Here is a 106,080-nt window from a genome sequence, read left to right on the forward strand (position 1 = left end):
GCCATGGACCCCGCGATGCCCCAGAAGGCGGTGACGCCGGGCCGGGCCGCGAACCGGGGGCCCGTCCGGCACCTCCTCCGCCCAGCGGTAGTGCTCGCTCTCCTGCACCTGGCAGAAGTACGGGGCGTTGAAGACCTCCTGGAAACCGATCACCTTCGCACCCTGCGCGGCGGCCGCTCCTCCGGCCCGGCGGCGGCGGTCCGCCGGATCGCCGCCGCGGGCGCCCTGGTGGCCCGTGCCGCCCCCGGCGTGCTGGCCACGTACGCGCTGCTCACCCTCGCGGTCGGCGCGCTGCCCGTGGCCACCGCCTGGCTGACCAAGCTGCTGCTGGACGGGCTGGGCACGGGAGCCCCGTCGGCACGGCTGATCGGCCTGGGCGCGGGACTCGCCGCGTCCGGGCTCGTGGCCGGTGCGGTGCCGCAGGTCACCCGCTACCTGCGGACCGAACTCGACCGCAGGGTCGGACTGCTCGCCGAGGACCGGCTGTTCACGGCGGTGGAGGGCTTCACCGGGCTGGGCAGGTTCGAGAACCCCCGGTTCCTCGACCGGCTGCGGCTCGCGCAGGGCTCCGGCGGAGGCACCCCGAACCAGGCCGTCGACGGCGCCGTCGGCATCACCCGGGCGGCCATCACCATCGGCGGCTTCCTCGGCTCGCTGTCCGTGCTCAGCCCCTGGATGACCGGCCTGGTGCTGGCCGCCGCCGTCCCCACCCTGGCGTCCGAGGTCGCGATGGCCCGCCGCAAGGCACGGACGCTCTGGGAGATCGGCCCGGTCGAACGCCGGCAGATGTTCTACAGCGAGCTGCTGTCCAGTGTGGAAGCGGCCAAGGAGATCCGGCTCTTCGGCACCGGCGCGTTCCTGCGCGGGCGCATGCTGGGCGACCGGCGCACCGCCAACGCCGCCAAGCGGGCGGTGGACCGGCGGGAGGCCCTGCTCCAGACGGCGCTCGGACTGCTGGCCGCGCTCGTCTCCGGCGGCGGCCTGCTGTGGGCGGTGACCGCCGCGCACGCCGGGACCCTGTCGTCCGGCGACGTCGTGATGTTCGTGGCCGCGGTGGCGGGCATCCAGAGCGCCCTGACGACCCTCGCGAGCGAAGTGGCCCGCGCGCACCAGGCGCTGCTGATGTTCGACCACTACCTCGCGGTGACCGGGGCGGGACCGGATCTCCCCACGCCCGTACGGCCGGTGGCGCTGCCGCCCCTGGCCCGCGGCATCGAGCTGCGCGACGTCTGGTTCCGCTATTCCCCGCAGCACCCCTGGGTGCTGCGCGGCGCCGGCCTCCGGCTCCGCCACGGCCAGGCACTGGCGCTCGTCGGGCTGAACGGTGCCGGGAAGTCGACACTGGTCAAGCTGCTGTGCCGGTTCTACGACCCCGACCGCGGCGCGATCCTGTGGGACGGCGTCGACATCCGCACCGTCGACGTGGCGGAGCTGCGCCACCGGATCGGCGCCGTGTTCCAGGACTACATGCACTACGACATGACGGCCGCGGAGAACATCGCCCTCGGCGACCTCACCGCGCTCGACGACCGCCCCCGGCTGCAGGGCGCGGCGGAGCGCGCCGGAATCCACGCCAGGCTCGCCGCGCTGCCGTACGGCTACGACACGCTGCTGTCGCGGAGGTTCTTCATGGAATCCGACAAGGACAACCCGGAGACCGGGGTCGTGCTCTCCGGCGGCCAGCGGCAACGCCTCGCGCTCGCCCGCGCGTTCCTGCGCGACCGGCGCGACCTGATGATCCTCGACGAGCCCTCCGCCGGGCTGGACGCCGAGGCGGAACACGAGATCCACACCGCGCTGCGGCAGCACCGCGGCGAGCGGACCAGCCTGCTCATCTCCCACCGGCTCGGAGCGGTGCGCGACGCCGACGTCATCGCCGTGCTGGAGGACGGACGCGTCGTGGAGCAGGGCTCGCACGCCCGGTTGATCGGCGCCGGCGGACGTTACGCCCGGCTCTTCGCCCTGCAGGCGGAGGGCTACCGGGCAGGCGCGCCCGCGTTCACGGGGGAGCCCCGGTGAGGGGGTGGATGCCGCTCGCGGGCGCGGCGACGGCGGTGGCCGCCCTGGGCCTGGCCGCCCTTGTGGCGTGGGTGCGCGGGCTGGTCGTGGTGACCGTCCGCGGTGCGAGCATGTGGCCCGCCTTCCAGGACGGCGACCGGGTTCTGGTGCGCCGCGGGCCGCGTCCCGCGGTGGGCCAGGTGGTGGTCGCCGAGCGGCCGGTGCGGGGCGGCGGCTGGCCGGGCCCGCCCGTACGGTCCGCGGCCGGTGCGGCCGAGGTACGCGGGCGGGAATGGCTGATCAAGCGGGTGGCCGCGGTGCCCGGCGACCCGGTGCCGCGCGACCGGGCCCGCTCCCTGGCCGCGGTGCCGGAGGACCGCGTGCCACCGGGCAGGCTCGTCCTGCTCGGGGACAACCGGACGGTGAGTTTCGACTCGCAGGACGTGGGCTACTTCCCCTCAGACAGGGTGCTGGGCAGGGTCCTCAACCGGCACGCTAGCGGCCCTGCAGGGCCCTCGCGTTGTCGCCGAAGGTCCACCCCCGCGAACCGTCCCAGTTGAGGGACCAGGTCATGAGCCCCTTCAGCCCGCCGCCGTAGGCGCGCCACGCCTGGGCCACCAGGTCCGGCGACATATAGCCGCCTCCGGCGCCGGGCTGGGCGGGCAGGCCCGGGACCTGCTTGTCGTAGGGCACCTTGACGGTGGTGCCCTGGACGACCAGCCCCCTGTTCAGGCAGTCCGTCTGCGCGGTGAATCCCTCGACGGTCCCGGCGGAGTACGAGTCGCCGGAGCAGCCGTACATGTTGCCGTTGTAGTACTGCATGTTCAGCCACCAGAGGCGGCCGTTGTCGGCGTATTTCTTCACGATCGGCAGGTACGCGCCCCAGATCGAGCCGTAGGTCACGCTGCCTCCGGTGACATAGGCCGTTTCGGGGGCCATCGTCAGGCCGAACCCCGGCGGCATCCGGTCGAGAACGCCGTCGATGATGTGGACGAGATTGGCCTGCGAGTCCGACAGCGTGGTGATGTCGCCACTGCCCGTCAGGCCGGTCTCGATGTCGATGTCGATGCCGTCGAAGTTGTACTTCTGGAGAATCGGCACCACCGTCTCGACGAAGCGGTCGGCGACCGTACGGGAACTCAGGTCTATTCCGGCCGCCGCGCCGCCGATGGACAGCAGGACAGTGGCACCGGCCGCTTTCGCCAGGCACATCTCGGCGGGGGTCGCGACTTTCACCGTCGCGTCCATTCCGTCCTCCCACAGGACCGTGCCGTCCGAGCGGATGACCGGGAAGGCCGCGTTGAGGACGTTGTAGCCGTGGGCGCCGATACGGGAATCGGTGACCGGTATCCAACCCAGCGGTGGATGAACGCCGTTGGCCGCTCCGTCCCAGTTCTCCCAATAGCCCTGGAGCACCGGCCCCGAAGGTCTCGGTTTCACCGCGCAGGTGTCGTCGCGCGGTTGGTCCGCCGCCGCGGCGGCCGGCAGGTGTACGGCGAAGGCCAGGGCCAGACAGGCCCCCAGCAGACGCGCCGTCCGACCGATCATGCTGCCTCCCCTTCACGTCCCCGCCGTGGTGCCGCCGAGGTTCCGGAGAACGTAAAGCGGCCCCGAAGGGCCGTCAATAGGTATGGACCAAAGCGGTTCAACGTGGGCGCGCGGCGGCCTTCTTCGGGCCGGTTCCACGATGCGATCACCTGTCTACAGAAATAGCGGAAATTTGTGCGAAGATTCCGCTTCCCGGCCCGTGCGGGCCGGGTGACAAGGGGAAACATTGTGATACCAGCGACGTTCAGATCCGCTGCGGTGGCGGCACTGACGGTGGCAGTGTCGGCCGTGCTCCTGCCGGCCTCGGCGGCGAACGCGGCGACGCAGCCGCGCGTGGACAAGGACACGGAGAAGTCCTTCGCCATTGTCGCCGACGCCGTGCTGACGGAGCGCACGGAGGCGCTCGTGGACGCCAAGCCGGCGCGGCGGGCCGCGCCGAAGGCCGACAAGAAGGTGCGGCTCTCGGCGGGCCTGGCCCGGACCGAGGACGGCTCGCTGTCCTCGCTGCGGACCCGCAAGCAGCGGCTCGCCTCCCTGGGCGAGGTGTACGCCGCCGCCGACACCAAGGTCTCCACGGACAAGGTGCGGGTCAAGGACGGGCGTGCCACGGTCCAGGTGACCGAGACCACCGTCTTCACCTACAAGAAGGTCCGCGGTGACGAGCCGACGACGACCGGCTTCCGGGCGCACCACGAGCTGAACTTCACCGCCGCCAAGGGCGGTGCGTGGGAGCTCACGGGCATCCGTCCCACGGACGCCGGGCCCCGGCCGGTCAACCAGCCCGCGACCAAGCCGGTCGCCGCGGCCCCCGCCACGCCGCAGGAGGCGAAGCCCGCCTCCATCGACCGGCCGTGGCGGCAGTCGCAGCCGAAGACGAGCACCACGTACGACTACAAGGCCATGGCGGCCTACGCGGAGAAGTACTGGAGCAACTACAACCCCGCGTACCGGAAGTTCAACGACGAGGGCGGGGACTGCACCAACTTCATCAGCCAGGCCCTGAAGGCCGGCGGCTGGAAGGCCGCGCCCGGCCCGACCGAGGCCAATCACAGCTGGTGGTACGACTCCACCAACCAGTCGACCTCCTGGGTCGGCGCCAACGAGTGGTCGTGGTACGCGATGCAGTCCCAGCGCGTGACCAGCCTGGACAACGTCTACGACCTCGGTGTCGGCGACATCCTGCAGATGGACTTCGACGGTGACGGGTCCAAGGACCACTCCATGATCACCACTTATCGGAGCAGGAGCGGCGTCCCATACCTGACTTACCACTCGACCAACACGTTCCGGAAGTCGGTGGCGAGCATCATCGCCTCGTACCCGGACGCGGTCTACTACGCGTACCGCACCTGATCCCCGCCGGGCCCCGGCCCGGTGACCGTACGTGGGCCCCGCCGTGATGAGGCGGGGCCCACGTCGCGTCGTGGACCCCGGCAACAGGGGCTTCCCGGTCAAGGGCGGCGCTGGTGGAAAGCGGTGCGGTAGGCATGCGGGGAGGTGCCCGCGTGGCGGGCGAAATGGTGCCGCAGCGTGGCCGGAGAGCCGAAGCCCGGGTGGTCGGCGATCTGCTCGACGGACAGGCCGGTGGTCTCCAGGAGCTGCTGGGCGCGGTGGATGCGGGCGCGCAGCAGCCATTGCAGGGGAGTGGTGCCGGTCTGGGCGCGGAAGTGCCGGTTGAGACTGCGCACGCTCATCGCGGCGTGCTCGCCGATGTCCCTCAGCGTGAGCGGCCAGTGCAGATTGGCCTCCATCCACTCCAGGACCGGCTGGAGGGCGGTGGATCCGGCCGCGGGCCGGGGGTGCTCGATGTACTGGGCCTGGCCGCCGTCCCGTTGCAGCGGCATGACGGTACGGCGGGCGGTGGCGGCCGCCAGGTCCGCGCCGAGGTCGCACCGGACGAGGTGCAGGCACAGGTCGAGCCCCGCGGCCACCCCCGCCGAGGTGATCAGACGCCCCTGGTCGACGAAGAGCACGCCCGCGTCGACCTCGACGTCCGGATGACGGCGGGCGAGTTCGTCGGCGTACTGCCAGTGCGTGGTGGCCCGGTGCCCGTCCAGCAGCCCGGTCGCGGCGAGCGTGAAGGCCCCGACGCACACCGACGCCAGCCGCGCCCCGGCCTCCGCCGCCCGCCGCAGCGCCCCGGTCACCGCGCGGGACGGCGGGGCGAGGAAGCCGGAGTGGCCGGGAACGACCACGGTGTCGGCCCCGTCCAGCCCGCCCAGGCCGTACGGCGTACGCATCCGGAACGCGACGTACGCGACGTCCGTGGTCACCGTCCCGCCCGGGGCGCAGACGCGGATCTCGTAGTGCGAGGCCCCGGCCGCCTGATTGGCGGTGCCGAAGACCTGGCCGGGCACGGACAGCTCGAAGGGGACGACGCCTTCGAGCGCGAGAACAGCCACCACAGTCATGGCCAGAATTTAGCGTGACCCGGCATTACGGCCACTGGCCGGGGTCGCGGCGGGGCAGCAGGATCGAGGACAACCCGCTGAACGCGAAGGAGTTCTCCCGTGACCCTCTCCCTGCCCGCCGTCTACGACGGCTTCGACCTGCCCCGTACGGAACTCGCGGTGAACGCCCTGCGCTTCGCGGAGGAGGCGGGCCCCGCCGTCGTCTTCCGGCACAGCGTGCGCAGCTACCTCTTCGCACGGGCGCTCGCCGACCACCAAGGGCTGAAAGCCGGGGCGGACTTCGACGGCGAGCTGGTGTTCCTGGGCTGTGTCCTGCACGACCTGGGACTGTCCGAGCGGGGCAACGGTGACCAGCGGTTCGAGGTGGACGGCGCCGACCTGGCCGCCCGCTTCCTGCGCGACCACGGCGCCGACGAGGAGGCCGTCACGGTGGTGTGGGATGCGATCGCCCTGCACACCTCGGACGGCATCGCCTCCCGCAAGGGCCCGGAGGTCGCCCTGACCCAGGCGGGCATCTCCGCCGACATCATGGGCCGCGACAAGGAGCGCCTGCCCGACGGCCTCGCCGACCGCGTCCACGCCGCCTTCCCCCGCGACGACCTCGCCTACGCGCTGACCGACCTGATCGTGCGGCAGGCGCTGGCCAACCCCGCCAAGGCGAGCCCCCTCGGCTTCCCCGGCCAGGCCCTGCGCCGTCACCTGTCCCACGGCGCGCTGCCCGACTGGTACGACCTGATCGCCGAGGCCGGCTGGGGCGACCGCCCCACCTCGCCCCTCCCGGAGCCGACGGCCTGACAGCGCCTCCGGTGCCGCCGGCCATCCGCAACCGACCGCCTCCGCGCCCTTCACCGCACGGCGGCCCGGGTGCCAGAATCCACCATGCAGAGCCATGACGCGGTGGTGGTCGGCAGCGGCCACAACGCACTGGTCACGGCGGCGTACCTGGCCCGTGCGGGCTGGGACGTCGCCGTCCTCGAAGGCAACGACCGGCCCGGCGGGCTCGTCCGCACCGAAGAGCTCACCGTCCCCGGCTTCCGGCACGACACCTATTCCTCGGCACACCCCCTGTTCACCTCCGGCCCCGCCTACGCCGAGCTCGGGCCGGAACTGGCCGCACTCGGCCTGACGTACCGCAACTCCCGTTACTGCATCGGCGTTTCGATGCCCGATGCCGGGACGGCCGTGTTCTCGACGGACGCCGAGGAGAACACGGCCGAGGCGGAACGCCTCGCACCGGGCGACGGCGCCGCCCTCACCGCGCTCCTGACGGACTTCGCCCCGTACTCCGGCCCGGTGTTCGGACTCCTCGCGGCCGAACTCGCCGACGTCGGCGCGGCGAACACCATCCACGGTCTGATGCGCGAGAACGGACACTACTCGCCCTTCGCCCAGCTGTTCCTCCGCACCGGCCGCGATCTCCTCGAACACCGTTTTTCCTCACCGGTGTTGCACGGCACACTGGCACCCTGGGCGCTGCACCTCGGCCGCGGGCCCGACGAGGTGAACAGCGCCTTCTGGATCATCATGGTGCTGCTCGCCGTGACCGCGGCCGGAATGCCCACGCCCGAGGGCGGCAGCGAGCGGCTCGCCCGAGCGCTGACAGCCCTGATCGAACAGCACGGCGGACAGGTCCGCACCGGACGGTGGGTCGACCGGATCCTCGTACGGGACGGGCGCGCCGTCGCCGTACGGACCGCCGACGGCGACATGGTGCGGGCCCGGAGGGCCGTCATCGCCTCCGTCAACCCCGACCAGCTGTACCTGAAGCTGCTCGCGCACGAGGACGGCGCGGTCCCGCCCGCCCTCCGGCGGCAGGCGGGCGACTACCGCTACGGGCGCGGCTGCGTCCAGATCCACCTGGCGCTCTCCGAACCACCCCGCTTCACCGACGAACGACTCGCCCGCACCGGGCAGTCGCACCTCACGGGCGGCCTCGACGCGCTGTCCCGCTCCGTCAACGAGGCGGTCCGCGGGCTGCTCCCGGGCGAACCGACGATCTCCTTCGACACGCCGTCCGCCGCGGACCCGACGCGCTGTCCGCCCGGCGCGGCCGTGGCCCGACTGCAGATGCTCGACATTCCGCTGCGGCTCCGGGGCGACGCCGCCGGGGAGATCGACACCGGCGACGGCTGGACCGAGGAGGTCAAGAACGCCTTCGCGGACCGGGTGATCGAGCTCGCCGGCCGGCACGCGCCGAATCTGCCCGGTGCCGTCCTCGGCCGCCATGTGATCGGCCCGGCGGACCTGGCCCGCTTCAACCCCAACTGCGGTCCGGGCGACCCCTACGGCGGCAGCCACGAGCTCGGCCAGAGCTACCTCCTGCGGCCGCTGCCCAGCCAGCCTTCGCACCGGACCGTCGTACCGAACCTGTACATGGTCGGCGCGGCGACCTGGCCCGGCCACGGCGTCAACGGCGGTTCCGGCCGTATCGTCGCGAAGGAGCTGATCGCCGGCGGCCTATCGGCCTGACGGCCGCCAATATCCGGGCACAGCACGCGGGTTGACTTTCCGGACGGGCCGCTCCTAGGGTCGAAAAAAGCTGGGCACTCCCAGGGTCGAAGAGCTTTTACCGGCATGATCGACGCGCGGCTACGCAGGGTGGTTGTACGCAGAAGCGACACCGCCGAAGTGGAGGGGGACGGCGATGAAGCGGGTACTCCTGACAACCGCTCCGAAAGAGGCACTGGTCGAGCCGGACGGAGTCGGCGGCAACTGGTACGACCGGACCGATACCTACATGGCCTGGACGTGTGCGGTGGACCTGGAGGACCGCCTTTCCGTCACCTGCCCGCCGACCGGACTCCGCTTCCTCAAGTACAACGTGCCCGATGTCGAGATCCTTGAATATCCGACCTGGCAGGAATATCTCGACGCGCTGAATTCCGAGGCGTGGGACATGGTGGGCGTCAGCTTCTACACCTGGTCCACACCGGTGGCGATCGAAATGGCCACGGCCGCGCGGGAGGCCGGCGTACCGGAGATCTGGGGCGGCAACTACGGCGTCCTCACACCCGGTCTCGACCGGCACTTCACCAAACTGGTGAAGGGCGCCGGGGAGTTCACGCTCCACCAGTATGTCTACGGCACGCCGCTGCCGCGGGTCCGGCACCCGGCGATGCTGGGGCAGAGCGGATTCCGTGGGATCAGCTCGCCGGTCGGGTATCTCTACTCCAAACGTGGCTGCAATATCGGTTGCACCTTCTGCTCGACGCCGATCTTCAATCCCAAAGAAGAAGCAATCTTCATGGAGGACATGTACGCGGCGCTCGACACGTACCGGGACGAGAAGGTCGCACATGTCGTCATCTACGACGAGAGTTTCCTCCTCACCAATCACCTGGCGGAGCAGGTCGTGGACGCCCTGGCGGAGCGCGAGCTGCCGTGGATCTGCCTCACCCGCGCCGACCTGATACGGGGGCGGATACCCGAGCTCACCGACCGCTATATGGACGGCGCGATCGTCGGCATCGAGTCCTACCGTGACAAGAACATCGCCGACGTCAAGAAGCGCGACGACGTCTACAACGTCAGGCAGACGGTGCGCGAGCTGATCGACAACGGGCGCCGGGCGCTCGGCACGTTCATGGTGGGATTCGCCGAGGACAGCATCGAGGACATGCAGTTCGACATCGAGCAGCTCAACGAGGAAGGGCTGTTCGCCTGTCAGCTGACCTTGCTGACGCCATTTCATGGCACCCGTCTCTACCGGCAGATGGAGCATCTGATCGACGAGCCGGACCTCAGCAAGCACGATCTCTACAACCTGGTGTGGAAGCACCCGAAGATGAACCGCAGCGAGGCGCGTGATCTGCTCGCCTGGGCCCAGCGCCGGGTCAACGACCCGACCCGCATCGCCACCAGGCTCAAGCAGGAGATGAAGGAGAAGGTGCGCAGGGAGTTCGCGCACCGGCACAACGCGGCGCAGGCCCGGCCGGCATGAAGAGTCTCGATATCCTCTGTGTCCAGCTGGGGTTCCACGATGCCTATCCCGACGCATCGACGCTGGCGACCACCTACAACGACGGCATCTACTACGTCGCGTCGTTCATCCAGCAGGAGTATCCGGACGCGCGGGTCGAGATGTGCCAGATGTTCTGGGGCGAGAAGCCCGAGGACTTTCCCCTCGCGCGCTACGACTACATCCTGATCTCGGCGCTCGCCACCCACTTCTGGTCGAACCTCGAGGCGCTGGAGCTGATCAAGCGCGCCAAGCGCCCCGGCTGCGTGGTCATCATGGGCGGTCCGCACGCCGCGTTCGCGCCCTACGAGGCATTGCGCTACGCCGATTACGCGGTGATCGCCGAGGGGGAGATCCCGTCCGTCCAGCTGATCAAGGCGCTGGAGGCCGGCGATCCCGTCTCCGACGTCGACAACCTGGCCTATATCGACGCCAAGGGCGAGCTGAGACTGAACAAGATCGCCCGTTATGGCAATATCGCCAACGCGATCAACCCTAAGCTCCTGGCGCGGGCGCCACAGCTGCACTGGGCGACGGTCTCGATGTCGCGCGGCTGCCCCTTCGACTGCTCGTTCTGCTACGCGATCCGGCTGCTCGGACGGCGGTTCCGCACCAAGACCGCGGAAGACGTGCGCGACGAGCTGGACGCCATCTACCGGCAGACCGGCTGCAACCGGTTCTACATCACGGATCTCAACTTCACCACCCGCAAGGGCTATTGCCGTGAGATTGCCGAGATATTACGCGACAGGAACTACAAGTTCATCGCGATGAGCCGGGTCAATCACGCGGACGACCTGGAGCTGGTTCTCGACCTCAAGCGGTCGGGATTCGACGAGTACTGCCTCGGGGTGGAATCGGAGGACCCGAGCGTCCTCCGGGCGTTCAACAAGCGTGTCGATCCCTCCGAACAGACCCGCCGCCTGCTGCGCTTCGCCGAGAACGACATAGCCATCCACTCCGCGATCATCTTCGGCCTGGACGTCCAGGACCGCCAGGCGATCGAGGCCACCGCGTACTGGTGCGCCGAGGCGCGCATCATGCACCCGGTCTTCGTATGCCTCGCGGAATACCCCTTCCAGGATCTGCTGTACGGGGCCCGGCAGGACATCGAGGACCACCGGATCATCATGGAGGTCCCCACCTACCAGCACTATTCGTTCGTCGGCATCTTCCCGCGCCATATGCGCCCCAGCGAACTGCAGCGCGGCATCCTCGACAGCTACGGGATCTTCTTCAAGCGGGCGTTCGAGATCGAGCAGCGGCCGCAACGGCGGGCCCGCCTCAAGTCGTACGCGCGCAGCGTCGAACGCGGCCGGGCCGGTATGGAGCAGCACATCCGCTTCCTGGAGGGACTCGAGAAGCCCTACTACACCACGTCCGGGACGCTGAAGGAGGACCTGCTGAAGGCCGACTTCGACACGCGGCACGGCGAGCTCCGCACCTGGCTGGCGCGGTCCTCCAAGCGCACCGATCTGCAGTTCGTGAAGGGGTACGCCCGGTGACGGAGGACTCCCGGCCGGAGACCGTCATCGATGCGCTGCTCGACGCGGCCGGCCGCACTCCGGACCGTTTGGCGTTCCGTGTGATCGAGAGGTCCGAGGAGGAGTTCGCACTCAGTTACGCGGACGTGTACCGCCTCGTCGGACAGACCGTGGCCGGACTTGAGGCGCACGGAATCGACGAAGCGGACCGCGTCGTCGTCGTCCTGCCCACTTCGCGCGACTTCCTCTCGGTCTATCTCGGCTGTCTGTACGCCGGGGTCGTGCCGGTCGTCGTGGCGGAGCCGATGGACGGCCGCACCGCGCACTACGCGGCGAACCTCCGCGGGCTCGTCGAGCACGCGCGGGCCGGACAGGTCGTCGCGGCACCGGAGTTGGAGAAGGTGCTCGCGCCGCTGCTGCCGATCCCGGTCCTGACACCGGGCGCGCTGCGCGACGCACCCCTCCACCCGGGCCCGCCGCGCGCGAGGCCCGCGTCGCTCGCCCATCTTCAGGCGACCTCCGGCTCGACCGGCGTGCCGAAACTGGCCATGGTCCGGCACGGCAACATCGTCGCCAATGTCCGGGCGATCGCCGGAGCGATCCGGGGCGGACCCGACGACTCGCTGGTGAGCTGGCTCCCCCTGTTCCACGACATGGGACTCATCGGGATCTCGTACGCGCTCTGCGCCCGGATCCCGATGGTGCTTTCGGACCCCGTCAACTTCCTGCGGAATCCGCTGTCATGGCTGCAATGGATCAGCCGCTACCGGGGAACTCTGTCGCCCGCGCCGAGCTCCGCGTTCCACATATGCGCGAGAGTCGCGAAGCGACGCCCGCCGGACGATCTCGACCTGTCGGCGTGGCGAGTCGCCCTGTGCGGCGCGGAGCCGGTGCACGAGAGCACGATGCGGGAATTCCAGGCGGCGTTCGGCCGCTTCGGCCTGCCCGAAACGACCCTCAGGCCCGTGTACGGGCTTGCGGAGGCGACGCTCGCGGTCACCATTTCCGACATCGGCCGACCGTACTCGGCCGACCGGGTCGACGCGGAGGCCGTGGCGGCGAGGGGGCGTGCCGAGCCCCGCTCGGCCGCGGACCCGCGCACCACGAGCACGATGTGCGTGGGCCGGGTGCTGCCCGGCCACGGTCTGCGGGTCGTCGACGGGAACGGGACGCCGTTGCCCGATCGCGAGATCGGCGAGATCGAGGTGTCCGGCCCCAGCGTGATCGACGGCTATCTCGCGGAGCCGGGCGACGAGGACACCGGTGCGGCCGATGGACAGTTCAAGCGGACGGACGGCTATCTCCGTACGGGCGACCTGGGGTATCAGGTCGACGGAGAGCTGTACGTCACCGGTCGCAGCAAGGACATCGTGATCATCTCGGGCCGGAACTATGTGCCCGACCAGATCGAGGCGTTCGTGGAGGCCGTCACGGAGAGTCCGCGGACCCCGGCGGTCGTCGCCGTCGGAGTCCCCGATCCCACGCTGCGGACCGAGCAGCTCCATCTCCTGCTCGACGAGCGGCTCGCCGACGGCCGTGACCGACGGGTCGTCACCGGCCGGGTGAGCGACGCGCTCGCGGAGGTGTTCGGCATCGGCGGTGTCACCTTCCACTGGGTCAGCCGAGCCGGGCTCCCCCGAACCACCAGCGGTAAGATCCAGCGCCATCTGTGCCGGAAGATGATCGAAGAAGAACGCCTCACCGCCCGCCAGTCCGCGACCGATTGAGAGGTGCACGCGATGCAGGACCAGGAGCTGTTCGAGAAGATTGTCGGGCATATCGGGGAGTTCGTGGAAGCCGATGTCTCCCATCTCACTCCGGATTCGCACCTTGCCACGTCCATCGAGGGGATGAGCTCGCTCAAGATGGTCGAGCTGCTTCTCTACATGGAGGAGTGTTTCGGGTTGGAGTTCGACGAATCCGCCATGGGCAGGTTCGAGACGATGCGGGATCTCGTGAACCACGTACGAGAGCTGCAGGACGCGCAGCAGCAGCGGGCGTGACGCGATCCCGCCCATGCGCCGACGCAGCGTAGTGGTCACCGGGATGGGCGTCGTCTGTCCGCTGGGCCCGACGGTCGACGATCTGTGGCAGGGCCTCCTCGCCGGGCGCTCGGGAATCGTGCCACTGACACGCTTCGACCCCGGCCGCTTCCGCAGCCGGTACGCCGGCCAGATCGACGACGCCGCTGTGACGTTCCCGCCGGGCCCGTTCCAGTTCGAGATCAAGCGAATGAGCGCGTTCGTGCGCTACGCGCTGTTCGCCGCGGACCGGGCGCTGGAGGACAGCGGCCTCCTCCCGACGACGGAGCACGACCGGGACCACGGCCGGAACACGGAGCACGACCGGAATGCCGGGGAGACGCCGCCGGGTCACCCGCCGGGCGGGGGCGTCTACTTCGGCGTGGCGATGGGGGGCCTGCCCAGCATCGAGGCCGGTGTCCTCAAGCAGGAGCGGCAGGATGCGCGGAAGACCAGCCCGTTCCTGATCCCCTCCCTCATCCCGAACATGGCGGCGAGCGCGATCGCGCTGCGCCACGGGATCGAGGAGGAGCAGATGACGATCGCCGGCGCCTGCGCGAGCGGCTGCCAGGCACTGGGCCAGGCGATGCGCGCGATCCGGTCCGGTGCCCGCACCTGGGCACTCGCCGGCGGGGCCGAGGCGGTGACCACGCCGATCACCTACTCCGGCTTCGAGGCGATGAACGCTCTCAGCCGGTGCGACGATCCGGCGATGACACCCCGGCCGTTCGACCGTGAACGGGACGGCATGATCGTCGGCGAGGCGGCCGCCGCGTTCGTACTGGAGGACCGCGCCCACGCCGAAGCGCGCGGCGCCGTGATCCACGGCGAGCTGACCGGCTTCGCCACGAACAGCGGTGCCGATGACATCGCCGGTATCTCGCCCCGCCACGCCGCGCGTTGCATGACCGGCGCTCTCGCCGACGCCGGGGTCGGGCCGGATGCGATCGACTGCGTGTTCGCGCAGGCCTCGGGCATGATCCAGGGCGATGCCGCCGAACTCGAAGCAGTGCGTTCCGTGACGGCCGACGCCCGCCGGAAGCCGGTCGTCACGTCGATCAAGGGACATACGGGATACACGTTCGCCGCGAACGGCCCGATGAACCTCGTCGGCGCGCTCATGGCACTTCGCCATCACACCGTGCCTCCGACCTTGAAACTCGAAAAGCCCGAGCCGTCGTTCGCCGATATCGACATCGCCCGCGAAGCCCGAGTGACAGAGGTGCGCCGTTGCCTGATCAACGCGTTCGGCTTCGGCGGGATCAACGCCGGCCTGATCGTGTCGCGCGCATAGCCTTGCCACCGCACTCGTAAGGAGCACTGTCATGGGTTCTTCGTCCACGCACTTCGAGAAGCTCACCCGTTGCTGCATGAACTGCAGGATCTCCCGGTTCCTGAACAAGACGATCACGATCGAGAAGGCCGGGGTCGCGCGCGTGGCCATTCCGTTCCACGGCGATCTCACCCAGAACTCGGACTTCCTGCACGCCGCCATGCTGTTCGAGGTCGGGGACACCGCCGGGTTCATGGCGGCCAACTCGATGGAGGAGACCTACAGCGTCCTCACGGTCGACTACCACATCAACCTGATCCGGCCGGTGCGGAAAGAGGGCATCTACGCCACCGGCGAGGTGGTGACCGCGGGGAAGAACATCTACGTCGCGCGCAGTGACATCCACGCCGACAGCGGCAAACTCGTGGCGGCCGGCCAAGGCACCTATATGGTGTCGAAGATCCTGCTCACCGACCTCGACGGCTACGACGACTGATCGCTCGACGCCTCAACGCCTCGTCAACCGGCAAGGATTCAAGGACTACCGAATGATCGAGACAGCCGACCACGACGGCATCGCCCTTCTGACGCTGCGTCACGGACCGGTGAACGCACTGGACCTGGAGCTGCTCACCGCCGTTCCCGAGACCCTGGCCGCCGTCGCCGACGCCCGCGCCGTCGTGCTGACCGGGAGCGGGCGCTCCTTCTCGGCAGGCGTGGATCTGAAGCGGACGGCCGATGGCGGGCCGCGGTACGTCGAGAAGTTCCTGCCGGCGCTGAGCCACGCGATGCTCACCCTGTTCGAGCACCCGAAGCCGGTCGTCGCCGCGGTGAACGGCCATGCCCTGGCGGGCGGATGCGTCCTGGCGGCCGCGTGCGACATACGGCTGATGTCGGGCGGCACCATCGGGCTCGCCGAGCTCGCCGCGGGTGTGCCGTTCCCCACGGTGCCCCTGGAGATCATGCGCCACGCCGTCGGCCCGGCCCTGGACGCGATGGTGCTCGGGGCCGGCCGGCTGGCCCCCGGTCAGGCCGCCTCGATCGGCCTGGTGCACGAGATCACCGAGCCCGATCGCCTGCTCGCCGCGGCACTGCGACGGGCGGAGGGCCTCTGCGCCGCCCCACCCGACGTGTACGCACTCTCCAAGCACCAGCTCCACCGCCCCGCCCGCGAGCGCATCGACGCCGCCCGGCCGTCGGAAGATCCCCAGGTCCTGAGGATCTGGAGCTCCGAGCGCACCGGCCGGACCCTGCGCGACTACCTCGCCTCCCTGGGCCGGGGCCGCCGGGAGGAGAAGGCCGCCCACAGTCCGGCCGTGTAACCGGTGGTCCACTACCTGAACAGGCGGTCCCCGCCGGTGGCCATGCGGTGGGTGGCGCTGTGGCGGTTCACCCAGTCACGGACGAGGCCGACGGCGTTGGCGCACTGCCGGCCGTTGCCGTACTCGCGCACCCCGGTGATGGCGCCGTAGCCCGCGATGATGCCGTCCACACGCGCGTCCCGTCCAGGGTGTCGACCCGGTGCGCGATGGCGTAGACCGCGTGACGCTGATCGGCCGCTGCCGCCGGGCCGGGGTCGTGCCGAGCGCGACGGCACCGATGATCCCGCACAGTGCCGCCATCAGCGCCGGTATCGTCCGCGGGCCGGCGCCATGTCCGAGGTGAGTGGTCAAGAAAGGCGCTCCTTCATGCCGGTTTCCCGAAGCGGACGCCCGAGTTGGCCCCATCGGACCGGGCGCTGAAGGCATGGAGAACGCCGCTCGGACACACGACTCGTTGTAGAGTGGTGAAACAGCCCTTGACCTGTGAGAACGCAGGCAGGGAGCCTAGATCCGGGAGTTCCTCCATGCTGCGCACCATGTTCAAGTCCAACATGTGACATCTGGGCGTTTTCGCAGGTCAGTGGCGTGATGGCGGGGCTCTGGTCAGCAAATGGTCAGCATCAGCCCCTTGGGTTGTTCACGGGGCACACCAGTCGGCAGTCGCGCATGTTGCTGGCGCAGGGCCGTGCCGGTGCGTCGTGACCACGGCTTTTGTGGCTTGGAACCCGACGTCGTTGGGGCCGTGCCCGGCCGTCCTCGCCGGTGACACGGGTGCAGTCATCCACCCGACGACGAAGGCAGCAACAGCCTCGTCTCCTTCGTTCAGGCGAAGCGATCGCTATTCCGGCAGCGGTTCGACCTCAGAGTTTCTAGCGTCGGCAGCAGTGTTTCGCTGGGCGAGAGGAATCGAACGTGACCGACCCTGCCGCAGGTGTGCGCCCACCCGCTATAGCGCGCCGGCTTCCCGGCCGGGCAAAGCGGCGCATGGACGTCCTACGCGAGTACGAGGAATTCAATTCCGATCGCCGCAGAGGGATTCCTGCGGTCCTGTGGCCGTTCCTCGCGCCGGACCCGGACCGGTACTACCGATGGCGGGTCCAGCTGGATTGCGCTTGCATCAAGGAGCTGCTGACACCGGACGACCGCACCCCGCCGAGCGAGAGGCAGTGGCGTGGCCTTGGGGAGGGTGAAGCATTGCCGCAGGGACAGGTGTACTGCCGGCACGACGATTCCGTCGATGCCCCCTACCGCGACATCATTGAGTGGGGAGAACGGCGAGAGGTGAGCTTTCCCGCCGATCCGGTGGAGCCACCCGAATGGGCCGAAGCCGACGTGTGGGCCGTGATCCGCCATCATGAAGCACACACGTCGGCCTTCTGGAAGGTAACGCTGGCCTGCGGACACGTCGAAGAGGTCGTAGCGCCAACCCTCGACTGGAAACCCGATGACGGGCCGCGCTTGGCCGAGGCCACAAGGGTGAAACAGATGATCGAGGAATTCGAGCAGGCCTGGGCCTCAGACCCGATGCTTCAACCCGAAGCCGAACGTGAACGCACCCGCCGGATGCTGGCGGCAGGCTGGCCGCGTCCAATGCCGGAACGGTCTTGCCATACCTGTCCCCACGCTCGCGCGATTGTCGCGTATCAGCACGTGGGCTGGCTCATTCCACGCAATGAGGCGCCGAAGCCCGAAAACCCGCCGCCGGCTCGCGCTGTCTTGGAGCGCCGACTTCGCCAGGCCGAGGCCGAGGCGGAACGGCTGCGAGCGCAGCTGGCCCGGCACGAGGAGCGACGGGACGCCTGACAGACGAGCCCCGGGACCTGCCGACACCTGGGACCAGGCGGCTCAGCGCGCTGAGGAGCACCGCACCCACCGGCATGACGCCATCCTCCGCGCGTGCAGGCCCTCCAGCTCATCGCCGAGAACTGGACTACCGTCCACGACCTCACGACTCGATCGGGCACGTCCTACTCCCAGCCCCATGAGCATTCTGGGGGCCAACTCCGAGACGTGTCGGCCCCCAGAGGTGTTGTGCGTCGACAGGCCCCTTCAGCGGTTCAACGCCGAGTCGAGGTGTTCCTGCACCGGCTCGAACAGGCCGTAGGGGATATACCGCGGGATCTCTGCATGGGCGACCCACGCCAGCTCGACGAGCTCGTCGGTGTCCGCCACGTGCGCATTACCGCCGACCACCTCGCAGGCGGTATACGACATCCGACGGCCGGTGGCCGGGTGGATCCGCTCGCCGAGCAGCTTCACCGCCTTCACGGCAAGCCCCGTCTCCTCCTGGGTCTCCCATACGGCGGCGTCCTCGAGGGCTTCGTTGGGCTCGACCTCGCCGGCCGGGAACTGCCAGGAGAGCTGGCCCTCGCTGACCCGCCGCCGGACCATCAGCACGCGGCCTTCGTACACCACGATGGCCGCGGCGATGCCCGGTCGCTCCTCAGCGCTTTGCTGCGTCACGTCTACTCCTCCAGGGGGCCGGGATGGGCCGGAAGATCGTATCGACGCCCAGCGCGCCAGTCAGCGGAAGAGCGGGATGCAGTCAGGCAGCCCCGCTATTCCGACAGGCACCACGCTCGCGCAACCCTGCCAGTCGGCCGCCTCTATGACCTCCTCGTGGGCGTCGTAGCGGTGGCCGTCCACGGAGATCCGGTGGACGCCGTTTGGGTGGTAGCCGAACTTTCGGGAGACCGCCCGGGAGGCGGCGTTGTCGGCGAAGGCGGTGGAGGTGACGCGGGCGGCGCCGAGGCCGTCGAAGGCGAGGGCCAGGGCTGCGGCGCGCATCTGGGTGCCGTAGCCGTGGCCCTGGAAGCGGCGGCCGAGCCAGAAGCCGGTCCGGGCCTCGCCGGTGATGGCGAAGTCGCGTGCGGAGAGGTTCTGCTGGCCGATGACCTGGCCGTCGTGGAAGACGGCCAGGAGCAGACGCCAGTTCTCGCGGGTCCAGTCGCCTCGCGCCCACCAGTGGTTCTGTACGACGTTCTTGGCCCGCTCGGCTGGCGGGGCGGAGGCCCAGGGCTGCGGGAAATACACAGCGCCGTCGGGGACGACCCCGTCGGCGGCCACCTGGGCGAGCGCGTCGAGATCGTCGTCCGAAGGGAGTCGCAGGACGAGGTCGGCAGTGGTGAGCTGTAGGGCGGTGAGGGGCCAGTGGCGCATACGTGGGCTCCGAGGGTTCAGGGCCCGTCGAGTCCGAAGACGGTGCCGAACGGGTCGATGAGCTGGCAGATGCGCCGGCCGGGCTCCACGTCGAGGGGGCCGCGGTGGTGGGTGCAGCCCGCTTCCAGGAGGCGCTTGCGTTCGGTGTCGAGGTCCTCGACGGACCAGTAAGGGACGGTGCTTCGCCCGTGGGCGTTGGCTTTGGGGGACGCCTGGTGGAAGCCGAACTCGAGTCCGTCGAGGTCGAGCCAGGCGTAGACGGCGGTGCCGTTGATGTCGAGCTTGACCTCGGCTTCGAAGATGTTGCCCCACCAGCGGGCGGTGGCTTCGGGGTCGTCGACGAAGACCATGACGGTGCGGATACCGCGCACTTGGGTTTCTCCTTGTGTCGGGGAGTGGCACGGTACCGCTGGGGTGGTCACTCGTGGGCGCCATGCAGGGAACGGAGGCCGGTGGCTGCGGCGAACGCTGCCAGGGCGCGTATGAGGTCGTGATCGTTCCAGTGGGAGCCGAGTTCTCGTGCGTGGTGCAGGTAGGCGTGGCGTACCCAGCGGGGGGACGTGTGCCCTTGCTGGTCAGCCATGTGGGCGAGGGTGATCAGGTCGGGCAGGCCGGTGATGTCCGGGCGGAGGGTTTCTGCGTCGATGAGGGCGAGGTGCCCGTCGGCGCGGCGGCGGACGTGTTCCGGCTTGAGGTCCAGGTGGCCGAGCGGTACGTGGCCGGGTCCGTGGGCATCGGTGACGAGCTGAAGGAGCTGGCGCCAGTCGTCGGGGCGGGTGATCCAGTCCGGGGACGGGGCCTCCAGGGCAGCCGTTGCGTGCCAGAGGGCCATGGTTTCGGCGACTTCGGGCTGCCAGCGGGAGGAGGCGGTGTGGATGCGGGCGACCGACCGGACCAGCTCGTCGAAGGCGTCGGCGCCCGAGAGGGTGACCTCCTCGCCGAGGTGGTCGACCAGCAGCGTGCGCGACGTATCGCAGGCACGGTGGAGGTCCGGCAGGACGTTCTCGTCGGCCAGGAGTTCGTAGGCGAGGACTTCGCCGAGGTAGCCAGCCTCGTCCGCGTGCCGCTTCAGGACCCGGCGGGGAGGGGCGCCGAGGGCGAAGACGGCTGTGCGGTAGCGGGCGGTCAGGCAGCGCACCGGTCCCGGCTCGCCCGCGTGGTGGCGCGCGAGGATCACGTACGCCTGGCGCTCGGCTGTGGCGTGGTTGGTGGTGAACGGGTTGGCCAGCCACCCGTCGGGCCGCGTGCGGGCGGCGCCGTCCAGCGGCCCGGCGGGAGCGGTGCTCATGCCGCGGTCTCCTGGGGGATGCCCAGGGTGGCCAGGCTGTGGGCGTAGCAGCGGGCGGCGAGGTCGGGCCGCTGGTGCTCGCCGTAGATCGCGAAGAGGGCATAGACCGGGGAGTCGAGGTTCTCGCCGATGTGCCAGCCCTGGTACGAGCCGCCGACGACGTCCCAGATCTGGGCGCGGCCGAGGAAGACGGCGGCGAAGTCCTGGAAGTAGATCTCGATGCCGAAGGGGTGGGCGGCCATGGCCTCTTCCCGGCTGGTCGTGGTGACCTTGTCCCAGGTGGGGCCGGTGATGTTCCAGGCGTACGAGTCGATCTCACCGGGGCGGCCGGGCGGGTCGAGGAGGCGCAGGACGGCGCGGTGCGCTCCGAGGGGGCCGGCGAGGTAGTCGTGGATGCTGGTGGCCAGGGCGCCGGTACGGGTGGCGATCAGCTCGCAGGCGAGCCGGGGAAGCTCCTCGGCCACTAGGGCGTCGGCCTTCTCCCACTCCTCCTTGGCCAGGGCCGGGGTGATGGGGGTCGGCTCGACGCGCTGAGGGGAGTCGAGGAAGTTGGCGAGTGCGGCGAGCGCGGACTTCTCCGCCACGGGGTCGGGGGTGACCCAGGGGACGCGGGAGGTGGTGACAGGACCGTCGCCCGCCCGGATGGTGAGGCGGTCGCCGGGGCGGGGGCCGTGGACGCGGAAGAGGTGCTGGAGCTCGTTCGCGGTCGCGGCCAGGGCCTTGTGGTCGGCATAGAGGAACGGGCCGTGGGGGCTGCGGGGTGCGGTGAAGCCGTTGCCGCACAGGGCGACGTCCCGTACGCCGTCCAGGGGCTTGAGGTAGTCGATGAGCAGGCCGTTGAGGATCTGGAGGCCGGTGGTGCGGTTGCGGGGGCCGTCCATGCCGGGCAGCAGGTTGTTGTCCGCTCCGAGCGCTCCGTACGGGACGGTCTGGGCGTTGTTGGAGACCACGGCGAGCCGGGGCGGGGCGAGGGTGCCCTGGGCCAGCTGCTCGATGTAGAGGTCGGAGACGTCGGCGTCGACGCCGATGAAGACGTCGTTGCCTGTGGTGCCGGACAGGCGGACCAGGGGCTGGGAGACGCGCTTCTCCCAGAAGAGGGTGCGGGCGCCCGCGGGGTAGAGGGTGATCTCGATGTCGCCGACGTTTAGCGGCTGGGTGTGGTCCACGCGGTGCACGGTGAAGCCCAGGGCTTCGATGGCGTCGGTGACGGCGGCCGGGGTGGTGGTGCCGGTGTAGACGGGCACCGTGCGGGCGAGGAGGTCGAGCGAGGGGAGGTGGAAGTGGTCCAGGTGCTCGTGGCTGAGGATCACCGCGTTCGGGCCGGGCATGCCCTGGGTGTCCACGGTGCGGGGCGGCCAGATCTCGAACTCCAGGCTCCCGGCTCCGAACGCGGGCGCGAGGATCGGGTCGAGGAGGACGGAGGAGAGGCCGTCGGTGATGTGCCAGGTCTGGTGGCCGAGGAAAGTCAGTTCCAGGCCGACGGGGGCTGCTGCCATGACGAACTCCTTTGCGCGGTCAGGAAGGGTGCGGGGGTGGCGCGGAGGGGGACAGCGGACGTCCCCCTCCGCACCTGTCTGCGGACCAGCAGGACCTACCGGTGGTAGGTGGTCGGGGAGTTGTGGGTCGTGCCGGTGGCGGCGAACGCCGTCACGCGCTGCTGGAGCCGGCGGACCGCCTCCGCGGTCACGGGCGCACTCGGCTTCGTCTGGGGCTTGGGTCGGTTCATGACGTGCCTCCATCACTTCGGTTTCTCGACGGTGCGGATGCAGCCGCCGTGCCCCGCCGCTGCAAGCGGCGGGTGGTCAGTGTTCGGCGGCGGACAGGAGACTGCCGACGACGGCACTGCAGAGGATCACGTAAACGATTACGGCGATCCGCTGCCTCACTGCGTCACCACCAAGTCCAGGTCCTTAGGCACCTGGTCGACGGCTGCTCTGTTGCGCCGCTGCCGCACCTGGCGCTCGATCAGCAGGACACGACAGACGCGGGCGAGGGCCCGCATGTGAATCCAGGCCCCGAGCCGCCCCTCGCCGGGCCCGTGCGACAGGAGAAGTTCGGCATCCGTACAGGCTTGGCTGCCACCGTCCCGCTCGCAGAGCAGGAGCTGGACGTAGCCGTGGGGAAGGGCCGTGGCCTCCCGTACGTCACCGCCCTGTATGCGGTAGGCGTTGGGCGTGAGGACGCGGGCGCACAGGGCGCGCATGGTGTCCGCGGGTACTGACGCCTGAGTCGTAGCCCTCGTCGTCATGCCGGGTGCCCCGCAGCCGCCTCCCGCATCCCAAGCGCCCAGTCCATCTGCGCGTACAGGACCTCCAGCTGGGCAGGGTCGAGGACCAGGGTCGTGATCTCCGTGGTGCCGTCGAGCCGGTGCAGCGACGCGATCGGCAGAGTGGCCTGCTGCTCGCCGTGGTTGTCCGTGATGTCGCGCCGGACCGCAGTTGCGTGGGTGATCACGAGGGCTCTCCCGGGGCTGTCTGAGCGGGGGATGGAGTTCAGTCAACTCCGGCGCCGGATCCCCGAACAGGGCATTCCACTAGGCACGTTGTAGGCACGAGCTAGGCAGAATCCCGCTAGGCTTCCGGGCGCCCAACTCGACCAGCGGACGGCGGGATGATGGCGAACGAGATCCTGCGCCGACTGAGGCGCGAGCAGCGATGGACACAGGCCCAGGCCGCCCAACGGGTGTGCACACAGGTCCAAGCGGCCACAGGCCGTTACCCCGAACTCGATGCGAATTGGATCTCCCGGCTGGAACGCGGAGCGATCACCTGGCCCTCGGGCGACTACAGGGCGGCGCTGTGCGCGGTGTTCGGTGTCTCAAGCGAGGCAGAGTTGGGCTTGCACCCGAAGGGAGAGCCGACCGGCAGAGCTTCCGTGTATGAGGCCTCTTCGGCGCTCGGCAATGAGGCGAGCAGCCTCCAGGCCGACACGGAGCTGTCAGCACGGCTCGCCCGACATGCGGCAGCTACCAACGTCAACGAATTGGTGCTGGAGCAGTTCGACGCCGACCTGGAGCGTCTCGCCAGAGACTTCGTCAGCCGGCCCCTGCCCCTGCTGGTCCCGGAGATCCGCTCCCTGCGCACGGACGTGTTCCGATTACTCGAGGGACGCCAGCATCCTGGTCAGACGCGACACCTGTACGTGCTCGCAGGCTGGTTGTCCGGCCTCGCGGCGCACGTGTCCCTCGACCTCGGCCACCAGCCCTCCGCCTCCACCCATGCGCGGACGGTGGTGCAGTGCGCGGAAATCGCGGAACACCCGAGACTGCGAGCCTGGGCACGCTCGTTCCAGTCGCTGGCCGCCTACTGGACGGGCGACTACAGGCGAGCCGCAGATCTGGCACGGGCCGGACGCGAGGACGGGCGAGGGCCGGGCTCAGGAACGCTCACCGCACGACTGCTAAGCCTGGAGGCCCGTGCCCTCGCAGCCCACGGAGACGGCCGCAGCGCGTTGCGCTCCCTCGCACTGGCCCATGACGCCCGCAGCAGCGCGGAACGAGACGAACTGCCAGGCGTCTTCGCCTTCCCCGAGGCCAAGCAGTGGGCCTACACGGGCACCACGCTGCTTGCCATCGACGGCGACGAACAAGTCCAGCGGGCTATAGCGGCGTCCAACCGCGCCGTGGAGCTGTACCAGGCCGGGGCTGAAGGCGACCGGTCCTCCGGAGACCTGCACGCCGCGCATCTGGACCTGGCGACCGCATACCTGGCGAGCGGCGAAGTGGAAGGAGCCGGTACGGAACTCGCCGCGGTCCTCGGCGCGGATCAGTACACCGCGAGCATCACCATCAGGCTTCGCAAACTGGGCACGCTCATCGGCAGCGGGCCGTACCGTGACTCACGGCCGGTGATCGATCTTCGGGAGCACATCCGCGAGGTAACCGACCGGCCCGCTCTCGTCAGCACACCCACGGAGCCGCGATGACCACCCAGCCCACGAACGACCCTTCCGTGACCGACCGGCACCTGCTCTCCACCCAGGCGTACGGCACCGGCCAGCACCTTGCCGCCCGCCAGTCCCTCTACCAGTGGCAGACCCCGCGACACGACCTCCCCGGCATCGTCGTCGACGAGCTGGCCGGCGTCCGCGGGGCAGTTGCGGACGTGGGCTGCGGCAACGGCAAGTTCGTACAGCGGGTCCGCGCCGACCGGCCGGACGTGACCGTTCTCCCCATGGACATCTCTCCCGGCATCGTGGCAGGCGTCGCCGGGGCCGTGGCCGGCGACGCCCAGAGACTCCCGATCGCGGACGGGGCCCTGGGCGCAGTACTGGCCATGCACATGCTCTACCACGTCGAGGACCAGGCCCGAGCCGCCCAAGAGCTGGGTCGTGTCCTGGCCCAGGGAGGCATTGCCATCGCGTCCACGAACAGCCGGACGGACAAGCAGGAACTGGAGGACCTCTGGCGACGAGCCGCCGGCGACGTCCTCGGCGTCGCTGAGGGACCGGCACGCGTCCAGCTCTCTGCCCGCTTCACTCTGGAAGACGCCCCGGTCATCCTGGGCGCCGTCTTCGATGATGTCCGCACCATCCCTCTCCCAGGCGTGATCGAGGTGACCGACGCCGCGCCCGTGGTCGCCCACCTGGCCTCGTACGAGGCATGGGCCGACCAAATGGGCGTGCCGTTCAAGGAAACGATCGAACGGGCCCGCGAAAGGGTGGGTGAGACCATCCGGACAGAGGGCGCATTCCGAATCACCTGCCTCGGCGGAATCCTGGTCTGTCGCGCGGCGAGCGGGTAGGCCGCGGCCTTCCGCCCAAGGAGCGCTCAGGGGCCCGGCTTGAAGAGGTCGAGGATGGGGAGGTAGCGAGCCCAGTTGCTGCCGAACAGCGCCATCATGATCAGCACTGCCCAAGCGGTTCCTGCGGCAACCGTTGCCATGTCGGGAAGGCCGAGGAAGGCCAGCCCGACGACGCCCCCGGCGATCAGCACGACAGCCGCAGCTACACGGAGTACCTCTCGGTCGCGGACCGGCTGCTTGCCCTCCAGCGCAGGCTTGGGGAGGAGAGATCCGATGTGGCCGGCCACATGTTGCTCAGCGATCGTCGCGGCCAGACCGGCGATCTCGCTGAGCACCGCCGCGTGATCACCGTGTCCCAAGGTGGCCTCTGCTTCGCGTAGCTTGGCGACCACCTGACCGGCGTGGACCTTCAGCTCTCGGCGCCGGGGGGACAGGAAGGCAACGGTCCCGGAACGGCGATGCGCCCGCATCACGTCCCCCTCAAGGCGGCGCAACGCCGTCCCAACCGCGGACAACTTCTCCGCCCGCTGAGCATGGCTGGCGCCATACGCCTCGGAGCAGGCTCTGATCGTTGCCTTGCACTCCAAGGTGAGCAGGTTGCGGACGAACGGCAGACCGGCCCCTCTCGTCTTCACGCACAGCTTCATGAGCAACGTGACCGTAATTGCCCACGCCGCGGCCCAGCGCCAAGGCGGGTCGTGCTCGCGGTAGAGGCACAGCACGATGACGAAGTACGCGACCGCGAGATAGGCAAGCATGGTCGCAGCGAGCATGAAGACGAACCACGGGACTTCCGCTGCGTACGTGTGCCGTAGAGCTACCTTCGGTCGCGGTGGAATGGGCCACCATCCGTATCCCAGCCGATCAAGGTCGGCGCGGAGTTCCGCTATCGCCTCGTCGCCCCAGCGCCGTGCGCGCCGGCCCCACCGCGCCCGTAACGAGATGTTCAGACTCATAGCTGCGAGCATGCCACCCATCACCGACAGTGGTTGCCTCGCGACTGATGCCGGTTCCATCAACAGCACGGTCGACAGCCCTCTCTGCTGACCTCGCACGAGGGCGAACCTCATTCTGAAACGGCCAGTATCGGGGCCCTGCTGCCGGGAGATGAGCCATGGCCAACAGGCGCTCTTACGCCTACGGAGTTCCTCACCCACACTGGCGGCCGACACCAGGGGGGAGGAAACGGGTGGCAGCTCGTAAGCCGAAGCGTCGGTCGTCCCGGCGTAAGCGCAGGGACGACCGGCTCGCTGCGGGAGCCGTCGGAGGTATCGCTGTCCTCGGCGTGCTCACGTCGTCATGGGCCGTGATCTGGCCCTACCTCGTCGGGACTCTGGCAATCGGGGCGGTGACCGCGGGAGGCTGGTGGCTGTGGAAGACCGACCGGCTCCTCCGCACCCGTGACCGGACGTGGCGCCATGAGGACGCGGTCAACACTGGCCACCGGACGCTCACCGAAGTCGACGCGATGGACGGACCGGACTTCGAGGAGTTCGTGGCCGGCCTGTGTCGACGGGACGGATGCACCGACGTGCGCAGGGTCGGTCGCTCGCACGACGACGGCGCGGACGTCCGGGGACGACTTCCCGACGGCCGGACCATGGTGATCCAGTGCAAGCGCTACAACCCGAAGCGGAAGATCTCCAATAGCGAGGTCCGCAACCTCCTCGGCTCTCAAGTGCACTTCGGCGCCGACGTCGCGATCTTCGTGACCACCACCTACTTCAGCGGCCCTGCCGAGCGCTGCGCCGTGCAGAACGGCGTCATGGCCGTCCACCGCGACCACCTCGGCCTGTGGAACAACGGCGCCGCACTGTCCGCCCTCGCCTCTGTCAACGGCTCCGGCCAGGGAGACCGCCAACACCGCGCCCGCCGGAAGAAAACGTACGGATAGCCGGCGCTGCGGTTTCTGCCGTTGACGGCCTCCAGACGTCGTCGGCCTGGCTCAATGGACCCATGGAGATCGGGGAGCACTGGGCCTATCGAGCAAGGCCGAAGGAACTGGGTGGTGCACTGCGCCGAGTGGAAATGGTCCGAGTAGGCGGCGCCGGCAGATCCGGGAGCGTTCACGTGCGCTTCTTGGATGGTGACGCGGCCGGCCTCCAGGAATGGGTGAGCCCCGGCTCTCTGCTCGTCCTCTGGGCTGACGTCGACGCCTTCCGGGCGGATGACGCGGCGGAGCTGGCTCTGGCCGAGGCATCGAGGGCAGTGCGGGGGAGCACCGAATTCGAGGCGGCCCGGATGATCCTCGGCTTCGTCCGGCCCAAGGGCCGGCTACGCCTGCGTAAGGCGGTGGCCGACGCAGGCGTCCTGGAGCTTGGGCACCTCGATGAGACCGCGCCACTCGTCGGCATGGACGCTGCCCAACTGCGGGACGACCCCATGCTCCACGAGGACCGCAACGGCTGCTCCCTGGCGGGCTGGCCGATCACCGAACGGATCGCACGCCAGGCCGCCCTGCGGCTGGCCGACGAGATCCTCCCGGAGGTCGACCAGCGCCAACAAGCCATGGACGAGGAACGTGACCGATCTTCCTGGTACGGCTACCAGCGACGGGACGACCGAAGGCTGGAGGCTGAGAAGGAAGCCCTGCGTACCGTGCGGGAATGGTGCGGACAGGAGAAGGCAGAGCGCCACGACGAACTGGTGGCCCTGAGGGAGGAAGTGCTACGACTCGGCGAACTGGTCGAGCGCGCAGTGAAGGCGCTCCGCGACCGGGGCCACGGCGTCATCGCCTCCACCATTGAGCGCGACCTGGGCGTCCATATCTCCAGCCTTGGTCCAGACGTTCGTCGCTGAACGCCCGCGAGCGCTCCGGCTCCGGACGCACCTCCGGCTGGGCCGGCGCGGGCTTCGCCGGCGGCTTCTCCTTCTCGGGACGATGCGGATGCCAGCCGTCGAGGAACGGACGAAGCTGGTCACCCGTCGGCTCCGCGTGGAAGTTCCGCCCACGTAGCCCCCTGCGGCCCAGGACAGGATCCAGCCGGTCTGCCTCAGACCGCCCCCAGGCCGACCACTCCCGAAGACGCTCAGCCTCGACGGGGTCATCCGCCTGGCCAGCGGCCTCGTCCAGCGCGTCGCAGAAGGCCCGCATCTCACCGGCGGCCCGCCACTGGTCCAGAGCCGTCCCGAACGTCTCGGCCCGCGCCGCGTCCACCGCCTTGATCGAAGCCACGCTAACCGCAGCCTCCCATTCCTCCTGACGCCGCTGCCGCTTCTCCGCCTCCAGCCGTTGGCGCTCGGCTTCCTGCCGCGCCCGCTCCTCCTGCAGCCGACGCTGCTCCGCCTCACGTTCCTCCCGCAAGCGGCGCTGCTCCGCCTCATACTTCAGCCTGGCCCGCTCCTGCTCCTGCGCACGTGCCTTCAGCACCTTGAAGACCACGTCGATCTGGTCTTCCAGCCGCTTCCCCTCGGTGTCGGCCCACTCCGTATTGATGCCGAGGCGCAACTCGAGCTCCCCGGACGGCTCGAACCGGTGCGCTGGCGTTACCCGCTGCCAGTCGTACGTGCGCCGGCCCGGCTGCTTGGGCACGTACCGGACCTGCCGCTGCCGCTCACGGAAGCTGATCTCGTACGTGATGCCATGGACAGTCAGCAACGGCCGCGGCTGCTTGCGCTTCCTGGACACCGTGATCTCGCCATGGAGGGCGAAAGCACGCTCGGCGAACAGCCGGGTCAGAGACAGAACCCGGGGGAGTACCTCCTCTGAGACCTCGAAGGCGCTGTGATCCTTCTCGACCGCGGCGATCACGTCATCGATGTCGGTCAGAGTCCTGCTGCGCGCGAGCCTGATCCGGTTCCACTCTGTGTCATCCTCGCCGCTCACCCGGAGCAGCCCGAAGCAGATATCGCCCTTGGCCCGCCCCGTGTACTTCAGGTGGTACCCGGCAGGTGCGCACTGCCTCGCCGCATCGAAGGCCCGCCGGTACCGGGCCCGCTCCGTCTCACCGGGATCCGGGATGCGCAGGAAGCGCCCGGCCTGCTGCACCTCCGTGATCAAGGCCGACCCGATGTCCGCTGGGGAGGACTGTGGAGCCTTGGACGCACGCTGCACACGCGGTTTGGGTTCGGCTGGAGTCTCGGGCTCGGGATACTGAGACTCTTGGGCCGCGGCGGCGGGCGAAGCCGTCTGCGACCTTCGAGGCGCGGGCTCAGGCCGGTCCGGGTGATGACCGTGCTGGAGGTAGAACCGCCCCGCCTCGGCGATCTCCGCCTCCCACCGCCCACCTTCCTTCGGCATGGTGATGAGGCCCCGCTCTTTCAGGACCTGTGCAGTGCGGGCTAGGTCCGGCGAGTCAGACGTGACGGGTTCAGCGCCCTCCCCGATGCGTGTGAGGAGGGCGAGCTGGCGAGCGTTGAGCGGCGACCAACGGTGCATGTGATCGTCGTACCGTCCATGGCGCGGTCAGTACAAGCCGTAGGTGGATCGAAGCGTTAGGTCGGCTAGGCTGACTCCCCGTCTTCGTGGTCCCCTTTTGATCCATGGGGGCCGCAGCGTGTCAGGTGTTCGAAGTTCTCCACCCAGAACCCGCTTACCAGGTCCCCGTGAAGAGCCAGCTTCGGGTTGATCACCACACGCATGCCGCGCGTCATCGCTATGCGAACAAAGCGGTCAAACTGTTCATCGGTCAAAATTGCCGACACGGTGAACTCGGGCAGTTTGATGCCGCACCGTTCCCAGTTCCTGAGGTACGACTCCAGCTCGAGCGGATTCTGGAGCAGAGAGATTACGCCGTCTACCACGATGGGGTCGCCCGTCTCCACATCCACAAAGTAGGCGAGCGGGGCGTAATACTGCTTGCAGTCAGAGTAGGCGTCCCCAATGGCCCGGGTGTACCGCACAGCCTCCGCTCCTGTGCAGGGCACGGGGTCATGCCCCAGGCCGAGGAGCTGTGAGTAGGAGCCGAACATGGAACCACTGGCCGAATAGCAGAAGGGATCCCCAGCCTCCCGCGCCTGAGAGATGTGATCATTCATCACTTCTGCGCCACGGGCGGCGTGGTCGGCGGAGAAGCGCTTCACGCGCCCACGGTCAGTTACATAGTTCGCGCCGCCGTCTTCCAGGGATGCCTTGACGCACCAGCCACCCTGGGAGAAGTCGTCGTACTCGGACTTCCAGGAGATGGGGGCAAGCTTCATCGACGACTCCAGAAGCCCACCAAACAGCCATTGCCCACCCTGGACCGCCGTGATCCATCCCTTGTAGTCGAAGTTGCGCAGTCGCCGGTTCTCCCGGAACAGGGCCGCGTCGATCCCGCCGAGAACACGGTCAGTGGGGGTGCGGCATGCCTCGTGGACCAGACCGATGTCTGCCGGAGAGCCCTCCTCGTCTACCTCGACCAGGGGTGCCGCATCCTCGGAGATGTGGTCGCCGCAGTGCCTGCACAGGAAGGTGTTCTCGATGCGCGCGGCCAAGTTGGCGCAGTGGGCTCCGTGGGCCAGTGCCGCTGGCGCCGTGCTGGGATCATCCGTGAAGCTGGCGGCCAGTACCACCACCTGCTTGTCCGCGTATTCCTCGACACGGTCCTGCATGTAGCGTTCGAGCCCCGCACTGGTGGCCCAGCGGCCGATGAGCTCCCACCGCTGCCCCTGTGCCAGTTCTACGTAACCGTTGGCGAAGTTCAGACGCTTCGCCCCCGTGTCGTCGAAGCGCTTGAAGTCTGCGATGACGAAGTCATACTCCTCGAAGGGCGACCTCGCCAGTACGATCTCCCGCCCGTACGAGAGTCCGGCGAGGAGATCCCCTGTAAAGAGTTTCGACTCCTCGCTGTCTCGGTCTCCCGGACGCTCGCTCATATACATCCCCATACGGTCCTGCAATCCGGCGGTGCTGATCGAAAGCCGATCCCGGGCAAGCGAGACTGCCAGCGCAACCAGACCGCCCCAGAGCAGCCGGGGAGGAACCGTTGCCTTGCTGCTCAGCAGCAGGAGCGCAGCCGCCTCAAGGGAGCCGCCTTCCCTGATGTCCAGCGAACAGATCCGGATCCTGGCCAGGAAGCGCTGGACCCCCTCCGGCGAGATCGCGTCCCCTGCCAAGGCTTCATGGTGATGGCGGATGATCCCCTCAGTCTTCTCCAGGACATCCCTCTCTTCAACGGTGAGCGGGATGCTCCTGCTGTCGGACTGATCGAGCCGAGCGGACTCAGTGAGTTTCCGGAGCACCTTCCGTACGCGCGAGGAGGCCTCAATCGAAGTAGCCAGCACGTACACGTCGCCGGGGCGGTTGTCGGAGACGTATTGGCCAACAAACTGGGCCAGGACGGATCCGAATTCCGAGGTGGGGTCTCCCGACACGCTGATCGTGTTCTTGGCCTGGACGAAGTGCCGTCCGCCAGGACCGACCAGGACGAGATCGTCGATTTGGTCCTCTGTCTCGAAGCGCAGCTCATCGACCTGCATGCCGGAGCCGAACCCCAGAAAGTCTAGATCCGTGATCCCGCATAGCATGTGGATCATGGCGAGAGCTGCGATGCGCTGCTGGAAGTCGATCCCAGAATGAGTAGCAGCACCCCCGCTGTTTCCCATGTAAGCCCCTCCCCTGGCGGATGAGAGATCCGCCGGTCGTCTGGAAGAGGGTACGTCGGCCACCTTCTGCACTTGGGCCAGCGGATGCCTGAGCCCGTAGGGCCGCGGCCGAGCGCGAGGCCGAACCCCTGACGGACAGGCGAGCACGACCGCCATGTGGGACAGCTGGCTCGGTCTTGAGCGGAAGCCAGCCGGCGTGAGAGGCGTCGGCAAGCGCTAAGAGGGCGTTTCATCCTGTTGTTTCATCCCGGGTTGCCCGGTTGAGGTTAGTTCACGCGCCGCGCCAGCTGGGGGTGGATTCGGCGGTGAGTCTGCGGGTCATGAGGTTGATCATCGCGAGGTGGATCATGGCTTCGGAGCGGTGCGAATGGGCTTCGTAGTCGCGGGTGAGGCGGCGGTGGTTCATGAGCCAGCCCAAGGTTCTCTCGACGGTCCACCGTCGGGGCAGAACTGAGAAACCCCTGGTGGTGGGGTCGCGTCGGACGATGTGCATGTCGATGCCGAGGGTGGCGGCGTGTTCGACGAGGTGCTGGCGGTAGCCGCCGTCGACCCAGGTCTTGCGGACGGTGGGGTGGTCAGCGGCGACCTTCTCGATGAGGGTCTGGTCAGCATCAGTCCCCCACGTTCCGGAGAGTCTGGCCGACGCGAAGCCCGGTCCGGCAGCGTCACGACGGCCTGATGCCCACGGCAGTGCAGGCCAGAAGCCTTCTCATCCGAGGCAGTGGATTTTCCTCTAGATCTCCGACCCGACGCCTCCCGGTGTACAGTGCAGAACGCCCTTGACCTGCAAAAAGCTGGCAGGGAGCCGTCCTCTAGGAGCTCAAATTGCTGCGCACCATGTTCAAGTCCAAGATCCACCGGGCCACGGTCACCCAGGCCGACCTGCACTACGTGGGGTCGGTGACCGTCGACGCCGACCTGATGGAAGCGGCCGACCTGCTGCCCGGTGAGCTGGTTCACATCGTCGACATCGACAACGGCGCCCGCCTGGAGACGTATGTCATCGAGGGCGAGCGCGGCTCGGGCGTGATCGGCATCAACGGTGCCGCGGCCCACCTGGTACACCCCGGTGACCTGGTCATTCTCATCAGCTACGCGCAGGTCGAGGACGCCGGGGCGCGGGCCTTGGTGCCTCGGGTCGTGCATGTCGACGCGGACAACCGGATCGTCGCGCTGGGCGCGGACGCGTCGGAGCCCGTGCCGGGCACGGACACGGAGCGCAGCCCGCACGCACGCCCGCTCGTGCCGTAGCGCCGTACCCGCCCGGCCCGTGCGGAGGCCGGGCCGGGCGGGGGCGGGGGCGGGGTCAGCGGCCGAGGGTTTCGAGCACGGCCCCGGCGATGGCGCGCTCACCCGTCGCGTTGGGGTGCAGCGGCAGCGCGGGCGAGGCCGGCAGGAGCCCCTCGATCCACGGGGCGGCCGAGCAGCTGTCGTGCCCCTTGGTCGGGCCGGCCGTGTCGACGTACGTGGCGCCGCCCGCGCGGGCGCTGTGGGCGACCTTGTCGTTGAGCTCGTCGACGACGGAGTGCAGGAACGAGAGGTCGCCGGCCGTCACGGGCAGCTTGCCGACGCACGTGCGCACGTCGTCGGGGAGCAGCGACGGATAGCCCACGACGAGCACCCTGGCCTGCGGCGCCTTGGCCCGGATCAGCCCGAGGGCGTCCGTGATCCGGGGTGCGGCGTCGGCCAGCCGCCTGCTGAGTGTGTCCTTGTAGTGGTCCCGGCACGGGGACCCGAGCGGGTTGGTCACGGCGAGGGCCGTGCACGTGGCCGCGACGTCGACGAACCCCAGGTCCGAGGTGCCGGTGTCGTTGCCCCCGATGGTGAGCGTGACCAGGGAGGCGTCCGGTGTGACGGCGTCGAGTTGCGGGCCGTTGACGACGATCCCGGCATCCGTCTGCGGGGCGGTGAGCGCGCCCACCTTCGCGCCCGTGCACGTCCTGTCCGTGTACGAGGCCGGGGCGAGGGACTCGGCGACGAGATGGCCGTAGTTGTGGTCGGAGCGCATGCAGAGGCCCGCCGACTGCGCGGGCACCCCGGCTCCCGCGGCGTAGGAGTCCCCGAGCGCCACATAGGCGCCGGCGGGGGCGGTGGCACCGGCGGGGGAGACGCCGAGCGCCACGGCCAGCAGCGCGCCGCCCGCCACGGCGGACGACCACTTCCGCAGGCCCTTGGCGCTCGTACGGCGTGGGGGTGTCGATACGGCTCTGGGCACGGTTCCTCCTGGGGAGCGGCGAACGGAAAGGCTCCGATACCGGCCGGTAACGTTGCCGGTATCGTCGCGGCCACCCGTCCCCCGGGCCATGTGCCGGCGCACAGCAGCTCACCGTTCCCGGTTGTGCCCGCGCACAACTCCGCTTTCCCGTCCGCGCGTTCGGTAACCTGCCCGTCATGATCCGTACGCCGGTACCGCCCGCCGAGATCGCGCCCGTGGCGGCCGCGCTGCTGGGGCGCGTGGAGGAGCTGGGGGCCCGCATGGCCCGCCGTATCCGTGCCGAGGTGGCCTACTACGGCGACGAGGCGCGGGCCCCCTTCGACAAGTTGAGCGCGTCCTGCCGACGCAACGCCGAGCTGGTCTTCAGTCAACTCGCCAGTGGCCGCGACGACATGGCGTCGGCTCATGACACGGGCCGCGAACACGCCCGGAAGGGGGCCCCGTTGAGCGAGCTGCTGCACGCCTACCGCGTCGGCTCCGGGTTCCTGTGGTCCGAGCTGACCGCCGAGGCCCGCACCACCGCCGGTGTCACCGCCGACACGGTCGTGGCGCTGGCCGCGTGGTGGGTGAACGAGGGCCTCGCGGCGGCGGCCAGCGACGCCTACCGCGAGGCCGCCTCCGAACTGCTGCGCCGCCGCGAACACGAGCGCTCCGCCCTGGTGGAGGCCCTGTTCACGGGCGTGTTCACCGACCGCACCACCCTGTGGGACGCCGCCGACGCGCTCGGGCTGTCCGCCGACGGGCCGTACGCCGTGGTGGCGGCCGCCGTGCCCGTACCGGGGGGCGAGGCCCTGCCCGGCATCGAACCCCGCCTGCTCGCCGAGCAGGTGCGCTCGGTGTGGCGGCTGCTGCCCGATCTCCATGCCGGTGTGGTCGCGCTCCGTGGGGCGGGTGACGAGGACGTCCTCCTGCGCGCGCTCGGACGGTCGCCCGGGGCGAGGGCCGGCGTCAGCCCGCCCTACCGCGCGCTGCGGGACACCCCCAGGGCCCTGCGCCTCGCACGCCTCGCGCTGGAAGGGCTGCGCGGCGGGGAGCCCGGGATCGCCCGGTTCGCCGAGAGCCCGCTCGCGATGCTGGTGGCGGCGTCCCCCGACGAGGCCGGGCGGCTCGCACGCGCCGTGCTCGGCCCGGTGCTGGAACTGCCGCCCGACGAACGGGACCGGCTGCTGGGGACCCTGGAACGCTGGTACGCGGCGCGCGGCTCCACGGCCGTGGCGGCCGGCCTGCTGTACTGCCACCGCAACACCGTCCGGTACCGGCTGCGCAAACTGGAGGAACTGACCGGCCGTTCCCTGCGGGACCCCCGCGCGGTCGCCGACCTGGCGGTGGCGCTCCAGGCGCTGCGGCTGCTGCCTCCCGAACGGGCCTGAGGAGCCGGGCCGTTGGCGGCCGTCACGTGAGGGAGGCGCTCCGCAGCACCATGTCGACCTCCTTGTCCCCGGCCGGTGCGGCGTGCTGCCCGAGGCCGATGAGGAAGGCCGAGGAGCTGTCGCGCGCGGCGATGAGGGTCAGCCGGAGGTGGGCCGTGCCGCCCTTGCCGTCGCTCACCCTCAGGGCCACGGTGTGCGCGGGCCGGTGGCTCACCGTCGTCGCCCGGGACTCCGCCAGTTCCGAACTCCCGTCCGGGTAGAAGAACTCGGCGTTCGACCGGGCCGCCCGCTCCGCCTGCCGCTTCAGATCGGACTCCGGCACGGGCCCGCTCCGGCCCGCGAGGACGGCGGCGCCCTCGTCGCCGGCGCGTGGCTTGTTGATCGTCGAGGTGAAGGCGTCGATGAGCCCCTTACTCTCGGGCTGCCGCCAGCCTTCGGGTATCGCGTACGAGATCCCGGCCTTCTCGTCCGTCACGCGCGGCCGTCCCGCCAGCGGGGAGTCGTCCGTGTCGCGCAGCAGCCACCACGCGGCGGCGGACCCGCCGGTCAGCACGAGGAGCAGCGCCGCGACGACACCGGCCACCACCGCACCCCGGTGCCGCGGCCGCGCGGGCGGGAGCGGATACGGCCGGGGATACCCGTACGGGGACGAGTACGGGGACGAGTACGGGGACGCGTACGGGTGGTGGTGGGCGGTGGGCGGATGCTGCGGCGGGGCGGGGACCGGGGGCGTCGTCATGATCCCCAGCCTGCCCCGCGCGGCCCGGCCCCGCCCTGAGCGCTCGTACTCAGTCACGTACTCAGACGCGACCGGGTGCTGCCGGGGTCCCGCGTGACCGCCCGCGTGCCTATACGAGGTCGAACGTGGTGGGAGGGTGGTCCTCCCAGATCTTCCAGGAGGGTTGTTCGGGGTAGGGCGAGGTCGTCGAGCCGGTGTCCAGAACGCGGGTGAGCTGCCGGTCGGGGCGGTAGGCGTCCCACCCTGGGCGGCCGGTGGTGGCGAAGTCGATCCACGCCTGCCGGAGTTCCCGCGAGACCGCGACGGCCTCGGGGGTGGGCCGGTCGCCGAAGAGCTGCCGGCCGGTGGGGCTGTCCAGTGTGCCGAACGCCAGCGGGACGTCGAGGCTGTGGCAGGCGCCCAGTACGCCGTCGAGGGCCGGGGAGGGCAGCCGCAGTTCGAACAGGAACGAGGTGCCGCCGGCCACGGTGTTCGCATGGGCCAGATGCAGTGACGGCATGCGGAAGAGGGCGTCGGAATAGACCAGTTCGAAGAGTTCCTCCGCGGTGGCGTCCGGGTGGGCGGCGCGGTAGGCGGTCCCGCCGTCCGGCACGGGCGCGAACAGGTTCGCGGCGGTACGGGCATCCTGCTCGGTGAAGGTGCCCAGGCGCCCGGTCATGACGCTGAACAGCCGGAATTCGTCGCGGGTATGCCCGACGAGCAGGTCGATGCCGCTCGCGCGGGCACCGGCCAGCGCGGACCAGGGTGTTTCGGGCAGGATCGTGCCGTCGACGACGGGGCAGACGGCGAAACCGGTTCCGGAGAGCCGTCCCCAGCGCTCGCGGTAGGCGGGCAGGGTGGCACTGAAGGCGGTGAGCTCATCGGCCAGGCGTCGCGGGTCGACGGCGGAGAGCGCCGCGGCGGTCGGTTCGGTGCCGAGTCCGTCCGCGAGGGCCACGGCGACCTGTTCGGCCAGGGCGGGGGTGCAGTGGATGCCCGGCACGGAGTGGGTGATGGCGCGCCGGAACAGGCCGCGTACCGGCTTCATCGTCAGCAGGGCGGCGATCGACCCGGCCCCGCCGGACTGCCCCGCCACCGTGACGAGGCCGGGGTCGCCCCCGAAGGCGGCGATGTTGCGCCGCACCCAGTGCAGGGCCGCGATCTGGTCCAGCAGTCCACGGTTGGCCGGGGCGCCTTCGAGGAGGGCGAAGCCCTCGGCGCCCACCCGGTAGTTGACGCTCACCACGACGAGCCCCGCCCCGGCCAGTGCCGCCGGGTCGTACATCGGGTCGCCCGACGTGCCCGCGACATAGGCGCCGCCGTGGATCCACACCAGCACCGGCAGCCCGGCCGCTCCGGGGTCCGGGGTGCAGACGTTGAGCGTCAGCCAGTCCGCGCCGTCGGCCGGACTCGCGACAGCCGGCCCGGACTGCGGCGCCACGGGTCCGAACTCCGCGGCCTCCCTCGTCCCTTCCCAGGGCTCCGGCGGCTCGGGGGCGGCGAACCGGAGCGGCCCCACCGGCGGCCGGGCATAGGGGATGCCGCGGAACACCGCGTTCCCCTGGCGCCACCGCCCCCGCACCACACCGTCCTCGGTACGTACCTCCGGCTGATCGGGCATGTCGTTCCCTCCCCTTCCCGCTCGGGCCTCCAGCGTTGTAGGTCAGCTGTATTATGTCAACCGTATGGAAAAAGAGGCCCGTGGAGGAGCCGACGATGCCGAAACAGGTGGATCACCATGAACGCCGTCAGGCGATCGCCCGCGCGCTGTGGCGGGTGGTGGAGCGACGTGGCGTGCCGCACCTGACCATGCGCGAGGTGGCGCAGGAGGCGGGCATCTCCCTCGGGCAGTTGCAGCACTACTTCACGTCCCGTCAGGCGATGCTGACCTTCGCCATGGACTTCGCGGCCGAGCAGTCCGCGCTGCGCGTCGCCCAGGGCCTGCGGCCGTTCGGCGACACGCCGCACCCCCGCGACGTCCTGCGGGTGATGCTCGTCGAAACGCTCCCGCTGCATGCCGACGCCCGGGCGACCAGCCGGATGAGCGCCGCCTACGTCCTGGAAGCGCTGCACGACGCGGACGTCCACGCGCGGGCGCGCAGCGGGATGCTCCAAGGGCGCGCCCTCGTCGAGCAGTTGGTCCGCCAGGCGATCGCCGACGGTCATATCCCGGCCGACCGCGACCCGGCGACGGAGACCAACCTGCTCCTCGCGCTCACCGGCTTCACCCCCCTCATCGAACTCGGTGTGATCGATTCCCAGGACGTGCTCACCGCCGTCGACCGGCACCTCGACACACTGTTCGCCACGGACGGCCACGAGCGGCGCTGAGCTGACGCATGGTCATGGCCCGGGAGTCATATGGTCGGTGAACCACTCCCTGGCAAGGGCGGTGACCGTCTCCAGCGCGCCCGCCTCCTCGAAGAGGTGGGTGGCGCCGGGGACGACGGCGAGCCGGTTCTCGCAGCGCAACCGGTCCTGGGCCCGGCGATTGAGGTCGAGGACCATCGTGTCGGCGCCGCCGACGATCAGCAGCGTGGGGGACGCCACCGCCGGGAGCCGCGGTCCGGCCAGGTCGGGTCTGCCACCCCTGGAGACGACCGCGGCGATCGTCGCGCCCGGCTCCGCCGCCGCCCACAGCGCGGCGGCCGCGCCGGTGCTGGCGCCGAAGAATCCCACCGCGAGCCCGCCGGCCCCGGGCTGTTCGCGCAGCCAGGCGGTGGCGTCCGTGAGGCGGCCGGCCAGGAGGGTGGTGTCGAAGACGTTGGCGCGGTCGGCCTCCTCCGCCCCGGTGAGGAGGTCGAAGAGCAGGGTGCCGAGACCGGCGCGGTTCAGGCCGGTGGCGACGAACCGGTTGCGGGGGCTGTGCCGGCTGCTGCCGCTGCCGTGGGCGAACACCACGATCCCGGCCGCGCCGGCGGGCACCGTCAACTGCCCGCGCAGGACCACCGGCCCGGCCCCTACCTCCACTTCCCGGTCCTCGGGCGCGGCGGCCGCGTGACGCCTCAGGCAGGCGACGACCTCGGCGTCGTCGGTCTGCGGGAACTCGGCGTAGAACTGGCTGATCGCGAAGAAGTCCGCGGGGGTGTCGAGGCAGACGAGTTCGTCGGCGTCCCCGCCCAGCCGGGCGGTCCAGCCCGGCGGTGCCACGGGGACGGCCAGCACGATCCGCGCGGCTCCGCGCGCACGGGCGATCCGGCAGGCCGCCCGCGCGGTCGCCCCCGTGGCCAGGCCGTCGTCGACCACCAGCACCGTGCGTCCCCCGACCCCGAGGGGCTCGCGCTCCCCCCGGTACGTCCGGGCGCGCTGAAGGAGCACCGTACGCTCGCGCTCCTCGACCCGGGCCAGTTCGTCCGGTGTGACGCGCGCGGCCCGCAGCACCTCGTCGTTGAGCACGCGGACGCCGCCCTCGCCGAGCGCCCCCATGGCCAGCTCGGGCTGGGCGGGCACGCCGAGCTTCCGCACCAGGCACACGTCCAGCGGTGCGCCGAGCGCCCCGGCGACCTCCGCGGCGACCGGCACCCCGCCCCGGGGCAGCCCGAGCACCACCACGTCCGTGCCCTTGAACCGTGCCAGGCGGGCGGCCAGTTGCCGACCGGCGTCGAGCCGGTTCCCGAAGAACATGTGCCACCTCCTCGGCGCCCCACCTCCATGGTGCCTCGGGAGGGCGGTCCCGGCCCGGCACGCGGTACGAACGGCTCAAGCCGACCTGTACACGCACCGTGATCGGGTGGTGGCATGAGTCCCGCGCGGGGGGCCATGACACGGCAGGAGGGATCTCCATGATCGGGTCGGCGATGATCGGCACCACGGCCGCGGCCCTCGTGGCCACGGTGTTCCCGTTCGGAACGATCGGAGCGGCCGCCACCGGAGAAGGGCCGCCCCCGCCCGGCAGAGTCGTCATCGAGCTGACGACCGTCAACGGTTCGGGCTGTGGCCTGCCGCCATGGGCGAGCGTGGCGGTGGCGCCCGACAACATGGCCTTCACCATCTCGCGAGGAAGTGCCACCGCCCGGGTCGGTGTCGGCGCCGGTCCCACGGACTTCCGGAAGAACTGCCAGATCGGACTGAACGTCCACGTACCGCGCGGGTTCACCTACGCGATCGCCGGGGCCGACCACAGCGGCCTCGCGCACCTGGAGAAGGGGGCCACGGGCCTGTTCAGGACCGACTACTACTTCCAGGGCTCGTCGGTCACCACCTCCAGGAGCCATCCCCTCGTCGGCCCGTTCGACGACGCGTGGCAGTTCGTCGACGGCATCGACGTCGCCGACCTCGTCTACGCCCCGTGCGGCGAGCAGCGGAACCTCACCGTCAACACCGTGCTGCGGGTGGACGCGGGCACCTCGGACCCGGCGACGACCACCAGCTCCATGACGCTCGGCACCCCCGGCGACACCATCGACAGCGTCTACCGCCTCGCCTGGAAGCAGTGCCCGCCGGACCTCAGCGGCGACTGATCGCCGTCTCCACCGCCGCGAGGCGGTCCGCGAGGATGCCGAGGGCCGCGACCGCGCGGGCGAGCGGGTCCTCGTCGGAGCCGCCAGACCGCTGTGCGCGCACATGGGCCTCCTTGATCTCCTCCCACCGCTCCGCCTGATGAGACGTCAGAACACCGCGTAGCTCGGCGAGTTTGAGGAGATTGGCCTCGGTGCCCTCCGTCAGGGTCTGGGCCTCGCCCTTGTAGTGGTCGTCGACGAGGGCGGCCAGCTCGGCGCCGTTCATGACGGGGTCGATCCGCGCGGTCATCTTGTTCATGTCGCGGTACGAGCCCTGCAGCCGGAACGGCGGCTCGGTGCGCGTCGCCCCGGACTGCGCGGCGGAGGCGATGTAGGCCGCGTTGACGGCGAGCACCGTGCGCCGGACGGTGAGCACGTGCCGCAGGACGGCGAGGACGCGGTCCAGCTCGGCGGGCGCGTACGGGTGCGCGAGCCGGTCCGGCCGGGCGGTCGTGTCGTCCTGGGCCAGCCGGAGCAGCAGCTCCAGGTCGGCCCGTTCGCGTCCGGCGAGCGGGGCGAGCACCGGGTGGGAGGTCAGGGCGTTCTCGACGAAGCTGAGCGCGAAGGCCTCCTCCTTGCCGGTCAGCACATCGCCGAGGTTCCAGACGTCGGCGCGGTTCGCGAGCATGTCGGGGACGCGGAAGACCCCGCCGGACTCGGTGTACGGGTTGCCCGCCATGCAGACCGCGAACCGCTTGCCCCGCAGGTCGTACGTGCGCGACCGGCCCTGCCGCACCCCCTCCATGCGGCGCTGCCCGTCGCACAGGGAGATGAACTTCTGGAGCAGCTCGGGCGAGGTGTGCTGGATGTCGTCGAGATACAGGAGGGTGTTGCCGCCCGCCTCCAGCGCGAAGTTGATCTTCTCCACCTCCTGGCGGGCCGTGGCGTCGGGCGCCTCCGCCGGGTCGAGCGAGGTGACGGAGCGCCCCAGCGCGGGCCCGTCGACCTTGACGAAGAGCAGGCCGAGGCGGTCGGCGACATACTCCATGAGGGTCGTCTTGCCGTAGCCGGGCGGTGAGACGAGCAGCAGCAGACCGCTGTTGTCGGTGGTCCCGGCGTCGCCCGCCGCGCCCAGCTGCCGGGCGAGGTTGTCGCCGATCAGCGGGAGGTAGACCTCGTCGACGAGCCGGTTGCGCACGAAGCCGCTCATCGGCCGGGGCCTGAACTCGTCGATCCGCAGCCGGGAGCGCTCCGCCGCGACGAGCGCGTTCCGCTGCCGCCGGAAGGCGCGGAAGCCCGGCACGGTCTCCTCGCGGAAGCGACGGGTCCGGGTGAGCACCTCGTCGAGCCGCAGCTCGATCCGGCGGCCGCCGATCCGGGGATGGCTGCCCAGCAGCCCGTCGACGCCCGCCGTGAGCGGCGCCGTGACGTCGTACCGAGGCAGGCCGGCGCACAGTTCCACGGCGACGGCCTCCGCCAGGTCGCCCGGGTCGACGTCCTCGCCGCGACCGGCGGCGTACGCGCCGAGCCACGCCTCGACGAGCTGACGGCGGGCGGCGAGGTTCCCGTACGGGGCGTCCACCCCGCCGAGGGCCCGGAGCTCGTCGTCGTACGCGTGGCCGCCCGCCGCGCGGCGGAACCCGGCGACGACCGCCCGCGCCCCGGCGCCCGTCACGAAGCCCTCGGCCCCGTGGGCCAGCTCCTCGAAGAGGTACTCCGCGGCGAGCGCGGCGTCCGCCGGGGCGCGGCCCTCGAACGAGGCGATCGCGGCGGCCAGTTCGGCCGTGAGCCCGTCGACGGCGGGCGCGAGCCCGAACGTCTCGCGGGCACGCGCCAGCGACCGGGCGCGCAGCGCCCAGACCTCGCGGGCCGCCCCGTCGGTGCCGTACGCCCAGAACAGCTGGGCGGCGGCCCGCGCGGCCGGCGGATACCGCAGCAGGCCCGCGTCCGTGTGCAGGCGCAGCAGGGCCGCGAGGATCGCCGTCGTGTCGTGGTCGTGCACGCCGCGCTCGTAGCCCTCGTCGTACGCGGCGTCGGCCGCCGCCCGGACGAGGGCGGCGAGGCCGTCCGGCCCGGCCTCGTCCAGGGCGGCCGGGCCGTGCTCGGCGAGAAGGCGCGCGGCGAGGTGCTCGGCGCGGTAGACCTCGGGGTTCTCCGAGGGCAGCAGCTGCTCCCAGTAGGGGCGGGTGGCCGCGAAGCCGGGGTCGGTGACGGGGGAGCGGTAGTCCGTGCCGGTCAGGGCGAAGGCGAGGCCGTCCCCGTGCGGGACGAGGGTGAGGTCGACGGCCCGGGTGTGCACGGTGAAGCGGTGGCGCCCGAGGCGGACGGCCGAACCGCCGTCGGTGTACAGGTCGGCGCGGTCGCGCACGCCGCGCCCGGCCTGCCGGAGCGCGGCCTCGACGCGCCCGTCGAGCTCGTCGGCCCGGACCCGGTCGCCGAGCCGCCGCAGTTCGTCGGCGGTGCGGCGCACCTTGGCGACCATGGGGTCGGAGGCGAAGTAGGTGTTGACCGCGTCCGTGTCGGCGAGGGCGGCGGCCCTGCGGTGGACGGTCTCCAGGACGCGTGCCGCGGAGCCCGCGAGGCGCTCCGCGTGCCGGGCCCGGCCGTCCTCCAGGGTCTGCCGCCGGGACGCGAAGGCCTCGTGGACGTCGGCGCGCTTCGCGGACAGCTCCTCCAGGAAGCCGTCCGACTCGGCGTACCGCGACTCCAGGTTCTCCAACTGGAGCAGGATCCGGGCGAGTTGCTCCTCGCAGGCCTCGGGGGTGCCGGCGGCGGCGAGCGCGCCGGTGACGGCCTGCCCCAGCAGCGCGAACTCGGCGGCGAACCCGGCGCGGCCCTCCTGGTCGAGGAGCTCGCGGCGCCGGGCGGCGAGTGTGGCACGGGCGCGGTTGACGCCGCCGAGGACCTCGGCGATCCGCTCCAGGATGCCGGTGCGCACGGTCGCGTCCCCGATGTCCAGGCCCGCGACGACCTCGGTGAGGACGCGCAGGCCCTCGGCGCGCTCGTCGAGGTCGTCGCCCACGGGCCCGGCGGCCGCGACGGTGTCGATGGCCCCGGCGTCGGCGGTCAGCCGCTCGACGTCCGCGTGGTGACCGGCGAAGGCGTCGGGGCGCGCGAGGAACGCGACGGCCCGCTGCGCGGTCGCGGCGATGTCGTCCTCGACCCCGGCGGCCAGCGCGTCGACGCGCTCGACGTCCGCGTACCGCAGGTCCCGCAGGGTGGCGAGCCTGCCCTGGGCCCGGCGCAGTTCGGTGAGCTGACCGATCCAGGCGTCGGCGGTGCGGGGCGCCTCGCCGCGGACGCGGCGCACGAGCGAGGCGATGTGCACCGCCGCCTCGCCGAGTGCGTCGGCGGCCTGCCGGGTGAGGGCCCGCACGGTCTCGAACTCCCGCAGCACCTGCGCGGCCGTGGCCCGGATCTCCGCGAGCGGGGCGGCCAGGCCGCCCAGTTCCGGGTCGGCGAGCCAGGGGAAGCGGTCCGTGACCCGGGCGCACGCGGCGTCGATCTCCTCGAACACGGCACTCGTCGGCGCCGTCCCGGCGGCCATCCTGGCCACGGTCAGGCACGCGGAGATGCCGCGCACCAGATCGGCGTTGCCGATCCGCTCCAGGGGGCCGGTGCCGACGGGCAGCGCGGCGGCGTGCGCGTCGGAGGCGTACGGGCTCCGCCAGATCTGCACCGTGTGCACACGGGCCGGCTCGCCCGTTCCCGCCCCGAGCGTGACGAGCGTGCCGTCGTCGAGGAGCGCGTGGCCCTGACAGACGATCGTGCCCGTGACCTCCTTGCGGATGAGGTTGTAGGAGAGCAGCAGGCTCCGCCCGTCGGCGGGGGAGCGGAAGGCGTAGAGGACGTCCTCGCCGTTGGGGGAGCGGACGGTCCGGTCGAACGCGAGCGCTTCCCCCTCGGCGCCGGTGTCGAAGGTCCTGGTGTCCCCGGTGGCCAGGTAGTAGCCGCCGGGGAAGATGATGCCCTGGCCGTCCGGGAGCAGCAGGCACGCGCGCCCGATGCCGTCCAGGCGCGCCAGGTCCCCGGTGACGGTGTTGAAGACGAGGTGACGCCAGGCCGTCTCGTTGTACGGGCGGACGCGCACCAGGATCAGCGGACCGGTGCGGGCGTGCTCGACGGCGGCGTCGGCGAGGGACTGCAGCGGCTCGTCGACGGGCTCGCTGTGGATGCGGCCCCCGTCCGTCTCCGTCTCGTTCTCGGTCTTGACGGTCAGGGCGCCGCCCACGGTCGAGACGAACAGCTCGCCGCCGACGGCGATGTGCGGATGGCGGCCCAGGACGTGGTCGTCGCGCGTGGTGGGCGTCCACTCGACGTCCCCGGCGGACGGCGGGACGTCGTCGCGGTCGCCCCGCGCGTCCAGGTACGACGGGGTCCCGTCGACGTCGGTCCGCCAGCGCAGCACCCGCCGGTCGCCGGGCAGCGGACCGGTCCGGAAGACGGCGAGGAGCTTGCCGTCGAGCGGCCGCAGCCGGGTCAGCCCGGCGTCGCGGTAGTAGCGGTGCAGCTCGCCGAACTCCTTGACGAACGCGGGGTCGTGGAGCAGGCCGGGCAGCGTGCCGTCGGGGGCGCGGTCGAGCCCGGGGACGGTGTGGAGCGCGAACACGTGGTCCGCGGCGGTGTCCGCGTAGCCGACGAGAAGGTGCCCGCCGACCGCCGCGACGTCGCGCGGGGTGCAGGTGCGGTCGGTACGGAGCCGGCCGGTGCGCAGGAGGTGCAGATCGGTGGCGCCGAACGTCTCCGTGCGGCGGGTGTTGAGCGCCTCGACCGCCCGGGTGAGCGTGGTCGCCTGCGCGGCTAGGCGGTCGCGGAGTACGTCGTAGGTGCCGGTGTCCATGGTGCGACTTTCTGTGTCTGGTCTCTCGTCCCGCCGTTGCCGCCTGCGGCGGGGGCGCCCTTCGGGCGCGTCCTCAAACGCCGGACGGGCTGGATTTGCCGGCTGTGGTCCGCAGCCTGCGGGTATTTCAGCCCGTCCGGCGTTTGAGGACACCGCGCGTCAGCGCGGTCGGGGGTCCGGGGGTCTCCCCCGGTTTCGGGAAGGGGCGGGGCTGGGGAACAAAAACCGCCGGTTACTTGGGGGTGCCGTTGACCTGGGGCGCCCGACCGGCCAGGTCACCGAGCTTCACATCGCTCAACCCACCGGCCTGCGCCGACTCCAGCAAACCTGACAGCGCTCCCGCGATCGTCACATCGCGCAGGCCACCGGCCCCCAGCCCCGCTGCCAGCGCGCCCAGGTCCTTCGTGAAGGAGGAGTCCTCGCCGAGCCACGGCCCGGCCATGTTCCGCACCGTCTCCGAGCGTTCGACGAAGGCGTCCACGCCCTTGCCCAGCGCGATGGAGTTCACGAGCCGGTCGAAGAAGACGCTCTCCCCGCCCACGATGTCGATCTTCGCGTTCTCCAGCCCGGTGGCGAGGACGGACGCCTGCGCCTCCGCGACCTTGCGGTGGACGTCGATGCCCGCCAGCCGTACGTCCTTGTCGGCCTCCAGCCGCAGCCGGAACTCCTCGTGCTCGCGGCTCGCCGCGTCCAGCGCGGCCATCGCCGCCGCCTTCTCCGTGAGGCCCTCCGCCTCGCACTTGAGCTTCTGCTTGAGGCCCTCGGCGCTCACCAGGGCCTTCTCCCGGGCGACTTCGGCCTCCGCGTGGCCGACCTTCGCGATGGCCTCGGCGTCCCGCATCCGCACCTCCGCCTCCGCGAGACCGAGCGCGGCCGCGTCGGCGCGCTTGCCCTCGGCGAGCCGGACGGCGGCCTCCGCGTCCAGCTCGGCGGCCTTGCGGCGGGCCTCCGCCGCCGTCAGCATCTCGCCCGCCCGGTGCGCCGCGGCCTGCTCCGCCGCCTCCGCCGCCTTGATGTCCTTGACGAGCCGCTCCTGGGCCTCCGCCTCGGCGCGGATGACCAGCGCCTGGCGCTCCCGCTCCGCCTCCTCGACCGTGCGGAGCTTCTTGATCTCCTCCTCCTGGGCGGCGACGGTCCTCTCGACCGCGATCCGCTCCCGGACGACGTCGGCGATCTCGCGCTTCTCCGCCTCGACCTCCTTGTCGGCGGCGATCCGCCGCAGCTGGGTCTCCCGCTCCCGGGCGATGACCTCCAGCATCCGGTCCTTCTCGATGCGCTCGTTCTCCACGGCGATGACCCGCTCGCGGTTCTTCTGCGCGACGGCCACCTCGCGCTCGCGGTTCTCGTTCTGGATGCCGAGCTGCTCCTCGGTCCGGATGTGCGCGGTGTGGGAACGCAGCCGCTCCTCCGCCTGGACCCGCGCGGTCTCCGCCTCCTCCCGGGCCCGTACGGTCTCGATCTCCCGCGTCTGCTTGATCTCCGCGTCGGCCTGCCGCTGCTCCAGCTCCAGGACCGCCTCCCGGGCCTCGACGTTCTGCCGGGTGATCTCCTTCTCCTCGGTGCGCTGGAACTCGTTGGTGCGCACGTGCTCGATCGCCGTCAACTCGGTGATCTTGCGGATGCCCTGGGCGTCGAGGATGTTGGCGGCGTCCAGCTGCGTGAGCGGGGTCTGCTCCAGGAAGTCGATGGCCGCGTCCTCCAGGTGGTAGCCGTTGAGGTCGGTGCCGATGACGGCGATGATCCGGTCCCGGAACTCCTCGCGCTTGGTGTAGAGGTCCACGAAGTCCAGCTGCTTGCCCACCGTCTTCAGCGCCTCGGAGAACTTCGCGGCGAAGAACTCCTGCAGCGTGCGCGGGTCGCTGGCCCGCTGGGTGCCGATGGCCTGGGCGACCTTGATGACGTCCTCGACGGTCTTGTTGACCCGGACGAAGAAGTTGATGTGGATGTCCGCCCGGATGTTGTCCTGGCAGATCAGCCCCTCGCGGCCGGTGCGCCGGATCTCGATGGTCTTCACCGAGATGTCCATGTACTCGGCCTTGTGCAGCACCGGCAGCACGACGGCACCGGTGAAGGTGACGTCGACCCGCTTCGTCTTGGAGATGATCAGCGCCTTGCCCTGCTCGACCTTGCGGAAGAGGCGGCTGACGGTGAACAGCACCCCGAGGGCGATCAGCAGCAGGACGGCGACGAGCACGCCGATCCCGATGGCGGTGGCATCCATGGTGGAACCTCTGTCGGTGAGTTGTCGAAAAGAGCGGGCGCGCAGGCCGTGTCACACGGCCGGGGAGCCCGGGTCGAGCGCCGCGTCGAACGGCGTGACCAGGAAGAACTCGCCCTCGGGGACGTAGTCGAAGATGAGGGCCGTCGAGCCCGAGGCGAGGCCGGAGTCGTCCGTGCGGACCTGGACGATCGCCGTCGACCCGTCCTCCGCGGCCACCTCCGCCTGCCCGAACCCGCCGTCCACACGGCCGGTACGGATGACGCAGACGCGGCCGACGAAGTCGAGCCGGGAGGGCGGGCGTTCCTCCGGGAAGAGCCTGCCCAGCGGCCGGACGAGCAGCCGGGTGCCGGCCCAGGAGCCGCAGACCGCGCCCAGCAGCACGGCGGCACCGGCCAGGAGTTGCGCACGGCCGGACAGACCGGATGTCTGGAGGAGGGCGGTGCCCGCCAGTGACAGGAACCAGGCGAGGGCGATCAGCAGCGACACGGCGACGGAGGCGGGCACCCCGCCCAGCCCGGCCGCGGCGAGCAGCCCGGCCGCACCCGGATGATCCGTGCCGTCGTGCCCGTCCGCCCCGCCGTGATGGCCGCCGCTGTCCGCGTCGACTCCGCCGCACAGCACCAGCAGCCAATAGCCGATGACGACAAGCAGCGCGAAGCCGAACACGGCGGCCGGGAAAGCGAGCGCCGCCGTGAGGAAGTCACCCATCGGCCCGCTCTCCGTTCTTGTGTGCCCGGTACGACCCGGCAGGAGCTCGATGTCCGGTCCCGCTTCCGGAACCTGGCATCGAGCTCCACCCCCGTGTCCTGCCCGTCCATGGTGACAGCGTTGAACGTCTGTACGCATTGCCGGTTACCGGCAATCTTTACGCTTCCTTGATGCAGGGTGCTGTCACCTCCCGGGCATCTGGCACCCTTGAGGCCGCGCGCTAAGAAAACATCAGGGGCGCGTCAAGAAACGGGGAGCGCGCGTGACGGACCGGGAGATACCCGACCTCGACGACTATCTGAAGGGCTATGCCGACCTCCTGACCGAGGCCTCCGCCACCGGCAGGCGGCTGCGCCGCGACGAACTGGAGTCGCGCCGCGTGCTCGGCGAGCGCGCCGCCGAGGACGGCCGGGGCCTGCGCGGCCTCGTCGTCGGCCACCTCTCCGCGACCCGCGCCCTCTGGACCCGGCTGCCCGCCGGCCCCGGCGCGGACGGCGGGGCCTCGGGCGTACGCACCACCGCCGCGACCGTCCTCGCCGCCGCCGAGCAGGCCATCGACGCGTTCGCGGAAGGGTACGAGCGGGCCCAGCGGCTGGCCGTCCGCAAGGAGGAGGCCGCACGCCGGGAGTTCATCGATGACCTCCTCTACGGGCGCAGCGACCTGGGCCGACTGTCCGAGCGCGCCGAACGCTTCGGGCTGCGGCTCGCCCGCGCCCACGCGGTGGCCGTCGTCGCCGGACCCGAGCCGTACGACGACGCCCACCCGGTCATGCGTCGGGTGGAGAGCGTGCTCAACGTCCGCTTCGGCGACCGGCACATCCTGCTGACCACCAAGGACGGGCGGCTCATCTGCGTCGCGCCCGGCGATCAGGACGACGTCCTGCGATTCTTCACCAAACAGGCGTACGCGGCCACCGACGGCGGCCGGGTCGCGATCGGCCGCCCGCACCCGGGCGCGGGCGGCGTCGTCCACTCCTACGAGGAGGCGCTCGGCGCCCTCGACCTCGCCGAGCGCATGGGCCTCGACAACCCCGTACTGCACGCGGCCGACCTCCTGGTCTTCCCCGTCCTGACCCGGGACCGACAGGCGATGGCCGACCTCGTCCGCTCGACACTCGGCCCGCTCCGGGAAGCCCGCGGCGGGGCGGTGCCCCTTCTCGACACACTGACCGCTTATTTCGACTCGGGCTGCGTCGCGGCCGAGGCCGCCCGCCGACTCTCCCTGAGCGTAAGGGCCCTGACGTACCGTCTGGAACGCATCCACCGCCTGACGGGGTCCGACCCCGCCGACCCGATGCACCGCTACACGCTGCAGACCGCCGTCATCGGCGCCCGACTGCTCGACTGGCCGTCGAAGGAGCTGTGATTTTTTACAGACCACATGGCGCATGGGTCTGGCCGGAGCAGGCCCCGGCTGAGCGATACCCCATCGGCCCCGCCCGTGCTTCCCTTTTTCAAGGTGTGCGGGCGGGGCCTTCGCGTGAGCGGATCAGCCCTCCAAGCCGTACCGCCGCGCAGCGTCCCGCACCGTCTCCGGCTTCACCTCACCCCGCCGTGCCAGCGCGGCGAGCGCTGTCACCGTCACCGACTGCGGGTCCACGCCGAAGTGGCGGCGGGCCGCCTCGCGTGTGTCGGAGAGGCCGAAGCCGTCCGTGCCGATGGAGGTCCAGTCCTGCTCGACCCACGGGGCGATCTGGTCCGGGACCGCGCGCATCCAGTCGCTGACGGCGACGACCGGGCCCGGTGCGCCGTGCAGGGCCTGGGTGACGTACGGGATCCGGTCCTCGCCCTTGAGCTGCGCCGCGTCACAGGACAGGGCGTCGCGGCGCAGCTCGGTCCAGGAGGGGGCGGACCACACGTCGGCGGCCACGCCCCAGTCGTCGGCCAGCAGGTGCTGCGCGTCGAGCGCCCAGTGGACGGCGGTGCCGGAGGCCAGCAGTTGGAGGCGCGGGGCCTCGGCGGGGGCCTCGGCGGCTGCCTTGAAGCGGTAGAGGCCCTTGAGGATGCCCTCCTCGACACCCTCGGGCATGGCGGGCTGGATCTTGGTCTCGTTGTAGACCGTGAGGTAGTAGAAGACGTTCTCGGCGTCGGGGCCGTACATCCGCCGCAGGCCCTCGCGGACGACGACCGCGATCTCGTAGGCGAACGCCGGGTCGTAGGAGACCGCCGCCGGGTTGGTGGACGCGATCAGGTGCGAGTGGCCGTCGGCGTGCTGGAGGCCCTCGCCCGTCATGGTGGTCCGGCCCGCCGTGGCGCCGATGACGAAGCCCCGGCCCAACTGGTCGGCCAGCGCCCAGAACTGATCGGCCGTCCGCTGCCAGCCGAACATCGAGTAGAAGATGTAGAACGGGATCATCGGCTCGCCGTGCGTGGCGTAGGACGTGGCGGCCGCCGTGAAGTCGGCCAGCGAACCCGCCTCGGTGATGCCCTCGTTGAGGATCTGCCCGTTCTTCGCTTCCTTGTAGTACAGGAGCTGGTCGCGGTCGACGGGGTCGTAGGTCTGGCCGGCCGGCGAGTACAGGCCCGCCGAGGGGAAGAGCGACTCCATGCCGAAGGTGCGGGCCTCGTCGGGGACGACGGGCACCCAGCGCGGACCGGTCTCCTTCTCCCGCATCAGGTCCTTGACCAGCCGGACGAAGGCCATGGTGGTGGCGATCTCCTGGCGGCCCGAGCCCTTGTGCAGGGCCTCGAAGGGCTTCGCGGACGGCTGCGGGAGCGGCTTGGCGACGACCTTGCGGGCCGGGGCCGGACCGTCGAGCGCGGCCCGGCGCTCGCGCAGGTAGCGCACCTCGGGGGAGTTCTCGCCGGGGTGGGCGTACGGCACGAGCTCGCCATCCAGTGCGCTGTCGGGGATGGGGAGTTCGAGCAGATCCCGCATCGCCCGGAACTCCTTCCCCGTGAGCTTCTTCATCTGGTGGTTGGCGTTGCGCGACTCGAAGCCCGGCCCGAGGGTGTAGCCCTTGACGGTCTGGACGAGGACGACGGTCGGCGCGCCCTTGTGCTCGACGGCGGCGCGGTACGCGGCGTACACCTTGCGCGGCTCGTGGCCCGCGCGGGAGGTGCGGAAGAGCTCCAGGAGCTCGGAGTCGCCGAGGCCCGCGCCGATGGCGTGCAGCGGGGAAGCGGGGCCGTCGGCGCCGAAGAAGTGCTCGCGGAGGTAGGCCGGGTCCACGGTGGCGTACGTCTGGAACTGGGCGTCCGGCACCTCGCGCAGCCGCTTGAGCAGCGCGCCCTCGGTGTCCCGCGCGAAGAGCTTGTCCCAGGCCGTCCCCCACAGGGACTTGACGACGTTCCAGCCCGCGGCGCGGAACTGCGCCTCCAGCTCCTGCACGATCTTGAAGTTGGGGCGGACCGGGCCGTCCAGGCGCTGCAGATTGCAGTTGATGACGAAGGTGAGGTTGTCCAGCCGCTCGCGGCCCGCGAGGGCGAGGGCGGCGGTCGACTCCGGCTCGTCCATCTCGCCGTCGCCGAGGAACGCCCAGACGCGCGACCGCGAGGTGTCCTTGATCCCGCGGTGCTCCAGGTAGCGGTTGAACCGGGCCTGGTAGATGGCGGAGAGCGGACCGAGGCCCATGGAGACGGTCGGGAACTCCCACAGCCAGGGCAGCCGGCGGGGGTGCGGGTAGGAGGGCAGGCCGTCGCCGCCCGCCTCCTGCCGGAAGCGGTCGAGCTGACCCTCCGTCAAACGGCCTTCCAGGAAAGCGCGCGCGTAGATGCCGGGGGAGGCGTGGCCCTGGATATAGAGCTGGTCGCCCGAGCCTCCCCCAGCTACCTCCCCCAGACTCCGTCCGGGGGTGCCCCCAGGGGGTGCCCCCAGCCCCTCTTTGCCGCGGAAGAAGTGCTGGAAGCCCGTCTCGTAGAGCCAGGCCGCGGAGGCGAAGGTCGCCATGTGGCCGCCGAGCCCCGCGCGCTGGTTGCCGCGGGTGACCATGGCGGCCGCGTTCCAGCGGTTCCAGGCGGTGATCCGGGCCTCCAGCTCCTCGTCGCCCGGGTAGGCGGGCTCGGCGGAGGTCGGAATGGTGTTGAGGTAAGGGGTCTCCAGGAGCGGAGGGAGGTCCAGCCCGGACCGCTCGGCGTGTTCCGCCATACGGCGCAGCAGGTACGCCGTCCGGTTGGCTCCCCCGAACCGGGTGGCGGAGTCCAGGGACTCCAGCCACTCGGCGACCTCTGACGGGTCCTTGTCGGGCAGTTGGTCGAGCTGGGACACGGCTGATCCTCTTTCACAATCCCGGGTGGGGACCGGGGCACCGCGCTCTGCCGTGGTGCCCCGGCGGTGGAGACGCGCGGCCAGGCATGCGGGTGGACCGGCCGCCGGAGGCGTCGAGCCCGCCCCCGTCAGAACTGCAGATTCCGTGTGGCGGAACCGCGTTTCCGTCCGACAACGCTAGGAGCGGGAAGTTGTTGCAGTCAACATCTACCGGCCGGTAATGAACGATGATCGATCATTTTTCCCCGCAGGCCCGCCGGACCATTTCTGACCTGCGAGTCAGCTGGCCGCCCGGCGCAGGATGGCTTCGTAAACGCCCCGGTCATTGGCCGTTACCTCGGGAAAGCCCGTTCCGTACGCGCCGTGCCAGCGCGCCGAGACCCCGGGATTGGCGTGATCTGATCCGTCCGCGAGATAGAAGTGCGGGCTGCATATGACGCCGTGTTCCTTCGCGCAGCGGAAGTCACGGGCGATCAGCGCGCGGGCCCGGCCCTCGGTGAGCCCCTCGGCGATGGGCTCCGGATCGACCCCCTCCGTCTCCTCGGCGATCTCCAGCACCACGGCGTACGCGCCGATGGACCTGCTCTCCGCCCAGAACGCGCGCCGCAGCGCCAGATCCAGCCGCTCGGAGGCCTCCAGCCCCTGCTCCTTGGCGAGTTGCACTGCCTCCAGGGCCGGGAGCGAGGTGGACGGGAACTTCCAGTCGGGCGCCCGCCACAGCTGCCAGCCGGCCTCCGGCTCGATGTGGGCCACGCCGCCCACCTCGGAGTCCGTGCCGGGCCGGGGGCTCGGGCCGCCGTTGAACATCTCCAGGGGGAACGCGCGGTGGTTCAGCCGGACACGGTCCGTGAGGCCCAGCCGCTCGCGCGTGGTGTGCAGCCGGTGCATGGCCACGTGCGCGAACGAGCACCAGATGTCGGAGAAGACGGTGATGACGCCGGGGCGGATGCCGTCCTGCGGCGGGGGAGTGGTGGTCATGACGCTCCAATCGATTGACGGGCGTAGCCCAGGATGTGCAGTTGCAGGAGCCGCCCGGCCTCCGGGTCCTGCCGCCGGAATGCCTCGACGAGGGGCTCGTGGTCCGAGGCGTTGTCGTGCAGCTCGGTGCGCAGCCGGGTGAGGGACAGCCGCGTCCACAACTCGACTGTCAGCGACTCCCAGTTGGGCAACAGTACGGAATTGCCGGCGGCTTCGACGATCTCCCGGTGGAATGCCACGCCGTGGCGCACCTGTCCGTCGACGTCGCCGGCCTCCGCCGCGGTGTGCATCTGCGCCGTGTGCTCCTCCAGGACGTCGATCCGGTCCGCCAGCCGGGCCAGGGCGAGCTCCGCGGCGAGCCGCTCCAGGGCGCCGCGGACGGGGTAGACCTGACACAGTCGTTGCGGTGTCAGTTCCCGTACCCACGTTCCTCTATTTGGCGATAACTCGACCAGTTGCATCGCCTGGAGGTCGCGCAGGGCCTCCCGTACGGGTGCCTGGCTCACCCCGAGTTCCATGGCCACGCGGCGCTCGACGATCCGGTCGCCCGGCCGCCACCGGCCCTCCATGAGATGGTCGAGCAGGATGCGGCGGACCTGGTCGCTCAGCGAGGTGCGGGTCAAGCGGGCACCGGGATCCGGGCGTTGGGCTGACTCTCCGGTCATAGGCGAGGGTTCTCCAGAACAGGCTTGAGCGATGATCGATCATCGGTTAACGTACGTTACCGGGGGTCAAATCGCGGCTGCTTCACGCCACTTCGTCGACCGATCCCCGGCCGGGCCGGACGCGGTCCGGCGGCACCACGCGGTCCACGTTTTTCCGGCTCGACCAGCATGCCTTCCCTGACGGAACATCAACTTCCGCTGTCATCCGCCGCCGTCGAAGCCCGTGCGCCATCCGCAGGACGCCCGGCGGCGTGCCGTTTCTTCCGTACGCGGAGGCCCACCGGCCCCCGTGGCATCTGCCCGTCGCTCAAGCAGCGCAGCAGCCCGCGAAGGAGAACCCGTGACCGAGCAGCTTCTCGACCTCACCCAGCACGAGATCGAGGCCCTCAAGACCCGTTTCAACCTCGCCGACGCCCACACCCACCAGAACCAGTCGCCGGGCCAGCAGGAGATCGTCGCCGCGCTGCCCGCGCTGTGGTACGAGGCGGAGAACACCAGGCAGGCCGATCTGGAGAACCGCTTCAAGGAGGTCTTCTTCCGCCTGCACGGGCAGAACAGCGTCCGCGCCGAATCGACCATGCTCTCCTACGCGGCCTCCATATCGACCCTGGTCGCCGGCATGTACCTCAAACGCCACGACATCAGCGTCAGCCTCGTCGAGCCGTGTTTCGACAACCTCCCCGACGTGCTGCACAACGTCGGCGTGCACCCGGTCCCGGTCCCCGAGGACGCCCTGCACGACGTCGACCGCATCTACGAGCGGCTCGCCGCGTCCGTCGAGACCGACGCCCTCTTCCTCGTCGACCCCAACAACCCCACCGGCTTCAGCCTTCTCTCCCACGGCCGCAAGGGATTCGAGGAGGTCGTCCGCTTCTGCGTCGACCACGACAAGCTGTTCGTCATCGACCTCTGCTTCGCCGCCTTCGCCCTCGCCGACCCCCGGTTCGGCCGCTTCGACCTCTACGAGCTCCTCGACACCTCCGGCGTCCGCTACATCGCGCTGGAGGACACCGGCAAGACCTGGCCGCTCCAGGACGCCAAGTGCGCCCTGCTCACCTGCAGCCGCGACCTCTACGAGGACGTCTACAACATCCACACCAGCGTGCTGCTCGACGTCTCGCCGTTCGTCCTCAACTTCCTCGCCCGCTATGTGGAGGACTCCATCGAGGACGGCATGGCCTCGGTCCGCGACGTCATCACCCGCAACCGGGAGACCGCGCAGAAGGCGCTCGCGGGCAGCCTGCTGGAGCACATCGAGCCGACGGTGAACGTCAGCGTGGCCTGGTTCCGGATCCAGGACGACAAGGTGCGGGCGACCGACCTCCAGCGCCACCTGGCGGAGCATGAGGTCTATGTGCTGCCCGGCACCTACTTCTTCTGGAACGAGCCCGAGCGCGGCGAGTCCTACGTCCGCGTGGCCCTGGCCCGCGACCCCGGCGAGTTCCTGGCCTCCGTGACCAAGCTCCGGGAGGCGGTGGACGGTTATGGCCGCTGAGACCTACCTGGACGCGTCCCTCTTCATGGGGATGCACAGCACCGACCCGTCGGTGCGGGCCGCCTGCACGGCCTTCTTCGTCTCCCACCTCGACCGGCCCGTCGTGATGACCTACGAGGAAGTGGGCCGCTGCGACGACTTCGTATGGCACCTGCCGCGTGAAGTGCAGGACGCCTACTACCCGTTCATGGACGTCCTGCACTCCCTGATGCCGATCTCCCGGCGGGCCTACAGCGAGACCGACCTGGCGGCCGCCGTGCGGCCGTCCGCCGGGGCCGCGGGGCTGCGGACGCGCGACCGGCTGCTGCTCGCCTCGGTCCTCGGCACCGGCGGGCGGCTCGTCACCGTCAACCCGCGGCTGACGGCGCTGACCGGACTCGGACCCTCCGTGCGGGAGCCCGAACCGGCCGCGGAGCGCGGCGTGTTCCCGGCGGAGCTGGACCAGCTCTACGAGCGGTCGCTGGTGCTGGAGGCCGACCATGCCGAGCTCTGACCGCGCGGTGGCCGTCGCCCGGTTGAAGGAGCTGCGCGGCACGCTCGTGCCCCTCGTCACCCCGGTCGACGAGAACCGCCGGGTGTGCGCGACGAGCGTGGCGGCGCTGGTGCGGTCCCTGCACGGCCGCGTCACCGCGTACCTGCCCGCCCTCAGCACCGGCGAGGGCTGGACCCTGTCCCCCGGGCAGTGGGCCGACATGGTGCGGCTGACCGTGGAGCACGCGGACGGCACCCCCGTACTCGCCGGGGTGGCGCTCGGCGACGCCGGAGGCGTCCTGGCCCGTGCCCGGCTCGCCGCCGAACTGGGCGCCGACGGGGTCGTCGTGCCTCCGCCGTTCCCCGGCGCGGACGGTGGACGTCGCGGGCTCGTCGACCACTTCACCGAGGTCCTCGACGGCAGCCCGCTGCCCGTGTTCGTCTACCACGAGCACATGGTGTCCGGGACGCCGCTCGACGTCGAGGCGCTCCACGAGGTCTGCGCCCTGCCCGGCATCGCCGGCGTCAAGGACTCCAGCGGCTCCGCCGAGTTCACCCGGAAATTGCTGGAAAACCTGGCGAACCCGGAGAGCACCGCCGGAGTGCCCGTTTTCCAGGGCTGGGAGCACCTGATCGGGCAGGTCCCCGGCGTCCAGGGCTTCGTCGGACCGCTGGCCAACCTCGAACCCTCGGTCTGCGCCGAGGCGCTCGCTGCGGGCGCGGAGGACGCGCAGCGCCGCGTCGACGCGCTGTCCGAGCGGTACCGGCTCCTGGCGGACGACTGGTACCTGCACGTCAAGGTGGAGCTGGTCCGCCGGGGCGTCATCGGCACCGCACTGGCTGTCAACTGACCGCGCGCGCCGGCCCGGACACCACTCCTCCGGGCCGGCACCCCCATCCGTATGTCCATAGCACCGTGATCCGCCGGGAGTCTTCCGTGACCACCACGACCCGTACGGCCGGCAGCCGCCTCTTCGTACTGAACCGTTCCATACCCACCCCTGATGAACTGCGTGAACTGCACGAGCTGGAGGAGCGGCTGATCGCCGGCCGCGCCCGTGAGATCGAGGCGGCCGCCCCCGAGATGGCCGACCGGGCGGCCCTGAGCCGTCATATGAAGGCCCTGCTGGAGGCGGAGAAGGCCGACGCGCCCGAGTTCGAGCGGGTCATGGCGGAGGACCTCGACCGCGAGCAGTTCAAGGAGGTCGTCGCGCAGTTCGCGGTGGACGGCCTCACCGAGTCGGAGTCGTTCCTGCCCATCGTGTGGCGACTCCCGAAGAAGGCCAAGATGGCCGTCTTCCGGGTGCTCGTCGACGAGTTCGGCTGCGGCAACCTCGACCAGGCGCACTTCAACATCTACCGCGACCTGATGACCGAACTGGACATGTCCCTGGAGGTGTCCGACTACCTCGACCGGACCAACGAGGAGACGTACGCCTACGTCAACACCTTCTTCTGGGCGGCCGCCCGAGCGCCCCGCCCGGAGTATTTCCTGGGCGCCCTGTGCTACCTGGAGTCCAGCATCCTCTACGCCTTCCAGTGCTTCGCGAACGCCGCCACCCGGCTCGGGCTGACCGGTGCCCGCTACTACACCGAGCACCTGCACATCGACAACTTCCACGCCAAGGAACTCCAGGTGGCCATCCGGGAGTTCGAAGCCGAGGCCGACCTCCACCCGGCCAAGGTGTGGACGGGCTTCAAGCTCGCCAGCGATGTCATCGGCGGTGCCACCGAGGCGGCCGTCGCCTCCGCGCTGAAGGTGGCCTGAATGCCGGACGTGAACGGACCGGTCCCGGCCGAGCGGATCAGTGTCGAGCGGATCGGCGCGGACCGCATCCGGGTGCGGATCGGCGACCGGGAATTCGAGGCCGACGCCTATTGCCCGCACCGTAAGGGACACCTCGCCCACGGCTATGTGAACGCGGCCCGGCTGCGCATCACCTGCCCCCTCCACCACTCCAGCTTCTCCCTGGAAACCGGCGAGGCCATCACCGGCCCCACCCGCACCCCGCTGTGCGTACGGGAGATCACGGAGCAGTCGCCCGAGCCGGTGAACTGAGCCCTGCTGGAGCCCCGTTCGGGTGAGACGGCTGTCGATGCCCGGACGGGGCATCAGGCCCCGGCTACGGTTGCCCGGTCGGGCGGGGCGTGGCACCGGGGGGGCGGGCATGGAGCTGAAGCGGTGGCTGGATCGCGGGGCCGAGGCATTCGAGGCATGGGCCCGGTCGTACGAGGAGTACGCGGCCCATCCGGCCATGGACGTCGACGACGACGCCTGCGCCGCCGCGTTCGACGAGCTGACCGGCCGGCTGCACGGCAGTTACCCCTTCTTCCACCCCTGCTACGCGGGGCAGATGCTCAAGCCCCCGCATCCGGTCGCCGTCGCCGGGTACCTCGCCGCGATGCTCGTCAACTCCAACAACCACGCGCTGGACGGCGGTCCCGCCACATCCGCGATGGAGGAGGAAGCGGTCGCCCAACTCGCCTCCATGGTCGGCCTGGAGACACACCTTGGGCACCTCACCAGCAGCGGCACGCTGGCGAATCTGGAGGCGTTGTTCGTCGCCCGCGAGAGCCGTCCCGGCCGCTCCGTCGCGGTCAGCGCCGAAGGCCACTACACGCACGCCCGGATGTGCCATCTGCTGGGCATGCGGGTGCACCGGGTCCCGGTGGACGACCGGGGGCGGATGGACGTGGCCGCGCTGGAGCGACTGCTGGCCACGGGAGACGTCGGCACGGTCGTCGCCACGACCGGGACCACGGCGCTGGGCGCGGTCGACCCCGTGCACCGCATCGTCCCGTCGGCGCGGCGGCATGGCGCCCGCGTCCATGTGGATGCCGCGTACGGCGGCTTCTTCGCGCTGCTCGCCGACGACCCGCTCACGGACGGGGCCACCGGGGACGCGCTGCGGGCCGTCGCGCGGAGCGACTCCGTGGCGATCGACCCGCACAAACACGGTCTCCAGCCCTACGGGTGCGGCGCGGTGTTGTTCGCCGACCCCGCGACCGCCCGGTTCTACCGGCATGACTCCCCTTACACCTACTTCACCTCCGACCGGCCGCATCTGGGCGAGATCAGCCTGGAGTGCTCACGCTCCGGGGCGGCCGCTGCCGCCTTGTGGCTGACCCTCCGGCTGCTGCCGCTCACCCGGCAGGGGCTGGGCGGCGTGCTCGCCGCCGGGCGCCGGGCCGCCCTGCGCTGGGCCGAACTGATCGGCGGCTCACCCCATCTGAGTCTCTATCAGCAGCCCGAGCTCGACATCGTGACCTACTACCCGAGTCACCCGGGTACCGGGCCCGCCGTACTGTCCCGGGTCGACACCGCGTCGCGCGAGGTGATGCGGCGAGGCATGGAGGCGAAGGAGAATCCGGTGTTCCTCAGCGTCGCCCGCGTCGGCGCGGACGCGTTCACCGGCCGCCACGCGGACGTCGTCCCCGACCGCGACCACGCCCACATCCTGCGCAGCGTCCTGATGAAACCGGAGAGCGAGCTGTATCTGGAACGCCTGCACCACCGGGTGGAGGAACTCGCGAGGTCCTCGGCATGACCGCCCATGACGCCGAATACGACCGGTACTTCGGCATCCTCAGGCATCCGGCGCGTCCCGGCACCGCACGCCTGCGCGCGGGTGTTCTGCGCGACCTGCCGCACACCCGCCTCGGCGAAGACCAGCGCGCCGTGCTCGTCTCGGGGCTGTGGCTCGCCTCCCGCGCCGTCGAGGCGCGGGCCGACGCCGGGTTCGGCACGGCACCCGTCGACGGCCTCCCGGACGCGCTGTGCCGGTGGAAGCTCGGCCACCAGCTGTTCCACCTGCTGCTCACGGCCATGAACACCGCCCTGGACGATGCCCTGGCCGCCACGCGGGGCGCCGCATGGCCGGAACTCGTCGCTGCTATGGGGGAGTTACGCCTGTTGTACGACGCGGCCACGGCTGCCATGGACTACGCCGCGGACTTCCCCGCCGCCACGTACCGGGACGAGATCCGTCCGACCATGGAGCCTCCGTACATGCCCCCGGGGTTCTCCGGGGTGTTCAACCGGGACCACCGTGCCATGGTGCGCCGCATGCGCGGCCTCGAGCGCTCGGTGCGGATACTCCCCCAGGACATCCCGGACCCGGGAACGGTGCGGACGATCCACCGGGGAGCGGCCGCCCTCAGGGCGGCCCAACGCCGCAATCGCCGTCATCACGGCAGGATCTGCGAGCGGTGCGTCCCCGGCGGCGCGTCACTGCTGCGGACCTACCTCGACCGGCGCCGTGCCCAGGAGGACTCTCCGTGCGACAGGGACTGACCGGCGGTATCGGGGACATCGAGGGGATCGACGCCCGCGCGGGCCGGCGACTGCTGGACGGCCTGCTCGACGAAGCGGTGTGGCTGGACCACTGCGCCTTCGTCAGCGCGTCGTTCCGCCCGGCACCGCCCTGGCTCCGCCACGAACCGGTCTCCGCGTTCCAGCCGTTGCCCGCGCTCCCGTCCGGTGGTCCACGGAACACACCGGGCCCGCGCCGCGTCTGCGTCTCGTTCGCGCCCGAGCACGGCCCCAACGCCCGCACGTGGGCGCGTGCTCACGGCTACCGGCTGCTCGCCCCGGACCCCGGCGTCACCGCCTGGGCGGCGGACAAGATCAGCGTGCTGGAGCTGTTCGCGGAAGCGGGCGTGGCCGCCCCGCCGTCCTTGGTCGTCCCCGCGACCGGGCGGGCGCCGGCGGAGGCGTACTGGGACGACAAGTGGCCCGGGGCCGTGGCCCAGCGCAGGGAGAACAACCTGATCGGCCGGGGCACCGTCCCCGTCGACTCCCCGGCCGAACTGGACCGTTGCCTCGCCGCCTGGCCGGACGAGCCGGTCCGGCTGAGCCGTCGGGCCCCCGGAATCTCCCTGACCGTCACGGCGTGCGCCGGGCCGGACAGGACCGTGGTCTCGGCCGTCTCCCACCAACTGGTCGGGCTGCCCGAACTCGCCGCTTCCTGGGGCACGCACTGCGGCAACCAGCTCGTACACCCCGGTGACCTGCCGGACGGGCTGTACGGGCAGGCCCGCGAGGCGGCACGGCGCGTGGGCGAGGTCCTGCGCGGCCACGGCTTCCGGGGCGTCTTCGGCCTGGACCTCGTCGAGGAGGACGGGCGCCTCCTCGCCATCGAGGTCAACCCCCGCTTCCAGACGGTGGTCTCCCTCGTCCAGACCGCCGAGCGCGCGGCAGGGCTGCTGCCCTCCCTGGGCGTGCACCTCCTGTGCTTCCTCCTGCCCGAACTGCCCCCGGTCGTGCCCGGGGCACTGCCGTACGGCCCGCGCCGCCCGAGCCAGCTCGTCGTCCACGCCGCCGAGGACACCACGGTGCACGGACTCGCCCCCACAGGGCGCTACCGTCTCGACGGCCGGGCGGCGACCGGCCCGCTCCCCGCTCCGCCCGACGCTCCGCCCGACCTCGCCGGGCTCCACGACGACGAGGCCCTGTGCTGGGCCATCGCCCACCCGGGTCCGGTCGCCGCCGGCCAGGAGCTGGCCCTGCTCCAGTTCGGGCGCACCGTGGCCGCCCTCGAACCGCGGCCCCGCCCCCGTCCGGACGCGCAGGCCTGGATCGCCGCCTTCCACCAGCGATCCGGGACCGCGGCGAGGACCGTGGGCGAAGCCACCACCCGGCCCCTGCTGCGGCTCGCCGAGGAGCCGATGCGCGAGGCGGGCCGGCACGCACTCGAGCTCATCATCGAGCGGTTCACCACCCCGCGCGAGCGGCCGCCCCTCCGCGTCCCTTCCCCTCGCAGCCTCCGGGCCGCCCTGGACGAACCCCTGCCCGAGGACGGCACCGACGACCTGTGCGCCGTCCTCGACCGCGTCACCCGCGACGCCCTCGGCGAGGCGACCCGCCTCGACCACCCGCGAAGCTTCGCCTTCACCCCTTCCACCGGCAACTTCCCGGCCGTCCTCGCCGACGCCCTCGCCTCCGCCCACCTCTCGGTGCCGGGCGCGTGGCTGGTCGGCGCCGGCCCCACGCAGCTCGAACTCACCACCCTGGGCTGGCTCAAAACCCTCCTCGGCCTCCCCGAGTGGGCCGGCGGGCTCTTCGTCAGCGGCGGCTCCGTCGCCAACCTCACCGCCCTGGCCGTCGCACGCGACCACCACCTCGGCGAGGACTGCTCCCGCGCCCGCCTCTACTGCTCCAGCCAGGCCCACCCCTCCATCGCACGCGCCGCCCACCTCCTGGGCCTGACCCGCGCCCGGCTCTCCGTCGTACCGGCCGACCGTGCCCTCCGCCTGGACCCGGCGGAGGTCGCGCGGCGCGTCGCCCGCGACCGGGCCGCCGGCCTGCGGCCCTTCGCCGTCGTCGGCACGCTCGGCACCACCGGGACCGGCGCCGTGGACCCCCTCGACGACCTCGCCGACCTCTGCGAGCGCGAAGGGCTCTGGCTCCACATCGACGGCGCCCACGGCGCCGCGGCGGCCGCCACCGCCCGGGGCCACGGGCTACGGGCCGCCCTGTGCCGCGCCGACTCCCTGACCGTCGACCCGCACAAATGGCTCTTCCAGCCCTACGAGATCGGATGCGTCCTGCTGCGCCGTCCGGAGCTGCTGCGGACCACCTTCGACCTGGCGCGCCACGCACTGGACACCGGCTACCTCGCCCCGACCGCGTCCCGGGGCGACGAGGTGAACCTCTCCGACCGCGGCCCCCAGCAGAGCCGCGGGCTGCGGGCCCTGAAGCTGTGGCTGTCGCTGAAGGCCTTCGGCGCGCAGGCGTTCCGGCAGGCCATCGAGCACGGCATGGACCTGGCCGAACACGCGGCGGACCTGGTCGCGTCCCACCCCGAACTGAGGCTGGTCACACCGCCCGGCCTCGCCGTCCTCACCTTCCGCTACCACCCGGCCGACGCCCCGCCCGGCTGGGACGCCGACACCGCGCAGGAGCACATCAGCCGGGCGGTGTGCACCGAGGGCGAGGCACTGCTCCTCACCACGCGGGTGCACGGCACCGTGGTGCTTCGGATGTGCACCATCAACCCCGCCAGCACCCGGGACGACGTCGCCTTCGTCCTCGGCCTGGTCGCCCGTCACGGCCGCCGGTCGCTGAGCGCGGTCAGCGAATCAGCAGTGCCGAAGGACCGGTGATCAGCCGCACCCCGCGGTCCGTGGCACACGACGCGACGTCGAGGGTGAGCTGGAGGCCGGGAGAAGCGACCGTCCTCCCCTCGAACCTCCCCGACACGACCGTGCCGACCACCAGCACCACGGCCTGCCCGGCGACTTGCCGGACATTGCCCATGGGGTACTTCACCACGCTCCGTTCACCGGTGCTCCAGGTGATCTTCTCCACCGTGGTGGCGTCGGAGTCGAAACAGCCGTTCACCCCACCGCCGCTGATCTCGGACTTCCCGAAGGTGAGGGCGGGGTCGGCGGAGGTGCAGCTGTAGGCTCCGCTGCCGGTGATCCTGGTCTTTCTCGCCCACAGGCCCAGTCCGGGGGAGAACTCGACGGTGTTGGTCCCCACACAACTGACGGCCCCCGTCGACTCGTTCGCCTCGGTCGGCGCCACCACGCCCCCCGCCACCGCCGTCCCCACGGCCAGGGCCACGCTCCCGCATGCCCTCGCCCAATGCCACGTCCTGTGCATGACGCACGCCCATTCTCTCTCCGAGCCCGACCCGCTTCGGGAAACGGAATTGTCCCCATCGCATGAGACCGCCGGAGCCGAACTGCCCGGTATTCCCCCGTCCGTTGACAGCACACACAGAGTGAGGGGCGCGCGCCGTCCTGCGCGCTACCGGAGCGGCTCTCGCCCGTCGGGGACGATGAGCAGCCGCAGTGCCACGGCACGGCCGCGTTGCTTCGTTCGTCCTCCCGTAGCAGGCGTCGCCGATCCCCGCCTGGGCTTCCGCCACGTCACCTTCGACCGCCTCCCCGTGCAGCCGCCGGCCCCGCTATTCGCGCAGGTCAGTGAAGGGGAGGCGGCCCCGGGTAGGGCGGGCCCGTCCAGGGGAGTCCCTCCTGTTCCCCTCCGGTGCGAAGACCTCATTCCACGAGGTGCGCATCAGGCTGTGGTGGTCAGGCCGGTTCGTCGAGGTCGAGCATTTGCGGGCCAGCTATCTTGTCCTCCTCGACCGGCTCGGCGAGCTCGGGTGCGGTTCCAAGGACGTCGCTCACGCGAAGCATCTCGCCGACGCCCTGGTCGGCCGCGCCGGCAGGCCCCAGTCAGTGCGGTTGTGGATCGAGGTACTCAAGCTGGCGAACAAGTACGGCGGCCGTTCCTCCGTCGGTGCCGCAGAACAAGTGCGGTTCGGATTGACGGTGTTGTTCACGCTGCTGTGTGACGGCTCGCCGAGCGATGACGACGTGATCGATGCGTTCGACAACCTCGGGTTCGACCTCGACGACACCCTCATGGCCCACGACTGGCGTTCCTGGCCCTCGATACGGCGCGCACTGCCATGACCGATGCGGGAAGCGTCGAGATCGAGCAGGGGCGGGATTTACTGAAGGCTGCGCTCCGTTACGCGGAGACACTCTGCTATCTCGGTTCGCGACTTGACCAGTCCCTGCGGTGGCCCGCGCTGAGCCTGGTGGTCAAGAGGGTGGTCACGACGGACCCGGACCGACTCTCGGCACTGGTCCCGTTCGTGATCGCGATCCGTCGGCAGTTCCTTGCCGTCGACGCGTGCTGGGACGAGACCTTCGACCGGCACCTACGTCGGGTCGAAGCGCAGGCCAGTGTGCTGCGGGCGGTGCCGAAGCGCCTGCACCGGTTCGTCATGCCCAGCGCCGGGACACGACGGCGAGCCAGCCGGAGGCAGCGGCAGGTTCTCATGACTGCGGTCGGGGCATGGGCAGCCCTCCATCCCGATCTGGCTGAGCTGGTCGGCAGCGACGGCCACAGTCCGGCTCCGTCCAGGAACGAAGTGAACGCGGGTACAAGCCGGCAGGAAGAACGACGTGTCAGTGGTTGACCCTACGCTTGCCCTGGACAGGGTCAGATGGGGGAGGGGCTTGTGAAACGAGAGTGTGCCACCGCGATGGTGCAAGACATGCTCAAAGAAGACCCGGGTGCCGGCTGTGCACCGCGCGACAAATTGATGGACGGCGCCTGTCGCTAGCGTTGCCATGACACAGACGGACATTACAAACCATCAGGAGACATACCATTGAGCGCCCTCATACTCCCGACCGAATTCCTCTGCACTGCTCTGGCAGGTCGCACAGCAGACGAGCCGGTGGTGCGTCTTGCGGGGGAACGCCTGAAGTCTGCGCAGCCCCGTTCAGAACGGTCCGTTCTCGCCGAAGCCCTGCTGTCGGGTCCGTACACGGAGGAAGCGCCCGAGTGGCTCCTGGAGGCTGCCGTAGCCGCAGACCTGGAGCGGACGCGAGAGCCTCACTACTTCGACACGTCACTGAACCTCGCGGCACGGGCTCTCGGGCACCCATCATGTGGAGAGGCTCTGCGTGACCAGGTACTGAAACAGTGCACTGCACACCAGTTGGCCCTACTCGGCAGCCCGCAGGTCAGCGAACGACTGGCATTGGCGATCGCGAAGGCTCTGCGCTCCCTCAGCGGTACGACTGCGCCTCCCATAACGCCCGAACTGTTGCAGAAGCCGACCCCGGCGCAGGCGGTGTTCCAACGAGGCCAGCTGCACGACCTTGTATTCGAGGTCGCTCGTGACTTGCTTCCAACGGCACCCGACCGCGGGGAACCGGAAAGCGACGAGGACGCGGAAGACTGGCTGGAGAAGCGCAGAGAGGCACATAAGGCCTGGAAGAGTATGTGGCGCCGGATACTTGAGCGACACCCTGACCGACAGCGGCAGTTCGCCGAGTGGGCGACCGGTGCTGACGCAGAGCGGCCGATCCGTGACGTGCTGCTGGGCGACATACCCTGGACGGCCGACCCGGCGTTGTTGACCGAGCTCGCGAGAGCAGATCTTGAACGGTTTCCCTCCGAGGTCCTGCTGGCCCAAGGATGCCGCATGCGGCGAGACGGAGCCGATGCAGATCAGGTTCTCGGTCACTTCGCCTCAGAGCTGGCGGCTTTGCCCGAGCGCGAACGCGAGCACCTCCAATACTGGTGGAGCGACAGCAGCAAGACGGGGCTCGACTGGGGCTCTCGAGCCCCGGTCGCCTGGGTACAGAGATCGGCGTCGGGTACTTGGCGTCACCTCCTCAACCCCGGCAAGGCCAAGGACGGCCACCGCTCGGTCGAGTGGCGCGCGTCCGAGGAAAACCTTGCCGAACTTGCGGTGCTCTTCGCCGAAACAGCCGCCCGTGCGCTCCCCTACTGGGAACCACGAGACCGCTACTCGGCCATCGGTCCCGACGGTGTGCTCTGGGTCCAGGACATGCTGCTCCATCTCCCCGTTGTCACCGAGGAGGTCAAGTCCGGTGTCCGTCCGATCATTCGGGACGCGCGGACTCGACTGGGCCGACATCACCTGGGCACTCGCCCCCACTACGACGATGCACGTCGGCTTGAGGAGATCCTCGGCCAGATCGAGCGGATCCTGGCTGATCCGCCCCCACAGGTCGGCTACAGCCGCCGAATCGCCCTCGGCTCTCCGAAGGACGTCACGGTGCGAGAGCTGGCCTCCGTCCCCGAGCAGGTACTGGGCGAATACCTGGACCGGCATCCTGGTGACGACTCGCTCGTGGAGAAGGCTCTTCTCTCACTCGCCGTAAGCAGCTACCGGTGCACCGCCTTCGCCGACGTACTGAGCCGGCACAGCTCGGCGCGATCCGTGCTGCTTCGGCTGACCAGAGACCTCCGAAAAGGGCTGGGAGGCGGACCATCCTGGCGTGAGGCATGGACCCGTCTGATCCTGAACCAGCCGGACACCGGCCCCGAGCTCGTTCGCGCCCTGCCTGCATGGTCGGCGCTGCGCGCTCGAGGGGACCACTACAGCAGCGCCCATCCAATCGTGGTCGCAGTGGTCTTCGCGGCGCTGGGGGCAGACGAAGAAGCATGGGACCGATTCGTGAACTCCCCTGCGAGCTACTCCGGTGCTTCGGCTTGGCTGCGCTTGGGTGACCTGCTGGACGCAGCAGCCTCGGACGCGCCGTGGCCGAAGCCCCCAGGCGCCCGCTGAGCAGAGGAATGCATGAGGGCCAGGGGCGGGGCCCGGGTGTCAGGCCCGTGCGTCTCTCTGTTGCACTTCCTTGAGTACGTTCGCCACGGTCACGAAGTCGTTGTCCACGTGGAGCACGGTGTGGTTGTGGTGCACTGCTGTCGCGCACACCAGCAGATCGACGGCGCCCGCGGAACGGTGCTGTCCTTGCTGCGTGAGCTTGTACTGCGCGGTGTCGGCCCAGCGCCATCCGTTCTTGGGGACAGGCGAGAGTCGGCACAAGGCGTCCAGCTCTTCGGCCAGTTCGTCGCGGTGTGCCGGGCCGGTGGCCGAGTACAGGAACTCGGTCCTCGTGGGCTCACAGATATGGAACACTCCGGCGGCGATGTGGCCCTCCCAGAGGCGCAACGCTCCTGGAGTGCGGAAGAGGTGCCAGAGGGCGGAGGCGTCGAGGAGGTACGTGATCACTCGAAGGCCGCCCGCCGGGCGCGCTTGGCGACCGCACGCGCGGTCGCTGCGGCCTCGAACTCGCCACGCTCGCCACGCTCGGCCAGTTTCTCGGCGGCTTCGAGCCGCTTGACCCGGGCCACGTAGTCCCGCAGGGCCGCGTTGACGGTTTCCTTCTTGGTGGAGGCACCCATCAGCCGCATTGCCTCGGCCAGCGCCTCGTCGTCGAGATCGATCTGGGTCACGCTCACATTGACCACCCCACCCGCGAATCAACCTTATGTATGCATCCAAGGTACATCGCCAACATGAGGGTCGGAGGTGGGACGCTCAGGCGGGCCAGGCGCGCAGGGTCACGTCGGCGAGCGCTTCGAGTTGCTCGCGGGTCGCGCCGTCCCGGGCCTGCTGGGACATGCCCTGGATGACCGCGGCGGTGTGGCGCGCGTACGTCGCCGCGTCGGTGTCCGCGGGCAGTTCGCCGGAGGCGATGCCCGCCTTGATGCGGCTCTCGATCGCCGCGACATTGGCGGTGCGGACGATCCGCAGCGACTCCTCCACCCCGGGGGACGCGGTGGTGCCGCAGGCGGCGGCGATGAGCATCAGGCAGCCCGTCGGGCGGCCGGCCGCCGTGTACTCCCGCGCGGCCTCGCGCAGCATGCGGGTCACGGCCCCCCGGGCGCTCGGCTCCTCTTCGAGCGCCCGGAGGAGGAAGGCGCCGTACCGCTGCCCGTACCGCTGGACGACCTCGCCGAAGAGCGCCTCCTTGTTGCCGAAGGCGGCGTAGAGGCTGGGGGCGGCGATGCCCATGGCGCGCGTCAGATCGGCGACCGAGGTCGCCTCGTAGCCGTGCTCCCAGAAGACGAGGGTCGCCGTCTCCAGGGCCGCGTCACGGTCGAAGGAACGGGGCCTGCCGCGCTGTCGCTCTGCCATGCGGCAATTCTATATCGGTCGCTAAGCAATGCTCCGCGTGCGGAGGGCGCCGCGACGCGGGGCCGGGTCAGTGCGTCAGACGCACGTCCTTCTCGTGGGTGAGCTCCTGGATGTCGACACCCGCCTTCTCCAGCAGCTGCTCGGCGAGGCCGTACAGCGCGCGTGCCGCCGCGACCTCCTCGCCGACCCGCTGCTGGCCGGGGTCGTCCGGGTTCCGGTTGGTCACGCCGTGCGCGGTGAACTCCGCGCCGTCGTGCATGCGCAGCCGCGCCGCGGCCTGGGTCAGGGGCCCGGCCTCGCGGAATTCCAGTTCCACGGCGCACTCGACGATCGTCTCCGTCATGGCGAACACACCTCCAGCGATTCACGGTCCTGCGCTGCTCCGCCGCAGCAGATCGACGACCTCCTCGTCCGTCGTCTGGGAGAAGTCCCGGTACCACTCGCCGACCGCGAAGAACACGGTCGGCACGGTGAGGCAGATCAGCTCGTCCACCTCCGCGCGCAGCTCCTCCGCCGCGTCCGGAGGGGACACCGGCACCGCCAGTACCACCCGGGCGGCGTCCTGGGCGCGTGCCACCCGGCACGCGGCCGCCGCGGTCGCGCCGGTCGCGACACCGTCGTCCACCACGACCGCCGTGCGCCCCGTCAGGGGGACGCGCGGCCGCCCGCCGCGGAACCGGTCGGCCTGCCGGGCGAGTTCCGCCTCCTCGCGCTGCTGCACCTCGGCGAGGTCGTCCTCGTCGAGGCGGCTGATCCGCACGATGTCGTCGTGGACGACCCGTACGCCGCCCTCGCCGATGGCGCCGAAACCCAGCTCCGAGTGGCTGGGCACGCCGAGCTTGCGGACCAGCAGCACGTCCAGCGGGGCCGCCAGGGCCTCCGCCACCTCGAACGCCACCGGGACGCCGCCGCGCGGCAGCCCGAGCACGACCACGGGCTCGGCGCGCAGGTGCTCCAGCCGGTCGGCCAGCTGCCGACCGGCGTCCACGCGGTCGCGGAACCTCATATATCCAATATGTGTGGATTCAGGTGGATAGTCCATGGGGAGGGTGAGGCACCCGCGACGGGACGCCCCGCCGCCTGGCCGGTCCAGTGGCCGGTCCAGTGGCCGGTCCAGCGGTCAGTCCAGCGCGGCGCGCACCCGGGCCGCCACCCCGGCCGCCTCCTCGTCCGAGGCGTAGCGCGTCCGCGGCCAGAAGAATCCCCGCAGTCCGTCCTTGTGGTTGCGCGGCACGACGTGCACATGGAAATGCGGTACGGACTGGCTGATCCGGTTGTTCGCGGCCACGAACGACCCGGCGGCGCCCATGCCCCGCTCCACGGCCCCCGCGACCCGCTGCACCCGGGTGAAGAACGGCCCCACCTCCTCGGCGGGCAGGTCCACGAGCGTCTCCGCGTGCCGCCGCGGCACGACCAGCACATGGCCGGGAAAGAGCGGCCGGGCGTCCAGGAACGCCACCGCCGTCCCGTCCTCGAAGACCCGGTGGGCGGCCGACTCGCCCGCCACGACGGCACAGAAGACGCAGCTCGACGTCATCGCATCCTTACTGGTGGCGGATCCGGTGCCCTCGGGCAAGGATCATTGCATGCCCCTCCTCGTCGGAACCTCGGGATGGCAGTACAAGGACTGGCGCGGTGACCTCTACCCCGCCGACCGGCCGCAGCGGCTGTGGCTGGAGGAGTACGCCCGCCACTTCGCCACCGTCGAGAACAACGCCGTCTTCTACCGGCTGCCGGAGACCGCCACCTTCGCCGACTGGCGCGACCGCACGCCCGGGGGCTTCGTGATGGCGGTCAAGGCCAGCCGCTACCTCACCCACATCAAACGGCTCCACGACCCCGAGGAGCCGGTGCGGCGGCTCCTCGACCGCGCCGCCGGGCTGGGCGACCGGCTCGGCCCCGTACTCCTCCAGCTGCCGCCCACCCTCCGCGCCGACCCCGGACTGCTCGACGCCGCGCTCGCCTGCTTCCCCTCCGGCACCCGGGTCGCCGTCGAACCCCGTCACGACTCGTGGTGGACCGACGAGGTGCGGGCCGTGCTGGAGGCGCGCGGCGCGGCCCTGTGCTGGGCGGACCACGACTCCCGGCCCGTGACACCGCTCTGGCGCACGGCGGACTGGGGCTATGTGCGCTTCCACTGCGGCCGGGCGGAGCCGTGGCCGCGCTACGGGCGCCAGGCGCTCACCAGCTGGGTCCACCGGATCGCCGAACAGTTCCCCGAACAGGCCGACGTCCACGCCTACTTCAACAACGACCCCGGCGGCGCGGCCGTCCACGACGCCGTCGCTTTCGCCCGCGCCGCCACCGCCCTCGGCCGCACCGTGACCCGCACGCCCGAGCACCTCGGCTGAGCCCCACAGGAAGCCGTACCACCGGGAACGATATGGGGGGCCGTGCCGTCAGAGCGGGTGTGGCCCGATCGCGCACGGCCCCCAGCGTGCCGTACGTACGGGGAGGGGGCGTACGGCATGGACGTGGAGCGCAATACTCCATTACTCGCCGGGCGGTATCGGCTCATCGACCAACTGGGCAGCGGCGGCATGGGCGTGGTCTGGCGCGCCCTCGACGAACTCCTCGACCGGGAGGTCGCCGCCAAGGAGGTCCGCGCCCCCGAGCACATGCGGGAACAGGACGTACGCGTCCTCTACGCGCGCCTCCAGCAGGAAGCCCGCGCCGCCGCCCGCGTCAGCCACCCGAACGTGATCACCGTGCACGACGTCGTGGAGCACGACGGCCGCCCCTGGATCGTCATGGAGCTGGTGCGCGGCCGGTCCCTCGCCGACATCCTCCACAGCGAGGGCGTGCTCCAGCCCAAGGAGGCGGCCAAGGTCGGCTCGATGGTGCTCCAGGCGCTGCGCAGCGCGCACTCCTCCGGTGTGCTGCACCGCGACGTCAAACCCGCGAACGTCCTGCTGGAACCCGGCGGCAGGGTGGTCCTCACCGACTTCGGCATCGCCCTCGTCGAGGGCTCCGGCACTCTCACCCGCACCGGCGACCTCGTCGGTTCCCCCGACTTCCTCGCCCCCGAACGCGCCCTGGGGCAGCGCCCCGGCGCCCCGTCCGACCTGTGGTCCCTGGGGGCGACCCTGTACGCGGCGGTCGAGGGCGTCTCGCCGTTCCGGCGCACCTCGCCGCTGAGCACGCTGCAGGCCGTGGTGCAGGACGACCCGCCCCCGCCCCGCCGCGCCGGACCGCTCACCCCGCTCCTCGAAGGGCTGCTCCGCAAGGACCCGCGGACCCGCATGGGCTCGGTGGAGGCGCAGCGGATGCTCGACGCCGTCGCCGCCGGGCACGTGACCACACAGCCCGGGTGGGCGCTCGGCGGGTACGTGCCCACCGAGCGGTCCGCGCCCGCCCCCACGCCGCCGCCCGCCCCCACCCCGCCGCCCGTACCGGCCCCGACGCCCCCGCCCGTACCCCCTTCGCCTGACGGTCCGTCAAACGGGTATGCGGGAGCGGCCCCGGTGGCCGCCGCGTACCCGGCGGGCGGGGGATACGGATACCCGGCCGGAGCGGCGTACCCGGTGGGCGCCCCGTACCCGGTGGTCCGTACGGACCCGGCCGGGCGGCGGCGCCTGGTCGCGCTGTCCCTCGGCTCCCTGCTCGCCCTGCTGCTGATCGGGGGCGGCACCGCCGCCGTGCTGGCCGCACGGGACACGGGCGGCTCGGGCTCGGGCAACCCCGCCGGGGTGTCCACCGGTACGCCCCGGCCCTCCGACAGCGACGGGCAGTACGGGAGCCCCACCCCGGCGGGCGGCCCGTCGGACTACCCGTCGGCCGCCGCCACGGCCGGCTCCTGCAACGGCGGTTGGCTGTCGACCTGCGGACCGGGGTGAGGCACACCGAACCGTCGGAGATCTCGTCGGACCATTGCTCTCGGGGGGTGTGTTCATGCGGCTGGTCGCCGTTCCGTTCGCGAGTGTTCTGTCCATACGGGCGCGGCGCGCGCCCGCCACCCGGCGCGCCGCGCTGCGGCGCAGGAGGCTCCGGATCGTCTCCCTGCTCACCGTGCCCGTGGTGCTCGGCGGCGCGGCCGTCGTGAGCTGTACGTCGGAGCAGAAGAAAAAGATCGCCCAACTCACCCTGGAGGCGGTGGGAGTGACCGGCGACCATCCGTTCGCGCGGAACCCCGGCACCGACCTCAAAGGCGTCAACTCCCCGTCCGGGGGCGGCGGCGAGAAGCCGGTGGACGCGCGCGGCGCGTTCGGCGGCACCCCCGGCGCCGTGCACTGCGACAAGGCCCTGCTGATCAAACAGATCACCCAGGACCCCGCCGAGGCCAAGGCGTGGGCGGCGGTGCGCGGCATCGACGCCGGCCGCATCGCCGCGCACATCGACAGCCTCACCGAGGTCGTCCTGCTCGACGACACCCTCGTCAAGAACCACGACTACCAGGGCGACGGCCGCACCAGGGAGTACCTGTCGGTGCTCCAGAAGGGCGTGGTCGTCCTCAACGACCCGTACACCGGGCCCGCGGTCAAGTGCAATTGCGGCAACCCGCTCGGGGAACCGGACCACGACGTCGACCTCCAGGCGTCCAGCTACACGGGCGTGCGCTGGGCGGCCTTCAGCGACACCGAGGTCACCGTCATCAAGCCGAGGCCCAAGGACAAGGGCCCGGTCAAGGAGATCCCGCTCGTCGACCCCTTCCAGAGCGACAAGGCGTTCGACCGCCAGGTCGGCACGGACGGCAACCAGGACTCCGCCACCTTCCACTGGAACCCGCCGCCGCGCGCCACGCCGTCCGGCCGTCCGACCGGCACCGGGCCCGGGGACCGTTCCCCCACGCCGGGGGAGCGGACGCCGTCCGGGACACCGGGGGAGCCGACGCCGTCGGCGGAACCGTCGTCGCCCGGCACCGCGCCGCCGTCGTCGGCGACCCCGCCCCCGACCGCTTCCCGTACGGGCGGGCCGCCCACGGAGGGGGCGACCGGCCCGACGAAAGCCCCGCCGACGACAGGGAAGCTCCCTTCCCCGGAGGCCAAACCGCCATCGACCGCCGGCAAGGTCCCGCCCACGGCGGTGAACCCCCCGCCCACGCGGGCCGTTCCGTCGTCCACGGTGGTGAAGTCCCCTCCCGCGGAAGCCAAGCCGCCGACGACCGCCGGAGCCAAGCCGCCCACGGCCGTCGAGCCCACGGCCGTGAAGCCGCCACCGACAGTCGCCCAGCCCCCGCCCACGAGGGCGAAACCCCCGCCCACCGAGCCGAAGCCGCCGACGGAGCACCCCGCCACATACCCGCCACCCGCCGAGCATCCCGCGACCTACCCACCCGCCGAGCGCCCGCCGCATCCGCCCACGGCCGTGGAGCAGCCCCCGGCCCCACCCCGGCGGACAGCCGAAGCGCGGACAGCCGAGGCGCGGTCGGCGGAACCACGTCAGGGAAACCGGTGAATCCGGTGGAAACAGCCGTCAGGGGTACGTTGGGTTCCTGCAACGACGGACAACGACGGACTGTTCAGAGGGGTGGAGCATGGGGATGCTCAAGGGCACCAACATCCGGATTCCGGCACCGGCCGTACGGATCGAGCTGGGCTGGCGCACGGGACCCGGCATACCGGACGTCGACGCCTCCGCGCTGCTGCTCACGGCGGGCAAGGTCCGCTCGGACGCCGATTTCGTCTTCTACAACCAGGCCGTCCACCCCTCCGGCGCCGTCCGTCACGAAGGCAAGAGCCCTGCCGGTGACACCGTGACCGACGCGCTCACCGTCGACCTCGCCGGCGTCGAGCCCGCCGTCGAGACCGTGGTGCTCGCCGCCTCCGCCGACGGCGGCATCTTCGGCCGGGTGCCCGGACTCCACATCCGCGTCCTCGACCCGGCGAGCGGCGCGGAACTCGCCCGCTTCGACAGCTCGGACGCCACCGTGGAGACCGCGTTCGTCCTCGGCGAGCTCTACCGACGCCAGGGCGAGTGGAAGTTCCGGGCCGTCGGCCAGGGGTACGACAGCGGCCTCGCCGGCCTCGCCACCGACTTCGGCATCTCCGTCGACGGCCACCGGCCGGCACCCGCGGCCGCGCCGCCGGCCCCGCCCGCCCCCGCCACTCCCGTCGCCCCCGCGCAGGCCCCCGTACCGCCGCCCGCGCCGCCCGCCCCCGCTCCCGTACGGCTGACCAAGGTCACGCTCACCAAGGATGCGCCGACCGTCTCCCTCACCAAGCAGGGCGGCACCTCGGGGGCACTGCGCGTCAACCTCAACTGGCAGGTGCGCCAGCAGGCGAAGAGCTGGACCCAGCGGCTCGGCATGGCCCTGCAGCCCGACCTGGACCTCGACCTCGGTGCCCTGTACGAGCTCAACGACGGCCGCAAGGGCGTCGTCCAGGCCCTCGGCAACTCCTTCGGCGCGCTCCACCAGCCGCCGTACATCCACCTCGACGGCGACGACCGGACCGGCGCGTCCGCGGCGGGCGAGAACCTGACCGTCAACCTCGACCGCACCGCCGACTTCCGGCGCATCCTCGTCTTCGTGACGATCTACGAGGGCGCCAGCAGCTTCGCCGGGCTCCACGCCACCGTCACCCTCCAGCCGCAGCACGGCGCGCCCGTCGAGTTCGCACTCGACGAGTGCACCGTGGCCTCCAACGTCTGCGCGCTGGCCCTCATCACCAACAACGACGGCGACCTCGTCGTCCAGCGCGAGGCCCGCTACCTGGTGCCCGACCGGGGCGTCAGCCCGCAGCGCACCCTCGACCGCGCGTACGGCTGGGGCATGAACTGGACGCCCGGCCGCAAGTGAACACGCTCACGGCGCGGCCTCCGGGCGGGCGTACGTCCGCCCCTTCCAGGCCGCGCCCCGGCCCCTGTAGTGCTGTACCGCCGAATCCACCGTCATCAGCAGATACAGCAGAGCCGTGCACGGCAGCAGCGGCGCCAGCACGAGCGGCTGCCGGTAGTAGCGGAGCATCGGCACATACGTCCCGGCCATCACCGCCCACGCCGCCGCGCCCGCCACGAGCGGCACCGCGTCCCCGGTCAGCGCGCCCGCCACCACGGCGACCGGCGGCGCGAGATACACCACCACCATCCCGGCCACGGTCCCCAGGAGCAGCAGCGGATTGTGCCGCAGCTGGGCGTACGCGCTGCGCGAGACCATCCGCCACAGCGGGGCGAGGCCCGGGTACGGCCGGACGCTGTCCACCCGGTCCGCCAGCCCCAGCCAGATCCGCCCGCCGCCGCGCCGCACCGCCCGCGCCAGCGACACGTCGTCGATCACCGCCTGCCGGATGGAATCCGGCACCCCGGCCCGCTCGGCGGCCTCCACGCGCAGCAGTACACAGCCGCCGGCGGCCGCGGCCGTCCGCCCGCCCGGCCTGTTGATCCAGCGGAACGGGTAGAGCTGCGCGAAGAAGTACACGAACGCCGGGACGACCATCCGTTCCCAGAAGGTCGCCACCCGCAGCCGCGCCATCTGCGACACCAGGTCCAGCCCGTCCGACCGGGCGGCCGACACCAGCTCCCGCAGGCTGTCCGGTGCGTGCGCGATGTCCGCGTCCGTCAGCAGCAGGTACTCCGCGTCCGTACGGGACCGGGCGAGCGCCATGCCGTGCCGGACCGCCCACAGCTTGCCGGTCCAGCCGGGCGGCGGCTCCCCGGGCGAGTCCACCGTCAGCGGCAGGCCGCCGTGCCCGGCGGCCAGCGAACGGGCCAGCTCACCCGTGCCGTCCGTGCTGCCGTCGTCGACGAGGAAGACCTCCGCCCGGCCCGGGTAGTCCTGCGCGAGCAGCGACGGCAGGCTCGACGGCAGCACCTCCGCCTCGTCCCGCGCGGGGACGACGATCGCCACGGGCGGCCACTCCCCGGGCGGCACGCGCGGTGGCAGCCGCACGTCCGTACGCCAGAAAAAGCCCTGTCCCAGCAGCAGCCACAGCCACGCGGCCAGGGACCCGACGATGATCCAGGTCAGCGCACTCACCCGTGGCAGTCTGCCGCAGGAATTCCCTGGCCGGGTGGCTTTTCGGCTCCTCGGGCGGCCGGGGCGCACGGTCCGGGGCGGGGTGCCGCCGCACCCATCCTTTAAAGTGACCGGATGAAGATCGCGCTCATTGACTCCGGAAACGGCCTTCTGGCGGCGGCCGCCGCTGTGCACCGCCTGCGGCCCGACGCCGATCTCGTCCTCTCCTCCGACCCCGAGACCATGCCCTGGGGCCCCCGGACCCCCGAGGACCTCATCGAGCAGGCCCTGAAGTGCGCCCGCGCCGCCGCCGCGCACCGCCCCGACGCGCTGATCGTCGCCTGCAACACCGCCTCCGTGCACGCCCTGGCCGCCATCCGCGCCGAGCTGGAGCCCGGACTCCCGGTGATCGGCACCGTCCCGGCGATCAAGCCCGCCGCGGTCGGCGGCGGCCCGTTCGCCATCTGGGCGACCCCGGCCACCACCGGCAGCCCCTACCAGCGCGGCCTGATCCGTGACTTCGCCTCCGGCGTCCGCGTGACCGAGGTGCCCTGCCCCGGCCTCGCCGACGCCGTGGAGCGCGCCGACGGCCACGCCATCGACACCGCGGTGGCCGCGGCCGCGGCCCTCACCCCGAGCGATGTAAGGGCCGTCGTCCTGGGCTGCACCCATTACGAGCTCGTCGCGGAGCGTATCCGTGCGGCCGTTCGGCCCCTCGTCCGTCCCTCGGACGAGCCCCTGGAACTCCACGGTTCCGCGGACGCCGTCGCCGCCCAGGCGCTGCGCCGCATCGGTGCCGCCCCGGCGCCCGACGCCGAGCCGACGGGCGGTCTCACCGTGCTGCTCAGCGGCCGTGAGGAGACCCTGACGCCGACGGCGCTGGCCTGGGCGGAGGGGCGCTCGCTGACCGCGGTCGGCGCCGTGCGGCCCTGACCGTCCGCCCGCCACACGATCCGGTTCCGTCCCGGCAGCACCCCTGCCATGGTGGCGGAAGGTGAGTAGGCTGCCTCGTATGAGGGACCACTCCAAGGGCCCGCAGGGCCACGAGGGCGACGAGAAGCCGGACGCGGTCGGATCCCCTTCCCCAGCCGACGGCGGCACCGAACTCGGAGTCTGGACCGGTCGCGCGACCAACCGGATGCAGTGGCTGCTGGCCGCTGCCGGCGCCGCCTGCCTGGCGCTGGGCGTCGAGCTGGCTGTCGACAGCGCGTGGACCTCGGGGCTGGCCCCTCTCGTCATGTCGGTCGTCGGCTGCGTCGCCGCGGGCCTGCTGATGCTCTACGGCACCCTCGCGTTCGTCCATGTGGCGGTACGGGTGGATCCCGAAGCGCTGGAGGTGCGCTGCGGCCACATCGGGGTGCCGCGCACCCGCATTCCGCTCGCCCAGGTGGTCGGCGCCGACTTCGCCCCCCGGGTCACCCCCCGCCAGTGGGGCGGCTGGGGCTACCGCTGGCGCCCCGAGAAGGGCACCGCCGTCGTCGTGCGCCGTGGCGAGGGCTTCGTCCTGCAGCTCGGTGACGGCCGCACCTTCACCGTCACCGTCGACGACGCCGAGGCCGCCGTGCGCGTCATCCGCGACGGCCTCCGCCGGGCCGGGGGCCGCCGGGCCGCCGCCTGAGCACCGACGGTACGGATGATCACCACCCGGCATTAGGCTCGGTCCATGGCGATCCCCGACTTCCTCCGAGAAATCCGCGCCACCGCGGGCCGGCAACTGCTGTGGATGCCCGGCGTGAGCGCGATCGTCCTCGACGACGCGGGCCGCGTGCTCCTCGGCCGCCGCTCGGACACCGGCGAATGGTCGATCATCGGCGGCATCCCCGAGCCCGGCGAGCAGCCCGCCGCCGCGGTGGTCCGCGAGGTCTACGAGGAGACCGCCGTCCACTGCGTCCCCGAACGCGTCCTCCTCGTCCAGGCCCTGGAGCCCGTCACCTACCCCAACGGCGACCGCTGCCAGTTCATGGACACCTGCTTCCTCGCCCGCGCGGTCGGCGGCGAGGCCCGCGTCAACGACGACGAGTCGCTGGAGGTGGGCTGGTTCGAGCCGGACGCGCTGCCGCCCATGGAGGAGTTCGCGGTCACCCGCATCAAGCAGGCGACGGAGGGCGGCCCCACCTGGTTCGAGGGCCTCGGGGAGAGCTGAGGAGCACTCCTACGCGGCGTCGATCTTGGGGAACGCCGATTCCTCCAGGACGATGCCGATCGCCACCGCCACCGGGATCGCGATGAGCGCGCCGACGATGCCGAGGAGGGCACCGCCGATCACCACGGCGACGACGGTGACCAGGGGATGCACGTCGACGGCGAAGCGCATGGCCTTCGGCATGATCAAGTAGTCCTCGGCGAGCCGGAAGGCGGTGTAGAAGCCCGCGGTGCCCAGGGCGACGGGGAAGGACACCGCGAGGGCGACGAGGCTGACCACGATCCCGCCGATGGTGGAGCCGACGACGGGGACCATGTCGAGGAGGGCGACGAGGACGCCGAGGGCGGCCGCGTACGGCACGTCCAGGGCGGCGCACCAGGCGAAGGTGGCCAGGCCCGCCACGGCCGACGTGGCGGCGTTGCCCAGCATGTAGCGGCCGACGCGGACGAGGGTCGCCTCGGTCGTCTCGATCACGCGCGCCCGGCGGCTGAGCGGCACGAACCGGTAGGCGAACATCTTCAGTTGCTCCATGCCCACCATGAAGTAGACGGTGAGGATCACGACCAGCGCGGTGCCGGTCACCGCGCTGATGACGAGGTGCCCCGCCCCGAGCAGCCCGCCGACCAGCGCGGAGCCCATGCCGGAGCCGAACTGCTGACGGCCCTTCGCGACCAGGTGGTAGCGGTCCTCCAGCCGCCCCAGCGTGGAGTGGTGGTCGTGGAGCTGGTTCAGCCACTTCGGCACGGTGTCGACCAGGGCGGCGATCTCGTTGGAGACGGGCGGGATCACCAGCGCCAGGAAGCCGGCCAGGAACCCCAGCGACGCGACGATCACGAGGGTCACCGCCCAGGCGCGCCCGAGCCCGCGGCCCGCGAGCCAGGCCACCACCGGCTCCAGACTGATCGCCACGAACAGGGCCAGCAGCAGGAGCGTGAGGACACCGCTGATCCGCAGGACGGTCTGCACGGCCAGATAGGCCAGCGTCAGCCCCAGCCCGACGCTGAACCCCGCGGCGAACCAGGACGCCGTCGGCCGCACCAGCACCCGCGGACCGTTCTCCGACTGCATCGCGCCCTCCTTGGCCTCTCTCCGTACCCCGGGCGGTGCCGAGAGCAGCGGACGGCCGCCGAAGACCACCTGCTGAGCCGAGCGGCACTCCGCCCGGCGGCGGGTACACGTGTCATGTGATCACCATGGGAGTGGAAGAGGAGTACCTCCTGCTGGACCCCGCCACGGCCGCGCTCGTACCGCTGGCGGACGAGGTGCGCGCGGTGGCCGGTCCGCGGGATTCGGTGGAGGCGAACGAGGTCCAGTCGGAGCTGCTGCAGTCGCAGCTGGAGATCGCCACCCCGGTCTGCACCGACCTGGCGGCCGTGGGCGCGCACCTGCTGCGGCTGCGCGACGCGGTCGCCGTCGCCGCCGAGAAGGCCGGCTGCGTGCCGGCCGCGACCGGCACCCCGCCGCTGGCCTGCGCCGCGCCGGTGGCGATCACCGAGCAGCCGCGCTACGCGGCCGTGGCCTCACTGGGCGGGCGGCTGGCGGACGAACAGCTGATCAACGGCATGCACGTGCACATCGGCGTCCCCGACCGCGACATGGGGGTGGCCGTGCTCAACCGGGTGCGCCACTGGCTGCCGGTGCTCGTCGCGATGGGCGGGAACTCCCCGCTGTGGTGGGGCCGGGACACCGGCTACGCGAGCTGGCGCACCGTCGTCTTCGGCCGCTGGCCCGTCAGCGGGCCGCCGCCCCGCTTCGACGGCCGGGCCGACTACGAACGGCGCGTCGACGCGCTGCTGGAGTCCGGCGCCGTCATGGACTCCGGTCAGCTCTACTGGCAGGCCCGGCTGTCCGAGCGCTATCCCACGGTCGAGGTGCGCTGCCTGGACGTCCAGCTCACCGCCGACGACGCGATGATGTTCGCGGGCATCGTCCGCGGACTGGTGGCGACCGCCATCCGTGACGCACGGTCGGGGCACCCCGCCCCGGACCGCGCGCCGGAGATCCTGGACGCGGCGACCTGGCAGGCCGCCCGCTACGGCCTCGGCGCCGAACTGCTGGACACGCGGGGGCGGCGGTCCACGGCCGCGGACGCGGTGCGCGTGCTGCTCGACCACATCGCGCCCGGACTCGACGAGACCGGGGACACGCACGAGGTCGCGCGGCTGGTCCGGCGGTTCCTGCGCCGCGGCACCCCGGCGGAGCGGCAGCGCCGCGCGCTGGCCTCGGGCGGACTGGAGGACTGGACGGCCCTGGTCTCCGCCAGGAGCTGAACGGTCCGGGCGGCGCCCCCTGTTCTGGCTAATCCCCGGTTGAGCGCCGGGCACGCGGGTTACCCATCAGCCGTACGGAGCGACTGGGAGCGTGTCACATGCTGTTCCGGAGAAGGAAAAAGGAGGTCCGGGCGGGCGCGGTGACCGGGTTCGTCGCACTGGACCGGCGGCTCCCGGTCGCCGAGACGGGCCGGGCCCTGCTGCGGAAGGCGTTCCCCGACCACTGGTCGTACCTGCTCGGCGAACTCGCGCTCTACAGCTTCGTGGTGCTGGTGCTCACGGGGTCGTACCTCGCGCTGTTCTTCGACCCCGGCATGACGCGGACCGTCTACCAGGGCGCGTACGAGCCGTTGCGCGGCCTGCCCATGTCGCAGGCGTACCTCTCGACGCTCGGGCTGAGCTTCGACGTCCGCGGCGGGCTGCTCATGCGGCAGGTCCACCACTGGGCGGCGCTGGTGTTCGTCGCCGCGGCCGCGGTCCACATGCTGCGGGTCTTCTTCACCGGCGCCTTCCGCAGACCGCGCGAGGCCAACTGGCTGGCCGGCATGACCCTGTTCCTCCTCGCCCTGTTCGAGGGCTTCTGCGGCTACTCCCTGCCCGACGACCTGCTGTCGGGCACGGGGCTGCGCACGGCCAACACGATCGTGATGTCGATCCCGGTCGTGGGCACCTACCTGAGCTCGTTCGTCTGGCGCGGCCCGTACCCCGGCCAGGTGCTCATTCCCCGGCTGTACGTCGTGCACGTGCTGTTCGTGCCGGGCGTGCTGATCGCGCTGATCACCGTGCACCTGCTGCTGGTCGTCTACCTCAAGCACACGCACTGGGCGGAGCGGGGCCGGACCAATCGCAACGCCGTCGGGGTGCCGATGTTCCCCCAGTTCGTCACCAAGTCCACGGGCCTGTTCCTGATGATCTTCGGTCTGCTGGCCGCGCTCGGCGCGCTCGCCCAGATCAACCCGGTCTGGGACTACGGCCCTTACCGGCCCGACCAGGTCGCGACGGGCGCCCAGCCCGACTGGTACGTGGGCTTCCTCGAAGGCGCGCTGCGCGTCATGCCCCCGTGGGAGACGGTGCTCTGGGGACACACCGTCATGTGGAACGTGCTGATCCCCGCGATCGTCCTGCCGGGCGTGCTGTTCACAGCCCTGTACTTCTATCCGTTCCTGGAGAAGTGGGTGTCCGGCGACCGGGCGGAGCACCACCTGAGCGACCGGCCCCGCAACCGGCCCACCCGTACGGCCCTCGGGGCGGCGGGCATCGTGTTCTACGCCCTGCTGCTGGCGGCGGGCGGGAACGACATCGCCGCCTACACCTTCCGGGTCTCGGTCAACACACTGACGTGGATCTTCCGGGCCGGTGTCGTCCTCGGCCCGGTGCTGGCCTTCGTGGTCACCAAGCGGATCTGCCTCGCGCTCCAGGCCCACGATCGGGCGGCGCTGCTGGAGGGGGAGGAGAGCGGCGAGGTGGAGCAGAGCGCCGACGGCGGGCTGAGCGAGGGCCACCTGCCGCTGCCCGCCGGACGGGGTTACCGGCTGCTGGTGCGCGAGGTGCCGCGGCCCCTGCCCGCGCCCGAGGGCCCGGCGTCCCGCGGACAGCGGCTGCGCGTGGCCCTGAGCACCTGGTACTACCGCGACCGCGTGGAACTGCCGGTGACCCCGGAGCAGCGGCGGCAGATCGAGGAGCGGACGGCCGCGCCGGTCGAACCGGGGGAGTGACGCGCCGCGGCCGGAGCGGTCAGTCGCGCTGGAGGTGCTGGAAGGACAGGCCGAGGACGCCGCCGCCGAGGAGGCCGAAGCCGATGACGAACAGCCACAGGCCGAAGACGATCCCCAGCGCGCAGAGGGCGGCGCCGAGGGCGGTCAGCGCCGGGTAGGTGCTGCGCGGGGGGAAGAAGTCGAGCCGTCCGGCGCGCTCGGCGATCTCGGCGTCCTCGCGGTCCTCGGGCCGGGGACCCCGGCGGCGGTGGTTCATGAAGCAGAAGAAGGACACCAGCGACGCCATGACGAAGGAGACGGCCAGCGCCGCCGTGCCGGCGGGCTCGCGGCCGGACAGCCAGGTGTAGAAGGCACCGGAGACGAGGAAGAAGCCGGCCACCCCCGAGAAGAGGAACGCCTCGGTCTTCACGCGCCCGCCTCCCCGCGCGGAAGGGCCCGGCCGGTGCCCGGCGGCGCGCCCGCCTCGGCGGCCTCGGGATGGTGCAGGTCGAACGCCGGGGAGTCGGACCGTACCCGGGGCAGGGACACGAAGTTGTGGCGGGGCGGCGGACAACTGGTCGCCCACTCCAGCGAGCGCCCGAAGCCCCACGGGTCGTCGACCGTCACCTTCGGCGCGTACCGGGCGGTGTGCCACACGTTGTAGAGGAAGGGGAGGGTGGAGAGCCCCAGCAGGAACGCGCCGATGGTGGAGACCGTGTTCAAGGTGGTGAAGCCGTCGGCGGCGAGGTAGTCGGCGTAGCGCCGGGGCATCCCCGCCTCGCCCAGCCAGTGCTGCACCAGGAACGTGATCTGGAAGCCGGCGAACAGGGTGAAGAAGTGGACGCGGCCCAGCCGTTCGTCGAGCATGCGCCCCGTCCACTTGGGCCACCAGAAGTAGAAGCCGCCGAACATCGCGAAGACGACGGTCCCGAACAGCACGTAGTGCAGGTGCGCCACGACGAAATAGCTGTCCGTCACATGGAAGTCGATGGGGGGCGAGGCGATGAGGACCCCGCTCAGCCCGCCGAGCAGGAAGGTCACCAGGAAGCCGGTCGCCCAGAGCATCGGGGTCTCGAAGGAGAGGCTGCCGCGCCACATGGTGCCGATCCAGTTGAAGAACTTCACCCCCGTCGGCACGGCGATCAGGAAGGACAGCAGGGAGAAGAACGGCAGGAGCACGGCCCCGGTGGCGAACATGTGGTGCGCCCACACCGAGGCCGACAGCATGGTGATGGTGATCGTCGCCCCCACCATGCCCGTGTAGCCGAAGAGCGGTTTCCGGCTGAACACCGGGATGATCTCGGTGATCACGCCGAAGAACGGCAGCGCGACGATGTAGACCTCCGGGTGGCCGAAGAACCAGAAGAGGTGCTGCCAGAGCACCGCGCCGCCGTACGCCGCGTCGAAGACCCGCGCCCCGAACTTCCGGTCCGCCTCCAGCACCAGCAGGGCCGCGGTGAGCACGGGGAACGCCAGCAGCGCCAGGATGGAGGTGAAGAGGATGTTCCAGGTGAAGACCGGCATCCGGAACATCGTCAGGCCGGGTGCCCGCAGGCACAGGATCGTGGCGACGAAGTTCACCGAGCCCAGCACGGTGCCGAGCCCGGCGACCACGAGGCCCATGGCCCACAGGTCGCCGCCCGCCCCCGGTGAGTAGACCGCGCTGTTCAGCGGCGCGTACGCGAACCAGCCGAACGGCGCGGCGCCGCCCGGCACGACGAGTCCGGACACCACGATCAGGCCGCCGAAGAGGAACAGCCAGTACGACAGGGCGTTGAGCCGGGGGAAGGCCACGTCGGGGGCCCCGATCTGCAGGGGCATCACCGCGTTGGCGAATCCGGCGAACATGGGCGTGGCGAACAGCAGCATCATCAGGGTGCCGTGCATCGTCACCAGCTGGTTGTACTGGCTCGTGGAGAAGAACTGGAGCCCGGGGCGGGCCAGTTCCGCGCGCATCAGCATGGCCATCAGGCCGGCGGCCAGGAAGAAGGCGAAGGCCGTCACCAGGTACATGTTGCCGATCACCTTGTGGTCGGTGCTGGTGACGTAGTTCAGGAGTCTGCCGCCCAGCCGGATCCGGGGGTTGTCGGTGACGCGCGTGTCCTGGGCCAGCTGTGCCATTGCCCCTCCGTGGGCCGGTGTCCCTGTGCGGGCGCCTCGTGTGTAGCCGTGCCCGCCTCCGGGCAAACCCGCCCGTACGCCATCCGGGGCCCGCCCCGGCCCCGGGTGCGTCCGGGGCCGGGGCGGGGACGCGCGGCTCAGGGTCCGCCGCGCCGCGGGCCCGGCACCACCGCCTCACCGTCGGCGAATTGACGGCGCTGCAGTTCGTACAGGTCGCGGAAGAGCCCCGCGGGGGAGTGCAGCAGTTCCTGGAAGGTGCCGCTCTCGTGCAGGCGGCCCTCGTGCAGGACGTGGATGAGGTCGGCCCGGCGCACCGAGGCCAGCCGGTGGGTGATCAGCAGGACGGTCCGGCCCGCGTCGGCGAACTCGCGGATCCGGTCGAAGACGTCGGCCTCGGCGCGGGCGTCGAGGGCGGACGTGGGCTCGTCGACGATGAGGATCGGGGCCTGCCGGTAGCGGGCGCGGGCGATGCCGAGGCGCTGCCACTGCCCGCCGGAGATCTGGTGGCCGCCCTTGTAGCCGCGGCTGAGCAGGGTGTCCCAGCCCCTGGGGAGGCCCTCGACCACCTTGTCCGCGCCGGTGTGACGGGCGGCCGCCGCGACGGCCTCCTCGTCGACGGGCCGGTCGGTGCGGCCGATGGCGATGTTCATCCGGGCGGTCAGCGGCCAGCGGTGGAAGTCCTGGCCGACCATGGCGAACCGGGAGAACAGCTCGCGCCGGTCCAGTTCGCGCGCGTCCTTGCCGTCCCAGCGGACGGTTCCCGAGGCCGGCTGGTACAGCCCCGCGAGGAGCTTGACGAGGGTGGACTTGCCGGAGCCGTTCTCCCCGACCAGGGCGACGACCTTGCCCATCGGGATGTCGAGGGTCACGCCGTCCAGCGCGGGCCGCCGTTCCCCGCCGTCCCCGCCGCCCGGATAGGTGAACGTGACGTCCTCGAAGCGGATGAGTTCCGGCCGCTCGGGTACCGGCAGCCCGCCGGACGGGATGGCCCGGTCCACCGCTTCCCGGCAGAGCCGTTCCAGATCCTGGACATAACACGCCTCCTCGTAGAGACAGTTGACCTGGAGGACGAGGCTCGACAAACTCGCCGCCCCGGTGCGGGTGGCCAGCACCGCGGTGCCCGCGACCGACAGCGCCATCACCCCCGTGAGCAGCAGGCCGCCCAGCGCGAGGTACGTCAGCAGCGTCGCGGCCCCGGTCAGCGCGGCCGCGACCAGCCGGACGCGGGCGGCGCCGTGCGCCAGGCGGGTCTGCTCCGCCTCCGAGCTCTCCGACATGCTCCTGAAGTGCTCCAGCAGGAACGGCCCCACGTCGTGGACACGGACCTCCGGGGCCGGTTCGACGCGGATCAGGGTCTGGCTCAGCAGCCGCCCGGCGCGCGAGTGCTGCACCCACCGCTGGAAGGAGGCGTAGCGCGTACGGGCGTTGCGCAGCGAGGCCCACGAGCGCGGCAGCGTCATCAGGACCAGCAGCGGCAGCAGCACCGGGTGGAGCACGGTCAGCACCCCGGCCGCCGCGGCGAAGGAGACCAGGGCGCCGATGACGGCGGAGCAGTACCGGATCATCCGCCGCGCGGAGGCGGCTCCGTACTGGGCGGAGTCCAGGAGCCGGTGGAACTCCTCGTCCTCGATGGCCTCCAGCTCCACCCGGACGACCCGCTCCAGGTACATCTCGGTCGCCACCCGCTCGACCTTCGGCTCCAGCCTGCCGGTGCCGGACGTGGAGGCCGACGACGCCAGGGCCCCGGCCACGCCCATGGCCGCGACGACGAGCAGCGCGGGCAGGGCGGCGTGCAGCCGCTGCCCGATGGAACCGCCCGTGAGCACGGCGGTGAGAACGGAGTTGACCGCGACCAGCCCGAGGGCCTGGCTCACCCCCTGGACGGTCTCGGCGATCCCCACGGTCCGCAGCGCCCGCCGGTCGGCCAGCCACGCCAGCCGGACCGTCGAGGCGATCAGGCGCGGCAGCCGCAGGGCCATCGCCCACAGCGACATCTCCAGGTAGGCGCTCCCGTGCCGGTCCCACCCCGCGTCGTGCAGCAGCGGCCCGCCGAAGAGCAGGCGCTCCGAGGGCGACCCCTCGTCCGCGCACACCCCGTTCACGCCGCGCCTCCCCAGCCGTGCGCGGACACCAGGGCGCCGGAGGCGAACCGGGCCAGGATGGCGGCGGTGCAGGGCACGCAGTCCGCGGGCGGGCGCACGGGGTCGGCCCAGACCAGGCCGGAGCACTTCGCGGGCTCCAGGTTCCGCGGCTCGCCCTCCCAGCGCTGGGTGGTGAAGACGACGCCCAGCCGCCCCTGCCCCTCGGGGCTCCGGTGGTGCACGAGGTGGCAGAACTCCATGGCGTACGGGTCGATGCCGACGCCGATCTCCTCGGCGACCTCCCGCACCGCGCCGTCGAAGATGGTCTCGCCGTCCTCGAGGTGGCCGCCGGGCGGGGCGAGCAGCCCGGCGGCGTACACCTCCCCGGCCCGGCGCAGCAGCAGGACGCGACCGTCGTCGCGGTGCAGCAGGACGAACAGGTCGACGACGCTGGTGCAGCGGGCGCGGTGGCTCATGCCGACCACCCCGCCGCGTGCTGTTCCCGCCCTTCCTGTTCGAATGGCAAGTGGCTGCCGATGCTCCCGATGTGCCGGTCCGGCCCCTGATGCACTACGCCTCCTCGTTGACCCCTGTTCGGACGTGTGATCGGGAAAACGACGCCCGTTGGGGTGCGTCACGGCCTCGCGAGGGCGTTTTCTCGGGCGAAAGTTCGAGGTGGTGTCAAGGGGCCCGGTATCGCCGGGCCGGGCGGACGGCGGGCGCTGTGCGATTCACCCGTGGGGTGGGAGTCACCCGAACCGGGGGTTGCGTTGCTGCCGGGAACGATCATCATGGGGGCGTACGGCCGGGGTCCCCGCCGCCGGGCCGGACGTGCTTTGCAGTGGTCACGTTCCGGTGCGGGGACGGCGCGGGAACCCCTCCCGTCGCGGCGTCACGCCAGGACGTCCTCCGTGGGCGCCGGGGCGGCGGGCAGCGAGATCACCATGGTGAGGCCGCCGCCCGGGGTGTCCTCGGGCGTGAGTGTGCCGCCCATGGCCTCGGTCAGCCCCCGGGAGATGGCGAGTCCCAGCCCCAGCCCGGTGGTGTTGTCGGTGTCGCCCAGCCGCTGGAAAGGCGCGAAGGCCCGCTCCAGATGGGCGGGGCTGATCCCCGGACCCCGGTCGATGACGCGCAGTTCGACCCGCGCGGCCAGGACGCTGGCCGCGACGGTGACCGGACGGCCCGGGGGAGAGTGCCGGGTCGCGTTGGCGACGAGGTTGGCGACCACGCGCTCCAGCAGCGGCGGATCGGCGAGCACGTCCGGCGCCCCGTCCAGGTCCTGGGCCGCGACCGGCACCCCCGGGGGCTCGGGCAGCGTGTCCAGGGCCAGCGCCAGGACCTCGGCGAGCGCGGTGGGCCGGAGGCTGAGAGTGAGCGCGCCGGCGTGGATGCGGCTCATGTCCAGGAGGTTGTCGACCAGCCGGTTGAGTTTGACGAGGGACTCCTCGGCGGTGGCCAGGAGTTCCTCCCGGTCTGCTTCGGAGAACTCGACCTCCCGGCTGCGCAGCGAGCTGATGGCGGCCCAGCTGCCCGCGAGCGGGGTCCGCAGGTCGTGGCTGACGGCGGCGAGCAGGGCGGTGCGCATCCGGTCGGCCGCCTTGACCGGCTCGACCTCGGCGACGGCCTCGGCGAGCCGGGCGTGTTCGACGGCGGCCGTCAGATGGGCGGCGAAGGCGGTCAGCACCCGGCGTTCCGTGGCGGGCAGGGCCCGCCCGCGGAGCACCAGTTCGCTGTCGGACCCGATGGGCACCGTGAGCTCCGCCCGTATGCCCTCCCGGTCCGCGGCCCGCGGCGGTTCGGCGCCGCGGGGACGCAGCTCGGCGGAGTCCATGCCGAAGGTCTCGCGGGTGCGCTCCAGGAGCACGGGCACGTCGTGCTCGCCCCGGAGGATGCCGCCCGCCAGGGACGACAGGGTCTCCGCCTCGGCGGTCGCGCTGGCGGCCCTGCGGCTCAGCCGCAGCGACCGGTCCACGACGGCCGCGACCGTGCAGGCGACCACCGCGAACACCGCCACGGCGAGGACGTTGTTGGCCTCGTCGATCGTGAACTCGTCGGTCGGCGGCACGAAGTAGTAGTTGAGCAGCAGCGAGGCCGCGACGGAGGCGAGCAGCGCCGAGAGCACCCCGCCGATGCAGGCCACGCCCACGACGGCGAGCAGGAGCAGCAGCGTCTCGCTGGTCAGGTTGAGGTCCAGCGGACCGGAGACCGCCCGCAGCACCAGCGTGAGCAGCGCCGGTACGACCAGCCCCGACGCCGGCCCGCCGATCCGCCGTGCGAACGGCAGTTCCTCCCGCGCGGTCTTCGGGGTGCGGCCCTTGCCCGCGCGCTCGTGCGTGACGATATGGACGTCGATGTCGCCCGACAGCGCGACCGTCGTCTCGCCCACGCCGCGCGTGAAGCGCGGCAGCCGGCCGCGGCGGCTGACGCCGACCACGAGCTGGGTGGCGTTCTCGGCGCGCGCGAAGTCGAGCAGGGCGGACGGCACATGGTCGCCGACGACGGTGTGGTACGTGCCCCCGAGGCTCTCGACGAGCCGCCGCTGCTTGGCGAGCGCCGCGGGCGAGGCCCCCGCGAGGCCGTCGCTGCGGGTGACGTGGAGGGCCAGCAGATCACCGGAGGAGCGGGCGGTGATGCGCGCGGCACGGCGGATGAGGGTCTCGCCCTCCGGGCCGCCGGTGAGCGCGACCACGACCCGCTCGCGGGTCTCCCAGACGCCCCCGATGCCGTGTTCGGCACGGTAGCGCTGAAGCGTTTCGTCGACGTGCTCCGCGACCCACAGCAGGGCCAGTTCCCGTAAGGCCGTGAGGTTGCCGAGCCGGAAGTAGTGCGACAGCGCCGCGTCGATCTTCTCCGGGGCATAGATGTTGCCGTGTGCCATGCGGCGGCGCAGCGCCTCCGGAGGCATGTCGACGAGCTCGATCTGGTGGGCGCGGCGCACCACGTCGTCCGGCACGGTCTCGCGCTGCGGCACGTCGGTGATCTTCTGCACCACGTCGTTGAGGGACTCCAGATGCTGGATGTTCACGGCGGTCACCACGTCGATGCCGGCGGCGAGCAGCTCCTTGATGTCCTGCCAGCGCTTGACGTTGCGGACACCCGGCACATTGGTGTGCGCCAGCTCGTCGACCAGGGCCACCGCGGGCCGCCGGGCCAGCACGGCGTCCAGGTCGAGCTCGGTGTGCGCCACGCCCCGGTAGGTGCGCAGCGCCCGCGGTACGACCTCCAGCCCGTCGAGCATCGCCTCGGTGCACGGCCGCTGGTGGCACTCCGCGAACGCCACCACCACATCGGTGCCCCGCCGGGCCCGGCGCCGCCCCTCGTCCAGCATCCGATAGGTCTTGCCCACTCCGGGGGCAGCCCCCAGGAACACCTTGAGCCTGCCGGGACGCGGGCCCGGCGCGTCGGTCGGAAGGCCGCCCTGCACCATCGGTCACTCCTCTGCACTTCGGATCGCTTCACATCTGCACTGCTCATCGTCACTTCGGAGCGCCCGGATGGCGGCCCGGCGGGCCGACGTTGACGCGTTTCTGACCCCGGGCGGCCGGGGCCGCGCGGGTCCCTATCGTTCGCGCCGGGCAAGAGGGCAGGGTAGACATGGGGGTATGGCCCGAACCCGGGGCCGCTCGCGGGTGCCGTCGGCGCGGCGACTGCGGTCGGCGGCGAGCACCCGCAGCGTCGCCGGTCAGATGTTCGTGCTCCAGGTGCTGATCGTGCTGCTGCTGGTCGTGGCCGCCGTCGCCACCCTGCTGATCCAGGCGCGCAGCGACAGGTTCGAGGCGGCACGCAGCCGCTCGCTCGCCGCCGCCGAGGCGTTCGCCCACGCCCCCGGTCTCGTGGCCACCCTGCGCGGCCCCGACCCCAGCGCGGTGCTGCAGCCGCTGACCGAGGCCGCCCGCACGGAGGGCGGGGTCGACTTCATCGTCGTGATGAACCGGGACGGCATCCGCTACACGCACCCCAAGCCCGAGCTGATCGGGAAGCACTTCATCGGCACCATCGCGCCGTCGCAGGCGGGCCGTGTCACCGTCGAGAGCGTCCACGGCCCCCTGGGCCAGGAAGTGCAGGCCGTGGTCCCGGTCACGGACGCCCACGGCACGGTCGTCGGCATGGTGTCGTCCGGGATCAAGGTCAGCGCCGTGAGCAGCGCCTTCGACCGCCAGCTGCCCGTCGTCCTCGGCGTCGGCGCCCTGGCCCTCGCCCTGGCGACGGCGGGCACGGCCCTGGTCAGCAGACGGCTGCGGCGCCAGACGCACGGACTCGGGCCCACCGAGATGACCCGGATGTACGAACACCACGACGCGGTCCTGCACGCGGTGCGCGAAGGCGTGGTGATCGTCGGCGGCGACGGCCGGGTCCTGCTCGCCAACGACGAGGCGCGCAGGCTCCTCGACCTGTCCCCGGACGCCGAGGGCCGCCATGTCTCCGAGCTCGGCGTCGAACCCCGGATGGCCGAACTCCTCGCCTCCCGGCGCACCGCCACCGACGAGGTGATCCCCGTCGGCGACCGGCTCCTCGCCGTGAACAACCGGCCCACCGACCGCCGCGGCGGCCCGCCCGGCAGCGTCGCCACCCTCCGTGACACCACCGACCTCCAGGCCCTCGCGGGCAAGGCGGAGGTGGCCCGCGGCCGGCTGCGGCTGCTGTACGACGCGAGCGTGGCCATCGGCACGAGCCTCGACGTCCGGCGCACCGCCGAGGAACTCACCCGGGTGGCCGCACCCCGTTTCACGGACTACGCCACCGTCGACCTCGCCGAGCCCGTCCTGCGCGGCGAGGAGCCCCAGGCGGTGGGCAGCGAGACGCCCGAACTGCGCCGCGTGGCCCTCACCGGCATCCGCGACGACCACCCCCTCTACCGGGCGGGCGAGCTGCACCGGTTCGCCGCGCCCACCCCGCAGGCCACCGGCTTCGTCAGCGGGCAGCCCGTGCTCGTGCCCGACCTGCAGGTCAACAAGGGCTGGCGCACCCAGGACCCGCGGCGCACCCAGGAGATCCTGGACTACGGCTTCCACTCGATGATCACCGTGCCGCTCAAGGCGCGCGGGGTCCTCATGGGGATCGCCAACTTCTGGCGCACGCGGGAGAGCGACCCCTTCGAGGAGGACGATCTGTCCCTGGCGGTGGAGCTCGCGGCCCGTGCCGCCGTGTGCATCGACAACGCCCGCCGCTTCACGCGCGAGCACGCCATGGCCGTCACCCTCCAGCACAGCCTGCTGCCGCGCGGCCTGCCCGAGCAGAACGCCCTTGATATCGCCTACCGCTACCTGCCCGCCCAGGCGGGGGTGGGCGGCGACTGGTTCGACGTCATCCCGCTGCCGGGCGCGCGCGTCGCCCTCGTCGTCGGGGACGTCGTCGGCCACGGTCTGCACGCCGCCGCCACCATGGGCCGCCTGCGCACCGCCGTGCAGAACTTCTCCTCCCTCGACGTGCCGCCCGACGAGGTGCTCGGGCACCTCGACGAACTGGTCGGCCGCATCGACCAGGAGTCGGCCGCCGCGGGCGGCGAGACCGCGGTCGCGGGCGCCACCTGCCTGTACGCCGTCTACGACCCGGTGTCCGGTACGTGCAGCCTGGCCCGCGCGGGCCACCCGCTGCCCGCGCTCGTCCGGCCCGACGGCACCGTGGAGTTCCCCGAGCTCCCCGCGGGCCCGCCGCTCGGGCTGGGCGGTCTGCCCTTCGAGACGGTGGACCTGCGACTGCCCGAAGGCAGCAGCCTCGTGCTCTACACCGACGGCCTCATCGAGGACCGCACCCGGGACATCGACGTCGGCCTGGACATCCTCTCCGACACCCTGGCCGTGTCCGGCCGGACGCCGGACGACACCTGCGAGGCCGTGCTCACCGCGCTGCTGCCGCCCCGCCAGAGCGACGACATCGCCCTGCTGGTCGCCCGCACCCGGGTGCTGGAGGCCGACCGGATCGCGGAGTGGGAGCTGCCCTCCGACCCCGCCGTCGTGGCGGGCGCCCGCGCCGACGTCTCCCGGAAGCTGACGGAATGGGGCCTGGTCGAGGCCGTGTTCACCTCGGAACTGATCCTCAGCGAGCTGATCACCAACGCCATCCGGCACGCCGAGGGCCCCATCCGTGTCCGCCTGCTCCGCGACCGCACCCTGATCTGCGAGGTCTCCGACTCCAGCAGCACCTCGCCGCACCTGCGCTACGCGGCCGCGGAGGACGAGGGCGGCCGCGGCCTCTTCCTCGTCGCCCAGCTCGCCGACCGCTGGGGCACCCGCTACATCCCCGAAGGAAAGGTCATCTGGGCCGAACAGCCACTTGCCTGACGATCCGTCATTACTTGTCGACGATGCGGGCGTCCGAACGCCCGTAGAAGGCCTGCATCCTGTTGACGAGGCCGTCGTCGCCGACATGGATGACCATGACGATGTTGACGCTGATCATCTTGTTCTCGGGGTCCTCGGGAGGCTCCGGCGGCAGCAGTCCCGTCTGGGCCATGGCGGGGCCGGCCAGCGGCAGGTAATTGAACGTCGACACCATGGGGACCGCCGCCCAGCGCCCGTCCTTGGAGGCGACGGGGCTCGCGGCGTCCTCGTAGGCGCCGGAGAACACCGCGGCGGCGGCGCGCTGGGCCAGCGCCTGGAGGCCGCGCTGCTCCCCGTTCCCCACCGGGTCCTCGAACGCGCAGTCCTCCGCGTAGAGCTTCAGCAGCCCGTCCACATCACCGGTGTTGATCTTCCGGCAGTGTTCCAGAATGAGCCACTTGGCTCGTGCTTCGTCGGTCACGTGGTCTCCGGTAGGGGTAGGGGGCGGCCGGTCGGCCGGATGCGGTGTGATTCAGGAGCGTTTGACGGAGACCGGGAGGGATTTCACGCCGAAGAAGTTGTGCTCATAGAATTCCAGCGCGGCGCCGCGGTCGAGCCGGACATCGGAGAAACGGTCGAAGAGAAGATTGAGGGCGACCTTTCCCTCCAGCCGGGCGAGCGGTGCCCCGATGCAGAAGTGAATTCCCTTCCCGAATGCGACGTGCGCATTGGGGGAGCGGTGGATGTCGAAGACGTCCGGGTCCGGGAACTGCCGCTCGTCCCGGTTCGCCGACGCCAGCCAGGGAATGACGATCGACTTCTCGGGAATGGAGACCCCGGAGATCTCGACCTCCTCGGTGGTGTACCGGCCGGTGATGGTGAACGGCGGCCGGTAGCGCATCACTTCCTCGATGGCCGCCGGGATCAGCGAGCGGTCCGCGCGCAGCTCCGCCGCCGCCTCCGGGTGCTCGTCGAAGCAGAGGACCGAACTGCTGAGCATCATCGTGGTGGTGATGTGGCCCGCGATCAGCAGCAGCCGGGCGAAGTTCACGGCCTCCGCGCCCGAGATGGTCCCGCCGTCGACCTCGCTGGTGACCATCCTGCTCAGCAGGTCGTCACCGGGCGCGGCCCGGCGCTCCTCCAGCTGCCCCTCCAGGTAGTAGTCCATCTCCTCGATCGCCGAGCGCAGCCGCTCGTACGTCTCGGGGTCGTCGATGCCCGCGATCTTCGCGGCGATGATGCGGTCCGCCCAGTGCCGGAACACCGGCCGGTCCTCGGCGGGCACCCCGAGCAGCTCCGCGATCACGATCACGGGCAGCGGGTGCGTCAGGTGCCGCACGAGATCCAGCTCGTCGGCGCCGCCCGCGTCCGCCAGCAGCCGGCTGCCGATCTCCAGGACGCGCGGCTCCAGTTCCGCGACGGTGCGCGGCGTGAAGACCCGGCTGATCTGCCGCCGCAGGTGGTGGTGTTCGGGCGGGTCGATCTGCGCCAGATCGCCCTTGGCCACCTCGGCGGCCTTCGGCGACACCGGAGTGGGATCGGACGAGAAACGGGCGTGATCCGACAGCACCTGCTGCACATCGTCGTAACGGAAGACGTACCAGCTCCCGTTGTCCCCCCGCACCACCGGATTCTCGTCGCGCATCCGGCGCAGCCAGTCGAAGAGGGCCGCCCCGCCGTCCGTGGCCGGAGGCGGGTTCAGGGAATTCGCTTGCTCGGGCATGAACAACTCCTGCGCGCCTCGACGGTAATTCCGCGGGACCGGCCGGAACGCCGGGACCCGGGGAAATAGGGGAAGTTGCCGACGGTCGATGGACCGTAGCACCCGAACCGCCCTGCCGGACATCCCCAGAAGTTCCCTAGGGGGTGGGCCGATAAGGGTAGGGGTAGGGGTCGCGGGTGATAGGGGGCGGCCGTTGACACCCGCCCGCCGGGCCTGTTGGGATCGGGGCCGGAGTATCGAAGAGTTTCACCGCCTTTCCGGTCCACCCGATCCATTCGTGGCCTTGGCGTTTGCGGCCTCAACGTTTACGCGGGGAGTTAAGTGTGACGGACAAGAAGGCTCACGAGATTCCGGTGCACGCGATTCCCGGCGGGCCCGCCGGCCAGGACGAGCCGATCGCGGTCGTGGGCGTCTCCTGCCGGCTGCCCGGGGCGGCGGACCCCGCCGCGTTCTGGGAACTGCTGCGCGACGGCGGCGACGCCGTCGGCGAACTCGCCGCACCACGCTGGGGCGTCACGGACCCGGACGCCGCCGGGCGGCCCGTACGCGGCGGCTTCCTGGACACCGCGCAGATCGAGGGCTTCGACGCCCGCTTCTTCGGCATCGCCCCCCGCGAAGCCGCCCTGATGGACCCTCAGCAACGGCTCGCGCTCGAACTCGGCTGGGAGGCCCTGGAGGACGCGGGTCTCCCGCCGGACACACTCGCCGGAGCCCCCTCCGGGGTCTTCGTCGGCGTCATCACCGACGACTACGCGGCCCTCTCCGCGCAGTACGGCCCCGGCGCCGTCACCCCGCACTCCTTCACCGGCCTGCACCGCAGCATCATCGCCAACCGCGTCTCCTACGTGCTCGGGCTGCGCGGACCCAGCCTGACCGTCGACGCCGGACAGTCGTCCTCCCTGGTCGCCGTGCACCTCGCCTGCGAGAGCCTCCGCTCCGGCGAGTCCGCGGTCGCGCTCGCGGGCGGCGTCAACCTCAACCTGATCCAGGAGACCACCGACCGCATCACGGCCTTCGGCGCGCTCTCGCCCGACGGCCGCTGCCACACCTTCGACGCCCGCGCCAACGGCTACGTACGCGGCGAGGGCGGCGCCGTCGTCGTCCTCAAACGGCTGTCCCGGGCGCTCGCCGACGGCGACGACATCCGCTGCGTGCTGCGCGGCAGCGCCGTCAACAACGACGGCGGCGGCGCCACCCTCACCTCCCCGAACCGGCCCGCCCAGGAGGAACTCCTGCGGCTCGCCCACGAGCGGGCCGGGGTCGACCCCGCCGACGTGCAGTACGTCGAGCTCCACGGCACCGGCACCAAGGTCGGCGACCCCGTCGAAGCCGCCGCCCTCGGCGCCGTGTTCGGCACCGCCCGGGACACCGGGCACCCCCTCGCGGTCGGCTCCGTGAAGACCAACGTGGGCCACCTCGAAGGCGCCGCGGGCATCACCGGACTGCTCAAGGTCATCCTCAGCGTCCAGCACCGCACCCTCCCCGCCAGCCTCAACTACCGCACCCCGAACCCGGACATCCCGCTCGACGCCCTCGGACTGCGGGTCCAGGACACCACCGGGGCATGGCCGCGCGAGGACCGCCCGCTGCTCGCCGGGGTCTCCTCCTTCGGCGTCGGCGGCACCAACTGCCATGTGGTCGTGGCGGAGTGGAGCGGCGGCGGCACCCAGGAGCCGGCCCCCGCACCGCGCACCACCACCCACGTGCCCTGGGTGATCTCCGGCAGGACCGGGGCCGGGCTGCGCGGCCAGGCCGCCCGGCTCGCCTCGTTCACCGCCGCCCGCCCGGACACCCCCCTGGCGGACGTCGGCTGGTCACTGGCGACCTCGCGAGCGGCACTCGACCACCGCGCCGTGGTCCTGGCCACCGGCCACGACGACGCGCTCGCGGGCCTCACGGCACTGGCCGACGGCACCCCCGCGCCCCACACCGTCTCGGGCACCGCGGACGCGCCCGGCCGCATCGCCTTCGTCTTCCCCGGCCAGGGCTCCCAGTGGCTCGGCATGGCGGCCGGGCTGCTGGACTCCTCGCCCGCCTTCGCCGCCCGCCTCGCCGAGTGCGACACCGCCCTGCGCCCGTACCTCGACCTCCCGGTGACCGACGTCGTCCGCGGCACCGCGGACCCGGCGGCCCTCGACGACGTCGTGACCGTCCAGTCCGCGCTCTGGGCCGTCATGGTGTCCCTCGCCGCGCTCTGGCGCTCGGCCGGAGTGGAACCGGACGCGGTGATCGGCCACAGCCAGGGCGAGATCGCCGCCGCCGCGGTGTCCGGCGCCCTCTCCCTCGACGACGCCGCCAAAGTGGTCGCCCTGCGCGCCCGCGCCATCGCCGACGGCCTCTCGGGCCGTGGCGGCATGCTGTCCGTACCCCTCTCCGCCGACCTGGTCCGCGAACGCCTCGCACCGTGGGCCGGCCGCCTCTCGGTCGCCTCCGTCAACGGCCCCTCGTCCACCGTGGTCTCGGGCGAACCCCGCGCCCTGGACGAGCTGTTCGCCGCCTGCGAGACGGACGGCCTGCGCGTCCGCCGCATCGCCGTCGACTACGCCTCCCACTCCGCGCAGGTCGAGTCCATCCGCGACCAGGTGATCAGCGCGCTGCGCGGCATCCGGCCGCGCCACGGCGACATCCCCTTCCACTCGACCGTGACCGGCGGCCCGGTCGACACCACGGAGCTGACCGCCGAGTACTGGTACACCAACCTCCGGCAGACCGTCCGCTTCGACGAGACCGTCCGCGCCCTCCTCGCCGACGGCTTCGGCCACTTCGTCGAGACCAGCGCCCACCCCGTCCTCACCCCCGGCCTCCAGGAGATCTTCGAGGACGCCTCCGCCAAGGCCGTCGCCACCGCCACCCTGCGCCGCGACGAGGGCGGCCCCGCCCGCTTCCTGACCGCGCTCGCCGAGGGCTGGGTGCGCGGCCTGCCCGTCGACTGGAGCACCGTCCTCGCCGACACCGGGGCACGCCGCGTCGACCTGCCCACCTACGCCTTCCAACGGCAGCGGCACTGGATCGACACCGTCGCCGGAGCCCCGAGGACCGCCCGCGCCGGACTCCCGGCCACGGAACCGGTGACAGGGGCCGGAGAAGACTCCTCCGAGCCGGCTCGTGAACTGACGGTGCTGGCTCGCGAACTGACGGCGCGGCAGCCCGCCGAGCAGGAGGAGACCCTCCTGCGCCTGGTACGCGCGCACGCCGCGGCCGCTCTCGGACACCCGTCGCCGGACGCCGTCGACGCGGAACGCACCTTCAAGGACCTCGGGTTCGACTCGCACCTCTCCGTACAGCTGCGGAACACCCTCGGCGCCCGCACGGAGCTGCCCCTGCCCACCACCGTGCTCTTCGCCCACCCGACCCCCCTGGCCCTGGCCCGGCACCTGCGTGACGCCCTCCTCGGCACCCGGCCCGCCGCCCCCGCCACCGGCGCCCGGCCCGCCGCCACCGACGACGAGCCGATCGCCATCGTCGCCATGGCCTGCCGCTTCCCCGGCGGCATCGCCTCCCCCGAGGCCCTGTGGGACGTGGTGGCGAACCGGCGGGACGTCATCGGGGACTTCCCCTCCGACCGCGGCTGGGACCTGGACGACCTCTACGACCCGACACTCGAACGGCCCGCCACCAGCTACGTCCGCACGGGCGGCTTCCTCCACGAGGCCACCGGCTTCGACCCCGACCTCTTCGGCATCTCGCCCCGCGAGGCCCTCGCCATGGACCCGCAGCAGCGACTCCTGCTGGAGACCTCGTGGGAGGTCCTCGAACGCGCGGGCATCGCCCCCCTGTCCCTGCGCGGCACCCGGACCGGCGTGTTCTTCGGCGCGATGTTCCAGGAGTACGGGCCACAGCTCCAGGACGGCGCGGAGGGCGTCGACGGCCACCGCCTGACCGGCGGCACCACCAGCGTCGCCTCCGGCCGCGTCGCCTACACCCTCGGGCTCGAAGGCCCCGCCGTCACCGTCGACACCGCCTGCTCGTCCTCGCTCGTCGCACTCCACTGGGCGGTGCGGTCGCTGCGCTCCGGCGAGTGCTCCATGGCACTCGCGGGCGGCGTGACCGTCATGTCGACACCCGGCATGTTCGTCGAGCTCAGCCGCCAGGGCGCGCTGTCCCCGGACGGCCGCTGCAAGGCCTTCTCCGCGGCCGCCGACGGCACCGGCTGGGCCGAGGGCGCCGGCGTCCTGCTGGTGGAGCGGCTGTCCGACGCCCGCCGCAACGGCCACCAGGTCCTCGCCGTCGTCCGCGGCTCCGCCACCAACCAGGACGGCGCCAGCAACGGACTGACCGCCCCCCACGGACCGTCCCAGGAACGCGTGATCCGCGACGCCCTGGCCGCCGCCGGGCTGACGGCCGCCGACGTCGACGCCGTCGAGGCCCACGGCACCGGCACGACCCTCGGCGACCCGATCGAGGCCCACGCCCTCCTCGCCACCTACGGCGCCGAACGCCCCGACGGCCGCCCCCTGCTGCTCGGCTCCGTGAAGTCCAACATCGGCCACACCCAGGCCGCCGCGGGCGTCGCCGGAGTCATCAAGATGGTGCAGGCCCTCCGCCACGGCACACTGCCCGCCACCCTCCACGCGGACGAACCGTCCCCGCACGTCGACTGGTCGAGCGGCGCCGTCACCCTCCTCACCGAACCCGTCGCCTGGACGGCGGGCGACCGCCCCCGCCGCGCCGGCGTCTCGTCCTTCGGCATCAGCGGCACCAACGCCCACCTGATCCTGGAGGAAGCACCCACCGACACCCGGCCCGCCGGGCAGGACGGCCCGCCGTCCCCGGCCGACGACGGACCCGTCCCCTGGGTGATCTCCGCGAAGACCGAAGCCGCGCTGCGCGCCCAGGCGGGCAGGCTCGCCGCACTCACCCGGGAACAGCCCGAGCTGTCACCCCGCGACATCGGCCGGTCCCTCGTGACCGGCCGCGCCACCCTCGAACACCGCGGCGTCGTCCTCGCCCCCGACCGCACGGCCGCCCTCACGGCACTGGCCGACGGCACCCCCGCGGCGGGCACCGTCACCGGCACCGCGGACCTCCGCGGCCCCGTCGTGTTCGTCTTCCCCGGCCAGGGCTCGCAGTGGCACGGCATGGCCGCCGAACTCCTCGACACCCCCGGCGCCTTCGCCGACAGGTTCGCCGAGTGCGACGCCGTCCTCCGCGACCTCGTCGGCTGGTCCGCCGCCGACGTCCTGCGCGGCGCCGACGGCGCGCCCCCGCTCGACCGCATCGAGATCCTCCAGCCCGTCCTCTTCGCGGTGAACATCTCGCTGGCCGCACTGTGGCGCTCGGCCGGGGTCGAACCCTCCGCCGTCGTGGGCCACAGCCAGGGCGAGATCGCCGCCGCCCACGTCGCCGGGGCCCTGTCCCTCGCCGACGCCACCCGTATCGTCGTCCTCCGCAGCGCCCTGTTCGCCGAAGAACTCGTCGGCAAGGGCGCCGTGGCCTCCGTGGCCCTGCCGGCCGACGCCACCGAACAGCGGCTGGCCCGCTGGGCCGGACGCCTCGCGATCGCGGGCCGCAACGGACCGGCCGCCGTCACCGTGGCGGGCGAGACCGACGCACTGGAGGAATTCGTCGCCGAGTGCGCGCGCGACGACGTCCGCGCCCGGATCGTCGGCTCCACCGTGGCCTCCCACTGCGCCCAGGTCGACCCGCTCCGCGAACGCATCCTCGCCCTGTTCGCCGACGTCACCCCCCGCACCGGCGACGTGCCGTTCTACTCCACCGTCACCGGACAGCGCCTGGACACCTCCCGGCTCGACGCCGAGTACTGGTTCCGGAACGCCCGGCAGCCCGTGGACTTCGACGGCACCGTCCGCACCCTCCTCGCCGACGGCCACCGCTTCTTCGTCGAGTCCAGCGCCCACCCCGTCCTCACCATGGGTCTCCAGGCGACGATCGAGGACACCGGCACCGACGCCGTCGCCCTCGGCACCCTGCGCCGCGACGAGGGCGGCCCCGCCCGCTTCCGCACCTCGCTCGCCGAGGGCTGGGTGCGCGGCCTGCCCGTCGACTGGAGCACCGTCCTCCACGGCACCGGGACCCGCCGCGTCGACCTGCCCACCTACGCCTTCCAACGCCGCCGCTTCTGGCTGGAGTCCGGCCGGGCGAAGGCCACCGACGCCACCGCGCTCGGCCTCCGCGCCGCCGGCCACCCCCTGCTCGGCGCCGCCGTCCGGCTCGCCGACGACGACCACCTGCTCCTCACCGGGCGGCTCTCGCTCCACAGCCACCCCTGGCTCGCCGACCACACCGCCCTCGGCACCGCCCTGCTCCCCGGCACCGCGTTCGTCGAACTCGCCCTCCAAGCAGGCCACATGACCGGCTGTGAGCGGCTCGACGACCTCACCCTCGAAGCGCCGCTGCCGCTCCCGGAACACGGCGCCGTACACCTCCAGGTGTCCGTGACGGCACCCGACACCACCGGCCGCCGCTCCGTTCACATCCACTCCCGCCCGGACGAACCCGACGACACCCCCGACGACACCGGCACCCCCTGGACCCGCCACGCCGGCGGCACCCTCACCCCCCACGTCACGGACCCCGTTCCCGCCCCCGCCCCCGTCCCCACCGCCTGGCCGCCCGCCGGCGCGCAGCCCGTCCCGGTGGAGGACTTCTACGACCGCGTCGCCGAAGCGGGCTACGGATACGGCCCGGCCTTCCAAGGGCTGCGCGCCGCCTGGCGCTCCGGCGACAGCCTCCTCGCCGAGGTCGCCCTCACCGGCGAACAGGCCCAGGACGCCGGACACTTCGGCATCCACCCCGCACTCCTCGACGCCGCGCTCCACCCCGCGCTCCTCGCCCGGCTGGACACCGACGGGCCCACCGCCCCCGTCCACCTCCCCTTCGCCTGGAGCGGCATCACCCTCCACGCCACGGGCGCCACGGCCGTCCGCGTACGGGTCACCCCGCGCGGCACCGACACCGTGAGCGTGACCCTCGCCGACCCCACCGGCGCACCGGTCGCCTCCATCGACGCCCTCACCCTGCGCCCCGTCTCCGGGCAACGGCTCGCCGACGCCACCGCGCCCGTACGGCAGTCCCTCTTCCGCACGGAATGGACGCCGCTGCGCGCGGCCGCCACCGCCGACACCAGCGGCTGGATGACGCTCGGGCACACCGGACCGGCCGGCCAGGTCGCCGCCCTCAAGGACCTGATCGCCGACCTCGACGCCGGGACCGCCGTCGCCCCGCGGGTCGCCGTGGCCACCTGCTACGGACCCACCCCCGGCCCGGACCTCGCGCACGCCGCCCACGAGGCGGCCGCCACGGCACTCGCCCTGATCCGGACGTGGCTCGCCGACGACCGGCTCGCCGGATCCCGGCTCGTGGTCGTGACCCGCGGCGCCGTGGCCACCCGCCCCGGCGAGGACGTCACCGACCTCGCCCACGCCCCGGTCTGGGGCCTGATCCGCTCCGCCCAGTCCGAGCACCCCGGCCGCTTCGTCCTCGTGGACATCGACACCCCCGACGCCTCCTGGGACGTCCTGGTGGCCGCGGTCGCCGCCGCCACCGAAGGGGACGAACCCCAACTGGCCGTGCGCGACGGAGCCGTCCTCACCCCCCGCCTGGCACGCGCGGAAACCCCGGAGAGCACGGAGAACGCGGAGAGCACCTCCCCGGCATTCCGGCCCGACGGCACCGTCCTGATCACCGGCGGCACGGGCGCGCTGGGTGGGCTGCTCGCCCGGCATCTGGTCACCGAACACGGCGTACGGCACCTGCTGCTCACCAGCCGCCGCGGCCCCGCCGCGACCGGGGCCACCGACCTCACGGCACAACTCACCGCGGCCGGGGCGACCGTCGACGTCGTGGCCTGCGACGCCGCCGACCGCGAAGCCCTGACCACGGTCCTCGCCGGGATTCCGGCGGAACACCCCCTCACCGCCGTCGTCCACGCGGCCGGTGTCCTCGACGACGGACTCGTCGCCTCCCTCACCCCCGAGCGGCTGGCCCACGTCCTGCGCCCGAAGGTCGACGCGGCCGTCAACCTGCACGAGCTGACCCGCGACCTCGACCTGTCGGCATTCGTCCTCTTCTCCTCGGTCGCCGGGACGTTCGGCAACCCGGGGCAGGCCAACTACGCGGCGGCCAACGCCTTCCTGGACGCCCTCGCCCAGCACCGCCGGGCGCACGGACTCGGCGCCCACTCCCTCGCCTGGGGCCTGTGGGAACAGGCCGGCGACATGCTCGACCACCTCGACCGGGACGACCTCGCCTGGATGCGCCGCGCGGGCATCCGCCCCCTGCCCGCCGACCTCGGGCTGCGACTGCTCGACACGGCACTCGCCCTCGACGACGCCCACCTCGTGCCGGTACGCCTCGACACGGCCGTCCTGCGCAAGGAAGCGGCGGCGGGCATGCTCCGCGCCCTGTTCCGCGGCCTCGTCCGCACCACCGCCCGCAGGACCGCGGCCACCGCCGACACCTCCGGCGCCTCCACACTCGCCCGGCGCCTCACCGGCCTCGGCGAGGAGGAGCAGCACCGCGAACTCCTCGACGTCGTACGGGCACAGGTGGCGACCGTACTCGGACACGCCACACCGGAGACCGTCGCGGCCAACCGTCCCTTCAAGGAACTCGGCTTCGACTCCCTCACCGCCGTGGAACTCCGCAACCGCCTCAACGCCGCGATCGGCATGACCCTCCCCGCCACCTTGGTCTTCGACTATCCGACTCCGTCGGCGTTGGCGGGTTTTCTGCGGTCGGAGGTTCTGGGTGTGGGGCGTGTGGTGGCCCCGGTGACGCCGGTGTCGGGTGTGGTGGATGAGCCGGTGGCGATTGTGGGGATGGCGTGCCGGTTCCCGGGTGGGGTGTCGTCTCCGGAGGGTCTGTGGCGGTTGGTGGAGTCGGGTGGGGATGCGGTGTCGTTCTTCCCGGTGGATCGTGGGTGGGATGTGGAGGGGTTGTACGACCCGGATCCGGGGGCGGTGGGGAAGTCCTATGCGCGGGAGGGGGGTTTCCTTCATGAGGCGGGGGAGTTCGATGCGGGGTTTTTCGGGATCTCGCCGCGTGAGGCTTTGTCGATGGATCCGCAGCAGCGGTTGTTGTTGGAGACGTCGTGGGAGGTGTTCGAGCGGGCGGGTATCGACCCTGGTTCGTTGAAGGGCAGTTCCACGGGCGTCTTCGCCGGCGTCATGCACCACGACTACGGCACGACCTCCGACCAGCCCGAAGGCATGGAGGGCTACGCGGTCACCAGCACCCAGGGCAGCGTGGCCTCCGGACGCGTCGCCTACACCTTCGGCCTGGAAGGCCCGGCCGTCACGGTCGACACCGCCTGCTCGTCCTCACTCGTCGCCCTGCACCTGGCAACCCAGGCCCTGCGCTCGGGCGAATGCTCACTGGCACTCGCCGGGGGCGTGACGGTCATGGCCACCCCCTGGGTCTTCGTCGAGTTCAGTCGGCAGCGGGGGATGGCGCCTGACGGTCGGTGCAAGGCGTTCTCGGCGGCTGCGGATGGTGCGGGGTGGTCCGAGGGTGTGGGTGTGCTGTTGGTGGAGCGGCTCTCGGATGCCCGCCGTAATGGGCATCGGGTGTTGGCGGTGGTGCGTGGGTCGGCGGTGAACCAGGACGGTGCGTCGAACGGTCTGACGGCGCCGAACGGTCCTTCGCAGCAGCGGGTGATCCGTGCTGCTCTTGCCAGTGCCCGGTTGTCGGCGGCGGATGTCGATGTGGTGGAGGCGCATGGTACGGGTACGACGTTGGGTGATCCGATCGAGGCGCAGGCGTTGCTGGCCACGTATGGCCAGGAGCGGCCGGAAGAGCGTCCGTTGTGGCTGGGTTCGGTGAAGTCGAACATCGGGCATGCGCAGGCCGCTGCTGGTGTGGCGGGTGTGATCAAGATGGTGGAGGCGATGCGGCACGGTGTGCTGCCGAAGTCTCTGTATGTGGATGAGCCGTCGCCGCATGTCGACTGGGCGTCGGGTGCGGTGGAGCTGCTGACCGAGCCGGTCGAGTGGACCACGGACGACAACCGCCCCCGCCGGGCCGGTGTCTCGTCCTTCGGTATCAGCGGCACCAACGCCCACGTGATCATCGAGGAGGGCGAGCCCGTACCGTCGGAGCCGGCCACCGGGACCACACCCCCCGTGGTTCCGGTGACCGTGTCCGCGAAGTCCGAGGCCGGACTCCGGGCACAGGCGAAGCGACTCGCCGCACACGTCGAAGCGGATGCCACCCTCGACCTCACCGACCTGGGCTGGTCGCTGGCGTCGACGCGCGCGGCACTCGACCACCGCGGCGTGGTCCTGGCGGCCGACCGCGAGAGCGCCCTCGCGGGCCTGGCCGCGCTCGCCGAGGGCGAACCGGCGGGGAACGCCGTGTCGGGCACCGTGGGTGAACCGGGCCGAGTGGCCTTCGTCTTCCCCGGCCAGGGCTCCCAGTGGCCCGGCATGGCCGCCGGGCTGCTCGACTCCTCGCCCGTCTTCGCCGCACGGCTCACAGAATGCGACGAGGCGCTGCGCCCGCTGACGGGCTGGTCGGTGATCGAGGCCGTCCGCGGCGGCGAGGGCGCGCCTTCGCTCGACGACGTGGAGGTGGTGCAGTCCGCGTTGTGGGCGGTGATGGTGTCGTTGGCCGCGCTGTGGCGGTCGATGGGTGTGGAGCCCGCCGCCGTGATCGGCCACAGCCAGGGCGAGATCGCCGCGGCCGCGGTGTCCGGCGCACTGTCCTTGGACGACGCGGCGAAGGTGGTCGCGCTCCGGGCACTGGCGATCGGCGAAGGTCTTTCCGGCCGGGGTGGGATGGTGTCCGTGCCGTTGCCCGCCGAGCGGACGCGGGGGCTTATAGGGCGTTGGGGTGAGCGGATCTCGGTCGCTTCGGTGAACGGGCCGTCGTCGACGGTGGTTTCGGGGGAGTCCGAGGCGCTCGACGAGTTGCTGGCCGCCTGTGAGGCGGATGGGGTGCGGGCGCGGCGGATCGCCGTGGACTACGCGTCGCATTCCGCGCAGGTGGAATCGATCCGCGAGCAGGTCATCAGTGCTCTGGAGGGAATCGAGCCCCGGCCTTCGGAGGTCCCGTTCTATTCGACGGTGACCGGTGGGCTGATCGATACGACGGAACTGGACGCGGAGTACTGGCACACCAACCTCCGTCAGACGGTTCACTTCGATGAAACGGTGCGTGCTCTTCTCGCCGATGGTTTCGGTCTGTTCGTCGAGTCCAGTGCTCATCCCGTTCTGACGGTGGGTCTGCAGGAGACTTTCGAGGACTCCGGCGCGGGTGCTGTCGCGTTGGGCACTCTGCGCCGGGACGAGGGGGGCATGGAGCGCTTCCTGCTGTCCCTCGCCGAGGGCTATGTGACTGGTTTGCCGGTCAGTTGGGATGCGGTGTTCGCTGGTTCGGGGGCTCGGTGGGTGGATCTGCCGACGTATGCGTTCCAGCGTGAGCGGTTCTGGCTGGAGTCGGGTGTGGGTGTGGTGGGTGA

83 protein-coding genes and 2 pseudogenes are annotated in these 106,080 nt (G+C 71.5%); 44 read left to right on the top strand and 41 right to left on the bottom strand.

Annotated features, from left to right (window positions below; translation table 11 throughout):
- Window positions 1-249 precede the first annotated feature (249 nt).
- Window positions 250-2,019: an ABC transporter ATP-binding protein gene (locus ACWD4A_RS11050; RefSeq protein ID WP_451192396.1), complete on the top strand. Its 1,770-nt coding sequence runs from the start codon at window positions 250-252 to the stop codon at window positions 2,017-2,019.
- 8 nt (window positions 2,020-2,027) lie between these two features.
- Entirely contained in the window at window positions 2,028-2,558 is a 531-nt protein-coding gene (locus ACWD4A_RS11055) for a S26 family signal peptidase (protein ID WP_451192217.1), read from the top strand.
- Here ACWD4A_RS11055 and ACWD4A_RS11060 read toward each other — a convergent pair.
- The gene (locus ACWD4A_RS11060) at window positions 2,494-3,546 is read right to left on the bottom strand and encodes a chitinase (protein WP_451192219.1); all 1,053 of its coding nucleotides are present in this window, start codon (window positions 3,544-3,546) and stop codon (window positions 2,494-2,496) included. The genes ACWD4A_RS11055 and ACWD4A_RS11060 overlap by 65 nt on opposite strands.
- Before the next feature lie 288 nt (window positions 3,547-3,834).
- On the opposite strand from ACWD4A_RS11060, the gene ACWD4A_RS11065 reads away from it, so the two are divergent.
- The gene (locus tag ACWD4A_RS11065) at window positions 3,835-4,899 is read left to right on the top strand and encodes an amidase domain-containing protein (protein WP_451192221.1); all 1,065 of its coding nucleotides are present in this window, start codon (window positions 3,835-3,837) and stop codon (window positions 4,897-4,899) included.
- Between the two features lie 98 nt (window positions 4,900-4,997).
- Here the strand turns inward: ACWD4A_RS11065 and ACWD4A_RS11070 are convergent, their stop codons facing one another.
- The gene (locus tag ACWD4A_RS11070) at window positions 4,998-5,957 is read right to left on the bottom strand and encodes a GlxA family transcriptional regulator (RefSeq protein WP_451192223.1); all 960 of its coding nucleotides are present in this window, start codon (window positions 5,955-5,957) and stop codon (window positions 4,998-5,000) included.
- A gap of 99 nt (window positions 5,958-6,056) precedes the next feature.
- Here ACWD4A_RS11070 and ACWD4A_RS11075 point away from each other — a divergent pair, with 99 nt between their 5' ends.
- The 9 genes from ACWD4A_RS11075 (at window position 6,057) to ACWD4A_RS11115 (ending at window position 16,015) form a co-directional block, all read left to right on the top strand.
- The gene (locus ACWD4A_RS11075) at window positions 6,057-6,752 is read left to right on the top strand and encodes an HD domain-containing protein (RefSeq protein ID WP_451192225.1); all 696 of its coding nucleotides are present in this window, start codon (window positions 6,057-6,059) and stop codon (window positions 6,750-6,752) included.
- An 84-nt stretch (window positions 6,753-6,836) separates the two neighbouring features.
- On the top strand, window positions 6,837-8,426 hold the full coding sequence (locus ACWD4A_RS11080) for a phytoene desaturase family protein (protein ID WP_451192226.1): 1,590 nt from the start codon (window positions 6,837-6,839) through the stop codon (window positions 8,424-8,426).
- A gap of 175 nt (window positions 8,427-8,601) precedes the next feature.
- Window positions 8,602-9,897, top strand: coding sequence for a B12-binding domain-containing radical SAM protein (locus ACWD4A_RS11085; protein ID WP_451192228.1), 1,296 nt, complete (start codon window positions 8,602-8,604; stop codon window positions 9,895-9,897).
- Window positions 9,894-11,420: a B12-binding domain-containing radical SAM protein gene (locus tag ACWD4A_RS11090; RefSeq protein ID WP_451192230.1), complete on the top strand. Its 1,527-nt coding sequence runs from the start codon at window positions 9,894-9,896 to the stop codon at window positions 11,418-11,420. Before ACWD4A_RS11085 ends, ACWD4A_RS11090 begins: the two co-directional genes overlap by 4 nt.
- Complete coding sequence (locus tag ACWD4A_RS11095) at window positions 11,417-13,126, top strand: AMP-binding protein (RefSeq protein ID WP_451192232.1); 1,710 nt, start codon at window positions 11,417-11,419, stop codon at window positions 13,124-13,126. Before ACWD4A_RS11090 ends, ACWD4A_RS11095 begins: the two co-directional genes overlap by 4 nt.
- Before the next feature lie 12 nt (window positions 13,127-13,138).
- Window positions 13,139-13,402: an acyl carrier protein gene (locus tag ACWD4A_RS11100; RefSeq protein WP_451192233.1), complete on the top strand. Its 264-nt coding sequence runs from the start codon at window positions 13,139-13,141 to the stop codon at window positions 13,400-13,402.
- Window positions 13,403-13,415: 13 nt separating this feature from the next.
- Window positions 13,416-14,714 carry a beta-ketoacyl-[acyl-carrier-protein] synthase family protein gene (locus ACWD4A_RS11105; protein ID WP_451192235.1) on the top strand — a complete coding sequence of 433 codons (1,299 nt, stop codon included), beginning with the start codon at window positions 13,416-13,418 and terminating at the stop codon, window positions 14,712-14,714.
- Between the two features lie 31 nt (window positions 14,715-14,745).
- Entirely contained in the window at window positions 14,746-15,189 is a 444-nt protein-coding gene (locus ACWD4A_RS11110; protein ID WP_451192236.1) for a PaaI family thioesterase, read from the top strand.
- Window positions 15,190-15,241: 52 nt separating this feature from the next.
- The gene (locus tag ACWD4A_RS11115) at window positions 15,242-16,015 is read left to right on the top strand and encodes an enoyl-CoA hydratase/isomerase family protein (RefSeq protein ID WP_451192238.1); all 774 of its coding nucleotides are present in this window, start codon (window positions 15,242-15,244) and stop codon (window positions 16,013-16,015) included.
- Between the two features lie 11 nt (window positions 16,016-16,026).
- Here the strand turns inward: ACWD4A_RS11115 and ACWD4A_RS11120 are convergent, their stop codons facing one another.
- Window positions 16,027-16,185, bottom strand: a complete 159-nt coding sequence (locus ACWD4A_RS11120) for a hypothetical protein (protein WP_451192240.1) — start codon at window positions 16,183-16,185, stop codon at window positions 16,027-16,029.
- Between the two features lie 742 nt (window positions 16,186-16,927).
- Between ACWD4A_RS11120 and ACWD4A_RS11125 the strand changes: the two genes are divergently transcribed.
- The gene (locus ACWD4A_RS11125; RefSeq protein ID WP_451192241.1) at window positions 16,928-17,818 is read left to right on the top strand and encodes a hypothetical protein; all 891 of its coding nucleotides are present in this window, start codon (window positions 16,928-16,930) and stop codon (window positions 17,816-17,818) included.
- A gap of 246 nt (window positions 17,819-18,064) precedes the next feature.
- Here ACWD4A_RS11125 and ACWD4A_RS11130 read toward each other — a convergent pair whose 3' ends face one another.
- From ACWD4A_RS11130 to ACWD4A_RS11165, 8 genes are all read right to left on the bottom strand, one after another.
- The gene (locus ACWD4A_RS11130) at window positions 18,065-18,478 is read right to left on the bottom strand and encodes an NUDIX hydrolase (protein ID WP_451192243.1); all 414 of its coding nucleotides are present in this window, start codon (window positions 18,476-18,478) and stop codon (window positions 18,065-18,067) included.
- 60 nt (window positions 18,479-18,538) lie between these two features.
- Window positions 18,539-19,174, bottom strand: coding sequence for a GNAT family N-acetyltransferase (locus ACWD4A_RS11135; protein WP_451192245.1), 636 nt, complete (start codon window positions 19,172-19,174; stop codon window positions 18,539-18,541).
- 17 nt (window positions 19,175-19,191) lie between these two features.
- Window positions 19,192-19,545 (bottom strand): VOC family protein, encoded by a 354-nt coding sequence (locus ACWD4A_RS11140; protein WP_451192247.1) that lies wholly within the window; start codon window positions 19,543-19,545, stop codon window positions 19,192-19,194.
- A 47-nt stretch (window positions 19,546-19,592) separates the two neighbouring features.
- Entirely contained in the window at window positions 19,593-20,462 is an 870-nt protein-coding gene (locus tag ACWD4A_RS11145) for a hypothetical protein (RefSeq protein ID WP_451192249.1), read from the bottom strand.
- Window positions 20,459-21,958, bottom strand: a complete 1,500-nt coding sequence (locus ACWD4A_RS11150; protein WP_451192251.1) for an MBL fold metallo-hydrolase — start codon at window positions 21,956-21,958, stop codon at window positions 20,459-20,461. Before ACWD4A_RS11150 ends, ACWD4A_RS11145 begins: the two co-directional genes overlap by 4 nt.
- A gap of 95 nt (window positions 21,959-22,053) precedes the next feature.
- Window positions 22,054-22,188 (bottom strand): hypothetical protein, encoded by a 135-nt coding sequence (locus tag ACWD4A_RS11155; RefSeq protein ID WP_266906427.1) that lies wholly within the window; start codon window positions 22,186-22,188, stop codon window positions 22,054-22,056.
- Window positions 22,189-22,344: 156 nt separating this feature from the next.
- Window positions 22,345-22,710, bottom strand: a complete 366-nt coding sequence (locus ACWD4A_RS11160) for a DUF6415 family natural product biosynthesis protein (protein ID WP_451192254.1) — start codon at window positions 22,708-22,710, stop codon at window positions 22,345-22,347.
- Window positions 22,707-22,916: a hypothetical protein gene (locus ACWD4A_RS11165; protein ID WP_352335751.1), complete on the bottom strand. Its 210-nt coding sequence runs from the start codon at window positions 22,914-22,916 to the stop codon at window positions 22,707-22,709. Before ACWD4A_RS11165 ends, ACWD4A_RS11160 begins: the two co-directional genes overlap by 4 nt.
- Before the next feature lie 156 nt (window positions 22,917-23,072).
- On the opposite strand from ACWD4A_RS11165, the gene ACWD4A_RS11170 reads away from it, so the two are divergent.
- Together ACWD4A_RS11170 and ACWD4A_RS11175 are read left to right on the top strand one after the other, a co-directional pair.
- Complete coding sequence (locus ACWD4A_RS11170; RefSeq protein ID WP_451192256.1) at window positions 23,073-24,386, top strand: helix-turn-helix domain-containing protein; 1,314 nt, start codon at window positions 23,073-23,075, stop codon at window positions 24,384-24,386.
- Complete coding sequence (locus ACWD4A_RS11175; protein WP_451192258.1) at window positions 24,383-25,204, top strand: class I SAM-dependent methyltransferase; 822 nt, start codon at window positions 24,383-24,385, stop codon at window positions 25,202-25,204. Before ACWD4A_RS11170 ends, ACWD4A_RS11175 begins: the two co-directional genes overlap by 4 nt.
- A gap of 26 nt (window positions 25,205-25,230) precedes the next feature.
- Here ACWD4A_RS11175 and ACWD4A_RS11180 read toward each other — a convergent pair whose 3' ends face one another.
- A complete protein-coding gene (locus tag ACWD4A_RS11180; protein WP_451192260.1) occupies window positions 25,231-26,160 on the bottom strand; it encodes a hypothetical protein in 930 nt (309 codons plus the stop codon).
- Between the two features lie 392 nt (window positions 26,161-26,552).
- On the opposite strand from ACWD4A_RS11180, the gene ACWD4A_RS11185 reads away from it, so the two are divergent.
- Both ACWD4A_RS11185 and ACWD4A_RS11190 read left to right on the top strand, forming a co-directional pair.
- Window positions 26,553-27,098, top strand: coding sequence for a restriction endonuclease (locus tag ACWD4A_RS11185; RefSeq protein ID WP_451192262.1), 546 nt, complete (start codon window positions 26,553-26,555; stop codon window positions 27,096-27,098).
- Window positions 27,099-27,160: 62 nt separating this feature from the next.
- Window positions 27,161-28,003 carry a PE-PGRS family protein gene (locus tag ACWD4A_RS11190; RefSeq protein ID WP_451192264.1) on the top strand — a complete coding sequence of 281 codons (843 nt, stop codon included), beginning with the start codon at window positions 27,161-27,163 and terminating at the stop codon, window positions 28,001-28,003.
- Here the strand turns inward: ACWD4A_RS11190 and ACWD4A_RS11195 are convergent.
- The 3 genes and pseudogenes from ACWD4A_RS11195 to ACWD4A_RS11205 all read right to left on the bottom strand — a co-directional run.
- Complete coding sequence (locus ACWD4A_RS11195) at window positions 27,933-29,204, bottom strand: hypothetical protein (RefSeq protein WP_451192266.1); 1,272 nt, start codon at window positions 29,202-29,204, stop codon at window positions 27,933-27,935. The two genes, ACWD4A_RS11190 and ACWD4A_RS11195, sit on opposite strands and share 71 nt — an antisense overlap.
- 443 nt (window positions 29,205-29,647) lie before the next feature.
- Complete coding sequence (locus tag ACWD4A_RS11200; RefSeq protein ID WP_451192268.1) at window positions 29,648-31,801, bottom strand: hypothetical protein; 2,154 nt, start codon at window positions 31,799-31,801, stop codon at window positions 29,648-29,650.
- A 199-nt stretch (window positions 31,802-32,000) separates the two neighbouring features.
- Window positions 32,001-32,339 (bottom strand): annotated as a pseudogene (locus ACWD4A_RS11205) (transposase); the annotation flags it as partial.
- Between the two features lie 215 nt (window positions 32,340-32,554).
- Between ACWD4A_RS11205 and panD the strand changes: the two are divergent.
- Window positions 32,555-32,980, top strand: coding sequence for an aspartate 1-decarboxylase (gene panD / locus ACWD4A_RS11210; RefSeq protein WP_451192270.1), 426 nt, complete (start codon window positions 32,555-32,557; stop codon window positions 32,978-32,980).
- Between the two features lie 55 nt (window positions 32,981-33,035).
- On the opposite strand, the gene ACWD4A_RS11215 is transcribed toward panD, so the two are convergent.
- Window positions 33,036-33,944 carry an SGNH/GDSL hydrolase family protein gene (locus ACWD4A_RS11215; RefSeq protein WP_451192272.1) on the bottom strand — a complete coding sequence of 303 codons (909 nt, stop codon included), beginning with the start codon at window positions 33,942-33,944 and terminating at the stop codon, window positions 33,036-33,038.
- A gap of 176 nt (window positions 33,945-34,120) precedes the next feature.
- Here ACWD4A_RS11215 and ACWD4A_RS11220 point away from each other — a divergent pair, with 176 nt between their 5' ends.
- Window positions 34,121-35,314: a PucR family transcriptional regulator gene (locus tag ACWD4A_RS11220; protein WP_451192274.1), complete on the top strand. Its 1,194-nt coding sequence runs from the start codon at window positions 34,121-34,123 to the stop codon at window positions 35,312-35,314.
- 22 nt (window positions 35,315-35,336) lie between these two features.
- Here the strand turns inward: ACWD4A_RS11220 and ACWD4A_RS11225 are convergent, their stop codons facing one another.
- Both ACWD4A_RS11225 and ACWD4A_RS11230 read right to left on the bottom strand, forming a co-directional pair.
- Window positions 35,337-36,053, bottom strand: coding sequence for a hypothetical protein (locus ACWD4A_RS11225; protein WP_451192276.1), 717 nt, complete (start codon window positions 36,051-36,053; stop codon window positions 35,337-35,339).
- A 109-nt stretch (window positions 36,054-36,162) separates the two neighbouring features.
- Window positions 36,163-37,653, bottom strand: coding sequence for a carboxylesterase/lipase family protein (locus ACWD4A_RS11230; RefSeq protein WP_451192278.1), 1,491 nt, complete (start codon window positions 37,651-37,653; stop codon window positions 36,163-36,165).
- A 95-nt stretch (window positions 37,654-37,748) separates the two neighbouring features.
- Here ACWD4A_RS11230 and ACWD4A_RS11235 point away from each other — a divergent pair, with 95 nt between their 5' ends.
- Complete coding sequence (locus tag ACWD4A_RS11235; protein ID WP_451192279.1) at window positions 37,749-38,363, top strand: TetR/AcrR family transcriptional regulator; 615 nt, start codon at window positions 37,749-37,751, stop codon at window positions 38,361-38,363.
- A gap of 12 nt (window positions 38,364-38,375) precedes the next feature.
- On the opposite strand, the gene ACWD4A_RS11240 is transcribed toward ACWD4A_RS11235, so the two are convergent.
- A complete protein-coding gene (locus ACWD4A_RS11240; RefSeq protein WP_451192281.1) occupies window positions 38,376-39,656 on the bottom strand; it encodes a phosphoribosyltransferase family protein in 1,281 nt (426 codons plus the stop codon).
- A 158-nt stretch (window positions 39,657-39,814) separates the two neighbouring features.
- Here ACWD4A_RS11240 and ACWD4A_RS11245 point away from each other — a divergent pair, with 158 nt between their 5' ends.
- Window positions 39,815-40,492 carry a DUF4360 domain-containing protein gene (locus tag ACWD4A_RS11245; protein ID WP_451192283.1) on the top strand — a complete coding sequence of 226 codons (678 nt, stop codon included), beginning with the start codon at window positions 39,815-39,817 and terminating at the stop codon, window positions 40,490-40,492.
- Here the strand turns inward: ACWD4A_RS11245 and ACWD4A_RS11250 are convergent.
- The 3 genes from ACWD4A_RS11250 to ACWD4A_RS11260 all read right to left on the bottom strand — a co-directional run bounded on the left by ACWD4A_RS11250 (window position 40,479) and on the right by ACWD4A_RS11260 (window position 48,240).
- Window positions 40,479-45,311 carry a DNA repair ATPase gene (locus ACWD4A_RS11250; RefSeq protein WP_451192284.1) on the bottom strand — a complete coding sequence of 1,611 codons (4,833 nt, stop codon included), beginning with the start codon at window positions 45,309-45,311 and terminating at the stop codon, window positions 40,479-40,481. The two genes, ACWD4A_RS11245 and ACWD4A_RS11250, sit on opposite strands and share 14 nt — an antisense overlap.
- Before the next feature lie 232 nt (window positions 45,312-45,543).
- Complete coding sequence (locus ACWD4A_RS11255) at window positions 45,544-47,532, bottom strand: flotillin family protein (protein ID WP_451192286.1); 1,989 nt, start codon at window positions 47,530-47,532, stop codon at window positions 45,544-45,546.
- A gap of 51 nt (window positions 47,533-47,583) precedes the next feature.
- Window positions 47,584-48,240 carry a hypothetical protein gene (locus tag ACWD4A_RS11260; RefSeq protein ID WP_451192288.1) on the bottom strand — a complete coding sequence of 219 codons (657 nt, stop codon included), beginning with the start codon at window positions 48,238-48,240 and terminating at the stop codon, window positions 47,584-47,586.
- Window positions 48,241-48,502: 262 nt separating this feature from the next.
- Here ACWD4A_RS11260 and ACWD4A_RS11265 point away from each other — a divergent pair, with 262 nt between their 5' ends.
- On the top strand, window positions 48,503-49,606 hold the full coding sequence (locus ACWD4A_RS11265) for a PucR family transcriptional regulator (protein ID WP_451192290.1): 1,104 nt from the start codon (window positions 48,503-48,505) through the stop codon (window positions 49,604-49,606).
- 123 nt (window positions 49,607-49,729) lie between these two features.
- On the opposite strand, the gene aceE is transcribed toward ACWD4A_RS11265, so the two are convergent.
- The 3 genes from aceE to ACWD4A_RS11280 all read right to left on the bottom strand — a co-directional run bounded on the left by aceE (window position 49,730) and on the right by ACWD4A_RS11280 (window position 54,090).
- Window positions 49,730-52,447: a pyruvate dehydrogenase (acetyl-transferring), homodimeric type gene (gene aceE / locus ACWD4A_RS11270; protein ID WP_451192292.1), complete on the bottom strand. Its 2,718-nt coding sequence runs from the start codon at window positions 52,445-52,447 to the stop codon at window positions 49,730-49,732.
- A 279-nt stretch (window positions 52,448-52,726) separates the two neighbouring features.
- Window positions 52,727-53,425, bottom strand: a complete 699-nt coding sequence (locus tag ACWD4A_RS11275) for a DsbA family oxidoreductase (RefSeq protein WP_451192294.1) — start codon at window positions 53,423-53,425, stop codon at window positions 52,727-52,729.
- Entirely contained in the window at window positions 53,422-54,090 is a 669-nt protein-coding gene (locus ACWD4A_RS11280) for a GntR family transcriptional regulator (protein ID WP_451192296.1), read from the bottom strand. The genes ACWD4A_RS11275 and ACWD4A_RS11280 overlap by 4 nt, the downstream gene beginning before the upstream one ends.
- Before the next feature lie 340 nt (window positions 54,091-54,430).
- Between ACWD4A_RS11280 and ACWD4A_RS11285 the strand changes: the two genes are divergently transcribed.
- The 8 genes from ACWD4A_RS11285 to ACWD4A_RS11320 all read left to right on the top strand — a co-directional run bounded on the left by ACWD4A_RS11285 (window position 54,431) and on the right by ACWD4A_RS11320 (window position 63,160).
- A complete protein-coding gene (locus ACWD4A_RS11285) occupies window positions 54,431-55,585 on the top strand; it encodes a pyridoxal phosphate-dependent aminotransferase (RefSeq protein ID WP_451192298.1) in 1,155 nt (384 codons plus the stop codon).
- Window positions 55,575-56,078: a DUF6190 family protein gene (locus ACWD4A_RS11290; protein ID WP_451192300.1), complete on the top strand. Its 504-nt coding sequence runs from the start codon at window positions 55,575-55,577 to the stop codon at window positions 56,076-56,078. The genes ACWD4A_RS11285 and ACWD4A_RS11290 overlap by 11 nt, the downstream gene beginning before the upstream one ends.
- Complete coding sequence (locus tag ACWD4A_RS11295; protein ID WP_451192302.1) at window positions 56,065-56,907, top strand: dihydrodipicolinate synthase family protein; 843 nt, start codon at window positions 56,065-56,067, stop codon at window positions 56,905-56,907. The genes ACWD4A_RS11290 and ACWD4A_RS11295 overlap by 14 nt, the downstream gene beginning before the upstream one ends.
- 86 nt (window positions 56,908-56,993) lie before the next feature.
- Window positions 56,994-57,824, top strand: coding sequence for an iron-containing redox enzyme family protein (locus ACWD4A_RS11300; protein ID WP_451192304.1), 831 nt, complete (start codon window positions 56,994-56,996; stop codon window positions 57,822-57,824).
- Window positions 57,825-58,115, top strand: coding sequence for a Rieske (2Fe-2S) protein (locus ACWD4A_RS11305; protein WP_451192306.1), 291 nt, complete (start codon window positions 57,825-57,827; stop codon window positions 58,113-58,115).
- Between the two features lie 109 nt (window positions 58,116-58,224).
- Window positions 58,225-59,604: a pyridoxal phosphate-dependent decarboxylase family protein gene (locus ACWD4A_RS11310; RefSeq protein WP_451192308.1), complete on the top strand. Its 1,380-nt coding sequence runs from the start codon at window positions 58,225-58,227 to the stop codon at window positions 59,602-59,604.
- Window positions 59,601-60,350, top strand: a complete 750-nt coding sequence (locus ACWD4A_RS11315; protein ID WP_451192310.1) for a hypothetical protein — start codon at window positions 59,601-59,603, stop codon at window positions 60,348-60,350. Before ACWD4A_RS11310 ends, ACWD4A_RS11315 begins: the two co-directional genes overlap by 4 nt.
- Window positions 60,335-63,160, top strand: coding sequence for a pyridoxal-dependent decarboxylase (locus ACWD4A_RS11320; protein ID WP_451192313.1), 2,826 nt, complete (start codon window positions 60,335-60,337; stop codon window positions 63,158-63,160). The genes ACWD4A_RS11315 and ACWD4A_RS11320 overlap by 16 nt, the downstream gene beginning before the upstream one ends.
- On the opposite strand, the gene ACWD4A_RS11325 is transcribed toward ACWD4A_RS11320, so the two are convergent.
- Window positions 63,129-63,623 carry a hypothetical protein gene (locus ACWD4A_RS11325; protein ID WP_451192316.1) on the bottom strand — a complete coding sequence of 165 codons (495 nt, stop codon included), beginning with the start codon at window positions 63,621-63,623 and terminating at the stop codon, window positions 63,129-63,131. The genes ACWD4A_RS11320 and ACWD4A_RS11325 overlap by 32 nt on opposite strands.
- 449 nt (window positions 63,624-64,072) lie before the next feature.
- Between ACWD4A_RS11325 and ACWD4A_RS11330 the strand changes: the two genes are divergently transcribed.
- The 3 genes from ACWD4A_RS11330 (at window position 64,073) to ACWD4A_RS11340 (ending at window position 67,122) form a co-directional block, all read left to right on the top strand.
- Window positions 64,073-64,480, top strand: coding sequence for a hypothetical protein (locus ACWD4A_RS11330; RefSeq protein WP_451192319.1), 408 nt, complete (start codon window positions 64,073-64,075; stop codon window positions 64,478-64,480).
- Entirely contained in the window at window positions 64,477-64,992 is a 516-nt protein-coding gene (locus ACWD4A_RS11335; RefSeq protein ID WP_451192321.1) for a hypothetical protein, read from the top strand. Before ACWD4A_RS11330 ends, ACWD4A_RS11335 begins: the two co-directional genes overlap by 4 nt.
- Before the next feature lie 195 nt (window positions 64,993-65,187).
- Window positions 65,188-67,122: a hypothetical protein gene (locus ACWD4A_RS11340; RefSeq protein WP_451192324.1), complete on the top strand. Its 1,935-nt coding sequence runs from the start codon at window positions 65,188-65,190 to the stop codon at window positions 67,120-67,122.
- A 39-nt stretch (window positions 67,123-67,161) separates the two neighbouring features.
- Here ACWD4A_RS11340 and ACWD4A_RS11345 read toward each other — a convergent pair whose 3' ends face one another.
- The 6 genes and pseudogenes from ACWD4A_RS11345 to ACWD4A_RS11370 all read right to left on the bottom strand — a co-directional run bounded on the left by ACWD4A_RS11345 (window position 67,162) and on the right by ACWD4A_RS11370 (window position 70,015).
- The gene (locus ACWD4A_RS11345; protein WP_451192327.1) at window positions 67,162-67,569 is read right to left on the bottom strand and encodes a PIN domain-containing protein; all 408 of its coding nucleotides are present in this window, start codon (window positions 67,567-67,569) and stop codon (window positions 67,162-67,164) included.
- Window positions 67,566-67,799 carry a type II toxin-antitoxin system VapB family antitoxin gene (locus ACWD4A_RS11350; protein ID WP_451192330.1) on the bottom strand — a complete coding sequence of 78 codons (234 nt, stop codon included), beginning with the start codon at window positions 67,797-67,799 and terminating at the stop codon, window positions 67,566-67,568. Before ACWD4A_RS11350 ends, ACWD4A_RS11345 begins: the two co-directional genes overlap by 4 nt.
- A 79-nt stretch (window positions 67,800-67,878) precedes the next feature.
- Complete coding sequence (locus tag ACWD4A_RS11355) at window positions 67,879-68,478, bottom strand: TetR/AcrR family transcriptional regulator (RefSeq protein WP_451192334.1); 600 nt, start codon at window positions 68,476-68,478, stop codon at window positions 67,879-67,881.
- Between the two features lie 67 nt (window positions 68,479-68,545).
- Window positions 68,546-68,821, bottom strand: a complete 276-nt coding sequence (locus tag ACWD4A_RS11360) for a dsRBD fold-containing protein (protein WP_451192337.1) — start codon at window positions 68,819-68,821, stop codon at window positions 68,546-68,548.
- Between the two features lie 24 nt (window positions 68,822-68,845).
- A pseudogene (locus tag ACWD4A_RS11365) lies at window positions 68,846-69,484 on the bottom strand (phosphoribosyltransferase); the annotation flags it as partial.
- Between the two features lie 114 nt (window positions 69,485-69,598).
- A complete protein-coding gene (locus ACWD4A_RS11370) occupies window positions 69,599-70,015 on the bottom strand; it encodes an HIT family protein (RefSeq protein ID WP_451192340.1) in 417 nt (138 codons plus the stop codon).
- A gap of 49 nt (window positions 70,016-70,064) precedes the next feature.
- Between ACWD4A_RS11370 and ACWD4A_RS11375 the strand changes: the two genes are divergently transcribed.
- The 4 genes from ACWD4A_RS11375 (at window position 70,065) to ACWD4A_RS11390 (ending at window position 75,214) form a co-directional block, all read left to right on the top strand.
- Window positions 70,065-70,829 carry a DUF72 domain-containing protein gene (locus tag ACWD4A_RS11375; RefSeq protein WP_451192342.1) on the top strand — a complete coding sequence of 255 codons (765 nt, stop codon included), beginning with the start codon at window positions 70,065-70,067 and terminating at the stop codon, window positions 70,827-70,829.
- Window positions 70,830-70,946: 117 nt separating this feature from the next.
- A complete protein-coding gene (locus tag ACWD4A_RS11380) occupies window positions 70,947-72,314 on the top strand; it encodes a serine/threonine-protein kinase (RefSeq protein WP_451192345.1) in 1,368 nt (455 codons plus the stop codon).
- A gap of 55 nt (window positions 72,315-72,369) precedes the next feature.
- Window positions 72,370-73,872: a DUF6777 domain-containing protein gene (locus ACWD4A_RS11385; protein WP_451192348.1), complete on the top strand. Its 1,503-nt coding sequence runs from the start codon at window positions 72,370-72,372 to the stop codon at window positions 73,870-73,872.
- 79 nt (window positions 73,873-73,951) lie between these two features.
- Complete coding sequence (locus tag ACWD4A_RS11390) at window positions 73,952-75,214, top strand: TerD family protein (RefSeq protein WP_451192350.1); 1,263 nt, start codon at window positions 73,952-73,954, stop codon at window positions 75,212-75,214.
- A 6-nt stretch (window positions 75,215-75,220) separates the two neighbouring features.
- Here ACWD4A_RS11390 and ACWD4A_RS11395 read toward each other — a convergent pair whose 3' ends face one another.
- Window positions 75,221-76,381, bottom strand: a complete 1,161-nt coding sequence (locus ACWD4A_RS11395) for a glycosyltransferase (RefSeq protein WP_451192399.1) — start codon at window positions 76,379-76,381, stop codon at window positions 75,221-75,223.
- Between the two features lie 123 nt (window positions 76,382-76,504).
- Between ACWD4A_RS11395 and ACWD4A_RS11400 the strand changes: the two genes are divergently transcribed.
- From ACWD4A_RS11400 to ACWD4A_RS11410, 3 genes are all read left to right on the top strand, one after another.
- Window positions 76,505-77,302 carry a glutamate racemase gene (locus ACWD4A_RS11400; protein ID WP_451192353.1) on the top strand — a complete coding sequence of 266 codons (798 nt, stop codon included), beginning with the start codon at window positions 76,505-76,507 and terminating at the stop codon, window positions 77,300-77,302.
- Between the two features lie 79 nt (window positions 77,303-77,381).
- A complete protein-coding gene (locus ACWD4A_RS11405) occupies window positions 77,382-77,987 on the top strand; it encodes a hypothetical protein (protein ID WP_451192356.1) in 606 nt (201 codons plus the stop codon).
- A 45-nt stretch (window positions 77,988-78,032) separates the two neighbouring features.
- Complete coding sequence (locus tag ACWD4A_RS11410) at window positions 78,033-78,512, top strand: NUDIX hydrolase (protein ID WP_451192359.1); 480 nt, start codon at window positions 78,033-78,035, stop codon at window positions 78,510-78,512.
- Between the two features lie 9 nt (window positions 78,513-78,521).
- On the opposite strand, the gene ACWD4A_RS11415 is transcribed toward ACWD4A_RS11410, so the two are convergent.
- Window positions 78,522-79,580: an AI-2E family transporter gene (locus tag ACWD4A_RS11415; RefSeq protein ID WP_451192361.1), complete on the bottom strand. Its 1,059-nt coding sequence runs from the start codon at window positions 79,578-79,580 to the stop codon at window positions 78,522-78,524.
- 116 nt (window positions 79,581-79,696) lie between these two features.
- Between ACWD4A_RS11415 and ACWD4A_RS11420 the strand changes: the two genes are divergently transcribed.
- Window positions 79,697-80,782: a carboxylate-amine ligase gene (locus ACWD4A_RS11420; protein ID WP_451192363.1), complete on the top strand. Its 1,086-nt coding sequence runs from the start codon at window positions 79,697-79,699 to the stop codon at window positions 80,780-80,782.
- 98 nt (window positions 80,783-80,880) lie between these two features.
- Window positions 80,881-82,497: a cytochrome bc1 complex cytochrome b subunit gene (qcrB, locus tag ACWD4A_RS11425; protein WP_451192366.1), complete on the top strand. Its 1,617-nt coding sequence runs from the start codon at window positions 80,881-80,883 to the stop codon at window positions 82,495-82,497.
- Between the two features lie 19 nt (window positions 82,498-82,516).
- On the opposite strand, the gene ctaF is transcribed toward qcrB, so the two are convergent.
- The 5 genes from ctaF to ACWD4A_RS11450 form a co-directional block, all read right to left on the bottom strand.
- Window positions 82,517-82,906, bottom strand: coding sequence for an aa3-type cytochrome oxidase subunit IV (gene ctaF, locus ACWD4A_RS11430; protein WP_451192369.1), 390 nt, complete (start codon window positions 82,904-82,906; stop codon window positions 82,517-82,519).
- Entirely contained in the window at window positions 82,903-84,597 is a 1,695-nt protein-coding gene (ctaD, locus tag ACWD4A_RS11435; protein ID WP_451192372.1) for an aa3-type cytochrome oxidase subunit I, read from the bottom strand. Before ctaD ends, ctaF begins: the two co-directional genes overlap by 4 nt.
- Before the next feature lie 137 nt (window positions 84,598-84,734).
- Window positions 84,735-86,699: an ABC transporter ATP-binding protein gene (locus tag ACWD4A_RS11440; protein WP_451192375.1), complete on the bottom strand. Its 1,965-nt coding sequence runs from the start codon at window positions 86,697-86,699 to the stop codon at window positions 84,735-84,737.
- A complete protein-coding gene (locus ACWD4A_RS11445; RefSeq protein ID WP_451192378.1) occupies window positions 86,696-87,154 on the bottom strand; it encodes an NUDIX domain-containing protein in 459 nt (152 codons plus the stop codon). Before ACWD4A_RS11445 ends, ACWD4A_RS11440 begins: the two co-directional genes overlap by 4 nt.
- A 416-nt stretch (window positions 87,155-87,570) precedes the next feature.
- Entirely contained in the window at window positions 87,571-90,105 is a 2,535-nt protein-coding gene (locus tag ACWD4A_RS11450; RefSeq protein WP_451192381.1) for an ATP-binding protein, read from the bottom strand.
- A gap of 175 nt (window positions 90,106-90,280) precedes the next feature.
- On the opposite strand from ACWD4A_RS11450, the gene ACWD4A_RS11455 reads away from it, so the two are divergent.
- On the top strand, window positions 90,281-92,959 hold the full coding sequence (locus ACWD4A_RS11455) for a SpoIIE family protein phosphatase (protein WP_451192384.1): 2,679 nt from the start codon (window positions 90,281-90,283) through the stop codon (window positions 92,957-92,959).
- A gap of 10 nt (window positions 92,960-92,969) precedes the next feature.
- On the opposite strand, the gene ACWD4A_RS11460 is transcribed toward ACWD4A_RS11455, so the two are convergent.
- Together ACWD4A_RS11460 and ACWD4A_RS11465 are read right to left on the bottom strand one after the other, a co-directional pair.
- Window positions 92,970-93,419 carry a nuclear transport factor 2 family protein gene (locus tag ACWD4A_RS11460; RefSeq protein WP_451192387.1) on the bottom strand — a complete coding sequence of 150 codons (450 nt, stop codon included), beginning with the start codon at window positions 93,417-93,419 and terminating at the stop codon, window positions 92,970-92,972.
- Window positions 93,420-93,470: 51 nt separating this feature from the next.
- Window positions 93,471-94,661: a cytochrome P450 gene (locus tag ACWD4A_RS11465; protein ID WP_451192390.1), complete on the bottom strand. Its 1,191-nt coding sequence runs from the start codon at window positions 94,659-94,661 to the stop codon at window positions 93,471-93,473.
- A 323-nt stretch (window positions 94,662-94,984) separates the two neighbouring features.
- Here ACWD4A_RS11465 and ACWD4A_RS11470 point away from each other — a divergent pair.
- Window positions 94,985-106,080: type I polyketide synthase (locus ACWD4A_RS11470; protein ID WP_451192393.1), on the top strand; the 11,096-nt coding region annotated here is incomplete at its 3' end.

The organism is Streptomyces sp. NPDC002537, from assembly GCF_053594975.1.

What these genes read in the sequence shown, in the direction of transcription:
- ACWD4A_RS11055 (WP_451192217.1), top strand. Translation starts at nt 2,028, where the DNA reads ATGCCGCTCGCGGGCGCGGCGACGGCGGTGGCCGCCCTGGGCCTGGCC.
- ACWD4A_RS11060 (WP_451192219.1), bottom strand. Translation starts at nt 3,546, where the DNA reads ATGATCGGTCGGACGGCGCGTCTGCTGGGGGCCTGTCTGGCCCTGGCC.
- ACWD4A_RS11070 (WP_451192223.1), bottom strand. Translation starts at nt 5,957, where the DNA reads ATGACTGTGGTGGCTGTTCTCGCGCTCGAAGGCGTCGTCCCCTTCGAG.
- ACWD4A_RS11080 (WP_451192226.1), top strand. Translation starts at nt 6,837, where the DNA reads ATGCAGAGCCATGACGCGGTGGTGGTCGGCAGCGGCCACAACGCACTG.
- ACWD4A_RS11085 (WP_451192228.1), top strand. Translation starts at nt 8,602, where the DNA reads ATGAAGCGGGTACTCCTGACAACCGCTCCGAAAGAGGCACTGGTCGAG.
- ACWD4A_RS11090 (WP_451192230.1), top strand. Translation starts at nt 9,894, where the DNA reads ATGAAGAGTCTCGATATCCTCTGTGTCCAGCTGGGGTTCCACGATGCC.
- ACWD4A_RS11100 (WP_451192233.1), top strand. Translation starts at nt 13,139, where the DNA reads ATGCAGGACCAGGAGCTGTTCGAGAAGATTGTCGGGCATATCGGGGAG.
- ACWD4A_RS11105 (WP_451192235.1), top strand. Translation starts at nt 13,416, where the DNA reads ATGCGCCGACGCAGCGTAGTGGTCACCGGGATGGGCGTCGTCTGTCCG.
- ACWD4A_RS11110 (WP_451192236.1), top strand. Translation starts at nt 14,746, where the DNA reads ATGGGTTCTTCGTCCACGCACTTCGAGAAGCTCACCCGTTGCTGCATG.
- ACWD4A_RS11115 (WP_451192238.1), top strand. Translation starts at nt 15,242, where the DNA reads ATGATCGAGACAGCCGACCACGACGGCATCGCCCTTCTGACGCTGCGT.
- ACWD4A_RS11135 (WP_451192245.1), bottom strand. Translation starts at nt 19,174, where the DNA reads ATGCGCCACTGGCCCCTCACCGCCCTACAGCTCACCACTGCCGACCTC.
- ACWD4A_RS11145 (WP_451192249.1), bottom strand. Translation starts at nt 20,462, where the DNA reads ATGAGCACCGCTCCCGCCGGGCCGCTGGACGGCGCCGCCCGCACGCGG.
- ACWD4A_RS11150 (WP_451192251.1), bottom strand. Translation starts at nt 21,958, where the DNA reads ATGGCAGCAGCCCCCGTCGGCCTGGAACTGACTTTCCTCGGCCACCAG.
- ACWD4A_RS11155 (WP_266906427.1), bottom strand. Translation starts at nt 22,188, where the DNA reads ATGAACCGACCCAAGCCCCAGACGAAGCCGAGTGCGCCCGTGACCGCG.
- ACWD4A_RS11160 (WP_451192254.1), bottom strand. Translation starts at nt 22,710, where the DNA reads ATGACGACGAGGGCTACGACTCAGGCGTCAGTACCCGCGGACACCATG.
- ACWD4A_RS11170 (WP_451192256.1), top strand. Translation starts at nt 23,073, where the DNA reads ATGATGGCGAACGAGATCCTGCGCCGACTGAGGCGCGAGCAGCGATGG.
- ACWD4A_RS11175 (WP_451192258.1), top strand. Translation starts at nt 24,383, where the DNA reads ATGACCACCCAGCCCACGAACGACCCTTCCGTGACCGACCGGCACCTG.
- ACWD4A_RS11180 (WP_451192260.1), bottom strand. Translation starts at nt 26,160, where the DNA reads ATGAGTCTGAACATCTCGTTACGGGCGCGGTGGGGCCGGCGCGCACGG.
- ACWD4A_RS11190 (WP_451192264.1), top strand. Translation starts at nt 27,161, where the DNA reads ATGGAGATCGGGGAGCACTGGGCCTATCGAGCAAGGCCGAAGGAACTG.
- ACWD4A_RS11220 (WP_451192274.1), top strand. Translation starts at nt 34,121, where the DNA reads ATGATCCGTACGCCGGTACCGCCCGCCGAGATCGCGCCCGTGGCGGCC.
- ACWD4A_RS11225 (WP_451192276.1), bottom strand. Translation starts at nt 36,053, where the DNA reads ATGACGACGCCCCCGGTCCCCGCCCCGCCGCAGCATCCGCCCACCGCC.
- ACWD4A_RS11230 (WP_451192278.1), bottom strand. Translation starts at nt 37,653, where the DNA reads ATGCCCGATCAGCCGGAGGTACGTACCGAGGACGGTGTGGTGCGGGGG.
- ACWD4A_RS11235 (WP_451192279.1), top strand. Translation starts at nt 37,749, where the DNA reads ATGCCGAAACAGGTGGATCACCATGAACGCCGTCAGGCGATCGCCCGC.
- ACWD4A_RS11240 (WP_451192281.1), bottom strand. Translation starts at nt 39,656, where the DNA reads ATGTTCTTCGGGAACCGGCTCGACGCCGGTCGGCAACTGGCCGCCCGC.
- ACWD4A_RS11245 (WP_451192283.1), top strand. Translation starts at nt 39,815, where the DNA reads ATGATCGGGTCGGCGATGATCGGCACCACGGCCGCGGCCCTCGTGGCC.
- ACWD4A_RS11250 (WP_451192284.1), bottom strand. Translation starts at nt 45,311, where the DNA reads ATGGACACCGGCACCTACGACGTACTCCGCGACCGCCTAGCCGCGCAG.
- ACWD4A_RS11255 (WP_451192286.1), bottom strand. Translation starts at nt 47,532, where the DNA reads ATGGATGCCACCGCCATCGGGATCGGCGTGCTCGTCGCCGTCCTGCTG.
- ACWD4A_RS11260 (WP_451192288.1), bottom strand. Translation starts at nt 48,240, where the DNA reads ATGGGTGACTTCCTCACGGCGGCGCTCGCTTTCCCGGCCGCCGTGTTC.
- ACWD4A_RS11275 (WP_451192294.1), bottom strand. Translation starts at nt 53,425, where the DNA reads ATGACCACCACTCCCCCGCCGCAGGACGGCATCCGCCCCGGCGTCATC.
- ACWD4A_RS11280 (WP_451192296.1), bottom strand. Translation starts at nt 54,090, where the DNA reads ATGACCGGAGAGTCAGCCCAACGCCCGGATCCCGGTGCCCGCTTGACC.
- ACWD4A_RS11290 (WP_451192300.1), top strand. Translation starts at nt 55,575, where the DNA reads ATGGCCGCTGAGACCTACCTGGACGCGTCCCTCTTCATGGGGATGCAC.
- ACWD4A_RS11295 (WP_451192302.1), top strand. Translation starts at nt 56,065, where the DNA reads ATGCCGAGCTCTGACCGCGCGGTGGCCGTCGCCCGGTTGAAGGAGCTG.
- ACWD4A_RS11305 (WP_451192306.1), top strand. Translation starts at nt 57,825, where the DNA reads ATGCCGGACGTGAACGGACCGGTCCCGGCCGAGCGGATCAGTGTCGAG.
- ACWD4A_RS11310 (WP_451192308.1), top strand. Translation starts at nt 58,225, where the DNA reads ATGGAGCTGAAGCGGTGGCTGGATCGCGGGGCCGAGGCATTCGAGGCA.
- ACWD4A_RS11315 (WP_451192310.1), top strand. Translation starts at nt 59,601, where the DNA reads ATGACCGCCCATGACGCCGAATACGACCGGTACTTCGGCATCCTCAGG.
- ACWD4A_RS11335 (WP_451192321.1), top strand. Translation starts at nt 64,477, where the DNA reads ATGACCGATGCGGGAAGCGTCGAGATCGAGCAGGGGCGGGATTTACTG.
- ACWD4A_RS11355 (WP_451192334.1), bottom strand. Translation starts at nt 68,478, where the DNA reads ATGGCAGAGCGACAGCGCGGCAGGCCCCGTTCCTTCGACCGTGACGCG.
- ACWD4A_RS11360 (WP_451192337.1), bottom strand. Translation starts at nt 68,821, where the DNA reads ATGACGGAGACGATCGTCGAGTGCGCCGTGGAACTGGAATTCCGCGAG.
- ACWD4A_RS11370 (WP_451192340.1), bottom strand. Translation starts at nt 70,015, where the DNA reads ATGACGTCGAGCTGCGTCTTCTGTGCCGTCGTGGCGGGCGAGTCGGCC.
- ACWD4A_RS11375 (WP_451192342.1), top strand. Translation starts at nt 70,065, where the DNA reads ATGCCCCTCCTCGTCGGAACCTCGGGATGGCAGTACAAGGACTGGCGC.
- ACWD4A_RS11380 (WP_451192345.1), top strand. Translation starts at nt 70,947, where the DNA reads ATGGACGTGGAGCGCAATACTCCATTACTCGCCGGGCGGTATCGGCTC.
- ACWD4A_RS11385 (WP_451192348.1), top strand. Translation starts at nt 72,370, where the DNA reads ATGCGGCTGGTCGCCGTTCCGTTCGCGAGTGTTCTGTCCATACGGGCG.
- ACWD4A_RS11390 (WP_451192350.1), top strand. Translation starts at nt 73,952, where the DNA reads ATGGGGATGCTCAAGGGCACCAACATCCGGATTCCGGCACCGGCCGTA.
- ACWD4A_RS11400 (WP_451192353.1), top strand. Translation starts at nt 76,505, where the DNA reads ATGAAGATCGCGCTCATTGACTCCGGAAACGGCCTTCTGGCGGCGGCC.
- ACWD4A_RS11405 (WP_451192356.1), top strand. Translation starts at nt 77,382, where the DNA reads ATGAGGGACCACTCCAAGGGCCCGCAGGGCCACGAGGGCGACGAGAAG.
- ACWD4A_RS11410 (WP_451192359.1), top strand. Translation starts at nt 78,033, where the DNA reads ATGGCGATCCCCGACTTCCTCCGAGAAATCCGCGCCACCGCGGGCCGG.
- ACWD4A_RS11415 (WP_451192361.1), bottom strand. Translation starts at nt 79,580, where the DNA reads ATGCAGTCGGAGAACGGTCCGCGGGTGCTGGTGCGGCCGACGGCGTCC.
- qcrB (WP_451192366.1), top strand. Translation starts at nt 80,881, where the DNA reads ATGCTGTTCCGGAGAAGGAAAAAGGAGGTCCGGGCGGGCGCGGTGACC.
- ctaD (WP_451192372.1), bottom strand. Translation starts at nt 84,597, where the DNA reads ATGGCACAGCTGGCCCAGGACACGCGCGTCACCGACAACCCCCGGATC.
- ACWD4A_RS11445 (WP_451192378.1), bottom strand. Translation starts at nt 87,154, where the DNA reads ATGAGCCACCGCGCCCGCTGCACCAGCGTCGTCGACCTGTTCGTCCTG.
- ACWD4A_RS11450 (WP_451192381.1), bottom strand. Translation starts at nt 90,105, where the DNA reads ATGGTGCAGGGCGGCCTTCCGACCGACGCGCCGGGCCCGCGTCCCGGC.
- ACWD4A_RS11455 (WP_451192384.1), top strand. Translation starts at nt 90,281, where the DNA reads ATGGCCCGAACCCGGGGCCGCTCGCGGGTGCCGTCGGCGCGGCGACTG.
- ACWD4A_RS11465 (WP_451192390.1), bottom strand. Translation starts at nt 94,661, where the DNA reads ATGCCCGAGCAAGCGAATTCCCTGAACCCGCCTCCGGCCACGGACGGC.